Here is a 115,343-nt window from a genome sequence, read left to right on the forward strand (position 1 = left end):
CCAGCGGATCCAAAGTGCCTGCATGGCCAACCTTCAGCTTCAGCGGCTTAAACGAATTACGCAGCTTACCCACCACGTCAAAGCTTGTCCATTCATAAGGCTTGTTCACAAGCAGCAACTCGCCCTCGGCAAACTTAAAGTCCTTGTGTTTTGCAGGTGTGGTATTCAATGTATCCGTGTTCACGGCGCAAAGGTAATAATAAGGTTGTTATGTTGTGGGGCGTTTCCCGCCTAAAGGCGGGTCAGGCTGTACGCTCATACGCCTGCAGGCTTTAGGCTCTGGGCCGGTATCCGCTGCCATCCTTAACGCGGGGGACTCACCCCGACTCCGCTGCGCTGGTCGACCCTCTCTTCGCCCTTGGCGGAAAGAGGGTTATTTATTGCTTTACCAATTTGGCTTGTAGCCCTCTTTCCTGCTTGCGGAAGAGAGGGTGATCGAGCGAAGCGACGATCGGGTGAGTCTAAGTATGCTTAGTTACGCAGCCCGTGTTTTGTTTCACGTGTGTATGCAACAGATGAAACAAGTGAAACAGTATTTTTAATTAAATATTTGACAATCAATTAAATATAAAAAATGAGTGAAACAAAATGAAACAGTTTTTATGACCTTTAAGTCATTTTTTTGTTTCACGGTGAAACGGCGTTTTCTTGGCGCTGAACCAAATTTTATTGCCCTTTTGTAATCTCACGGCCAGAACGACGACGCAATCGCACGCGTTTATTTTTCTCCTTGCGATTGCCACGCTACGCTCGCAATGACAGATTAATTTAAGATTTGACATTTAAAGTGTAGCGAAAAAGCTTTTTTAAGCGCCTATAAAACGTTTAAATCACTTAAAAACATTTTTTCGTTTCTAATACTTTATTTCTACACGTTTTCCCTTGTTGGTGTTTTCACCAACAAGGGCGAGAGAAAAACCAACCCTCTTTCCGCCGAAGGTGAAGAGAGCGCTATAAGTTTCATTGTGAGAGGAAGCGATAAAGACGCAAAATATATCGTCTCTACGTTTAGACCTTTATGTAGAGACGCAATATTTTGCGTCTCCCGCGCGATGTGATTTTGCATACAACCACATTCCCACTCAAAATGACAATCCCACAACAATAATATAATATACCAATTGGTATATTTGTATCGTGAATAAAGAATTATCAAAAGCAGAGCGCACCCGCCAGTTCATTATTGAAAAAACCGCGGTTATTTTCAATAAGAAGGGTTATGCGGGTACTTCGTTAACGGATCTGACTGAGGCTACCGGCCTTACCAAGGGCAGCATCTATGGTAATTTTGAAAACAAAGAAGAAGTTGCCCTGGCGGTATTTGATTATAACAACCGTAAAGTGGCCGACGAAATTGCCGCGCTGGTTGATAATGCCCCCACTTACTACGACAAACTATTGGTATACACCCGGGTTTATAACAACCAAACACTGGCCGAGCGTGGTGGTTGCGCTATCTTAAATACCTCTGTCGAAGCAGACGACACCAACAACCTGCTAAAAGATAAGGCTGCTAAAGCAGTAACCCGGTGGCAGGCAAAAGTAGCCAGCCTAATAAAAGGCGGTATAGATGCCGGCGAATTTAAAAGTGATATCAATGTTAACCAAACCGCTTTATCCATTGTTGCGCTGATTGAGGGCGGGGTTATGATAGCCAAGGTTACCGACAGCCATGCTAATATGGCAAGTGTGCTAACTGTGGTAAAATCTATCATCGATCAATTGAGGGACTAAAAAAATTTAATCAATAATATACCGATTGGTATATTTTATAATCATAATAATTAAACAAACAACAAAATGAATATTACAAACAAAACAGTCCTGGTAACCGGTGGTGGCTCGGGCATTGGCTTAGAAATAGCCAAACTCTTAAGTGCAAAAAATAACAAAGTAATTATTACCGGCCGCACCGAAAGCAAGCTGCAAAAAGCAGCCGAAGGACTAGCCAACGTAACGCCTATTGCTGCCGACATTAATAATGCCGACGATGTGGCAAGATTGATAGCAACCGTTAAACAGCAATTCGGCGGATTAGATATTTTGATTAACAATGCCGGTGCTGCTTACGCATACCAGTTAAGCGCCACTGCTAATGCCGCCCAAAAAGCCAGGGATGAATTTGAAACCAATTTCTTCGCCATACTTCATTTAAGCGAAGAACTGTTACCTACCTTAAGCGCTTCACCAGAAGCTGCTATTGTTAACGTAAGCTCTATAGTGGCCTTAACACCGGGCCTGCGCTTGCCAACTTACTCTGCCAGTAAAGCTGCTCTACATTTCTATACGCAAGCGCTGCGGGTTAGTTTAGCTCAAACCAGTATCAAAGTGTTTGAATTGATGCCTCCTTTGGTTAATACCGACTTTTCGAAAGATATTGGCGGCGAAAACGGGGTAGCTCCGATTGTAGTGGCGCAAGATTTGATTGATGCATTTGAGAGTGACACTTACGAGATCCACGTGGGCGATACCGCTCATATTTATAAACTTTCGCCGGTTGACGCTTTTAGCGCATTAAACCAAAGCGCTTAATTTTTACTACCTTCATTTTATCGGTTTAAAAAATTTAATGGCGACCTGTCCTATTTCTCATGGGTGGGTCGTCATTAGGTTTTAAAACAATTAAACTTAACCAAAATGAACGATTTCTTATTGATCTTCAGACGCGATGAAAGCGTCGATTTGCAAATGACTCCGGAGCAATTAACAGCCATCAACAAACCGTGGCAAGACTGGATGGGCAGCCTGGCGGCTCAAAACAAACTAGCCGACAGCGGTAACAGGCTACACCCCGATGGCCGCGTGGTTAAACCTGGCGCTATTGTTACCGATGGCCCTTATGTTGAGGTTAAAGAGGCTATTGGTGGTTACATTGTGGTTCGTGCGGCATCATTTGATGAAGCTGCCGAGCTATCCAAAGGATGCCCCATTTTAGACACTAACGGCACTGTTGAAGTAAGACAGATTTTGCCGATGGCGCATTAATGACCTCCCAATCTAACTGATTGCCAGGAGGCACCTACGGAGCCAATAACCAGGTTGACTTAAGCTACAAACAGGCGACTCCTCCGGAGTTATTTATTTGAACATTTATAGTTCCGTAGGAACTGCCTGTTTGTAGCTTAACCAGATAATATTTAATATGGCTCCGTAGGTGCCTCCTTCTAAAAGTGACGCTCAAATGTGATAGTCGCATTACTCGGCAAGGATTAGATGTGACTAAAGTTTTATGCAAAACCATCAACTACTACCCCACTTATACCGTACCGAATACCGCAAGATCATTGCAGTGCTGGCGCGGCTGTTTGGGTTTGAGCATATCCAGATTGCCGAAGATTTGACCAGCGACACCTTTTTGCTGGCCTCAGAAACCTGGGCCAACGACAAACTGCCGCCAAACCCAACGGCCTGGCTGTATACTGTAGCTAAAAACAAAGCGAAGGACTACTTGAAACACAACACGGTGTTTGAGCAAAAGGTAAGTCAGCATTTAAGAATTGAAACAGCGCGGGCCGAGGAGCTAAACATCGATCTTTCTGAAGCCAACATTAACGATAGCCAGCTGCAAATGATGTTCGCTATCTGCCAACCCATAATTGCGGTCGAGGCGCAGATTGGTTTAGCATTGCGCATTCTTTGCGGTTTTAGTATTGATGAAATAGCCGACGCTTTTTTATCCAACAAAGAAACCATTAACAAGCGACTGTTTCGCGCCAAAGAAAAGCTGCGCGAGCAACAGGTAAAAATTGAATTTCCGGATAGCAAGGAAATTAATAAAAGGTTAGAGGCCGTTTTAATTACGCTTTACCTGTTGTTTAATGAGGGTTATTATTCGGTAAGCAGTAACACTAATTTGCGTAAAGACCTTTGTTTGGAAGCCATGCGACTAACTTATTTGTTGGTCGAGAACCGCGCGACAGATCTGCCACAAGTAAATGCCTTATTCTCATTAATGTGCTTCCATGCTTCTCGATTTGAGGCCCGGATAGATAAAAACGGCGAGATCATTATTTATGATGAACAAGACAGTAATCTGTGGAACGACGAGTTGATATCGCGCGGTACACACTACCTCATCCGCGCCTCCAAAGGCGATCAATTAACCCGTTATCACCTGGAAGCAGCCATTGCCTATTGGCATACCCAAAAGGCTGACAGCGCCAATAAATGGGAGAACATATTACAACTCTATAACAAGTTACTTATTTTAGAATATTCGCCCATGGCAGCACTTAACCGTACTTATGCCCTGGCCAAGGCCGAAGGGAAAAAAAAGGCTATCATCGAAGCTGAAAAACTGACCGGCCATTTGTACCACTCATTGCTGGGCTATCTCTACACCGATGTCGATAATGACAAAGCACTGGAACATTTACAAACGGCTTTAAAAATGGCCAAGACATCTGCAGAGAAAACGCAGATCAGGAAAAATATCAAGAAGCTTAATTAATTGCGTTACTATAACAGCGTGTCATTGCGAGGAGGAACGACGAAGCAATCGCGAATATTGCATCCTTGCGATTGCCACGCTACGCTCGCAATGACAATTTTTTATTTTAAGTTTTGCAGTTCTCCCTCTCCAAAGGAGAGGGCCGGGGAGAGGTAAAAAAGAAAAGCCCCTGATGGGCAGGGGCCTTTACTAACCAATTATAAACCAATATATATGAGAAATATATGCTTTGTTGAACAACCATCAACTCGGCATATTGCCTTAATTCTGTTTGTTGTAAACTATGATACAAACGCTATGCCGAAGTGATAAATTGTACACTTTTACAGACATAACACTTTTGTTACTTACACAGACTTACGCATAAAAAAAGAGCGCGGATTTTGCAATCACGCGCTCTTATGCTTAATAGTTAAGTGTCTTAAACTGTGTGCAGTACGTTGCCAGAATAGTACAACACAATGATCACAATACCCGCCAGTATGCGGTAGATCCCAAACACTTTGAAGCCTTTCTGCTCCAGGAATGTGATGAAAGATTTGATAGCAGCCAGGGCCACAATAAAAGCGATCAAACTGCCTATCAGCAGGTATTTAATATCATGATGCATCTCTGTAGCCGAGATTACATTGTGTTTATAAAAATCATACAAATCTTTAAGCGTTGCGCCAAACATAGTAGGTACCGCTAAAAAGAATGAAAACTCGGCAGCTGCCTTACGGCTTAGCTTTTGGGTCATACCGCCAACTATACTTGCGCCAGAGCGTGAAACACCCGGCACCATGGCCAGGCATTGAAACAAGCCTATTTTAAAGGCTGTAAGATGCGATATTTCTTTTTCGTCAGTTACCGTAGGTTTATTGAACCATTCGTCAACAAACAGCAGGATAACACCACCTACAACGAAAGCTATAGCAACAATCAGTGGGCTCTCCAATAAAATATCGATTTTCTTTTTAAGCAGCAGGCCAAATATCACTGCCGGGATAACCCCGATGATGAGTTTAACATAAAAATCTATCGAACGGAAAAAGCGTTTAAAGTAAAGCACCACTACCGCCAGGATAGCGCCCAGCTGAATAACAATCTCGAAAAGCTTAACAAACTCATCTTTACCAATACCCATAATGGCACTGGCCACTACCAGGTGCCCGGTTGATGATACCGGCAAGAACTCGGTCAGTCCTTCTATGATAGCAAGGACGATTACATGAATGATATTCATTTTTTAGGGGCTAAGGTTTTGGTGCGATCCCGAGGATCAGACTATTTAATGTCAGATTTCTTTAAAATAGAATAAAAACCTATTCCAAAGCCGGCCAATACCACTACAGGAGCAATCACAATTTTAGTGGTACTGTAAATATCAGTTGTACCGGCCATCAGCACAAAACCAAATGCCACCACTGCAATAGCAATGATAAACCAGGTGTAATTGCTTTTATCGAATATAAATTTTACCGGTGTGGTATTAGCTGCCGGAGCTTTTGCTGTGGCTGTTTTTGCTGCCGGTTGTGTAGTTTTTGCCATGTCTTTTTTAATGATTGAATGAGTGTTTGAGTGAATGAGCGAACGTTAGTTTGGCGGTTTTGCAACCTTTTACCTTTCTCCTTTTGCCTTTCACCTATCTATATAGATCGTATATTTTTAATCTTAAAAATTTATTTACTGCCAGGAACGTGCTGAAAGCCGATATAAATATCCCGAGGCCAATTACTAATAAAAACACAATGCCGAACTCGGTATTGTTTTGTAAAATAACCAAATCAGGTATCTCCAGGTTAGCAAAGTAAAGTGTGCCTACCAGTATAATAACCGCTATTAGCCCGCCTAATAAACCATGCCATATGCCATATAAAATAAATGGCTTACGGATAAATGATTTCGTGGCCCCCACCAACTGCATCGACTTAATTAAGAATCGTTGCGAGTAGATTGCCAGCCTGATTGTATTGTTGATCAGCGCTACCGATACTACCACAAAGATCCCGGTAAAGGCTAAGATCACCAATGATATTGAAGTAATGTTGGAGTTCATCTGGTCTACCAGTGATTGTTGGTATTTAACTTCTTTTACTATTGGATTTTTCAGCAGATCGGTTTTGAATTTGGTGATCTGCGCGTTATTGGCATAATCGGCATTCAAATAAATATCCAGCGATTGCGACAATGGGTTATAACCTAAAAAGCGAACGAAATCCTCACCAAGGTCTTTTTGCAGGTTACGGGCAGCCAGCTCTTTACTTACGTAGATAGCTTGCTTAACCGCAGGGTTACTTTCCAGCTGATTCTGTAATTGACGTACATCGGTCTCGTGGGCCGCATCGTCCACAAAAATATTAAGAACGATATTTTCTTTCACATAGCGCGAAAGGTTATTGGCATGCACCAATATCAGGCCCAATAAACCAACCATTAGCAATACCATAGAAATACCAAATACGGTTGAAATGTAGATGGTTTTAGTTTTGTTAGCCGATTCGCTTACTTCAAATTCTTCCATTGTATGCTGGTTAGTTTCTGCGAAATTAAGAAACCAAGCCTAAAGGTAAAAGTTTATATTTTTTTAATTGGGTTTTGGATAGGACTTTAACATAATTTAACGGGTTGCTCCATCCACCCCGCGCGTCATCGTGAGCGAGGAACGAGCGTGACGATCTCTAACAAAGCGACAATCGCTTATCCGGAGATTGCGACGCTCGTACCTCGCTCGCAATGACGTAATGGTATTGATACATTAAACAAATCACCATCCCACCTGTTATTCCATCATGACAAAGCCAGCAAATTCAACAGACAAAGCATCGCCTGCGGATACACCTACCCACAGACCAAATGATAACGGCCATAAAAGCAAAGTGCGCGCCGCCGACAAGCAATACGATGCCGACAAACCACACGGCGGCGACATTGCCAAAAAACACGAGAATGAAGAGCAGCCGGTTAATCCGGGGAGTAAGGCTTAATTGCGATATTGTCATCCTGAGCGACAGCGAAGGATCTTATCAAGGCGACAGTTAAACGTATAAGATTCTTCGCTGTCGCTCAGAATGACAACTCTTTTTATCTGGCTATCCCGGTCGAGTTAAACTGCAGATCGTAAAGTTTGCGGTAATAGCCATCATCAATACGAAGTAGTTCCTGGTGGGTACCCATTTCTTTGATCTCGCCATGATCTAAAACAATGATCTTATCGGCGTTTTGTATGGTTGATAACCGGTGGGCAATCACAATAGCTGTGCGGCCCTGCATCAGTTTATTAATGGCGTTTTGTATTAAGATCTCTGTCTCCGTATCTACTGATGAGGTAGCTTCATCTAACACCAATATCGCGGGATCATAAACTAAGGCACGAATAAAAGAAATCAGCTGCGCCTGCCCGGCAGATAGTGTAGAACCGCGTTCCATCACATTGTAATCGTAACCACCGGGTAAGCGCTCGATAAATTCATGTGCGCCTACATCTTTTGCTGCCGCGATAATCTGCTCACGAGTAATCAATTCATTATTCAGGCTGATATTGTTGGCTATGGTATCTGTAAATAAAAACACATCCTGTATCACCGTAGCAATTTGCGAACGCAGGTAGTTTACATCGTACTTCATGATGTTATGGCCATCCACCTCTACCCGCCCTTTGCCGATTTCATAAAATCTGTTCAGAATGTTAATAGTCGAGGACTTGCCTGCGCCTGTAGCACCAACCACGGCCAGTGTTTCGCCGGGTTTAACTTTGAAATTGATGTCTTTCAGCACCCAATTCTCATCGTTATAAGCAAACCAAACATCTGTAAACTCTATCTCGCCCTCCAATCTGGCCGGGCGCAGTGTGCCGGGGTTTGGCGCAACTTCGTCGGTATCCAAAATAGTAAAAATACGATCGGCACCTACCATACCCATTTGCAGTGTATTAAATTTATCGGCTATCTGACGTATCGGCCTGAAAAGCATGTTGAGCAACAAAATAAAGCTGGTAATTACACCCGAAGTAATGCCCTTAGGCGATGCACTTAAATGCGCCAGTTCCTCGTCAGACAGCATGCGTTTACAGCCGTACCACACCAGCAGGCCCATACATATGGCAAACAACACCTCAACCACGGGGTAAAAAATAGAGTAATACCAGTTAGAGCGGATATTGGCATCGCGGTGCTTCATGTTAACATCTCGAAACTTGCGCATTTCCTGCTCCTCGCGGGCAAAGTTTTGAATAATACTTATGCCAGAGATATGCTCGGCCAAAAAGGTATTTAAATGCGCCACCTGGGTACGCACTTCCTGAAATGAAGATTTAATAGCTTCCTTGAAAACATAGGTCGATGCAACTAACAAAGGCATAGGTATCAGTGTGATCAGGGCCAGCTTCCAATCATCATAAAGCATAAGACCAATAACGGCTACTACCAGCAGCAAGTCGCCAATGATGGAGATTAATCCCTCAGAAAAAATATCAGCAATGGTTTCCAGGTCAGACACCGTACGGGTTATCAATACACCGATTGGTGTACGATCAAAAAACTTAAGCCTCAGGCTGGTGATGTGATTAAAAATATCAATGCGCAAATCGCGAATAACCGATTGGCCAAGTGCATTGGTCATATAGGTTTGATAGTATTGCGCCATGGTTTGAATGACAAGCTGGGCAATCATCAGCTCCACCATAAATAGCAAGCCGTTATAGTCGTTTATTACAATGTGATCGTCAAGCGTCTTTTGGATTAAGACAGGCTGCACCAGCGCATTTACAGCCAAAAATATGGTCAGAAACGCAGATATAACAAACGTAGTGTTATACGGCTTTACATAATGCATCACCCGTTTTAACAGCGTCCAATCAAATGCTTTGCCGGTTACTTTGCCCCCTCCGCCCCCTGGAGGGGGCACTTTTGAAGTATCTTTTTGTGAAGTATTTTCTTTATTGCTCACTATAGCAAAGTTATCTTTTTAATAATCGAAATAAAATGTAATTGAACTATTGTTCCCCCTTAAGGGGCTAGGGGGCTTAGTATTTCACCTCCGTCAAATACAATCCGCACGCCGGAACAGATGTGCCCGCATTACTACGGTTTTTACTGGTGATAATGCCCCGGACAGCCTCCGGCGAAATTTCCTTTTTACCCACCATCAACAGCGTACCTACGATAGCACGTACCATATTGCGCAAAAATCTATCCGCAGAAATATGAAATACAATACCGCCATCAACCCTTACCCATTCGGCGCGGCTTATTTTGCAGTTGTTGGTTTTAGCCTGGGTATTTGATTTACTAAAACAGCTAAAGTCGGTATACTCTGTAACAATCTTTGCTGCTTCATTCATTAGCTCCATATCCGGCTCCTCGCGCAGCAACCAGGAGTAGCCTTGTTTAAAGGGATCTTTATTAAAATGGATATGGTATTGGTATGATCGCAGTGTAGCGCTAAAGCGGGCATGCATTTCATCATCAACCAAAAAAATATTTTTTATGGCGATATCGTGCGGGAGGATGCTATTTAAACTTCGAACAGTTTTGTCCATCGTCGATAGACCATAGACCATAGACTTATCACGTTCAACCATGGACCATGGACCATCGTCTATGGACTTTTCAAAATCAAAATGTGCAAAAAACTCCTTAGCATGAACCCCGGTATCCGTGCGGCCGCAACCTACGGTTTCAATTTCGGTACGTAATACCGTCGATAGCGCCTTATCCAAAACCTCCTGCACGGCAAGGGCATTAGGTTGTGCCTGCCAGCCATGATAGCGGGTACCATCGTAAGAAAGTTCAATAAAATAGCGTTGATTTGCCACGAGGCAAAGTTAGTGATTTTAACTAGCATGCGGAGGACTCACCCCGACATCGCTTCGCTTATCGACCCTCTCTTCCGCAAGCGGGAAAGAGGGTAAGGAAATATCGAATGTTGAATGTTGAATATCGAATGTTGAAGTACTTCGATATTCAACATTCAACATTCATTATTCGATATTAAAAAATATAACCCTCTTTCCGCCGAAGTCGAAGAGAGGGTGGTCGAGCGCAACAAAGACCGGGTGAGTCCCCCGGCGGACAGATCTATGCACAACCGCCCAAACCACTTACGCCATCCAATCTATACCTAACTTATATATTCCCTATAAATCGCCTCAAATAAAAACTTATTCTCTACGGCCAAATCAAACGGCTGATCAAGGAAAGTATGGTTATAGCTGGCGGATTTTGCCAGGTTTTTTAACACTTTAAAGTAGGTAATCTCAATACCCTCAATGATCTGCAGGTAAAACAAAATAAAAACATCGCGCTCTAAAGGCGTCTTACCGGTTTTAATTACCGATAAATATGCTTCCAGCGTCATGCCTTTTATGCCCAGTACACTAATCTTTGACGGTGTTTCATTGATGGCTTCATAAATCTCATCCATAGACGCTATTTGATTATGCGTGTCAGTACGTAACTCATCAACAGCCAGTTTTAATTGCTGCAATGAGGCTATGGTTTCAATTTCGTTGAAAAAATCAAGCAGGTGTTGTTTGCCAAAATAAATGCTGTTCAGGTGCTCAAGGAAGATCCGTTTAATGTGGTTATCATCCAGTTTCACATCTTTTGGGCTAAGCGGGGTATCAGGGGTATCAGCCATCTAAGTCAATAGTTTAAGAAGCAATAAACTTACAAAAAAAACACAGTTTATATTATTGTGCCCCGGTTATAATAATTTATCAATAACCACATTATATTTGCCTCATAAATTTAAAGCAATGATACAACGCATACAATCCATATATCTTTTAGCTGCCGGGCTGGTAATAGCGGCATTATTTGTTTTCCCGCTTATCCACGGCGTGTATGTAAATGGCGCGCCCCAAACTATTATGGTAACCGGTGTTTACCAGGATGTAAACGGCCAGTCGACGCATACTCAAGTGTTTTTACCTTTAATTATAGGCACTGCCTTTGCAGCATTGCTGCCTATTAGTGTGATCTTCTTTTACAAAGAACGCCGCAAGCAAATTAACCTTTGTTATGGCTTAATGGTGGTTATTATTGGCTACAGCTATTGGGTATCGCAAGTAGTTAAAAATGCCATTGCGGGCGCTTATTTAAGCATGAGCAACTACGGTATAGGCATTATTTTGCTGTCGTTAAGCCTGCTGCTTATTGTGATGGCTCAGAAAGCCATACAGAAAGACGAAAAATTGGTCAAATCTGCCGACAGGTTAAGATAAGCGCATGAGCACTCGACTAAAAGTATTTACATTTTGTCTTACCTGTATTGTATTTATAGGCCTTGACCGTATAACCAAGCAGCTGGCCCGCGAACACCTGATGTACAGCGCCCCAAAATCTTACTTTCACGACACCTTTGTGTTTGAATATGTAGAAAACACCGGGGCAGCTTTAAGCTTTGGCGACAGCCTGCCGCAGCCTTATAGTTTCTGGTTATTAAGCATCATTCCATTGGGCGTTATTATAGCGCTGTTTGTTTATGTGCTGCGACAGGTGAAAGACTTCAGCAATTTCAAATTATTTTGCTTCGCGATGATCATAGCCGGCGGGCTGGGTAATATCATTGACCGTATTATTTATGACCGCCACGTTACCGACTTTATGAACTTAGGCATCGGCAGCCTGCGCACCGGTATTTTTAATGTGGCCGATGTTTGTATTACTGCGGGAGTGATTGGGCTGTTTATTGTGTACCTGGCTACTAATAACAGATTTTTGAAGCCGGATAAGGTTCAGTAATTTTGACTTAAAAGTTTAACTTTTCAGGATTTTGTCGCGTATCAAAAATCATTAAAACTAACACCTGCTCGTCAGTTGCCCTGAAGTATAATACGTTATGCCTTGTCAACACGCATTTTTGTATTTTTTGCGAGATATCAAAATACTGGAAGATTGATGTGTCAGTTGCTAACAGCAAGATAACTTTTTCAAAACGGTCAATGAAATTGTCTGCAGCAATATCTCCCCATTCAAATAGCAAATAATCTAAAACGTTATAATAGTCGAGTTTTGCTGTTGGAGTTAAAACGACTTCCCTAGCCATTTAACCCGTATTTCTCTCGTGATTGTTTTATAATCTCGTTTGCCGAGGTACCTAAACCGGCATCGGCCTCTTTAATACTTTGCTTTAATCTTTCTTGATGATATAGCGATAATGTACCCCATCCCTCATCATCATCCTGACCATTAAAATAATTCAGCATCAAACCGTACAATTCTTTGATCTGCTTTTCATCAGCATGCTCTATCCGATCATGCAATTCCATTTTTATTGCTGCTCCAGTCATGACATAAATTTTACTACAATCAAATATACTAATATCTTGCTGATAGTTAAATATCTCCCAATTATCACACCCATGCAAAACCCTTTACGCTAACTGTTTGAATTGTCAATAATTAACCCTACCTTTGCGGCCGATTTGGCGATGTAGTCAAATCCGTTATTTTAAATCATGAACCCATTTATTAATCTGGGAATCCGTGAAGATATTGTTAATGCCATCTCTGAGTTAGGGTTCGAAAACCCTACACCAATCCAGGAACAGTCAATCCCGGTATTGTTAACAGGCAGCAACGATTTTGTCGGATTAGCCCAAACCGGGACCGGTAAGACTGCTGCCTTTGGCCTACCATTATTAGAACTGTTGGATTTCGAAGAAAATTATCCACAGGCGCTTGTTTTATGCCCAACACGCGAACTTTGTTTGCAAATTACTAACGACATTAATAATTACTCCAAAAAAATGGGCAACGTTAACGTTGTTGCTGTTTATGGCGGAGCTAGTATTTCTGACCAATTACGCCAGATAAGACGCGGCGTACAAATTGTCGTTGCCACACCTGGCCGTATGCTTGATATCATTAACCGTAAGGCTATTGATTTTACAAAGGTGAAATTTGTAGTATTGGATGAAGCTGATGAAATGCTCAACATGGGCTTTCAGGAAGATATTGACAGTATCCTATCTACCACACCAGACACTAAGAAAACATGGTTGTTTTCTGCAACTATGCCGGCCGAAGTACGCCGCATAGCTAAAAAGTACATGAATGAGCCGTTTGAGCTTACCATGGGTACTAAAAACACCGGCAACGCTAATATTGAGCACGAGTACTACATAGTACGTGCCCGTGATAAGTATGCCGCCTTTAAACGTATTGTTGATTTTAACCCTGACATTTTTGGTATTGTATTTTGCCGTACTAAAATTGAAACCCAGGATATTGCCGAGTCATTAATGAAAGACGGTTATAACGCCGATTCTTTACATGGTGACCTTTCGCAACAACAACGCGATAAAGTAATGAAACGCTACCGCGAGCGTAACCTGCAGTTGTTAATTGCTACAGACGTTGCTGCACGTGGTATTGACGTTAACGACGTAACACACGTTATTAACTATTCATTGCCAGACGAAGTTGAGAACTATACCCACCGTAGCGGCCGTACTGCACGTGCCGGTAAAACAGGGGTATCTATCTCTATCATCAACGCTAAAGAGTTAGGCAAAATACGCCAGATTGAGCGCGGCTTAGGCAAAAAGTTTGTTAAAGCAGAGATACCTACAGGTTTTGATGTTTGCGAAAAACAATTATTCTCTATCGTTCATAAAATACATGATGTAGAGGTTAATGAGCAGCAGATAGAACAATACCTGCCGCGTATTATGGAAGAGTATAAAGATCTTTCAAAAGAGGATTTTATCAAACGTTTTGCATCTATTGAGTTTAACCGCTTTTTAGATTATTACAAAAACGCACCAGATTTGAACGCGCCGGTTGAAGAAGGCCGTTACGATCGTGAGCGTGGCGAACGCGGTGAACGCGCTCCACGTGGCGAAGGTGGTAAATCTGAATACACCCGTTTATTTATAAACTTAGGTTCTGTTGATGAGTTTAACCGTGGCGATTTGCTGGGTTATATCTGCAACAATGGTAAAATAAGTGGCCGCACTGTAGGTAAAATTGATGTTAAGGGTGTTTACTCTTTCTTTGAAGTACCTAACGCCGAAGCCGAAGCCGTTATCAACAACTTTAAAGGTGTTGATTTTAAAGGCCGCGAAGTAAGGATAGAAATATCTGGCGAAGGCACCAGCACTACCCGTAGTGGCGGTGGCGAGCGCCGTGAAGGCGGCTACCGTGGTGGCGAACGCCGCGAAGGCGGTGGTGGTTATAACCGTAGTGGCGGCGGCGATCGTAGAGATGGCGGCAACCGTGGTGGTGGCAACCCAAGCAACGCTGGTTTCCGCGATTTTTCAGGCAAACGCCGCGAAGATCGCCCGGAACGCAAACGCAGATTCTAAAGAGATCAGTGATTAGAGGTCAGAGATTAGTTGGAGTGATTTAACTTATCTCTGATCACTAAACGCTAATCACTCAAAAAATAAGTTTTAGTTTAGTTTTAGTTAACAGAGCCTTTTCGATTGATCGGAAGGGCTTTTGTTTTTTGGGGATAATTATAATTAAGCTTTACCCGCCGGGAACTCACCCCGACTTCGTTTCACTCGTCGACCCTCTCTTCCGCAAGCGGGAAAGAGGGTTGTTTTTCGTATTTTGTATAATCCTCTTTAACTAACCACTAATTACCGTCCTTAAAATCAGACATAAAAAAAGACCAAAAGCCGGTAAACAATTGTGAAAACCGGCTTTTGATCTTTTTTTGACCTGAGTCAAATTCTTACCTACGACATGCTTGCCAACAATATGGCGGTTGCTACATGTACTGCTATTAATGCGTATGTTTTCATAACACGGCAGATGTTAGTTTAACGCTTTGACCTTTTAGTGTTTGTAAGGTTTAGTTCTTAATTGAGATTTTTTAAGATACTGATAATGACCAGCTTTATCTACATAATAATAACGAGAATGTTTGTCAATATAAACCAATTCGCCACCTGGCGCCCAATGGTTTGAATATCTTTTACCGGTAACGGCAACAGTGCCTTTAACAGCAACTTCAGATGTTTTATGGCCTACAACTACAGCAGCGTGACCTACTTTTTTGGTTACGGGTTCATGATGTTCTTGTGCAAATGTTTGGCTTGCAGTAAACATAGCTGCGGCTACTAGTGATATTTTAAGTGAGTTTTTCATGATATTGTTTTTTGTATACCCGAAGCTATGCAATTTTGCTGCCACTTTTATTTCAAAAATATTATATTTATGTAAAACCACCTGTTAAAACAATTGCATGGAAGTTAATACTATTATCAAAGCCCAACATTCATCTTATCAAACCCGTGCAGACGAGTACAACAATTTGTGGGTATTGAATACTGCAAATATTCTAACCTATGCTCACCCAAAAACCGTAAAGTATAAATTCGATGATCCTTTTGAATTTGACGCGGTGGCTAAAGCTTTTAATCAAGCCTTTGGTTTAGAGAGACTGCAAGAGCTTGAGGACAATAAAGACCTGCACTCCATAACCTATTGGATATCAACAGAAGGAAAAATATTAGAAATTGAATTTGTTACTTCTGTGGATACCGGACTCAGTATAGAAGAATTAGAGGCGTTAGAGAGCGCTTTAAAATCCACGGTTTGTTTCCGTTTAACCTGGTTGGACAACGAAAAGGCCGAGTTTGTAAGTAAAAACACTTCAGTTTCTTTCGAAGGTATAATCACACGCCTGCGGGCACCGGCGGGGTCGGTTCATACCAAGGTTATTAGCGTAGTGCTTACTCCTCCAACACCATTCGGTTTAAAATAATTAGTATGCCCTGCAAATCGGGTCGCCTATTACTATCCCCATCCAGCCTTCTAATCTCGATGCAGCATAAAAGCTCTCGGCTAATGTCCAGCCACGGGTGTAGCGGTTAAATAATATACTGGGCGAAGCTATTCCCTGTAGTAACGGTTCGTCGGTATAGCCTTTAACACCAGTCACGCCCTGCGCAACCAGATCATCAATTAACGACTGCCCGCCGCTGGTTGGCAAAAAGGTCCGGGCGCTGGTGGATACCGCCGTCTCAGCAAGCGCCCCCGGCGAAAAACTCAGCGAATTGTAACCCGCGGCGTTGTAATGAGTATCATTACTCCCCCAGGAAATATAACCTGCAAGATTTTTCTTCCCCCCAACAAAATCGGCGACAGTATCATACAAAACCGGGATATTTTTTGAAGCAAGGTAATGGTAGGCAACGCCCATGTCTGAGTTATATTCGCCGTATACACTTTCTTTGACGATGCTGATTGTTTGTCCGGGAGTGTAATTCGTCGGCACCAAGGTGTATGGTTGTGTCGCTTTATTAGGGAAGCCGAAATCAGAACAGGCATCAAGCAAGATCTGGCCTTTATTATAAATTTCTTTTTTGGCATTGCGTTCGGCTTCTAACGATCTGGTAGTAACGGCCATAGCGTCGGCCTGTGTATATCCGTCCAACCGCGTTACCAGGTAACCGCCAAATATAGCGTGACTAAACCGGGTTTGACTGTTGAAGAATTTGTTGGCCCAGGCTGTTCCAACATAGGTGGGCCCGTAGCTTGGATCGCTCACGTTGATTATGCTTGACGCGGTACTCTTATCATAGCCTAGCGTAGCTACGCGGCTATCTAATGAACAGACCCCGCCATACGGCTTGCCCGGTGTATTACGTAAACGGATAGGAACCCCTTTTGTAAAAACAATGAAATCAATCTTCGTATGCGTTTTGAGGTAGGCCAGTAAAGGCTTTTCGATACTAATGACGTAACTGGGATAATCAATGGTTTCCGCGTCATGGTTAACAGCACCATCCGGGCAGGTGATATTTAAAAAATTGGTGACATGGCGGCGGCTCATATAATCGTCGGCTACCGCTACAGAAACAGGGCTGTTGATATTTTTAACCACCAGCACCCTATTTGTTAGCTTGGTGCTTTGAGCAAGAGCTGCACTAATAAAGCACAAAAATACGCCACAGAGGGAAAGAGTAAATTTTTTCATAACGTATCTGCCGGTATATATAGCTAAAGCTTAATTCAACTGCTCTGCCAGCTTCTTCATCTCAAAAGCCGGCGAGCGCTTTTCATATAATATAGCATATACCGCCTCGACAATCGGCATATTCACTTTGTATTGCTTATTAACCTCATGCAGACAATTTACGGCGTAATAGCCTTCGGCAATCATATTCATCTCTAACTGGGCCGAGGTTACGGTATAGCCCTTGCCTATCATATTACCAAAAGTACGGTTACGGCTAAACTGCGAATAAGCTGTTACCAGTAAATCGCCCAGGTAGGCAGATTCTTTAATGTCGCGGGTAATGGGGTGTACGGCATCTACAAAGCGCATCAGCTCGCGGATAGCGTTTGATATTAATACCGCCTGGAAATTATCGCCATAACCAACACCATGGCAAATACCGCCGGCTATAGCGTAAATATTTTTCAATACAGCAGCGTATTCGGTACCATATATATCGTCAGACACGATGGTTTTAATATAACGTGTGCTCAGCATCCCGGCAAAGCAAGCTGCCAAGTCCGGGTCGCCGGAGGCAATGGTGAGGTAAGATAGTTTTTCCAAAGCAACCTCTTCGGCATGGCATGGGCCGCTAATCACTATAAAATTATCGAAAGAGATCTCATACTTTTTATGCATAAATTCGCCGATGATCAGGTTCTCATCGGGCACTATGCCTTTTATGGCAGACACTATCTTTTTGCCTTTAAAATCATCAATGGTAATATCTATCAGCGCTTCTTTTAAAAACGCAGCAGGTACGTTTAGTAAGATCACATCAGCTTTAGCTACCAATACTTTCAGGTTATTCGAAATATTTTCGGCAGGAACCTTAATCTCAACCGAACTTAAATAATTGGGGTTATGGCCAAATTTATGCACGTGTTCAACTGCTTGTTCGTTGCGCATCCACCAAAAAATCTCTTTTTCGACCGGGTTATCCGTCAGCATTTTGATATTGGCCGTAGCCCAGCTACCCCCGCCAACAACTAGTATTTTGTTGTTTTTATTCTGCATTAATAGTACGGCCGGGCATATCCGGCAACAACAAAGTTAGAAATTAAACTAAAAAGAAAAGGCCAACACAACGGCTGGCCTTTCTTTTATTTTAACAATGAGTTTACTTACCATCTTTGGCGTCGAATAACTTCGACTTATCTACCTTATCAACCAGCGAACCATCTTTTAATGTTTTAGATATGGCGGGGTATGGGGCAGCTACTACTTCGTCGCCGGCCTTAAGACCGGTTAGTATGCGGATATACATATCATCCTGTATGCCGGTGGTAACCTCCACCTGTTTTACTTTACCAGCATTGTATACAAAAACGTATTCTTTGGCTGGTGCAGTGCTTGCAGTTTTTGTATTGCTATCATCTTTTTTTGTCCCGGTGGTATTTTTCTTTTCGTCGCGGGTTGTTACGGCCTGGATAGGCACCGCTAAACCTTTTGAATTATTGGTTTTGATATCAACCGTAGCTGTCAATCCCGGGCGAAATGGCGACGGGTTAGCAGCGGTTTTATTCAGCAGCGCTACGTACGATTTTGGGTCGATGCGCACCTTAACAGTAAAATTAGTCACCTGGTCGGCAGTAGTACCCACCACATTGGCCGAACTACCAATCTCTGTCACCACGCCATTAAATTTCTTGCCTAAAAAGGCATCCACCTCAATTTTTGATGAGTCGCCAAGTACAATGCGGTTAATGTCGTTTTCGTTCACGTCAACATTTACATCCATTTGGCTCAGGTCAGATATGGTCATAATCTCGGTACCGGCAAACTGGGCAGTACCCAAAACGCGCTCGCCCTTTTCTATCGAAAGTTTAGACACTACCCCATCAACCGGCGAATAGATAGTAGTTTTATACAAATTATCCTGCGCCTCCTTAACTGATGCCGACGATTGCGCCAAACCATAACGCGAACCAATTACATTCTGTTTAGCGGCTTCTAAACCAGCCTTGGCATTTTCATAACTGGCTTTGGCGTTATCAAATTCAGAAGCGGTTAACACTTTGTTATCAAACAGCTCCTTACTTCTTTTATAGGTCGATGCCTGGTTGTTAAAAGTAGCTTCGGCTTGTTTTAGCATTTGCGCAGAGTTACCTACACTGGCTTTTTGCGTGTTATACGATGCAACAGCGCGGTCATAACCAGATTGCAACACGTCCGGACGGATCTTACAGATCAACTGGCCCTTCTTCACCACGTCGCCTTCTTTAATAGGCAGTTCCACCACCTCGCCCGATACTTCAGGGCTGATTTTAACTTCAACATGCGGTTTGATCTTGCCACTGGCCGATACGGTTTCGTTAATCTCGCGTACGTCAGCTTTTTCTGTAGCCACCTGTGTATTGTCTGATTTGCCGATAATGCCAGTCACCTTGCCAATTAAAAGCAGTACAACTAAGGCGCCCACGGCTATAAGGATATATTTAGTAGTCTTTCCCATGATGGATTGATTTGGTATATTAAAGTGTGATGGTTTTACCCAGGTAGTAATCAATAATTTTGCTTCTGAAAATAACAGCGTACCGGGCCTCGATCATATCATTTTCTGATTTATTAAAGTTGGTAACCGCGGTGTTATAATCTAACGAGTTTACCAGGCCCACATCATAACGTTGCTTGGTAACATTCAGCGCGTCTTTGTTAGCTGCATAAGTTTGTTGTGCCGATTGATATTGTTTCTCGGCAGCCGACAGATCTAAAACGGCCTGTATAATAGTTTTACTTAAATTATTTTTAGAGATCTGCGTATTTAGCTGCGCGTTCTGATAATTTAATTGAGCCTTACGCACACCGGTGCGGGTATTAAATTTATTAAAGATCGGGATTTGGATATTCAAACCAATGCTCTGGTTAAAGTTATCCCTGATCTGGTTAAAGGCCGAGTATGGTGCATAAACAGGAGAATTAGGAACAACCACCGCCTGGCTTGTGGCCTGCACAATACCGATTAGTTGGGCGATATCGTTCTCGCCTACTACGTGTGTAGTTAGTTGATTTGAATAACTTGATGAGGCGCCGCCAAATAAGGTGACAGTTGGATAGTAATAACCTTTGGCTATCGAGATAGCCTGCTCATATGTTTTTTGTTGTAGCTCAGCCAGTAATACATCGGGGTTAACGGTTAGTGCGGTTTTTACAACATCGTTAGGGTCATAGGCTGTTTTAACATCGTTTAGTTTGCTTACGTCCGGGCGCTCGATGGTGATCGGCGCGTATGGGTCCATCTCCATATATTGTTTCAATATCAGGATAGAGAGATCCAACTGGTTCTGTGCTGTTGTTAAATTTAACGTAGCGGTTGATACCTGCGCTTTTGCCTGCGATAGATCGGCCAGGGTTTGGTTGCCTACCTTAAAGCTGATGTTTGATTTTTCTAAAGTTTGATTGGCTAAATCTATTTGCTGTTTTGCCGCAGTAACCAGGTCCTGGTTGGTCAATATCTGCAGGTAATCTGTAACTACATTCAGGATCAGGTCGTTCTTGATTTTTGAAGTTTGGCCCTTATCAACATCCAGCAATAGTTTATTCTGGATAATCTGGTTACGCAGTTGCCCGCCTTGATAAAGTGTAAAATCCAACTGGGCGCTACCATTGATGTTTAACGAAGTTGACGAGGTATAACTAAACACACCCGCAACCTGGCTGCGGCCAAAATTATAGCCGCCGTTTGTAGTAGCGTTTAAGCTTGGCAGCATGTTATTTTTTGCCTGCTGATAATCGGCAATACCCAACTGCTCGTTAACTTGCGCCTGCTTAATGGTAAGGTTATTGGCTATCGTACGGTCGACCGCAATTTGCAGGGTGATTTTTTCCTGGGCATTTGCTTTCAGGCTACTCATTGCCAAAAACAACAGGCAACACATACTTATTCGTCCTAAAATATCTTTTATCATAAACTTTATCCGTACAATAGTTTGAGATGTAGGTATTAGATATTAGATTTGGTTTCCTGATTATCCAGTCCCTAAAATCTATCATCAATTAACTAACAATAAATGTACCTGGTAAAAACACCCTGGCTTCTTAAAAAGCTGTATCCCCTATTAACCTGGGATACAGGCCGTGCCGACCGTGTCATTTATTTGACGTTTGACGATGGACCCATACCCATTGTTACACCATTCGTATTAAATATTTTAAAGCAATACAATGCCAAGGCTACTTTTTTTTGTATAGGTGATAACGTGCGCAAGCATCCTGAAATATTTGAACAGGTAAAGGCCGATGGACACGCTATAGGCAATCATACGTATAATCATTTAAAAGGTTGGGATACGGACGACTGGACTTACCTGGATAATTTTTTGCTGGCCGATGAAGTTATTGACAGCAAACTTTTCAGGCCGCCACATGGACGAATTAAGCGGTCGCAAACGGCCCTGTTGAAAAAGGCTAAACCCGACTTAAAAGTAGTGATGTGGAATGTTTTGAGCGCCGATTTTGACCCCTCGGTAAAACCAGAGGAATGTCTCAAAAACGTAACCAATAATACCGAAGGTGGCGACATTGTGCTGTTTCATGACAGCCTTAAAGCCTTTGACCGGTTAGAATATGCTTTACCTAAAGCAATGGAATATTGGAGTAAACAGGGCTATACCTTTAGTGCCCTGGCTGCTGAACAACATTAGGATCTTGCTTGCCGTCGTTTTTTACAATGGTATAAACAACAGCGCCAATTACCAGTGCAGCCAGCACAATTAATCCTATCCAGCCTTTGCGTTTATCCTGGCGCATCACCCAAATTAAAAAAGCCACCATTGGGACTACAAATATTATCCAGAAAATTAGTGAGGGTGCACTCATATGTTGGTCTTTTTTTTTTACGTTTTTATCATTTCTCTTTAGCCCCCTCTAAATCTCCTCCGCCATGTGGCGGAGAGACTTTATTAAAAGGCTTTTTTTAAGCCCTCCTTACCGGGGAGGGTTTGGGTGGGGCTGTTTTACATCGGCATCCTTGCCAGCGGCGCTACGCTTTGCGGCGCAAACTCGCCTTTTAAATATTTGTGATAACCGGCAATGGCTATCATACCGGCATTGTCTGTACAATATTGCATTTCGGGTATAAAACAGTTCCAGCCGTACTTATCGCACATGGCTTTGGTGCCTAACCGTAAACCTGTATTTGCCGATACGCCACCTGCCAGTGCAATATCTTTCACACCATAATGTTCAGCGGCCTTTTTCAATTTATTAAGTAGGATGGTCACAATGCGATGCTCAACCGAAGCGCAAATATCATTAATGTTCTCCGCAATAAAATCAGGGTTCTGCGCTACGTTATCACGGATAAAATACAATATCGATGTTTTTAATCCGCTAAAGCTAAAATCAAGACCCGGGATCTGTGGCTCAGGGAATTTATAAGCAGCAGGATTACCCAGACGCGCATTCTTATCAATCAGCGGCCCGCCGGGATAAGGGAGGCCCAATATTTTGCTGGTTTTGTCCATCGCTTCACCCGCCGCATCGTCTAAAGTCTGGCCAACCACTTCCATATCAAAGTAATCCTTTACCAAAACAATCTGGGTATGACCACCAGATACCGTCAGGCACAAAAATGGGAATGAGGGCTTATTATCGCCAATAAAATGAGCCAAAACGTGTGCCTGCATGTGGTTAACCTCAATAAGCGGAATGTTTCTGGCCAGTGCAAAAGCCTTGGCAAATGATACACCTACTAATAAAGAACCTAAAAGTCCGGGGCCGCGTGTAAAAGCTACCGCATCCACGGCATTTTTGCTTACTTTTGCCTTCGCGAGGGCCTGTTGCACAGCCGGAACAATATTCTGTTGATGCACCCTTGAGGCAAGCTCAGGGACCACGCCACCATAAGCTTCGTGGATGGATTGATTGGCAATAACATTGCTCAATACTTTTCCGTCAACACAAACTGATGCAGAGGTATCATCACATGAAGATTCGATGGCTAATATTACGGGCACTTGTATAATGAGTGAATGAGTGAATGAGTGAATGAGTGATTAAATTGGGTATTAAACCAACCTATAATTAAATCATCCAACAAGCTCAAAATTTTATTAATAAAAACTATTCTATTGGATTATTGGTTTTAGCCGACAGACACAAGGTTGAGTCGACAAATCATAATCCAATAACTAAACTGCGAAGTTATTAAAAAAGTACTAAAAATAGCGCTTAGCCTGGTATTGTTCCTGCTGTTGTTGGCGAGCGTATTGGTATTGTTGTTTCAATATAAACCTGTACAAACCTGGGCGGCAAAAAAAGCTACGGCTTATCTTTCTAAAAAGCTGGGTACCGAGGTCAATATCAAGAGCCTGTATATCAAACCTTTCACGGCAGTAGTTTTAGAAGATTTTTATGTTTTAGATAAAAGCCGCGACACGCTGGTGCGTACACCAAAGCTAACTGTTGATTTGAATGGCTTCTCGCTTTTTCACAGCATCAGTGATCGCAAACTTGACTTTAGCTTGATCCAATTGGACAATGGCTCGGCTTATTTAAAAAATCAAATCGACGGCAACACCAACCTACAGTTTATTCTCGACCATCTGAAATCAAAAGATACCACCAAAACCGCCCCCGGTAAACCCTGGACTATGATTTTTGAGAAAACGGTAGTTAATAACTTCCATTTCAGATATAAAGATCTGCGCAAGCATGAAATTGTTAACGGCATAAACTTTGACGACCTGGACGTGCGCAATTTTAGTGTGACGGTAAACAACATGGACCTTAAAAATCACCTTTTTATGGGCGATGTTCGACGCTTAACATTAAGGGAAAAAGGCGGCTTTTACCTCAAAAATTTCACAGCACTAACCACGGTAGACAGCAACCGGATATTGGCTAAACATCTGTTCCTCCAAACACCGCACTCATTGATCCGCAATTATCTGAATATGAGCTTTAAGTCGTTTAAAGACTTTAGCGATTTTACCAGCAAGGTAGATATGGACGGGCATTTTAGTGAATCGCATATCTCATCTACCGACATCGCCTACTTTACCAGCGGACTGGAAAAAATCAGTTTTGAGCTGGGTGTAAACGGCCGCATACAGGGCATTGTAAATAATCTAAAAGCCAATAATTTAACCATAACCGCCGGGCAGGCTACTTTTATTAAGGGTGATTTTAGCTTAAAAGGATTACCGGATTGGGACCATACTTACCTCGACTTAAAGTTTGACCAATTGGCCACCAATAAAAAGGATCTCGATTTTTTATATGGCCATTTCACCGGGGCGCCTAAAGCTGCCGCGCCGGCGTTGCTTGGAAAATTTGGCAACATTAATTTTACCGGTAAGTTTAAAGGTTTACAAAGTAATTTTGCGGTGGCAGGCACATTTAAAACCCAGCTGGGGCGTTTCGATCCGGATATCAAACTAAAAATGAATAAAGCCGGGACACCAAGCTATGGTGGTACCATTAGCGCTTACAATTTTAATTTAGCCGGGTTACTGGACGACAATACTTTTGGCCGTACCACCTTTAAAGCCAACATTAACGGCAGCGGCGACGCATTGAAGAACTTGAACGCCAACATTAGCGCCAATGTAAATTACTTTGATCTGAAAGGTTATAACTACCAAAACATTGCTGTAAACGGAAATTTTGCCGGCAAAAAGATCACCGCTAAACTAAGCATCAACGACAAAAACATTAAGTTTGACGGCAATGGCAGTGTCGATTTAAACCCAACGCTACCGGTTTACAGTGTTGTTGCTAACGTGCATGATGCCAATCTGCATCAATTGAAATTACTGGGCGATACTATCACTATCAGCGCACAACTGAATACTACGTTTTCTGGCAGCAATCTAAAGAATTTTGAAGGCAAGGTACTACTATCACCTATCCGGATCATTGATCCGCGTAATAATTACCTGTTAGATTCGGTCTATTTCTCGGCCAGCGGCAAGGGCGATTCAAGAATCATTGCTTTACGCTCTGACGCTTTGGATGGCAGCATTAAAGGCAGTTATGACCTGGCTACCCTGCCTTCATATTTCAAGACCATCGCCAAAAAATATATTCCTTCTTTACAAACAGATATTGTAACACCGAAGCCTCAAAACTTTGAACTGAGTGTGCAAATCAAGAACCTGGACCCGCTGACTGCTATTTTTCTGCCCGATTTAAAAATACCCGACCAGGGTAATTTTATAGGAAAGTTTAATTCGGCAGATAAGACGGCAACCATCAACGGTTATATAAAAACCATCGACTATAAAAAGATTCTTTTCCATGATTTCATTTTGGACGAGAGTACCAGCGACGACAACCTGAGCCTAAACGTTTCGTTAAAGCGGATTGATTTGAGCAAGGACCTGTTCATCAAGAATATCGACATTACCAATTTTGTAAATAACGACAGCTTAAAATTCAACGTTAAGTTGGCAGACAAAGATGCCACCAACCAGTTAGACCTTTACGGCCTGGTTGAGTTTGGGCGCGACACTACAGCCAAGCTTAAACTGCTGCCATCAGACGTTATCATTGAGCATCAAACATGGCGCTTGCAGGAACAGGTACGCATTCGTTTGCTGGATGGTAAGACACAAATTTCGGGCTTTGAGCTTTCAAACGGCGATCAGGTAGCACGTATCAATGGCTTTATTTCTGATAACGCGGCAGACCAGTTAAAGGTATCCTTCAGTAAATTCAGCATGTCCACACTTAACGAACTCACCAAATCCGCAGCTATTCAATTGCACGGCACGATGGATGGCGATGTAGTTTTAAGTTCGATATTGAAGTCGCCGGGTGTTGATGCGCATTTGAATATTGACACATTTAAGATGAACAACACGCTGGTGGGTAACATTAAAGTGGTATCAAACCTGGATAACGAACGCAGCCGCGCCAACGTGAACGTAAATATCCTAAATCGCGGTTTGGAAACATTAAATATTGGCGGCGCCTATTACCTGGGCAAAGGCACCGAAGACAAACTGGACTTTGATGTAAAAATGACCCAAACCGAGGCCATTATTTTTGAGCCCTTTGTTAAAGATCTCGTATCCGATTTGAAAGGTACGGTATCAACTAACCTCAAGCTCACCGGCTCGCTGTCTAAACCCCAACTAAACGGCGATCTTGCCTTAGATAATACCGGTGTTACGGTAAATTATCTGCAAACGCCCTACACAGTAAGCACTAAGCTTAATGTAGAAAACAGCGTGATCAACATCAATAACATGGTCTTGAAGGACAGCAGAGGCGGTACAGGTACCGCCAATGGCAAGGTTGATCTAAATAACTTGTCGAACCCTACTATCGACGTCGCCTTAAATACTAAAAGCCTAATGGCCTTAAACACTACGTTTAAAGATAATCACCTGTATTTTGGTACTGCCTTTGCTACCGGCGATTTTAGTTTTGTTGGGCCTATTGATAACATGAATATCAATATCAACGCTTCTACACAGGCAGGTACGGTGTTTAACATCCCGCTTAATACCTCAACAACCGTGAGCGATTATGACTTCATTAATTTTGTTAGCCATAAGGATACGGCCGTAACCAAAATAGATCATACCAAAGCTTTTAACGGTGTTACCTTGAATTTGAACTTGAATGTTGATGAAAAAAGCACAGTTAAAATAACTACCGATTACGGTGTAATTCAGGGCAACGGGCAATCAAGAAATCTAAGCTTGCGCATTAACAGCCTGGGCGATTTTGACATGTTTGGCGAGTATACTATCACCACGGGTAAATTCGATTTTACGGCGAAAAACTTTATCAGTAAAAACTTTACCATAAACCAGGGTGGTACCATCCGGTGGACGGGCAACCCAAGCAATGCCCAGATCAATCTAAGCGCTATTTACGAGGTCAGGACGGATACCAAACCATTATATGATGCTGCTGGTTTTCCGAGCCCTAAAGGCTCTACAACAGAACTGGTGCAAGCCGAGTTATTAATTACTAACTCCCTGATCCAACCGGATATTAGCTTCGACTTTAATTTCCCGACAGACCCATCAATTAAGGACGATTTGGCCACCTATTTATCGGATAACAACAACCGTAACCGGCAGGCGCTAAGTGTTATTGTTACCCGCAGTTTTGCTTCGGGCGCTGGTAGCAACAACTTAACTAACCAGGTGTTAGGTACCGCGCAAAACGCTGCCTATGAGTTTGCTTTCAATAAGCTAAGTAACCTCATTGCGCAATCAAATGCTGTCAAAAATCTCGATTTAACTATTAGGTCATTTAATGATGTGAGCGCATCGTTAAAGCTGGCGCATGAGCGTATTATTCTTGACGGAAGCTTATTTAATACCACGGGCAGTAACTCACTGTCCATCAACAGCACACTGTTAAACTCAAACTTCAACACGCTTACTAAAGATTTCCAGGCATCATACCTGATCAGGAAAGACGGCTCGCTGAGCGGCCGTTACTCTTACCGCGTATTAAACAGTAATTTAAATGTGATTGATTTAAATACCGTAGAATATGTAAACGGTGTCGGCCTGGTTTATCAACATGATTTTGATACGTTTGGCGAGTTTTTAAAATATATCTTCACTCGTCGCGGCTCTGGCTCTAAAAAATCGACACCGGCGGCGGCAATACCAACTGTCACACCGATATCAAACGGCAGCAACACACCACCTCCACCCCCAACAACGGTACAGCCTGCTAAAAAAGACGAGGAAGAAGAAAATTAGTGATTACGCATAATGGTGTGATCCATCTTGTCGCGCTTGGTTCTTAAATAAGCCTCGTTATGCGGATTAGCTGCTATCTCGATAGGGATATTCTCTACCACTTCTAAACCGTAGCCAATTAAGCCTGCACGTTTCTTAGGGTTATTGCTCATCAAACGCATTTTGGTTACACCTACGCTTCGCAAAATCTGGGCACCTATACCATAATCGCGCTGATCCATTTTAAAGCCTAATTGGATGTTAGCTTCCACGGTATCAAAGCCATTGTCCTGCAGATTATAGGCTTTTAGTTTATTTACAAGCCCAATGCCCCGGCCTTCCTGGTTCATGTATATAATTACGCCTTTGCCCTCTTTCTGAATCATCTCCATAGCTTTATGCAGCTGTGGGCCGCAATCGCAACGGCAAGAGCCAAAAATATCCCCGGTAACACATGAACTGTGTACCCGCACCAATATCGGCTCGTCAGGCTCCCAGGTGCCTTTAACTAATGCCATATGGTTTTCGCCGGTATTAACCTGCGTATAAGCAATCATTTCAAAGTCGCCCCACTCTGTAGGTAATCTCACTGACACTTCTTTTTGAACAAGTGTCTCGGTATCTAAGCGGTAAGCAATCAGATCTTTTATCGACACTATCTTTAAATCAAAATCTTTAGCTATTTGCAGCAGTTCAGGTAAACGCGCCATGTCGCCATCCTGGGTCATGATCTCGCAGATCACGCCGGCGGGTTCCAGACCGGCCAATACAGCCAGGTCAATAGTAGCCTCGGTATGCCCGGCCCTGCGTAATACACCGCCGTTCTTGGCAATCAGCGGGAAAATATGTCCCGGGCGGCCAAGATCTTCTGGTTTAGTAGCCGGATCAATCAAAGCCAATACCGTTTTTGAACGGTCTGTAGCCGAGATACCTGTAGTACAACCTTCCAGTAAATCAACAGAAACCGTAAAATTAGTCTCATGCGATGTCGTGTTATTGCTCACCATTGGCTCCAACTCCAGCTCGGTAGCGCGTTGCTGTGTTATGGGCGCGCAAACCAGTCCACGGCCGTGGTGTACCATAAAATTGATAACCTCTGGCGTAGCATAATGGGCAGCAACTAAAAAATCACCCTCATTCTCCCTGTCCTCATCATCAACCACAATTATTATTTTCCCGTTTTTTATAGCTTCAATAGCTTCAGGTATAGTGTTTAGCATCTTTTAAATTTTGGTAGCTTATTATTGATATAACGTAGCTTTTAGTAACAAAGTTAACTCATCGCAAAAATATTCTGGTCTTTGCTGTGTAATGTTTAATTAACGCGGCAATTATAGACATTACTGTTATAGCCAATGCCTATTTGCTGCTTAGCTACAACAGCAAATTGGTAATGATAATCGCCAGCCCGCGCAGGGGCTTTAAAGTTGATCTTAAAAGGCTGGTTATTGACAATAACAGCCGGCAGCGGATATTTGTAATAACTGGTTGCCTGCGTTTGATTATTGGTAAAACTTAAAACCAAATAAGCCGATTCGGATTTAAGCTGACTCATTAGCGCAGGTGTTACGCCATTGATAGCAATCTGAAACGTCGACTCATAATTAGCTTCTAAATTGTTTATCGGGCTTAAAAAAACAACATTAATGCTATTAAAAGACGCAAAATGGTTAATAAAAGTTATATAATATTTTTTCCCGTGGGGGATGATGATCTGGCGGCTGGTACTGTCGACTGCTTTGTCAGAAACGTAGGCAACTGCTTTATCCTGGAAGCGCTGCTCTAATTGTGGCAGATAGTTATACTGGGTTTTTTTGTACCAAATGTCGTTCACGGCAAAGGCATCCTGACCCGTATAAAAACTGAAGTAAGACGGCTCATTATACGTGTTATCAAAAACCAACGGATGGCCGGCCGTATGAGCTTTTAAAGTTGACGCCATCAACCGGGGATTTTTATCATTGAAGTTAGAAACCCCAAACCAATTGAAACCAAAGTTTAAGCGCATTACAAGTACCACCAGCAGGTTAAATATTAGCAGGCCATAAGTAAACCGGGTACCGGCTTTTAGCTTTTCAATATATAAATAAGCCAGGCAAAGCATCGGTGGCCAGGCAACGGCTGTCCAATGCACATTGACCATGGCTTTTAAAGATGATGCCAGGAAGAAAATAAATATCCCGACCACGATGTACTTTAAAGTTTTTTGAAACTGATCTTTCGGTCGATACAGGATGCTGAACAGCAACAATATTACCGGGCCTGTCACTGCAGCCTGCTCGCCCAGGTAACTAAGCGTATGTCGAATACCAATACTACCGGATCTGCCGCCGAACTGAAAACGGATAGTAGGGAAATCATGCTGAATTTGCCAGTAAATATGAGGCGCATAAAGTACTAAAGCTACCAGCGTGGTAACGTAGAATGATCGCCTTTTAAACAGCCCCGGGTTAGATATCAGTGTAAGGCCTATTACCAGTATACCGTGATATTTTGAATACAGTAACAACGCAGCCACGACACCTAAAACAGCAGCGTTAATAAAACTATCCTTATTTAAATAGTTGCGGTATATATATAGAAACAGGGTCGCAAAAAAAAGTAAGGGGGTATCGGGAATAGCGAGAAAGGAGTACAGGTTAAGAAACAGCGACGATAGCAGCAGCAGCGCCAGCAATTTCAAATTAAGCTCGCCTTCGGTTTCGCCGGCTATGAGTTTGCAGATGAGGTAAAAGGTACCGCTGCCTAATAGCAAGGGCAGCAAGCGTACACCAATTTCACCGCCTAATACAGATGCGCCAATTCTAATCAGCAGAGCAATCATCGGCGGATGATCAAAATATCCCCAACTCAGGTATTTAGCATAAACCCAATAGTAAGATTCGTCATTTAATAATGTTGTGCCATAAGCCTGCACCAGGTTTATCAACAGCACAAAACCGGCGAGCCATAAAAATTTTCTTTCCAAAAATGGCCGGGTAAGTTGCTTGGCAGGCATGGTTGCTAGGGTTAAGCTTTCTGCTTTTTAAACCGTTTGATCAGGCCCTCAAAAAAACGACGATATATTTCCATATCAAACAGAGCCGAGTCGGTTGCAGCTTTATAGGACAAAAATATCCCGATAGGCGTAATCACAAAGATAGAGATCCACGCCCCCACAATGCCCGACATGCTGCCCTCGTGCGCAGCTTTTTCACCTATAGTTTTAACAATATAAAAGATCAGGAAAAAGACCACTGATATCACCACCGGCAAACCCAAACCACCTTTGCGGATGATGGCACCCATTGGTGCGCCAATCAAAAACAACGCGATACAAGACACTGATAAGGTAAATTTAACCTGGTACTGTGCATACGCGCTCCTAAAGTTTTTCACCATCTGATCCATACCGTCAGAGCGGCTCCTCATCATGTCGTGAACAGAACGCGCTTCGCTTAAGGCATTGGTGATGTAGTTAGACTTGGCCATGTTATCGCCATAGTTCATAACACTGGTATTATATTTTTGATAGGTCTTAAAATTGTCTGATTTTTTAGGAACAGAATAGTATTTGATAAAATTGGTTACCAAGGGCAGGTTAACATTGTCTGCGCTATCAATAGATTTACTGGTAGCTTTCATATAATCTTTTAGCTGCCTGCGGTTCATCATGGGGAAAGCACGACTAAAGCTATTCTCGTCTGTACGGTTAAAGGCCAGGCCTTTTAAATCGAGTTTGGTTTGTTGCGATTTAAAGCGAAACCGGGTAAGGATTTGATGCGGATTAGGATTAAACGCCGAGCCGCCGGGCGATTCTGCATATCGTACACCGTCTTGCATCTCAATAACCAGGTAACGGTTATCATTCGAGCGGTACATACGGCCCGTTTTTGCCTTCAACACATAACCCGGATCATTCGCTAAAGGTTTGGCGTAAACAGTAAGGCCATGCAATGTCTGTCCGTCTTCATCTTTCTTGTCAACGCGTATAGTATAATCAGGGAAGCTATTGCTGAACACCCCCTCCGGCAAAAAGTTAGCCGACTTTTGCTGACGCGCATCATACAATAAAGAATAGTATTTTAGATAGGCCCGGGGCAGCATATAGTCAGAAAAGAAGAAGGCGCCGACACTCAACAGCATCACCACCACAAACATGGGCGCCACGGCACGGGTTAAAGATATCCCTGCCGATTTAATGGCCACCAGTTCATAGTTTTCGCCCAGGCTGCCATAAGTCATGATGGATGATAGCAGTACCGACAGCGGCAGCGCCATAGCCACATTCGTGGCTGATGCGTACACCATCAGTTCGGCAATCACATACCACTCAAAGCCTTTACCTATCAGGTCGTCAATGTATTTCCATAGAAATAGCATCAGCAACACAAACATCACAATCACGAAAGTGACCAGGAATGGGCGTATGAAAGCTCTGAGCAGTAAAAGGTGCAGTTTTTTCACGTTACAAAACTAACGAAAAAAATCACGCTTTATGCGCCAATCACGCTAATAAGGTATCTGATTTGGTTGTCCCATATCAACCTCCGCTCGCCAATAGCGTCTTCGGTTGCAAAGTCGGTAATGCCCAGGGCCACGTCGTTGGTAAGCTCATCCTGCAGTATTTCCATCTCGAAATAGCATTGCGGCTCGTCATCAACCCATTTAAACCGCACTAATTTATTTTCTTTTGCGTTGACTAATTTGGCTACCTGTTGTTCGCCATCCCAGGTAAAGGTATAGATCTGATCTCTGACGTTTACATCATCGGCAAACCACTGCGACAGGCCGTTAGGCTCATTTAAGAAAGTATATAATATACGTGGCGACGATTTTATTTCATACTCAATAGTAAACTTTTTCTTCTCAGACATAGGGTTTATAATTCAGGCTTAAGCCACAATATTAACATTTTTTCTAAAGGAAACGAATTAATCCTATATTTGCAAACCTTTTTTAGGGACCGCTATTATCAAGCGCTAAGCAATCAACCATTTAGCTTTGAAGCCTGATAATAACGTAAGAAAATAAACGGCGGGGTAGCTCAGATGGTTAGAGCGTAGGATTCATATCCACCTAAAGGTGGACGGCAGTTCTTAAATTGAACCATATTCAGAAGCAATTTCTGAAAAACATAAACGGCGGGGTAGCTCAGATGGTTAGAGCGTAGGATTCATAACCCTAAGGTCGGCAGTTCGATCCTGCTCCCCGCTACATTGGCAAGAAGCCACCTTTGGGTGGCTTTTCTTGTTATATTTGAGTATGTATAAAGTGTACATACTATATTCTCCTACGTTCGATAAAATCTATATCGGCTATAGTTCTGATCTAGACAATCGTATGCTGTCGCATAACGAACTGGCTACAAAAGGTCACACTATCAGATATCGGCCATGGCTCATTGCGCATACCGAAGATTTTGAATTCAAAACAAATGCAATAAAAAGAGAGAACTATTTGAAAAGCACACAGGGTCGAAAGCTTGCCTGGGCTATTATGCACGAAAAATTTGGTAACTGAGGTGGTTAGAGCGTAGTATTCATATCCGCCTTAAGGCGGACGGCAGTTCGATCCTGCTCCCCACTACATTGGCAGAAAGCCACTCTTTCGAGTGGCTTTTCTTGTTATATCCACATAGCCAAGGCCTTTTTGTTTTTGTCCGCAGATTGCAAATCTGTTATACTTATATAATCCGGGATGGAACATCCGGACTGACAGGGATTGTTAGTTCTGAATTCGCAAACACATTTAGTCGGTTTAAGGCCTTAATTTTTCATTATATTGGCCACAACAATATTGCATAAAAGCCTGTGATTATAGACAAACTATTTTCAAATTTCGATAATTATCTGCCACTTAATTTAGCGGAAAAGCATGATTTGGCGGGGCGGGTTATCCAACGAAAGATTAAGCGGAGACAATTCATATTACAGGAAAATGATGTTTGCAAGCATTATACCTTTGTGGCCGAAGGTTGTTTCAAAAAGTTCCAGGTGGATGACAGGGGCACAGAACATAACCTGCAGTTTGCTGCCGAGGGCGACTGGATTATGGAGATCGCTAGCTTTTACTTCGAAAAGCCAAGCCGTGTTTATATTGAAGCCATAGAACCATCTGTTATATTCCAAATCTCCCGGCCTGATCTTTATCACCTGTTTACCAATAACCCTAAGTTTGACAGAAATTTCAGGGTTATTGTAGAAAACCGTTTAGTTGAAACAGAGAACAGGGTTTTACAGGCGATCAGTTCAACCGCCGAGGAGCGCTACCTTACTTTCATTAAGCAATACCCACACTTGCTGTCAAGGCTTCCAAACACACAAATTGCCTCATACTTAGGGATTACTCCTGAATTTTTGAGTAAAGTTCGTAAAGATCTCCTCAAAAAATAGGCATTACCCTTAATTTACCTTAAGGGTATTTCTTAAATTACCTTATGTGCTGTTTCAGCTATTAGCGACCATCTTTGTCTCGTCATAAATTAATAATAAAAAAATGAACGAGATACAAAAGCGAAGAGATTTCTTTAACGGCCTGGGTCAAAACTATGCTAAAAACACTTCTGTTGAAGTAGAACCTGTTTTAATGAATGGTATAAGTTGTTATTGGTTTGTACCCAAAAATGAGGTATCTAAAAAAATAATAGTCCACCTTCATGGCGGCGTTTTTGTGGTGGGTTCCATTAAATCGCACGAGAGCATGATCAGTCACTTTTGCGCACAATTACAAACCCGCATATTGTTTGTTGAATATGCGTTGGCACCGGAACATCCATACCCGCATGGTCTAAATGATGTTTTGGGGGTGTATGAAAGATTGCTTTCCGACTTTCCAGATTACGAAATAGTTTTTATGGGCGATAGTGCGGGTGCGGCCCTGACCGTATCTGCCATAGGAAAAATGCAGGATCAAAATATTCAGCTGCCCCAGGGTGTTGTGATGATTTCCCCCTGGATTTATCTTTCGTGTGACAATCCTTCTATGGAAGAAAACAGGACAATAGACCCCATCCTTTCACGTGAATATCTGTTGGCAAATGCCAAACTTTATACTGGCGATACATCTCTTGAAACATCCAGCCCGGAGTACATTAATTTGAATCAATTTCCACCTGTATTGATTATGGTTGGCACCAATGAAATATTATTAGACGACAGCAAAAACTTTTATCTCAATATTAAAGACAAACAAACCAATAGCAAGTTAAGTATTTACAAGAACCAGGTCCATGTGTGGCCGTTAGCTAATGTGCATAGTGAGGCGTCGCAAAAGGCATTAAAGGAAATTGAGACTTTTTTAACGACTTTATATTCATCTACCTCAGGCCTGGATATTTAGAACCAGAAGCAGCAAACTCTTATGAAAAATGAAAAAACCTATGTGCTTATTCCGGGCGGATGGCACGGTGGCTGGGTTTATGACCCGATAACTGAAAACCTGGAACGGCTAGGAAAAAAATGTGTCTCATTAACTTTACCGGGCCTTGAAACACAATCCGGGATACCAAACAGGATTATAAATTTAGATACGCATATCCAGTTCGTCATAGATGTCTTCTTAAAAGAAAACCTCACTGATGTGATCTTATGTGGCCATAGCTATGCCGGACTGGTTATCACAGGTGTTGCAGATAAAATTCCGGAAAGGATACATGCACTTGTTTACATTGATGCCTACATTCCCAAAGATGGTGATTCTTGCTGGAGTTTGACGAGTGAAGTATACCGGCAACGTTTTGTAGCCGGGGCCGGCAACGATGGTTTCACCGTCGCAGACCGGCCCGGGTTAGACAATCGAAGAAGACCGCATCCACTGGCAACATTCATGCAAAGCTTAAACTTGAATGGAAATTATAAACGAATTCTTAACCGTACATTTATTTATCTCAGTGGTTGGGAACAGTCTCCCTTTGTCAAACAATATGAGAACTTAAAAAATTCTCCTGATTGGCATGTCGAAACAATACATTGCGGGCACAATGTGATGAAAGAACGTCCGGATAAATTGGTTGATATTTTATACAGACTGGAAGATAAATATAGTCAGACCTAAAAAACGACTGCTTACAATAAGACATCGCGAAAATCGAAATCAGCTTTTTAATTTTGGTGGCAGGCAAAATTTCTAGATCTCCTTTACTTTTTCACCTAACGTGATTATTTCTTCATTTCACCTTATTAAACACAAATAAATCCTTAAAAACCCATTGATCATTTTCTTTGCTGGCGCGAGCTATGGCAAACTGAGTGGGAGAACGTTTTTCATAAAGGATGCGTAAATCGCCGGCTGTGCTTTGAAATATTGCGCGGTCCTTGCTGGCTTCTACAAAAACGTAGCGGTTTGGGCTATCTTTTTCTTCCAGGCCTATCAGGCCCGGTTTAAAATGCTTTACCAGGGATACCAGGCCCTGGTCGGTTTGCTCGTAGGCTAACATTTCGTACAAATCGGCTTTATCGCCGTTCATCATGCGCATGAAGCCCAGCATATTGTTACCGTTGGTGCCCAGCCAAACAGCCTCTATGCCGCGCCCGTCGTCTGCTTTCGCTTTCCAGTGGCCCTCAATAAAGCTAATGTCGGCAAATGAGCCGTTTTTAATGGGAGCCTGAGCAAAAATGGTAGCAGGCAACAAAGCACCCACAAATAGAAGGGTAAAGTAAATGGCTTTCATAACGTTGGTATAATTCAGGAACTTAAAGATATGGATTTTGCAAGTTATCTGGATGTTTTTGTAAATTAGTAATCCAACTATTTTGACAAGTGACAACGCATAACAAAATAAACCTAAGACAGACTTTAGCGACAGATTTAAACTCGCTTTTTCAATTTCAATTGGATAAAGAGGGCCAATATCTGGCAGCTTTTATGCCTGAAAACTGTGATGATGAAGAAGCCTACCTCGCTAAGCATACCAGGTTCTTAAAAGATCCTACTATAACTTCAAGAACCATATTGGTTGACAATGCGATTGCCGGCAGCATAGCAAAGTTTGTGATGTACGGTGATGCAGAAATTACTTATTGGATAGACAAGAAATTCTGGGGACAAGGAGTCGCATCGGCGGCCTTAACAGCGTTTTTGGACATTGAAACTACCAGACCATTATTCGGCCGGGTAGCTTTTGACAATTATGGTTCGCAAAGGGTTTTAGAAAAATACGGGTTCATAAAAATCGGCACCGATAAAGGTTTCGCCACTGCAAGGCAGGCAGAAATAGAGGAATTTATTTACCGGCTTGACTAAGCCTTAATCAATCCCAGATACCATTCTGCGCCGTGAATATCACCGGTTCGCCGCCGGTTACCATAATGGTGTGTTCGTGCTGCGCAACAAAACCACCTTTGTTACCGCTTAGTGTCCAGCCATCGGCCTGTGTTTCGGCAATTGTCGAGCGTGTTGAAATGAATGTCTCTATCGCTACCACCGAATTCTTTTTGAAACGCGTGGTGTTAAATCTGTCGCTGTAATTGGCTATCTCATGTGGCTCTTCGTGCAGGCTGCGGCCAACGCCATGTCCGGTCAGGTTTTTTATCACCGTATAGCCTGCTTTTTTGGCCTCTGTCTCAATCAATCTGCCTATCTCTGAGATCCTGACACCGCCTTTAATGTTGCTGATCGCCTTCCTCAAAATCTCTTTCGATGCTTCTACCAGTTTGCCATGGCCATGGATATCGTCGCCTAATACAAACGAGCCGCCATTGTCGGCCCAATATCCGTTTAATTCTGCCGATACGTCGATATTTACCAGGTCGCCTTCTTTCAGAATTTTATCTGCCGATGGTATCCCATGCGCAGCTTCTTCATTAATACTGATACAAGTATAACCGGGGAAATCATAGGTTAATTTAGGCGCAGAATGCGCACCCATTTGTACCAGCAATTCGCCGCCATACTCGTCAAGTTCTTTGGTTGAGATGCCGGGTTTGGCAAATTCACGCATCTTTTTAAGCGTAATGGCAACAGCGTCGCTGGCTTGCTGCATTCCAATTCTTTCGTCTTCGGTGGTTATAGACATGGTATCATTTTTAACGCTGCAAAATTAACGATTAATACCTGGGGCATCGTTTCTTAAACGTCAGTTTTTCAAAACTGCCGCGTCCATCGTCCATTTCAAAAAAATTTAACGGCAGGTGTAGCGAAAACTCCAGACCACTCGTTTCATGATTAAAACGGGCTGGCCAGCCATATTTATCATTAAAAATGAAAAACATGAAACATTTAAAACCATGGCAGGTGATTTTATCTGCCGCTACGATTTTATTAATGGCAGCGGGATGCTCAAAAAATGATAACGGGCCGGTGCCGGCGGTATCTGCAGTGTCTATTATCGGAGCCTCTGCCGACGCGCCGGGCTTAATTGTTTACCTGGATCAAAACCGGGTTAATGGCGATTCGCTGCACTTTAGCGACCATACCGGTTATGTTAACGCCTATTCAGGCAGCCGGCAAGTGACTGCCTACGCCGGGCAAATCAAAAAGCTTTCGGGTACCATAGCTTTGGATCAGGGTAAATTTTACTCGCTATTTCTTGCCGGAAAATTTCAAAGTGCCGAATTTGTTTTATTACAAGACAGTTTAGTTAATCCCGGTACAGGTAAGGCAAATATCCGTTTCGTTAATATGAGCGTGGATGCACCTTCGCTTGATCTTGGCTTGGCTGACGGCAGCACATTAGTGAGCGGCCGTACTTACAAACAAAATAGCGCTTACATTACGGTTAATGGCGGCCAATCTTATCATTTTGTAATCAGAGAACATGGTGCAACTGCGGTAAAAGTAGACATGCCGGCAGGCACGCTTAATTCAGGTCACAGTTATACCATCTGGGCAAAAGGCCTTTACACCGCTACCGGCTCAAACGTACTAGGGGGCGCTGTTATTGAAAATTATTAATCTGCGTAATGCTTACATACCTTATTAATGCTTTGGGTAAAGCGGCGGCGATTTATCCCACTCGGCAAAATTAATTAAAACGGCAGTTTGATTTATCTTTGCACTGCTTCTAAAAACACGTGGGAAAACAGGAACTAAAAATACATCAACTGATTGAAGAGTGCGTTCGGGGTAACCGTAAATACGAGGAGTTGTTATACAAATCGTATTACGGTTACCTGGCGGGCGTGGCTTTTCGCTATGTCAGCGGGCGCGACGAGATCCGCCAGCTTGTTAATGCATCGTTCCTGCGTATTTTTAAAAAGTTAGACCGTTTTCGTTTTGACGGACAGCCGGCCGAACTGGAGAAAGCCTTTAAAGGCTGGATTGGTAAAATCACCGCCAATATCGCGATTGATCATCTCCGCAGTCAGAAGAAATTATATTATGTAGATGATATGAGCGAGGAGCAGCTAGGCGATTTGACTATTGAAATCTCTGACCGGTTGGCTTATCAGGAAGTGATTGCACTGCTGGATACTTTGCCGCCGCTCCAAAGAATTATTTTCAATTTATATGAAATAGAAGGATTCAATCACGAAGAGATTGCCCAAAAACTGCAGTTTCCGGCTTCTACCAGCCGGGTATATCTTACCCGTGCAAAAATCAGGCTGATGGCCAATTATCAACAAATGATGAAAGTTAGCTATGAAAAATAAAGATTTTTTTGGCCAGATTAAAGAAACGCTTGCCGATAGGCACCAGCCGTACGATGAGGGCGCATGGGAGGAGTTTTGCCGGGAGCGTAAGCGTACAGACGACCTTATTGTTTTATGGCGCTATGCCGGCATAGCGGCAGTTTTCTTGTTAATGTTGGGATGCTTATGGTTTTCAGACCATGTAGCCAAGCAAACCAAACCCAACTATGTAAAGCGCATACCAGCGGATAAAACGCTTAATCATGGTGCTGCAACTCCACCTGCTGTTGCTGATCCTGACACGGAAAGCCGCCAGGCTATAGCTGTTAATAGCAACAACCATCAGTCTGTTGGGGGTTATGTTGGTCGTAAGGATGTACCGAGGGGCAAGTCTTTGCTTACGCCTAAAAATGAAATCGCAACAAACGTTGGAACAACGCCTTCACCAACAAATAGTTTAGCATTGGGTAACCGCAACAACGGCGGAAATAATTTTGCGACAGACAGCAGCCAGCTTAATAAAAAACAGGCAGACAAACCTGTATTAGCAGATATGCCGATAAAAAAAATCCCTGCAAACAGTCATCCTTTATATGACAGCCTGGTGAAGCGTCCGACGGAAAGTATTAAAAAGTCCGGAACCAGCCTGCTTTATGCTGTGGCCGTGCACCCGGCAGTAGGGAATAAAAAAATGAGTATTGGTGCAGGGCTGGAGGTTGCCTATCCATTCAATGAGCATCTGTCGCTTGGCAGCGGCCTAAGCTTCGCGTCGCTCCATGCAGAAACAACGCCGGGCAGCGAAAGCGGCCTGAAACAACTGCAAAGCAGTGACCTGGACGTGACGGGTATCGAGATTCCGTTAACCTTAAGCTACCGGGTAAAAAATGGATTTTACTTAAATGCGGGGGTATCTGCCATAGCCGTGCTGAGCAATCAATTATCAAATAATTACCTGGTACAGAACACTCAAACCGTCCCGCAATTTACCAGCGCTGGTATAGTTCAACAAACGCTGCAAGTGGTGAATATTAAAAGCACAGAACAAAGCACTGAACAATTGTCCCGTTATTTAGGGTTTTATACATTCACAATAGGAAAGAAACAATCTGTGGGTAAAAACCTGATCGACTTTGGGCCATTTCTCAAAGTCCCTTTTAACCCGGTATCTTCGCAGAATGTCCGCTTTACTCAAGGTGGCTTTAGGTTAAGCTTTGGTTTTTAGATCGGTATTCTTAAGCTCAACAGCCTTACATTGATTTCTTTTACGCACATTAAGTTGAAGTCTTTAGTCGCAAGCCTGAAGACTTTTTTGTTGGATTTGATTTTGTATTGTATCTTCAATGCGACTGAGTATCAACACTCAAGCTGTTTTCTGTTTAAGTAAACTGCTTAACCACGGGTACTTTTAATTAAATTATATGATAGTTGCCCATTGTTTATCAGTATTCTCATTTCTTATCAATTTTTTGGAGGCTTAACAAATGGACGATAGTACTAAAAGCGAAAAACCGAAAGGTGTTATTGGCCCCAAAGTGACACGCAGAAAATCAAAAGCAAAAATCAATTCACCCGATGAAAACCTTACGCCAACACCTCAGATAATCAGTTCTGTAAACGAAAACGGCGAAATACACAACGAGGTTGATTCAAATTCTGAAATAAAACAACCGCCCACCCAAACCATGGAAGTACATCATCATCCCGATCTTCACCACAAAAAGAAGCACCTTAGAGAATATTTTTTAGAGTTTCTGATGATATTCCTGGCGGTAACATTGGGCTTTTTTGCGGAGAGTTTAAGGGAGCATATATCCGAAAAGTCGAAAGAAAAGGAGTACATGTCGGCATTAGCTGCCGAGTTGAAGAATGATACACTTCATTACAACGTGGCGTTAAAAGAAACGCTCAAACTCAGGCCATATCTGGATTCTTTATTTACAGCCGCACATTATCCTGAACAATACAATTATTTATTTTCCGGCAAATGGAATACTCCTATCAATGAAATTGTGGTGGCTTATACGCCAGAACTTGCCATTATTCAACAATTAAAAACCTCAGGAAATTTAAGACTGATTGGCAACAAGAGTATAGCCGAAAAAACTATACAGTACGAAACCTTTGTTGAGGGCGAATACAAACAGGATGTTTTTTATGTATATGCTGCTGCTAATAATGTATTTGCGTTGGAAGACCAGATGTGTGATGAAACCGATTTTAATAAGGTGGTTAACAGAAATCTGCTGGCCGATATATCGAACGATTCATTGGGTAGTACCGGCACGTATGACATGCGGTTAATTGTTAAAGACCCGGTAATGCGTAACCGGCTTGCCAATGCAGCTGTAAATTATAATGCGCGAAATTGGGGATACGTAACTATCCTTAATAAAGCAAAAAACCAAGCCACCGCACTGCTGCAATTAATTAACGATGAATATAATTTAAAAAATGAGTGAGCGAAGCGTTTACTCCGGAAACAGGCAATTAAAGCTTCAGATCATTTATTTCGTAACAACTAAGGGTAAAGGTTAATCAAAGTGTCTTATTGCCGGATAATAGTTTACCTATGATAATAAGATTACGAATATTCTTTTTTTGCCTTTCCTTCATCATTCTTTCTACCCGAGTTAGTGCTCAAAATTACCTGACGGGGCAAGTAACCATTGGCCGCATTGAACATCAGCGCATTGGCGCCGTGCTAAAAAAGATCTCTAATAATGCACAGTTTACCTTTGCTTATAATAATCAAACTATTCCTGCGGATAGCCTTATTTCCATAACGGCTTTTAACGGTACCATCTATTCGTTTTTGTCCTATACGCTGGGTCCCGATTATGAATTTAAAGAAGTGCCCGGCTACATCGTATTGCGCCATGCACCCAACAAAATGGTATTAAATGCCGCGGTAGATCAGGTAAAGGATCAGGAAGTAACTATTCGGGGCCAGGTGATTAATGCCGCAGGTTTGCGCCCGCTCAGGCAAGTAAGCATTTATGAGAAAGATCAGCTGGTTTCTACATTAACAGACGATCAGGGCAGGTTTGAATTATCGCTCAAAAATCAAAACGGCCCCATTTTATTAACTGCTAGTAAAGAAAATTATCGGGACACCAGCCTATATTTTTTGCAGGAAGTAAAAGTCAACTCCAAAAAGAAAAAAAGATATTATAAATATTACCCCGACCAGGCAGTTAACAAATTGGGCCGGGGCTTTGCCAGGTTTTTTATCGGCTCGAAACAACAGATCCAAAGCATGAACCTGGGTGGCTTTTTTGCATTTAGCCCGTACCAGGTATCGCTAACGCCGGGTTTAAGCTCGCATGGCATGTACAGTGGCCAGGTGGTTGATCATTTCTCGCTAAACGTGCTGGGCGGCTATACTGCAGGTGTGCAGGGCACTGAAGTGGCAGGCCTGTTTAATGTTAATCGCTGGGATGTTAGCTCTTTTCAGGCAGCAGGACTATTTAACCTTGTTGGTGGCAATATGCATGGTGTCCAGGTGGGCGGTGTATATAACCAGGTCATTGGCCAGGCCAAAGGTTTCCATGTAGCTGGTTTGTATAATCAGATATCAGGTAAAGTTAGCGGTTTCCAGGTGGCTGGTCTGGCCAATTCGACAGGAGATGTTAATGGGCTGCAGGTCGCTGGATTACTCAACGTCGCAAAAAAAGTAAAAGGTGTGCAGCTGGCCGGTCTTTTTAACGTTGCCGATAGTAGTGATTACCCGGTAGCCTTGATCAATTTCATCAAAAACGGGCGCAAAAGCCTGTCTGTTAGTTATGACGAAACACAGTATATCCATGTTGACTATCGTTCAGGCGGCAGGGTGCTTTATAGCTTAATTGGTGCCGGTTATAACCCCGGTGAACCCAACCGGTGTGCTTTTGATATTGGGTTTGGCGCGCATCTGATCAATCAACATCAATTTACATTGGATGGAGAATATGCTTATGCAGCCCTGGCCGATTTCAAAAAAGATCCCGACCAAATTAGTTCGTTCAGGTTGTTGGCCGGTTTAAAGTTGAGCAAGCGAATACAGTTGTTCGCCGGCCCCGAAATTAGTACTGCTTCTTATCCGGCCAGCAATCCCTTAGATCTTCACGGCTGGCCGGTGCATACATTTATCGGCAAAACCGATATCAATAATGTATACGCCGGCGTAACCGGGGGCTTGCAACTTACCTGGTAAGTATGATTTGGGTACCCTTATTTATCCGGTGAATTTCTGGTGTGGTAAGCAACAGGACTTGCAATACTTTATCCAGCGATTCTCTTTTATAAGTACCGGTGATAGGTAGCTCAGCCAAATCGCTTCCTTTTAATTGGATATTACTTCCATAAGCTTCATTCAAAACCTTTACCAGGCGACCGAGCGGTGTATGATCAGCCACAAACTCATCGGTACGATAATATTGGTATAACAGATCAGGATTAGTTTCAGATTTTAAAGTATCATTTCCGGGTTGTGCCAGCACCATCTCCTTTTCCTTTAATATCACAGCATTTGTTTTCTTACTCACCCTTACTATTCCACTCTCTACAATAACTTCTATTGTGCCGGCCTCAGATTTTACGTTAAATGCCGTGCCGATATCTGTAATGGTAATATCACCGGTATGCACTACAAAAGGCTTATCTGTGTTATGCACTACCTTAAAAAAAGCCTCGCCTTTAAGGCGGACAGTCCGTCCTGAATAACTGATGCCGGAATGTTTATTTAAGCGGATAATCGAGCCATCAGGCAAGGTATCGCTTACCGCCTTTTCATAGGCCGTTAAGGTAGACCATTGATTAGGTTGCGTATGCAGGTAAAACCAGGCAGCCCATGAACCAGCAGCTATTATGAGTACAGCCGCGGCAGCCTGCAGCCACCGGAAAGATGGGTTTAACTTTCTAACAGGCACAGATTCCGCATTAGCTCTCCTGACTTTGAAACTTTCCCAAGCCTCCTCTTCCGTCAGCGGACTAACTTTAGCCAATTCTCTGCTCTTATTTAACAGGAACAGGGTTTGTTCAAACCGTTTAATAGGAGCATCGCCGCCTTCCAGCCAGGTTTCAACCTGCCTGCGTTCGTGAGCGTCCGCTTCGTCCAGAATATACCTGATCAACAGATCTTCTTTGATATCCTCTTTCATTTTTTTAACAGGTTAAGTAATAACAAAACCATTGCGGGTAAAAATTCAGCCATTTCTTTTCTTAGTATTTTTAGCGCCTTTACCATATGCGTTTCTACCGTTTTGATTGATATATTAAGCTGATCTGCTATTTGTTGATACTTCAGTTCTTCAAACCTGCTTAGATGAAATACAGCTCGGCATTTTTCAGGCAACTTGTTTAATGCGTTTGCCAGGTGCTTTTCTACCTCGCGCAGTTTTAAATTTTCGGCAGCGTCGCCGGTATTATTTTCCATAGCTGGCTTAGTTAGCGTTTGGTAACGTAAATGAACTTTTTCACGCCGTATTAAATTAAGGCTCTCATGGTACACCGATTTATACAAATACGACTTGACAGAGGTGTGTATAGCGGCCCAGTCGTTTCGCTCCCACAACTTCAAGAAAAGGTTTTGCACCAACTCTTCGGCATTATCCCAGTCGTTCACTAACGAGTAGGCGTATGCATGCAATTCTCTGAAGTGCGCCTTAAATAAAGCCTCAAATTCCGTCTCGGTAATGGATGAACTCCCTATTTGCATTGGCCAAATATAATTATAATCGGAAGGCGATGCCTGCATCATAACCGATGTAAAATCCGCGAAAATCATAATCTTTTCTGCCACCCCACGATGATATATAATGTTTTTGCCGCATTATGTCTTCATTCGAGTTGCTTTGCACAAAAGCAAATGACGGCCCGGCAAATAAGTCGACATTTTTGCCCAATTTTATAGATGGCAGCACCGCAAACGCTGCTTTGTAATAATCCGACCCCTTAAAGTTTAATAAAGCCGTATTGGTGAGTTCGGCGTTTAAACGGAATGGTTCCAGGTTAAGCAAATGCACGCCAAAGCCTGCTTCATAAGCATATTCATTCTTTATATCGGCCAAATTATAGCCCATGCCAATAATGCCGTAGATCAATTTACCACCCGAGCGCAGACTCAACAATGCTGTACGATTTTCATCGACAACAAAACCCAAACTAACCTCACCATTTTTAGATAGGTTGACCAGGCCTATCTGGCAATCTGCCGTATCGGCGATATTAATAAAACCTGCAATTTGGGTACCATGTACAGTTTTAGCTTTATTAAAAAATCCACCGATTTGGGTGCCGTGCACATTGTCGGCTTTGTTGCCAAATCCGCTTACCTGCACACCGTTAACAGCTTTGGCAACATTAGTAAACCCCGCTAGCTGAAATCCCGATGCATTACCGCCAACATTGATAAAACCAGCTATTTGCGTAGCGCTGCTGTTTTTGACAAAGTTACCGAAACCCGCAAGCTCAAACCCATGCCCAATGCCAGATGTATTCATAAATCCTGCTATCAATACACCATCGGCATTGTTGCGTACAAAATTGCCGAAGCCTGCCAATGCAAAGCCTGTCTCACCGGCTGACAAACCTGCTATCGCGTTTAGCGAAAATGAATTAGTGTATTTTGAAGCGACTGCCCCATTGCTGCTTAACGGCGGCACCAAGCCAATATTTATTCTTCTTTCTGTCGATTGCTGAGCAAAAGCGCTAATGCCCATGCTTAGGGTAGCTGTTAAAATTAAGATGTGCCTTTTCATGCTTTTTGAATTAATTAAAGCTAAGACACACTAACCAGCGGCTACCCTGACTGTAATTTAAAGATTTTTTAAAAAGACCTTTATTACCTGCTATCTTTAAAAATGCAGCATCAAGAATTTGCACCTCCTGACGAGTTAGGCGATACCATCAAATGTTTTTGGCATAACGTAAGAGATCCGGACGGAACGGAATCGAGTTTTGAGGTACAACCCGATGGTTATGCCGAAATTATCTTTTACTTCGGCAATACCCTTCATATTTCTGGCGACGACGGTTTGCAGCCATTACCCTCGCCGTTTATGATGGGGTTGCTTAATCAGCCGGCCAGGTTCCATACAGATCGCCGTTTGGAAATTATTGCGATCCGCTGCTTTCCATGGACAGTATTCGATCTGCTCGGGCTGAAATCCGGCAAAGATGGCGTGCGGATCTTTGAACATCCTATCGCGCGGCTTCAACCCACATTAGATAAATTAGTCAAAGCCGGCGCGATAGCCGAAGCGCTGGATCAATTAAAACAATATTTTCTAAATGTACGGTCGCACGTCGCTATGGATAGTCTGTTGTTTAAGGCAGGCGTCGCAATGAATAAAACCAAAGGCACCCTACCGGTTGGGCAAGTGGCAGAAGCCGCTCACGCCACGGTGCGTACACTGGAAAGGAAGTTCAAGCAATCTTCGGGCTATACCGTTAAAGACGTGTCTGGCCTGATGCGTTTTGAGCAGGTACGTAATCAATTGTGGCATTCGCCGGATATCAATCTTGCCGCCATGGCGCATGAGTTTGGGTATACAGATCAATCGCACTTAAGCCGGGAATTTAAGCGATACAGCGGTACTACCCCGGCAGCTTTCGCCCGTAACGCCCGAAAAGGCAAGCTAGTCGTCGGCGACCATTTTGTCGCATTTGTACAATCCTAAGGTATAAGCTTTACGGACCTTTGTGTATCAAATCATAAACGATGAAAACTACACAAAATCATAATACATACGATGTAATTATAGCAGGCGCAGGGCCAGTGGGCCTATTCCTGGCTTGCGAACTGGCCCTGGCCAAATGCTCTGTCCTCATCCTGGAAAAGACTGCCGATCCACATTCATCATTAAAGAAATTACCTTTCGGCATCCGGGGGCTGTCCGCCCCTACCATTGAAGCACTTGACCGCCGCAATTTGCTGCAAGAACTTGAAGTGCATAAACGCGTTAAAAATCCGCATCAAAAGGCCGAGCAAGGTGGCCGTAGGCAAATTGGGCATTTTGCCGGTATTCCATTTCGCGAGGGTAATGTTGATGCATCGCAATGGAAATACCGCCTGCCGAGTTCGACCGAACCCAGTTTGATTTCTGAAATGGCGGAGCTTGAAATTATTTTTGCCCACCGTGCAGAGGCGTTGGGCGTAGAGATTAAGCGCGGATTTGCAATCAACAATTTTCAGCAGACAGAGAATCTGGTAACCATCCAATCCGCCGATCAATCTTTCGAGGCCAAATGGTTGGTAGGGTGCGACGGGGCACGCAGTATAGTCCGTAAGCTAGGCGGCTTTGAATTTGCCGGTACCGAACCCGAATTTACTGGCTACACTACTCAAATTGATATTGCCGACCCGGAAAAATTGGGTCAAGGTCGTATTGTAACTTCCAAAGGCATGTACATGCAATCGCAGCCGGGGTATGTAGTGATCCAGGATTTTGACGGTGGGGCCTTCCACGGTTCAGATAAACCCATTACAATTGAGCACGTGCAAGAGGTATTGCGCCGTGTCTCTGGTACTGATGTTACCATAAATACCTTGCATATTACTACCACCTGGACAGATCGGGCAAGGCAAGCCACAACCTACCGCAACGGACGGGTACTTTTAGCCGGCGATGCCGCACATATCCATGCACCATTAGGCGGACAGGGACTTAACCTTGGATTAGGCGACGCCATGAACCTGGGTTGGAAACTCGCCGCAACCATCCATCAAAAAGCGCCAAAAGATTTACTGGACACCTATTATACCGAGCGATATCCCGTTGGTGAACAAGTATTGAACTGGTCGCGTGCGCAGGTTGGCATTATGGGGCCAAAGCCAGAGTCCCGCGCACTGCATGCTATCATCAGCGATTTGATGGAAACAAGTGACGGTGCTTCCTATTTTGCCGCACGGGTTTGGGGCATTAATACTAAATATGACCTGGGGAGTGATCATCCTTTGGTGGGCCGAAGCACACCTAATTTTGAGTTGGAAGATGTTAAAACTATTGCTGATCTGATGCATAATGGCAAAGGCATATTGCTTGATTTTACTGCCGATGATGCCATCCAATCTTTAGCAAATCAATATCTTAATCAAATCAAATATATTTCAGGGCCAGCGAGAGAACAATTAGGTTTAAGCGCTGTGTTAATCCGCCCTGATGGAATTGTTGCCTGGGCTGCTGACAATGAGCTGGACCTCGTTGAACTGCAACAGGCGGTACAAAAGTGGTTTGTTTCATAACTTATGGCCCGTAAAACAAAGTAAAATCGGCCTTTAAAACAAAGTAGCGGCTAATGATATGGGGTAATTTTGTAATGTCAAATAAAACAAATCTACTATGTCATTACAATCATTCAGAACATTAGGAAAATCAGGATTAAAAGTTAGTCCGCTGTGTTTAGGGGCAATGACCTTTGGCGAGGACTGGGGCTGGGGCGCCAATGTGGACGATACCACCAGGATGATCAACACCTACCTGGAAAAAGGCGGCAACTTCATCGATACTGCCAACATTTATACCAATAATCATTCAGAAAAAATTATTGGCGATGTTGTTGGTGCAAATTCATCGGTACGTACACAAACGGTAATTGCCACTAAGTTTGCCAACAATGTCTTCCCGGGCAATCCAAATACGGGCGGTACCGGTAATCGCTCGTTAATGACTAATCTGGAACATTCACTGCGCAGGCTAAAGACGGATTATATCGATTTATACTGGATTCATTCCTGGGATTTTTCTACCCCGATGGAAGAAACCATGCGCTCGTTGGATAACGCTGTTAAAAGCGGCAAAATACGCTACATCGGTGTGAGCGATGCCCCGGCCTGGAAAGTAGCACAGGCGCAAACTGCCGCCTGGTTTAAAGACTGGACACAGTTCATCGGTTTACAAATTGAATACTCGTTGTTACAGCGTACTGTAGAGGATGAGTTGGTGCCAATGGCGTTGGAGCTGGGTTTGGGCATTACACCATGGTCACCTTTAAAGGGAGGACTGCTGTCCGGCAAATACAACCGTGCCAATCAGGGAAAAGCAGATGGCCGTTTTGCCACCCGAAATGGGGGTGCGGATTTGACCGAAAAACAATGGGCCGTTATTGACGAACTGGACCGCATAGCTAAGATCCATGAAACTACACCTGCAGCAATAGCGCTGTCATGGGTGAACAATAAACCAGGCGTTACATCTACCATTATCGGCGTGCGCACTGTAGAACAGTTAAACGCTAATATTGCCGCTACAGATATTCATTTGTCGGCCGAAGAAACGGCTTCGCTTGACAAAGTATCGGTACCCCCGGCTACTTTCCTTCAGGAGTATAAAGACATGATCCCGATGCTGCAGCATGGTGATATCGAGATCAACGGCTTTAAACCGGCGGCAATACCAATGTTAGCTGATATGCAGCCCGGTAAGTATTGATTTTATCCCGTAATTTTGCAGAGTGATTAGCCATAACATACAAGCCGTTTCAAAGGCCAGTATTTTTTTGACCTGTACCGAGGGGAAGTATCACAGCGATCAATTCATCGTACAGAAAAATACGCTGATCAGAATGCTGTCGGGCGAGATGCGCATCATCTTGCCCGACAGGACCCTGTCGGTTGGCGCCGGCGATACAATTTTCTTCCCTCGACTTGAACTGGCTAAGGTTATGAAGCTCCCGAAAGATGGAAAGCCCTATAGTTCGGCGGCGGTATATTTTACGCCCGAATCTGTACAGCATTATTTTGCCAGGCATCATCTGAAACCATTCCCGGAAAATCAAAAACCGGGCATCAGTTTGTTTGATCCTCACCCTTTGCTGGATAGCTTGTTCAATTCACTACTGCCTTACTTCGAGCTGAAAAATGAACTGCCCGAAACCATTGCAGAAAACAAAGTGGATGAGGCTATATCCATCCTCAAAGAAATTAATGAGGATTTGTTTTATAGCCTGGGTAATTTTGAGGAGCCTGGCAAGATCAACCTAACCGAATTTATGGAGCGCAACTACATGTTCAACATGCCTATGGATAAATTTGGATACCTCACCGGCCGCAGCCTCACCACCTTTAAACGCGATTTTAAGAAAGCCTTTTACACCACGCCCCAAAAGTGGCTCACCCAAAAGCGCCTGGAACTGGCACATTACCAACTGGCCGAAAAGAAACGTAAAGCGGCAGATATTTACCTGGAAGTAGGTTTTGAAAACCTATCGCATTTTTCTTATGCGTTTAAGAAACGGTTTGGGTATCCGCCCTCGGTGTTGCCTGATCGAAAAGCGATATAGTCAACCGACTAATAACTAAACAAAAAAGCCATTCAATTGAGTGGCTTTTTTGTTTCTAAATGTCATCGCAAAGAATCTCAAGCCTTATCCTTATGCACAAAGTTATTAGCACCCATAATGCTGATAGCCGCAATGCCGGCAAAGAATATTAGCATAGATAAACAGTTATCAGCATTAACTTTACCGACGCGGAAAAGCAGGTAGCCCACTACCAAATTGAACAAGGCCCATAATACGTTCACCATTGGCGAAGACAGCCCCTTGCCCGGCGGTTTGGCAAAAGGTGTTGGGAAAGCGTCGCCGGCTATACCCTTAATAAAATGCGGAACAAAGTTGGCCAGGAACATGCCAGCCCAAAAGCCGCTGAAGTAATGATACCATTGCATAATATTAGTTTAAATGTTTATGAATTATTTCCAGTCGTCTACGTTAAGCACATCCGCCTGGCGCACAAATATCTTGGTTGTTAATACGCGGTGAACCTCTTCGTCGCCATCGGCGCAGCAATCTGCCAATACAGTCAAGCCGTAATCTTTATCAGCCGCTTCGCGGATAGTAGAAAGCACCACGCCACTGGTAGCAATCCCGGTTAAAACTAAATTTTTGATGCCTTTGGCTCTTAGTACAACCTCCAAATCGCTGCCGGTAAATGCGCTAACGCGACGCTTTATTACCGTGATTTCATCTTGATTGGGTGCTACAGTCGGGTGTATTTTAATAAACTCCTGCATATCAGCATTGGCAAAGAGTGCTTTGCTTGCGCCGAATGTTTTATTGTCATCGCTTATCTCCGGCGTGCCCTGGCGAAAACCAACTACCACGTAAATTACGGGCACATTGTTTTCGCGGGCCTTTGCAATGGCTTTAACATTGTTGTTAATTAAAGCCTCTGACGAAGGTAGCATGCCAAGGATAGCAGTTTGCATATCCATGACTAAAAGAGCGGTGTTTTGTTGCATAGTAAAAGTGTTGTATGTTTCTAAATAGATTTCTATATCCCGGGCCTGTTTAGGCCGATTGTTCTTGAATAATGTCTTCAGTTATTTCCCGGTTTGTGATAGTGTTTTTAGGTTTAGTCAGCAAAAACCTGATAAAAACTATCGCTATGACCAGGCCAATTATACCCTGGCACAGCACCGTAGTTGGCGCACCAATACGCTGTGAAACGGCGCCAACCAACAAACTACCCAAAGGCATCATCCCAAAAATCGCCATCAAAACAATGCTGATTGCGCGGCCCCGCATTTCGGCAGACGACCTGGATTGAACCGTAATATTGCTGATAGTAAACTGCGCCATAGCGCCAAAACCCGCAAGGGCAACAAAGATCATTGCTACAGGGAAAATCCTGATCTGTGAAAAACCGATAAGCCCTATACCACCAATAATAGAAGTGATAAACAAGATCTTTTTCAAATTTGAACCGGCCTTTCGTGAAGCCAGGAAAATAGTACCTGTTACAGCACCCACACCTACACAGCTGTTGATATAACCAAACGTAGAGGCGTTACCCTTGAAAATAACTTTAGCAAATATGGGGATGACGGTATTGTATGGCAACACCAGCAAACTAACCAGGGCCAGCATTACCACCATCAGCCCGATTTCTGGCGTTTGTTTTAAATAGATAAAGCCCTCTGCAAATTCCTGCATGATCTTTTTTTCTTTTATTTTAGGGATATAGGCAGGCAGGGTCATCAAAATCAGCGAGATCATTACCGCACCAAAACTTGCTGCATTGATCAGGAAACAAACCCCTGCACCAAAGGCATTCAGCACAATACCCGACAGTGCCGGACCAAGCAATTGGGCAAGGTTGGCCGTTGCAGTGGTCAGCGCCAGGGCATTAGGCAGGTCTTCTTTATCGGTAACTACCTCATTTACTAAGGCTTGCCTAACCGGCACATCGAAGGCGTTTATAATACCCAGTATGATACTTAATAAAATAATTACCCATATAATTACATGGCCGCTGATAACCAGCGCCGCTAATATTACCGCCTGAATCATAGAAGATATCTGCGTAATTTTGAGCACTTTATAGCGGTCATACCGATCTGCAGCCACGCCGCCAAATACCGAGAACAGGAACGAAGGGAAGGTCTCGGCAAAGATGGTAAGGCCCAATAAAAACGGCGAATGGGTGATAGAATAAACTACCCAAACCACCGCGGTACGCTGCATCCAGGTGCCAAATTGCGACACCGCCCTGCCCACAAAGTACAACGAATAGTTTTTACTCCTAAAAGCTCTAAAAAGGTTATAATTACTTAGTTTTTTCATTGAATTTGACAGAAAATTAAAAACGTCGAAAATTTTTCAAAAAAAATTACTTCAAAATCCAACTACTAATGATGTCCGACAACATACTAAGCGCTTCTTTCATATCGTGCGGATCGTTTTTATAGTGGATCTCGTTGCGCAAACCGCGGACGCTACTTGACAGAATAAACCCCAGCATATCCTGCTCTGTTGCGGTAATGGGGCGAATCTCATTCTTGCCAATGCTCTCTGATAAAATCTCTTTGATAATCAGTCCCTCTTTGTAGACTAGTTTACTGTGCAACGCTTCCATGATCTTGGTGTGCTTGGTTTGCTCTTCGGCATTCATGGAATCCCACATTGCTTTAAAAACATAGCGCCACCTGCCTGAAGTAGTGATCTTGGCCGAACAAAACGCATGGATCTTTTCGTGGATAGTACCGGCATTATTCACATCGCGCTTGATCTCTGCTATCACATCATCAACAATCGTATCCAGTACTGCCCGGAAAATCTCTTCCCGGTTTTTGTAGTAATAATAAAGCGAGGTGCGGCTGCGGCCGGTAGCATTGGCAACCTCGTCCATAGTTACTTTGGCCGGACCATGTTTGCGATAAAGGTTTATTGCAGCCCGCAGGATCTCTTCCTGGATCTTATCATCCGCTTTTACTGTCTTAATCACAAAGCAAAGGTATAAATTATTTGACAAAAATAAAAAAGTGTCAAATTTATTTTTTTGAATTGATGCAAATCTAACCTAAAAAAAGGCGAGTTTATTTCACCCTTTTAACGCAGTATAATTCACTAAAAAGCAGTTTAAAACAATTAAAAGCAGTTATTTCTTTTAAATCAGCTTAATGAAAGTTTATAATTTCACCACCTCACCGGTTTTTACCGATTCGTCGCAGGCGAAGGCTATCCGCAAACTATTGATCGCGTCCTCGGTCGGGTGACTCAAGTCGAGATCCTCTTTAATCGCCTTCAGGAAGAAGCGTTGCTCGCGGTTACACAATTCCTGGTGGTCTGGCTCATCGTGCATATCTATATATTCATCGGGTTTGGTAAACTCGTCGTCTGCATCAATGTCGGCATGGTGTACTTTGATCGATTCGGTTTTGGTATGCGAATCTATTGTATCAGACTGCCCAATTTTGGAAGCTTCTTTAGCAACGATCGATACCGCACCTTTCGGCCCGAATACGTCCTTAATAAAAAATGCCGTCTCGCTCACCATCGGCCCCCAGCCGGCTTCGTACCAGCCTATCGAGCCATCTTCAAACCTGATCTGCAACTGACCATAGTTATAGTTCCAATCAGGAATCTCGTCAGTAAGTCTTGCGCCAATGGCGTTTACCTGTACAGGTTTTGAGCGCGTCATCTGGCACATTACATCAATATAGTGTACGGCGCAATCCACAATCGGGCTCAGGCTCTTCATCAGGTTGCGGTGCACGGTCCACATATAACCATGGCTCTGTTGATTCAAATTCATCCGCATCACTAACGGCTTGCCCATTTGCTGTGCAACTTCAATGAACTTTTCCCAAGAAGGATGGTATCTTAAGATATAACCAACCACCAATTTCTTTCCGGCCTTTTTTGCCGCCTCAGCTACGCGGACGGCACCCTCAACCGTATCGGCCAATGGCTTTTCTATGAACACGTGACAGCCATTTTCAAAAGCCTTGATAGCAAATTCTTCGTGCGTGTCCGGGTAGGTTGAAATACAAACCGCATCGGGTTTAGTGGCTGCCAGCGCTTCGTCGTAATCTGTATATAAGGCATAGCCACCGCCCAATTTTTCATTCAGCACCACTTTGCTGTTGCCCGTTGATACGAGACCGCAAATTTCAAATCCATCCAGGTTATGGTAGGCAGTGGCGTGCGAGGCACCCATATTACCGCAGCCTACTACTAATACTTTTATATTTTCAGACATATATAACCACCCCCTCTATCCCGATAGCTATCGGGACTCCCCCGGTAAGGGAGAATTTTGTTTTTGTTATTTATTATTGAATTTTTATTAAAAGCCCTTCCGCCTGTTGGCGGAGAGGGTTGGGTCGGGTCTACTTCAAATCCTTCACCCTGATATTTCTAAAATACACCACGTCACCATGACCTAAAAAGCCAATGTGCCCGCTGTCGCGTTGCAGGCCGGGGTGCGGTTTGCCGTCGGCGGCGCCGTTTTTTCGGGCGTCGGTAATATCGGCATCATTGATCAGCGTGCCATTTAGAATCACTTTAATCTTCGGACCTTTTACAATTACCTCTTCATAGTTCCACTCGCCCACAGGTTTCAGGAAACCGCGTTTGGCGGGAATAGTGCCATAAACCGAGCCATGATATTGATACACATGCAAATCTTTATACTGCGGCGCTTCATTATCCAATATCTGCAATTCCATTCCCGTGTAAGCCGCATCGCCTTCTAAAGGTGCGCGGATGCCCAAACCATTGTTAGCGCCCGGCGTCAGCTTAAATTCAAATCTAAACACAAAATCGCTATACTCCTCTTTGGTATACAAATTACCGCCGTTGACTTTACCTGGTCTGGGGTGGATCACGATATCGCCATCCTCGGTAGTATAATCAACGGTATTGCCAATCCAGTTAAACATATTGGTTCCGTCGAATAATACTTTAAAGCCGTCTTTCTTTTCTTCATCACTCAGCTCAAACGGCTTCACTTGCGGCAGTTCTTTAACGTACAGATCGCGATAAGCAACCGGCGAGCCATGAGCCTGCAGCTCAATTTGTTCTATCGGGAAGATCGGCTGTTTGCGGTCCCAGTAATTTTCCAATATCACGTTATCGGTAACCAACTGGCCATTCAGATAAACCGTTACGCGGTCGCCTTTCATAATGATGTGGAAAGTGTTCCATTCGTCCAGTTTATTATCGGCAACTTTAAGCGGCTTGCTTTCGTTAACCTGGTTGTTATATAAACCACCCGAGCCTACCTGTGCACCGGCATTGTGCCGGGTGGTATCCCAGATCTGCACCTGCGGCGACCCACGCAGATAAATGCCCGCATCACCCTCTCCTTTATGATCGTTAATAATCTTCCAGTCCACATACATTTCAAAGTCGCCGTACTTCTTAACCGTACACAGGTTTTGAAATCCTTTGCCTTCAAATAGCAACTCACCATTCACCACTTTCCAATCGTTTTTAGCTTCGCCGTCGGCTTTGGCCTGCGCAGTGGCCAGGGTACTGGCATCCATGGCGGCGCGTTTTATCGGATTTTCAACCAATCCTTTCCAGCCGGTCAGGTCGGTACCGTTAAACATCGATACAAAGCCTTCACCCGGTTTCATAGCGGCTAGGTATTTGTTAACGTTATCTCTTTGTCGATTGCTCACCCAGGGAGCCGCTTTGGTTAGGAAACCTTTGATCATGTCGCCATCGTATTCGCCGGCTAAAGCAACCTTTACCAACGTGGTAGACGCTTGCTCTTTCAAATCGGCATCATCCAGGTATTTAGCGGCAAAGATGATGGTATTAAAACATTTGGCATCGACAGCGTTGGCTAAGATCTGTTTCTTTTGGTCGACGGTTTGCGCGGCGGTCATGGCCTCGCGCAGCAATAATAAGCGTTGCTCTGCCGGTACATCAGCCTGTTGACTCACCTGGTTTAAATAGCCGGTTATAGCCAGGTTAAGCAACTCCGCATCTTTCTCCTGGTGCGCTATTTTATTGAGTGGGCGAATAGCACCGCTATTGGCCCAGACAGCCAGTGCACCAAGCACCGCTTTCTTAGTATTAGCATCGCCAGAATTATAAGCTTCTGTCACTATTTTCAATGACTTATCGCCACCCAAATTTGCTAATATTTTATAATAGGCAGACTTGCTATTTTTCGGAGCCGATGACATCTGCTGCAAAACCGAATCAGTTTCCTGCGCTTTGTTATCGGCACGGATAGTTACCGCAATGATAGCATCCTGTACGGCAGCTTGCTCATCCCCGCTTGTTTCGTTGAGTAACGTAAACAGCTGCGATAAATTTTGTGAGGCTGATACACTTCTTAATGCAGAAAATGCAGCCGATTTAGTATGCGCGTTACTACTTTTCAACTGTACAAAAACCGCGTTAAACTGGCCATTAGCGGCACGGGTATCCAAGATCCCAATCAAGGCAACCTGAACGGTTTGTTTCGCAGATGGAATTGCAGCTGCAACTTGTTGCGTAACCGTTGAACCTTTCATATGGCTGATGACTTCGACAATGTTATCGATATCATCAGAGCTGCTGGTGTTCATCAGTTTAATCAATGAACCAAGCACCTGCTCCTGCCCAATATTTACCGAGGCTTTAATGGCTGCCAGTTTTACATCAGGGCTTTTGCTTTGATATAGAGCAAGTATAGCAGGCAATGCCGCTTTATTAGCGGTTTGACCCAGCATGTATAAAATATCCACTTTCACCGCATCGTTAACTATAGCTAACTTCTTTGTCCAAAGCGACACGGTTGCCGCATTAACATAAGGCAAGGCAAATCTTAAAGCTGCCGCGCGATATTCGGCATTGGCGTCAGTTGCGGCGGTTAGCAATAACGCTTGTTTATTGGAGCCTGCTTCTAACAAGATTTTCATGGCGTTGATGCGCACATTCACCAGGTCGTTTGCTTTGGCTTTAGTTAATAAACTAGTCGCATTTTTTTGGGCGATGAGTTTGTTGCCGTTTCTCAACAATTGTTCCGTATAGATCAGGTATAATTTAGTGGCATTGGTGCTTTCGTATTTATAACCACTTTTTGCTGCCGCGGATGCCAGCACCATTTCTGATGACGGATCGCCAATTTGCGAGAGCGTGTAGTAACAAACTTTAGCCAGCACTGCATCGCCGGTCACCGCCAGTTTATTAATAGCCGGAGCAGCTGCCTTATAACGCAAATTACCCAACGCTTCTATAACCGAAAGCTTCACGCCGTCGTTTGCCTTGGGTAATGCCGTTAACAAAGCAGCTTTTGATGCAGGCGAATTTATTTTAACCAAAGCCCTGCAAGCCGCGTCTGCCAGTTCAGCGGCAGCATCTGATGCCTCGGTATTACTCAGGTATCCGGCTAAACAAGCAACAGCATCATCACGGCCAACCAAATCAAACTGACTAATGATAAATTGTTTACTCTGCTCGTCCATTAATTTAGGCAGGGCCTTGATGTAAGCGGCAACGCTCATCTTGCGTAAGTTCTCATTACCGGTTTGTGCAGCATAGGCAGTAAAGCCGCTCACCGTATATTGTATAGCTGCATTAGTTGGTGTGCCGGGTGCTTTAAGGCCGCTGATCAGGTCTACGTAACCATCCTCGCCCAGATCAATTACATTGGCCAGATCCTTTTTAAGTGTGGCAGCATTATCAGCCGGCATAGCGGCCAATACCGTTGCTGCCTTTTTATCCTGTGCCCAAACGGTGGTTTGCAGCGCGGTTACTATGAATAGAATGTATATTTTTTTCATATTTACAATAGCTAACGGTTAAATACTGTAAGGTGCGCGCATGGCCGGATTCATCAACCGGTTGGCAGCCTCATCATCAATAAACTCTAATTTAACCGGGTCGAATTTTAAGGAACGGCCCAGCTTCAAGGCAATCATCCCCATGTTGACTATCGTACATGAGCGGAAAGCGTTCTCCTCGTTCAAGGTAAATTTCTGGCGTGTTTTAACCGAGTCGGTAAAGGTGGTCATCTGCGCCGGCGGATCTGGAAACTGTGCAAGCTTACGCTCCAGGTCCGGAATATCCGACTTAAAGCCCGGGTACAGTTTCCCTTTCGGCCCTTGAATATAAGGCGTACCATCATCCTTGCCCTCACCATCTAAAATAATCTGGCAGCCATCGGCATACGTATAAGTTATCCTTCTCCAGGTGCCCACAGCATCCGGGTGTTGTTGCGGTGCATCCACCTCTACCGATATTGGGCTGGTATCATCCTTACCCAAAAAGTATTGTACCGGGTCCATATAATGCTGGCCCATATCGCTCAGGCCGCCACCATCATAATCCCAGTAACCCCTAAAAGTTTGGTGCACCCTGTGCGGGTGGTAAGGTTTGTATTGCGCCGGGCCAAGCCAGGTATTGTAATCCAATTCGGGCGGTACCGGTTGTGGCACCAGGTTCTCTTGCCCTACCCAATAAAATTTCCAGTCGTACCCGGTGTATTTGCCTATGGTAACCTTTAAGGGCCATCCCAGCAAACCGCTGTCTACCAATTTTTTGATCGGCTTTGTGGTGGTGCCCATCCCGTAAAAAACATCTTTATACCTGAACCAAGTATTGATCCGGAACATACGGCCATTGGCCTGCACGGCTTCTTTAACCCGTTTACCCTCGCCAATAGTGTGCGTCATGGGCTTTTCGCACCAAACATCTTTACCTGCGTTTAGTGCATCCACAGAAATAATGCCGTGCCAGTGCGGTGGCGTAGCAATATGCACAATATCAACCTCGGGCAGCCTGATCAGTTCGCGATAGTCGGTAAAGGTTTTAACGCCTTTGTCCAGCATGCCTGCAACTTCCGAGAGGTGTTTGGTGTCTACGTCGCAAATAGCAACTACCTGCGTATCTTCGTAAGGAATGTGATTACGGCCCATGCCACCAACGCCAATAATAGCTTTGGTTAGCTTATCGCTGGGCGCAATGTATTTGGTTCCGCCTAAAACATAACGGGGCACAATGCTAAAAGCAGCCACGCCGACCGCCGATTTTTTGATAAAGTCTCTCCGCGAATTTGGTTTTTGTTTATTGGTCAGGCTCATAATTACTTGTTTATACAAGGTTGAATTTAAGCAGCTTTTACCAACATTGCAACAGCACCTATTTTTATTTTGGGCGGATGATGATATATTTACCAAATCTGCCAATCAATTTATACACATAACCATGACAGCAACCATCCGCGTAAAACTATCCACCATGATGTTTCTCCAGTTTTTTATCTGGGGCGTATGGTTTGTAACCATGGGGACCTACCTGAGTAAAAACCTGCATGCTACCGGCGTGCAGAATGCTACGGCATATGCAACCCAGGCACTGGGCGCTATCATCGCCCCTATTTTTATCGGGTTTATAGCCGACAAATATTTTTCGGCACAAAAAATACTGGGCGTTTTACATATCGCAGGGGCTGTGTTAATGTATTTTGTGAGCAAGGCCCCAAATTTCGACAGTTTTTATCCCTTCATATTATTGTACATGATTATTTACATGCCTACACTGGCTTTGGTAAATACGGTATCATTTAAACAAATGCTGAACCCAAGCAAGGAGTTTCCACCAATCCGTACTTTCGGCACCATTGGCTGGATCATTGCCGGATTACTAATTGGCTGGCTGGGTTGGGAACAGAGCAACTCCCTGGCTTTAACTTTCACTGCCGCTGCCGGGGCCTCTTTGGTTCTGGGTTTGCTGGCATTTACATTGCCTGATACCCCTCCGGCTAAAAAGGGACAAAAAACATCATTGTATGACACTTTGGGTTTGGAAGCGATTGGCCTGTTGAAGAAAAGATCTTTCCTGATATTCTTCATTGCATCGGTAAGTATTTGTATCCCATTGGCATTTTACTACAACTTCACTAATCCGTTTTTAAACGAGGTGGGGGTTAAAAAAGCAGCGGCTATTCAATCTATCGCGCAGTTTTCTGAACTGTTCTTCATGATAGCCATGCCATTCTTTTTTGTACGATTAGGCATCAAAAAAATGCTGGCCATGGCCATGTTAGCCTGGGGACTGCGTTACGTAATGTTTGCTTTTGGCAATGCCGATCATAATTACTGGATGCTATTGGGCGGTATCATCATTCACGGCGTATGTTATGATTTCTTCTTCGTGGCCGGACAAATTTATACCGACAACCTGGCCGGCGAGCGTTATAAAAACGCGGCGCAAAGCTTAATCACTTTTGCTACCTATGGTATAGGGATGTTTATTGGCTTTACCATCTCGGGGCCAATAGTTGACAGTTATCAGACCTCGGCAACAACGCATAACTGGCAGTCTATCTGGTTAATTCCGGGCGGCATAGCGGTAGTGGTATTGATACTGTTCTTACTATTGTTCAAAGACGATGCACCGGGCACTAAAGCTGAAGTAAAGGTACCGGAAGTTTAAACCGACCTGGCGAGTATATCAAAACGTCACATTTACTAAACACAGACCAATTTTATTATTTTAGCTTTGTAAGCGAAGATTGAGACTGCATTTTATTCGTTAGTTTCAATCAGCAGGGTGCGGGTCGCAGTCACCGAAGAGATATGTTATCAAAAAAAGCTAAATACGCCATTAAGGCGCTCATTTTACTGGGCAAAAACTACAAACAAAGATCGCTGAATGCGGTGCAGATTGCCGACGCGGAGAATATCCCGCAAAGGTATCTGAGAAGTATTTTGTCTGATTTGAAGATTGGCGGCTATATTTATAGTTTGAAGGGTGTAGATGGTGGTTACTCGCTGCGCGAATCACCCGAAAAAATCACACTGGATAAGATCATCCGGCAAATTGACGGCCCCATTGCCCGCATTTCCTGCGCCAGCATTTTCCATTACCATAAATGTGATGAATGCGCCGAAGAAGTCACCTGCAGCATCCGCGACCTGTTTATTGATATCCGCGAAGCTGATTTTAAAATACTATCTGGCACCAGTATTGCCGATATGATCAGCAAAGAAGGATCATTGGTGGCGAATCTGTTGTTAAATCAAAAGAAATAACGGCTTCATTCAACAGCGCACTTTTGTCATCCTGAACGTAGTGAAGGATCTTATAACATTGATAGGTTAGTAATACCCAGGCGATAAATTTATAGGCGTATAAGATTCTTCGCTGTCGCTCAGAATGACAAATCGAATTTAGCGTCGCTGTCCTCAAAATGCTGCGAAGTATCCGTTTTAATACAGTAATTATTCCCAAAAAATGTCAAAATTGAACTACAACCCAAAGTGGTATTGCTTTTGTATGACATAGGTCATCTACTTACATAAAACATAAAGTCATGAGATCATTATTGTATATTATCGCTGTTATCCTGATCATTGGTTGGGCAATCGGAACTTTTGCTTACGCAGCAGGTGGCTTAATCCACATCTTATTGGTTATTGCTATTATTTCTTTAGTGCTGGGTTTCCTGCGCAGAGATACGACAACAATATAACGCAATCACCCAAACTAAAGAACCCGGCTTGTTGTTCAAGCCGGGTTCTTTTGTTTTTAATGATCAGATATCACCATTTTACCTATTGCCGCGTTTTTAGGCGCCCGTATCACAAATAGCAATAAAGGCAGCGTAACTGCAAATAGCAAACCTATCAGGAAAAATGCGTCTGCATAACTTAACATAGCCGACTGTTTTATGACGGTTTGTTCAATAATCGCCACACCCTTTGCCTTAGCATCTATAGCGTTAATACCCTTATGTTGAAAATAGGCAGTAAGCGAATTTAGTCGGCTCACCGCTTCTGAATTATAGTTGGAGATATTAGCCAACAAATCGGTACGGTGAACTGCAACCCTGCGCGCGGCATAAGTATTGATGGCCGATATGCCAAACGCGCCGCCTAATTGCCGCATCATGTTATTTAAAGATGCGCCTTGTGGAATATCCGCCGGTGCTAAAGACGACACCGCCAGCAAAGTAAGTGGCACCGTCAGGAAGGCCATGCCCAGTGCTCTGAAAATCAAATTTATGGTTATAGCGTGTGCCGAGGTATCGAAATTAATGTGCGACATATTCCAGTTGAAGAAGATAAAACAGGCAAACCCCGCAGCTACTACGATTAACGGCGATAATCCGGCCTGGATCAGTTTACCCGAAACCATTAAGCCGATAATAGCAATAACAGCTCCCGGCAACAATAAAAACCCGGTTTGTGTTGGCGAAAACCCAAGTAAACGCTGTGCTATTACCGGCGTTAGAAACACCGAGGTAAACATACCAATACCCGTAATAAAAGTCAGGATGGCAGCTATAGTGAGCGATTTACTTTTAAAAACACGCAGGTTCACCACCGGGTGTGGTACGTGCAACTCCCACAGTATAAAAGCAGTCAACGAAATAACGGTTGTAACGCTGAGGAAGGTGATATAGCCAGTAGCAAACCAATCTTCTGTCTGGCCGCGTTCCAGTACAGTTTGCAGGGAGCCAATGCCTATAGCCAGTAAGATAATGCCCAACCAATCTACTTTATTAACTGTGGGCTTGATGGACGGTTCGGTGAGTAAGAAATAACATGATGTTGCGGCCAAAATACCGATAGGTACGTTAATATAAAATATCAGCGGCCATGAATAATTGTCGATAATAATACCACCCATGGTAGGGCCAATAGTTGGACCAATAAAAACCCCGATGCCAAATATTGCGCTGGCTACACTCTGTTTTTCTTTAGGGAAACATTCAAAAATTACCGCCTGCGAAACGGAAAGCAAAGCGCCACCACCTAAACCCTGCAGAAACCTGAAGATCACCAGCGTCCAGATGTTACCGGCACTGCCGCACATAAATGAACAGATCACAAATATGATGATGGAACCTATGTAATAGCGCCGTCTGCCAAAGATGGCCGTCAAAAAGCTGGTCATAGGGATGATGATCACATTAGCAATAGCATAGGCCGTTACTACCCAGGTTGTATCTTCTAAAGTGGCGCCCAGGTTACCGCTCATGTGGGATAAAGCCACGTTAACTATCGTAGTATCTATCAGTTCCATTACCGCGGCCAGCAGTACGGTGACGATGAGGAGATTGCGTTTCAGGTTATTCATATTTATTAGACCGATCGGTCTTTTTTAGGGTAAAAAAAATTAGTTAATAAATTGATCGATCTCCTTTTTCAGCAAAGCGATGATGGTGTGCATATGCCCCGGATTGTTCTGCACCTTACTGATCAAGATGCCCCCCTCAATCATGGTAAAGGCCTTTAAGCCGAATAGCTCTGCGTCGAATTTTTCAGATAATTCGCCGCTTGCCTGGCCATCTGTAATGATTTTAGAAAATCGATTTTTAAAGCGGATAATAGCCTCGTTAACTTTTTGCTTCATCAGCGGATTAGTATCATCAGCCTCGGCACCAAAGTTCAGGATGGGGCAGCCACCATAGTTTTCTTTCAGCACCCGGTGTGCATAAGAGTCAAGCAGCACGTATAGTTTGTCCTTCGCTGTGTCTACTGCGTTTACCTTCAGGGTAATCTCATCCTGGGTTAATTTACTCAGGTATGCAAAAACCTCCAGGCACAAAGCTTCTTTACTTTCAAAATTTCCGTAAACTCCCCCCTTAGCCAGTTTGGTGGCTTCCATAACGTCGCTCATAGAAGTACCGGCAATACCTTTCTGATTGAAGATAGGTGCTGCCTTTTCAATAATAAACTGCCGGGTACGCTCTGCTTTTGTCATTACGATACAAATATAAACCGATCGGTCTAATTTTCAATAAATATTTTATCAGTTGACATTCAAATTGCAAAGGATTTGGCTATAACCTTCATGTGCTAGTCAACTTAACCAACCAGCCATTTACTTTTCGGTAGATAGGAAAGCGCTTTGATCAACAGATAAGTTAGCACAAAAGTAACGCCGGCAATTAATGGCAGTTTTACGGCTGCACTTACAAAATGAGGATCTAACCAGTTATGTACCGCAATTAAGATCATGATATGCGCCAGATACATGCCGTAGCTTTTTGCAGATACATCTGAGAGGAGTTTAATACCGAATGATGATGTATTTTGAAAGGAAATGTTCTTCAGGATAAGGAAAATACCCGCCGCGATCATGGCTACATTAATGGTTTCGAAGCCCCAGGTTAGCTCAAGTGCATCGGTTGATTTCTCGGTTGCCAGTCGCGTTTCAAAAACATAAGCGGTAATGAAATATCCAACGATGATCAGTAAAGCGCCAACTGCGTAGTTCCAGGGTTTAGGTTGAAGGTGAAAACGTTTGATGTAGTTGGCCAAAATAACATAACCCAAAAAGCCCGAAAAATAATAGAGTGTTGGGGTATGGTTCCAATAACATTCGCCTAATATCGCCGGGAAAATCAAATGTATGTAGGGTACTGAGAAGGCTATGACCCACAACAAAAGGTAAAACTCCATGTTTCTGCGGCTGCAGGTTTGCACCCAGGCCGATATCAGTGGAGCAAATAAATAAATGCCCAACAGCATGTATACAAACCACAAATGCCCCACCTCTACACCGTAATTAACCGGAATTTTACAGATATTAATTAAAGCGGTTTGCAAAGAGGTGCCCCCGGTAAAATAATAGTAGAATGCATAAAGTACGCTCCATAACACAAACGGAATTGCAACCCGGCTTAATCGTTTTTTGAAAAATGCACCGGTATCTATGATCGGGAACATAAAATAGCCGGAGAGCATTACAAACAATGGCACGCAAGCTCTGAACGCAGAATTATACCAACCCACCATATGCGAGTCAGGCGAATTAATGACGGCACCGCCGTTACCGATATAGTAAAACTCGCCGGTATGTATTTGCATCACCATGTAGCAGGCAAGCACCCGCAACACATCAAAGCCGTAGTGTCTTTTGTTCGTTGTAATTTCAGTCATGGATGTATAGCGGGCAGATATCCCGCACATCCAAACTTAATAAAAGTATCGACTAATTAAGCCGGCAGACGAGATTACTCAAACTGCAATTCCCAATTGCCGTCACCTGCATCAACTACGCGGAAAATTCTTTTCTCGATAGACTGGCTGCCGTCAGACGATTGGATCAATACATATTCATGATCATGAAACTTTTCTGATTTATTAACCATGAGTGAGTTTACAGAACGAGGATCGCCGGGAACTGTTATAGTTTTCATAAGATTTATTGGTTTAACAGTACAATAACAATGCGGATTGAAATAAGTTTCTATTGATTATCGCGCAGCATAAAAAATGCCGTACAAATTTCTCTGTACGGCATTTCCATCACTTTTTATTTTTTGGTGATTTCTATTTTAAATCAAATCTATCGGCGTTCATTACTTTGGTCCAGGCCGCAACAAAGTCTTTAGTGAATTTGCTTTGTGCATCCGCCCCGGCATAAACTTCGGCGACAGCTCTTAGTTCTGAATTAGAGCCAAATACCAGGTCGGCACGGGTAGCAATCCATTTTAAGTCGCCGGTTTTGCGGTCTGTACCTTGATAAACTTCGCGGTCCATGCCGGCAGCTTTCCAGGCAGTGCCCATATCCAATAGGTTTACAAAGAAATCGTTGGTTAACTGGCCGGGGCGTTTGGTGAAAACACCATTTTTAGAACCATCAAAATTGGTATCTAATACACGCAAGCCGCCAATCAACACGGTAAGTTCCGGCGCAGTTAACGTCAGCAAATGAGCTTTGTCAATCAACAATTCCTCGGTTGATACCGGAGCCTTTGTTTTACGATAATTGCGGAAACCATCAGCTTGCGGCTCCAGGTAACCAAATGATTCTACATCAGTTTGCTCCTGCGATGCATCCATACGGCCCGACGCAAATGGAACAGACACAGCTTGTCCTGCATCTTTAGCAGCTTTTTCAACGCCTGCATTTCCGGCCAAAACAATTAAATCGGCCAAGGAGATCTTTGTACCTGATTGCCCCCCGTTAAATTCTTTTTGAATGCCTTCCAACGCACTTAAAACTTTCTGTACTTGCGTAGGATTATTAACCTGCCAGTCGCGCTGCGGAGCCAACCGAATGCGGGCACCATTGGCGCCGCCACGTTTGTCAGATCCGCGGTAAGTTGAGGCCGATGCCCAGGCAGTTGAAACTAATTCGCTAACAGTTAATCCAGATGCCAATACTTTTGCCTTTAGCGCTTCTGCATCAGCTTCGCTCACTACCTGGTGATCTAACTCCGGGATCGGGTCCTGCCATAATAACTCTTCAGCCGGTATATCCGGACCAAGGTAACGGGCTTTAGGACCCATGTCTCTATGGGTTAATTTATACCAGGCACGTGCAAAGGCATCGGCAAACGCGTCAGGGTTATTCAGGAAATTTCTGGAGATTTTTTCATAAGCTGGATCAAATCGCAAAGCCAAATCTGTCGTTAACATTTTAGGGCGATGTTTCTTTGCGCTATCATAAGCATCAGGAATAATATCTTCAGCGTCTTTAGCTACCCATTGCTGTGCGCCCGCAGGGCTTTTGGTCAGCTCCCATTCAAAACCAAACAGGTTTTCAAAGAAATTATTGCTCCATTGCGTTGGCGTTTTTGTCCAGGTTACTTCCAGTCCGCTGGTAATGGCATCTGGCCCCTTACCAGAACCGTACTTATTATGCCAGCCAAAACCCTGACCTTCCAGATCTACTGCTTCCGGCTCTTTGCCCACATTATCGGCAGATGCCGCACCGTGGGTTTTACCGAAGCTGTGTCCGCCGGCAATCAGTGCCACAGTTTCTTCATCATTCATCGCCATACGGCCAAAAGTATCGCGGATATCTTTAGCGGACAATATTGGGTCCGGGTTACCATCCGGGCCTTCAGGATTTACATAGATCAAGCCCATTTGTACAGCAGCAAGCGGCTTTTCCAAATTACGTGTGTGGATATCGCCATCCGCATCATCATCAGATACCAAAACACCGTGACCTTCTACCACACCAGGCGAGCCATGTGCATAACGCAGATCGCCACCCAGCCAGGTAGTTTCAGATCCCCAGTAAACCGACTCGTCGGCTTCCCAAACATCTGCACGGCCACCGGCAAAGCCAAAGGTTTTAAAGCCCATTGATTCTAATGCGATATTGCCGGTCAGGATCATCAAATCAGCCCATGATATTTTACGACCATATTTTTGCTTGATGGGCCAAAGCAAACGGCGTGCTTTATCTAAACTAACGTTATCCGGCCAGCTGTTCAGTGGCGCAAAACGTTGCAAGCCCGCACCCCCACCACCACGGCCATCGGTTACGCGGTAGGTACCCGCACTGTGCCATGCCATCCGGATAAATAAACCACCATAATGGCCAAAATCTGCCGGCCACCAATCTTGCGAGTCGGTCATGAGCGCATGCAGATCTGCTTTTACAGCATTAAGATCAAGGCTTTTAAATTCTTCGGCGTAATTAAACCCATCACCCATCGGATCGGACAGTGAAGAGTTTTGGCGCAGGATATTTAATTTTAACTGATTTGGCCACCAATCGTTGTTGCGGGTACCGCCACCACCGGTGTTATGTTTCATGCTGCCGTTGTGGAACGGACATTTACTGATGTCATTTGATTCGTTTTCCATAGTAATAAGTTTATTAATTGATTTGCCTGCGCCCCTGGTTGGCACGACTAAAGTAAAGTTAGGTGATATAAAATGAAGTTCACAATCATTTAGTTTTATACCGGATAGTTAAAAACTATAATGTTTCTACCAAATTATAGATCAAATAAATGGCGTTCCCCGATTAAAATTGGGCCGGGCTGTACATTCATACGCCTGCGAGGCATTAGGCTCTGGGCCGGTATCCATTTCCATCCCTAACGTGGGGGGACTCACCCCGACTACGCTTCGCTGGTCGACCCTCTCTTCGCCTTCGGCGGAAAGAGGATAATTTGATGTAATATCGAATGATGAATTCTGAATTTCGAACGTCGAAGTACTTCATCATTCATTATTCAACATTCGGTGTTCGATATTCAAAGACCCTCTTTCCCGCTTGCGGAAGAGGGTCTTTAAAAGGAAGTTGTCATTGCGAGCGTAGCGTGGCAATCGCAAGGAGGACAGCTTAACGCGTGCGATTGCTTCGTCGTATCTCCTCGCAATGACAAAAAGAAATTATTTAATAACAGCTAACCAGCCGGAAATTGGCTTTGAGCCATTTTTTAGATCTACAATATAATAATAGGTGCCGGCAGCCAGGTCGGCTCCGTTAAAACGCCCGTTCCAGGGCACCGGGTAACCTATAGAATGAAATACAGAACCACCGTAGCGATTGTAAACCTGCACTTCTGTCTTAGGAAAGTTTTCGATATTTTTAATTATCCAGGTATCATTTATACCATCGCCGTTAGGTGTAAAAGCTGTGTTGACTACAATACTCGGAGGCTCGGCTGTAACCTGTAAAACACCATCAATATAATTAAACGTATAATTTTCCGCCAGTGTCCCGGCTGCGGTTATAGGGTAATTACCTACGGCAGATGACAACACCGCCGTGGTGCCAATTGAAGGACCTGTAGTTAACACTGACGAATTTTCGTCATTTACAAAACCCTTGTAGGTAACCGTAAGCACGGGATTTGGCGTGCCGGTAACTTTGCTTTTATTATCTGCAGTTACGGTTACCAAAGCAGGCGTTACAATATTGTTGGTAGCAGTGGCAACGGTTTCAGCCGCATTGCCACTGGTAAGTGTAACGTTTCCCCCAAAAATGCCTGCCGGAGTATTCTTTGAAATTCTGACGTAAACCGTCACAGGCGATATATTATCCACAGCCTTGACGACAATCGTGTTAGTGAATTTGATACCATCACTACTCACTTCGAAACCAGTAGGCGGAGTTACCGTTACGCCGGATGTCATATCGTTACCAGACACCTTAAAAGTACCCGATGTTGATGGCGTACCATATACCGTATTGAGCTGCGGCAAACTTCCCGACGTTATAATTGACGACGGCTCTGACGGGTTAACCGTAATGGTAAAGGTCATAGGCCCGGCGCTGCAAGCTGATGGGTTAACAGGTGTTGCTGTTATAATTGCTTTAATTGCCGTTGTGCCGTTGTTCGTCGCTTTAAACAATGCTATATCACCCACCCCATGGTCTTTTAAACCAATAGCCGGGTTATCATTTGTCCAGGTAAAATCTTTAGCCGTACCGGTGAAGTGAATAGCGTTTGTACTCCCGGCAACCCAGATCTTGTCATTAATCTGATCTAAACTACCATTGCCATACACTTTACCATCTACACTTACTCTTTTAGTGATTGCCCCGGTTATAACTACTACTTTACCCGTCCATGAGCCGGCAGTTGTGGAAGCCGCCGAACGAACGTAAATATCAGTTTTAGCTAACGTCCCGTCTATCAAGTTAAGCGTAATTGAACGCGTATAACCGGTTGAGGGGTCTGTTGATATTTCGACATTGGGCGAGGGCCTTAAAACAACATCCTCGGTTAAATGATATCCTTCTATTGTAAAATGCTGAACATTGGGGCTCATAGACGGATCGCCACCGCAAGCTATGTTTGTACCAATTGCATCGCTTACATTAACAACAGGTGCCGGCTCGCTCGGCGTTCCTGCCTGCCCAAAAACGATATTCGTCCACAGCAAAATAAATGTTATACATACAACAGTGCGAAAATACTTCTGCATTGCAAGGGCAATCAATAGTTTATAATTGGTACTCCAATATAAGTATTATTGCTGTTACAAAACAAGAGTAATCGACAGGTTATTAACCGCTTATTGACTTAATATTAATTTGCCAGGTCAACCAATTCGATTCTTACTTTTGCGTATGCGAGCTACCATAGTCGTTTTATTTTTATTGATGGGATTTTTGTTGCCAGATAAACAGACTTTATCGTCAAAAAATCGCGACACCATTCCGCCTGCGGCTAAGAAACTTATTCGCTGTTATCCTGATTTTGTCGCTGGCTATGCTGATAATCATTTGCTTTTTAAAGATGGCAGCAAATTATTGTGGGACGACGGCATAGCCAACAAAACCTATCAGCAATTACTGGATGAGCCGGATCTGAAAGACATGTTTACACAGCCATACACAGCGGGAAAAGTATCTTCGCCTACCAGAAACTTTGATCCCGGCCGGATAAGAAATGAGGCATTTTTTAAGAAAATGTATGGCGCTACGAAAGCTGCTGTGGAGAAAAACTTAGTACAGATTACCTGGTGCCCAAAAACTGTTGGCCAAAAAATCATGGTCAGCAGCGTCAATGGTGTGGATAAGCAGTTACAGAAGGTCTCGGCAGAATTAGATCAGCATCCCGAATTAAAAAAATATTTGAGCAATATTGGCGGCACCTTTAACTGGCGTTATATAGCAGGCACCAGACGACAAAGTCTGCATAGTTTTGGCATGACGCTGGATATCAACACCAAATACGCCGACTATTGGCAATGGACCTGTAAATGCACAGACGAAAACGTCAGAATTGATTATAAAAACCGTATCCCGGCAATTATAATAGCTACTTTTGAGAAGTTCGGATTTATTTGGGGCGGCAAATGGTATCATTATGACACTATGCACTTTGAATATCGCCCCGAATTGCTGGAATAGCGACCTATGAAAAACCTTGTTATTGTTTACTGCATTTTATTATGCTGCAGTTTTATACGCTCAGACCGTGCTGAGAATGTACTCACCCGATTTAAAACACCCAAAGGATATACTCAACAACCGGTTCCCGACGAAAGCTTTGGCGACTGGCTGCAAAATTTACCACTAAAGCCAGCCGGAACCCATACCCGAATTTTCAACGGTACCATAGCCCGTACCGATCATAATACTGCTGCCGTAGTTGATCTAAGCATAGGCCACCATGACCTGCAGCAATGTGCCGACGTAGTAATGCGCCTGCGCGGCGAATACCTTTATCAGCAGAAAAAATACGATGCCATCAGCTTTAATTTTGTGAGCGGTTTCAAATGCGATTATGTACACTACGCCAATGGCTACCGCTATGAAAATGGCAAATGGGTACTAAAAGCCGATAAAGATTACAGCTACAAAACTTTTCTAAACTACATGAACCTGGTGTTCACTTACGCCGGCACCCTATCGTTAGAGAAAGAATTGCAGCCCGTCAAAGATTTTCACACCTTACAAACCGGCGATGTTTTTATTCGCGGCGGTGCGCCGGGCCATTGTTTTATGGTGATGGATGTTGTTGAAGATGCGCAGCATAACAAGCAATTCTTGCTGGCTCAAAGTTTTATGCCGGCACAAAACCTACAGGTACTGCAAGATGGATCGCCGTGGTTTAGCCTTGCCCGGGCAAATAACCTGCCTTATGGTGAGCTGATTAACCCGATTTATTTGAGGCGGTTTTAAGACTTCCGTTCTATAATCCTGCTCATCCAAAAATCGTTAAATCGTGTAATTTCCTATTTCGTCAAGAAAATCCTCCATCTCATGTAAAATAATTGAGCAGGTGGGTGCCGTTGTGTTGTTTTGAAGCATAATCTTTAAACACAACATCATGGGAAATCACTTTCACGACCACGATCATCATCACAATGATCAACTTAACGACCACGACGGCATTGACCGCCGCGGATTTTTAGAATGTATGGCCTGGGCCGGTACCGGCGTTTTATGGACGATGTCTGGCGGCATTATGAAATCATACGGCATGAGCAATATGATCGATAAAGCCAGCGGCAAACTAAAGAGTGGCCTGGTCATGCCCAAGTCTGATTTTAGCTTTGTACAAATTAGCGATAGCCACATTGGATTTAATAAACCGGCTAATGCTGATGTCTTAGGTACCCTGAATGCCACCATTGATAAAATAAACAACATGTCGTCCGCACCTTCATTCGTGCTGCACACCGGCGACCTTTCTCACCTTGCACAAGCCGAGGAGTTTGACACACTTGAACAAGCGTTAAAATCTGTAAAAACAGAAAAGATCTTCTATGTTCCCGGCGAACATGATATGACCGATAACGGTAAATTATATATGGAACGCTACGGCAAAGGCACCATCGGCGACGGCTGGTACAGTTTCGACTCGCACGGCGTGCATTTTGTTGGTTTGGTTAACGTCACCAATCACGTTGATGGTGGTCTTGGCTACATAGGCCCCGAGCAATTGAAATGGCTGGAAGCCGACCTGAAGCCATTAACCAATAGCACCCCTATCGTAGTATTTGCACACATCCCGCTTTGGGCAATCTACCCGCAATGGGGCTGGGGAACTGACGACAGCGCACAAGCATTAGCTTTATTAAAACGCTTTGGCTCGGTATCGGTATTGAATGGTCACATCCATCAAACTATTCAAAAGGTTGAAGGTAATATTACTTTCCATACGGCTAACTCTACCGCTTTCCCGCAGCCTGCACCGGGTACTGCGGCAGGCCCCGGCCCATTGAAAGTACCTGCAGAAAAACTACGCACCATGTTGGGCTTAACCCAGGTAAATTATGTAGAGCATAACAGCACGCTGGCCATTACCGACATGCCTTTAATTCAAGCCGCTAATACAACCGATCAGAAATAATGAAGCTACGTACCTTGTTTTTATTGTCACAATTATTTATTCCGATGCTTTCAGTAGCTCAATATAAACCTGTTGAGTCCGCTTCTACGTTAACTTTCAATATCAGGAACCTGGGCTTTAATGTTGCCGGATCATTTAAAGGTTTTGATGGCCTGATCAATTTTGATCCCAGGAACCTAGCGGCCAGCAATTTTGACGTGACCATTACCTCCGCTACTGTAAATACCGACAACAACTTGCGGGACAGCCACGTGCGCGATGAATTTTTTGAGGTAAAAACTTATCCAAAGATTCGCCTGGCTTCAACCAAACTGGGTGGTAAAGATGGCAACTATGTTTTTACCGGGTTGTTAACTATCAAGTCGACTACCAAACCTATTAGTTTCCCCTTCACGGCTACAGAGGCAAACGACTCTTATCTGTTTAAAGGAGGTTTCAAGATTAAACGTAAAGATTTTGGTGTAGGCGGTACCAGTACCGTGTCTGACGAATTAGAGGTTATTCTTAACGTAACAGCTAAGAAATGAAATTGAATAAAAAAGCGGCTGTGATATTGGGCGGCGTACTAAGTATAACAATAGCATCGGGGGCGGCGTTGCGGACGCCGCCTGAGCCGGCTCATTACACCAACTTAAAAGTATTGCCTAAAGATATCAGCTCAAAAGAGTTACAAAGTATCATGACCGATGACTTTGAAGATGCCCTTGGCGTTAGCTGTGGCTTTTGCCACGCTAACAACGCCAACGGCCACGGGCTTGATTTTGCAAGCGATGCAAAAGCCGAAAAAGAAATTACACGGGTAATGATGCGCATGACATTGGGCATCAGCAAAAAATACCTGAAGATAAAACACCCGCGGATAGGTAATAGCATGATGGTGGTGTCGTGCTATACCTGTCACAAGGGTGCACCTTTCTCTGATGACGTGGCGAAATAGTTCATATATTTATCAGCTTAAAATTTTGAATACTAAAAAGATAGCATATCACCTTGGGTTCTGGCTGCTGGCGTACCTGTTCTGGATATTTATATTCAGAAACGGCACGCTGGTGCTTACCCATAGCCTTACCATACAATTTTGTTACCTGGCGTTTATCTCGGCCAATTATTATTTTAATACGCTGTATAACATCCCCCAAAACCTCAATAAAAAATACTACTTAGGGTTTGGGATACTGTTTATTCTGGGGATAATAGTTACGGCGCTGTTGCGCATACCGGTATCTAAATTTGTCACGATACACCTATTTAAAATAATCGGCGCACCATTTGACCCCGTAACTGTTTTTTATAACTCGTTCGTCAACATATTTTTCTGGGTGGTGGTTATTGTCGCTGCCAAAATGATAACCGACCGCATGCGTTCGCAATTATACATCGAGCAGATAGAAAAAGAAAAAGCCACTAACGAGTTGAACTTTTTGCGGGCACAGTTCAATCCGCACTTTTTGTTTAATTCTATCAACTCCATTTATGGGCATATTGATAAATCGAACAAAGAGGCCCGCGAGATGCTGTTGGTGCTATCAGAAATGCTGCGCTACCAGTTGTATGAATGTAACGTCGAGGAGATCTCGCTCGATCGCGAGATCAATTATGTAAGCAATTACATTGCTATGCAAAGGGGCCGTATTGACGAACGTGTAAAAGTTAATTTTTGTGCCGATGAGGTTGACGGGCAGCCAAACATAGCACCTTTACTGCTCATTACTTTTGTGGAGAATGCTTTTAAATACGTAGGCTTTAATGAGGACAGGCCCAACCTGGTAGAGATATCTTTGCGCTACGCGGATGATAAGCTGATTTTTAAAGTATTTAACACCAAGGATAGCTACATCAACCATACCGAAGGCTCATCAGGGCTGGGGATAGCCAATACTAAGCGTCGTTTAGAGATTTTGTATCCCAACAGGCATGAGCTAAAGATCAATAATGACGAGAAGAATTACGAGGTTGAACTGACATTGGAAAAACTATGAAGCTGAACTGCATCATCATAGACGACGAGCCTATTGCCCGCAAGCTCTTGCAGGAATATCTCGAAGAGACCGATTTCCTGGTATTGGCTGGCACCGCCGAAAACCCGGTTAAAGCAACAGCCTTATTAAATGATAACGAGGTGGACCTGATATTCCTAGACATTAACATGCCTAAAATGAATGGCCTGCAGTTTTTGCGATCTACCAATATATTACCCATGGTGATCATGACCACCGCTTATGGCCAATATGCGCTGGATGGCTTTGAGCTATCGGTTGTTGATTACCTGGTAAAACCGTTTTCGCTGGCGCGATTTTTAAAAGCTGCGCAAAAGGCGCTGGAGTTAAAGACGTTGCGTAACAAGCCTTCATCCGCAGAAAAAGAAAAACCTGCTGCCGACCATTTCTTTGTTAAATGCGATGGCAAAATAGAACGTGTTGCGTATAATGATTTGCTTTATGTAGAGGCTATGGCTAACTATGTTACGTTGTACACCACCGGCAAAAAACTGGTAGCTTACCTAACCATTAAAGGCATTGAAGAAAAACTGCCTGCCGACAAGTTTTTGAAAGTGCACAAAAGCTATATTGTTAATACCGATAAGATCAAAACCATTGAGGGCAATATGCTCAATATTGAAGGCACCAAGATAACCGTAGGGCAAAGTTTTTATGAGCCGGTATTGGATAGGTTGTTGAAGGATAAGTTGTTTAAGCGATAAAATTCGCAGACGGTGTCATGCTGAGGCACTCGAAGTATGAGCGCAGAGGCCAACATCGCCACAAAAATATCGACATCTTAACCCGTAGCTAGTAAACAACAATTGTCATTGCGAGGAGGGACGACGAAGCAATCGCGAACTTTTCTCCTTGCGATTGCCACGCTGCGCTCGCAATGACAAAAATGGCAGGCAATGACGTAGTGGTTATTACGCCCAGGCATTGCGCAGAAAGCGCAGCCAATTACCATGCATCATGTTGTCGATATCATGACTGGTGTAGCCCCGTTTTGCCAAGAGGTTTGGCATATTTTGTAAATCGGCAATAGTTTCCAAGTCATAGGGGCATTGCTCCCGCCCGAAGGCGCCATCCAGGTCAGAACCAATACCCACGTGTAGTGTATTACCGGCTAGCTGACAAATATGATCTATATGATCAACCATTACCTCCAAATTGCAATTCATCCCTTCAGGGGTCGACACCCCTCTTACCCAGCCCGGCACCATCATCCAGGCATCCAACGCCGCGCCAATTACAGCCCCGCGATCTATCAGTGCTTTGATCTGCTCGTCGCTGTATTGACGGTTATGATTCACCAGTGCGCGGCAGTTATTATGACTGGCCCAAACGTTACCGTTAAAATGGTCGAGCGCCTCCCAAAAGCTATCGTCGCATAAATGCGTGGCATCGAGAATGATATTCAGTCGCTCCATTTCTTTGAGCAGCCCATGGCCTTTCGGCCCCATAAAACCAGTGGCGTCTGTACCCTGCGCGTACCTGCCCGGTCCGTAATGCGCCGGGCCAACCGCACGCAACCCATACTGGTAAGCGCGCTCCAAGTGCCCAACTGTGACCAGCGAATCCGCACCTTCCAAACTCAGGATATAACCAACTGGCTTTTGTGAATTATCGTCCCCATCGCCCCAAACTTTCAAATGGTTCTCAAGTGTGGTCAGATCATGGACCTGCGTCATTTCGCCCACGTCTTCCATGGTTTTGTACCAGGCCACCTGCCCTTGTGTTTGCGCCCAGGCTTGTTCGGGCGAATGCCATCCGGGTAAATGATTATCAGGAGCGACATATCTTGCTATCTGCGTAGCTATTACTAAGCCGATGTTACCCCGACGCAATTCGGGCAAACTCACTACAGCTTTAGCACGATCAGGCTTATCATTCAGGCCAACCTCGCGGGCGTTAATGGCGGCAACAGGCTGCGTTAAGTCGCGGTTCCATTCCAGCGCGTTCATACTTAGGTCGAGGTGGGCGTCGATGATAAACATAGTATCTAGATATTGATCTTGCGGTCGCGGGCTATGGTTAGCCACTCGCCGCTGGTTTTGTTGTTTTGAATAGTAATGGCGCGCTCATACAGCGCAACCGTTGGGCAGATATGGTGCGGCACACCGTACAGCACGTCGCCTACTTTACAATTGTGATTGGCTCCGGCTTCGAGCACTAAATGCTCTTCGCTGTGGCTTACGGGTTGGAGTTGAGGTGAGTTCAGAAAAGTGACCCGCTTGTCCAGCACATTCTCAGAAGCAACCGACTTATGCCCCAAATCAACACAGATCTTGGTATCATCAGGCAAAGAAACAATCCTGGCTACCACCAAAGCAGTAGGCAAAAAGGTCTGTTCTCCAAGCTCCTTGCCATAGCCGCTATCCCAATAAATAAAGGTGCCGGGGCTGCATTCTACACCTTTGCGTTTGGCATGTATCGGAAAAGTTGGCGAGCCGCCTGCTATAACAACAGGGTCAATGCCCGATTGATGTAATTCGGCAATCAACTCTTCAACCAGCTTAAATGCGGCATTGCATTGTTGCTTACGAATGTCGAGGTCTTCATTATGAATATGGCCATCATAGGCATGCAGGCCGATAACCTTCACGGCTTGCAACAACTCGCATCGCTCATATAAAACAAAAGCCTTTTGCGGGGCTATGCCTGAGCGGTTCATACCGACATTCAGGTCGATATAGACATTTAGGGTTACTTGTTCTGCTAACGCGATTTTGTCTATCGTTGTCGCGGCCTCATAGTTATCAACCAGGCAGCTAAACTGAGTATCCGGGTATTGCTTAATCAGCGCAACCAGCCGCTTAATTTTAGGTCCAATCGGCTGATAAGCCAGCAGCACATCCGGCGCTTTACAAAGGGCCAGCATTTCGGCTTCGGCAATGGTAGCGCATTTGAATTTGCGGATACCGGCATCCATACACAACTGCGTAGCCTCTTTGCACTTATGCGTTTTCACATGCGGCCTTAGCCGGTCCACATCATCAATAGCGGCTACCAGCGTGGCAATGTTTTGCTTTACCCTATCGGGATAAACAACCAGTGCCGGGGTGTCCAGCTCATTGATATTTGCTATGTCAAACCAGTTGGCCATGGTGTTGTTATTGCTCCAGTTCGAACATCGCTTCAATCTCTACCGGGATATTGTCGGGCAATGAGCCAAAGCCCACCGCGCTGCGCACGCCGATGCCGTACTCGGTACCCCAAACCTGCGCAAACAATTCACTGCAGCCATTGATAATGTAGGGATGCTTTTCAAACTCGGGCGTACAGTTAACCATCCCCAGCACCTTGATTACCCGTTTTACCTTGTTCAGGCTACCCAGGTTGGTTTTGATGGTTGACAGGATAGCCAGGCCCACTTGTCTCGCGGCCAGTTTGCCTTGTTCCATATCCATATCGGCACCAATGCGGCCAATGATCAGGCTTTTATCATCCTGTACGGTGCCGTGGCCCGATACGTACAGGTATTTACCATCTATTAAATAAGGTTTATAAACCCCAAGCGGCGCAGGTGCCGGCGGCAGGTTCAAGCCCGTTTGGGCGAAGTTTTCGTCTGGTGTGCTCATGTTGTGTTTTGGTCGATGTATAATCGGCTAATGCGAAGTTAATTATTTTGGCTAAAGCCGATGTCGGTTTTGTTGATTATCCGTCGGCTAAAGCCGACGGCAATGAAAGCACCCTCTTTCCGCCGGGGTGGCCTTGCGCGGTTCCCCTCTTTCCGACGAAGTCGAAGAGAGGGTCGCGCCCGCCATTGCGGGCCGCGGGGTGAGTCGACGGCGCGCGTTCACCTGCCAAGCGAGGACTCACCCGGTCTACGCTTCGCTGGACCACCCTCTCTCTTCGCCTGCGGCGGAAAGAGGGTTGTTTGAACATGTTGTTTTGTTTCAATTAAGTGTTCAACATCCGAAACAAGTGAAACAGTAAACCTAGCCAACCAATTGATATCTAATTAAATACAAATTCGCAGTGAAACAGAATGAAACACTATTTCAGACCTTTAAGTCATTTTTTGTTTCACGACAGAGGGTGTCATGCTGAACTCGTCGAAGCATGTGGGTAAAGCCCAATAACGTACGACAGGCCTACGCTCACCCATCGACAGGCTCAGGGTGACACCCATTTTTTGCAAGACAGTACAGGATGGATTTAAAATCTACTAACTTTATGTTTGTTAAGCTGTGCCTTACCAATGCATAGTTTTTTATATAAACCAATTAAAATCTACTTAAATCATTATAAATGCGCTTAAACAGAGCTATTTTATCCAATCTTTTTTTTGCCGGTCTATTAGCAATAACTTTTAATGTTAATGCCCAGGTTGTCGCTGTGCCTGATGCATCGCTGCCAAACTTTAAATCTATCGAAACCGGTTTCATTACCGTGCCCGATAATATCCAAACCAGCGTTTATTGGTACTGGCTGTCAGACAATATCTCTAAAGAGGGGGTGGTAAAAGACCTCGAGGCGATGAAACGCGTGGGTATTACCCGCGCCTTTATAGGCAATATTGGTATCGACGATATGCCCTTTGGTAAGGTCAAGATCTTTACGCCTGAATGGTGGGATATCCTGCACACCGCGTTAAAAACAGCCACCCGTTTAAATATAGATATCGGTTTGTTCAACAGTCCGGGTTGGAGCCAATCCGGCGGGCCATGGGTTAAGCCAGGGCAAGCTATGCGTTATTTGACCTCGTCGCAAACGCGGGTTACCGGTCCGCTGGCTTATAGCCAGGTTTTGCCGAAGCCTATTGATGTCTTCCAGGATGTACGGGTAATTGCCTACCCCGTAGCAGCTGATTATAATGCATCTATCACCGATTTAAAGCCAACACTGTCTTCAACTCCACAGATTGATGCGCTGAATAATTTAACAGATGACAACGAGGCTACTACCGTAACTATTCCCCGCGGACAGCCGTTTTCTTTTAATATTTCGGCCCCGCAGCAATTTACCGCACGCAGCCTGGTAATCGTTCCCGGTCATGAGGGTTTTAGTTTTTCGGGCGATATCGAAGCAAAGGTTAACGGCGAATACACCATCATCAAACATTTTTCTATCGACAGGGGCAATACCGCGCTTAATGTAGGTTTCTCCCCTTTCGGCCCGGTTGCTGTATCTATTCCGGCAACTACAGCTAATGATTTCCGGGTGGTTTTTAATCGGGTATCCAACAACTGCAAGATCGCCGAGATCAAATTATCAGCAACGCCGGTCGTTGAAAATTATATCGAGAAAACCGAAGCTAAAATGTGGCCCACACCGCATCCTTTTTGGGATGCCTATCAATGGGTACCTCAACCGGTTATCGACAATAATAAATATGTAATTGATCCTACCAAAGTGATCGACATTACTAAATACATGGCTGCCGATGGCACGTTGAAATGGAACGTACCAGCCGGTAACTGGATCATTGAGCGCAGCGGCATGACACCAACCGGTGTAAAAAACTCGCCGGCTACGCCTGAGGGTACCGGCCTGGAAGCCGACAAGATGAGTACTAAGCACATCGCTGCTCACTTTGATGCTTTTTTGGGCGAAATTCAGCGCCGTATCCCGGCCGAAGACCGCAAGAGCTGGAAAGTTACCGTTGAGGACAGCTACGAAACCGGCGGTCAAAACTGGACAGACGAGTTGATTAATGAATTTAAGCAAGCGTACCATTATGATCCGGTGCCTTTTATCCCCGTAATGCAAGGCAAAGTTGTGGGCAGCGAAGATCAGTCAGACCGTTTTCTTTGGGATCTGCGTCGTTTAATTGCCGACGATGTATCCTATAAATACGTGGGCGGCCTGCGCGACATCAGCCATAAACATGGTTTGACGACCTGGTTGGAGAACTACGGCCACTGGGGTTATCCGGGCGAGTTTTTACAATACGGCGGACAAAGCGATGAGATTGGCGGCGAGTTTTGGAGCGAGGGCGATTTGGGCGATATCGAAAATAAAGCAGCCTCCTCATCGGCACATATTTATGGGAAAACTAAGGTATCCGCCGAATCATTCACCGCTGCCGGCGATGCCTTTTGGCGCTATCCCGCCATGTTTAAAAAACGTGGCGATCGCTTTTTTACCGAAGGCATTAACAATACCTTACTCCACGTCTACATAGAACAACCTACTGACAAAGCACCGGGAATTGATACCTGGTTTGGCGTAGAGTTTAACCGACTGAACACCTGGTTCTTTGACATGGACGTATTTCTGAAATACAGCAAACGTTGTAACCTAATGCTGCAGCAAGGTATTTACGCGGCAGACGTAGCCTACTTTATTGGTGAGGACGCACCAAAAATGACCGGTATTACCGACCCTGCCTTACCGCAAGGCTATTCGTACGACTACATCAATGGCGAAGTGCTTAAAAACCGCATCACCGTTAAAAACGGCAAATTAACGCTGCCAAATGGCATTAACTACAGCATACTGGTATTGCCAAAACTGGAAACCATACGCCCGGAATTATTGGCTAAAATCAAGGACCTGGTAGCACAAGGCGCAGTAATTCTAGGACCTAAACCTAGTCGCTCGCCAAGTTTGCAAGGGTTCCCTTTAGCTGATAAACAAGTGCAAAAGTTAGCTGGCCAGCTTTGGGGCAATATTGATGGCGTTAACGTACGCGTAAACCGTTATGGCAAAGGCATGGTGATTTCGGGCATGAGTATGCAGCAAGCACTTAAGCTGGTAAAAGTTATTCCGGATGCTAAGATCACGCAAAGCGATTCGATATTATTTATCCATCGTCAGTTAAAAGACGGTTCTATTTATTTTATTTCTAACCAGAGAACCAGCACGGTAAATATTTCGCCTAAATTCCGCATCACCGGCAAACAGCCGGAGTTATGGGATGCCGTAACCGGCGACAGGCGCGATCTCCCATCATATTATCAAGCCAACGGCACCACTACTGTTCCGATGAAACTCGCTCCTTATGAAAGTGCATTTATCGTGTTCCGCAAGGCGGGCATGAAGCGGGATACCAGCCGTTCAAATTATCCGCGTGCTACGGCATCTATCGCTATCGATCAACCGTGGACGGTAAATTTTGACAGCAAAATGCGCGGTCCGGCAAACCCGGTAACGTTCGAGAATTTAACAGATTGGTCGCAAAGCGCTAATGATAGCATTAAATATTATTCGGGCACCGCTTTTTATCACAATAGCTTTAATATTGCTACTTTAGTAAAAGGAACCAATTATATACTTGACCTGGGTTTGGCCCGGGCCATTGCTAAAGTAAAAATTAACGGCGTTGATGTGGGTGGTGTGTGGACGCCTCCTTACCAATTGGATATTACAAAAGCCTTAAAACCCGGCGCTAATAAAATTGAGGTAAAGGTGGTTAACACCTGGAACAACCGTTTAATTGGCGATAGCAAACTACCGGCGGCAGAGCGTAAAGCAACTGCATTTGTAATGCCGAATGAAGGTAAAGGTTTAGAGTCGTCTGGTTTATTGGGTCCGGTTAAGGTTTCGGTGGTGAAATACTGATGTTACCACCACGTCATCGCGAGCGTAGCGTGGCGATCTCCGGATAAGCGGTAATGCGCAACGTCTCAGAGATCGTCACGCTCGTACCTCGCTCACGATGACATGGTGGAGACCAACAAAAAAGTTTCGGTGGTGAAATACTGATATTACCACCACGTCATCGCGAGCGTAGCGTGGCGATCTCCGGATAAGCGGTAATGCGCAACATGTCAGAGATCGTCACGCTCATACCTCGCTCACGATGACGTGGTGGGGACCAACAAAAAAGTTTCGGTGGTGAAATACTGATGTTACCACCACGTCATCGCGAGCGTAGCGTGGCGATCTCCGGATAAGCGGTAATGCGCAACATGTCAGAGATCGTCACGCTCATACCTCGCTCACGATGACGTGGTGGGACCAACAAAAGCTTCGGTTGTAAAATACTGGTCGCCGCTTATGTGCGATACTTTATAAACTTAATTTACCGTAATGACCCTTAGATCATCATTGCTGGCTATGGCTTTTTGCTTAGCCCTTTTGCCTGCACATGCCCAACAAAAGAAGCTACCTGTTGACTATGCCGACCCGTTGCTGGGCACGTCCGAATCGCGCTGGATGCTGAACCCCGGCGCTACCATGCCCTTTGGTATGGTGCAGCTTGCGCCAGATAACCAGGAAGGTGTCTGGAAATCGGGGTACGAATATTCCATCAACAACATAGGCGGTTTTAGCCATATCCATGATTGGACCATGGCCGGGCTTTCGGTGATGCCAACGGTGGGTGTGCTGAACATCAAGCGCGGCTCGACCGATAACCCAACTACCGGCTGGACCTCGGGATATCGCTCACGCATCTACAAAGAAACGGAGAAAGCCAGCCCCGGCTATTATGCCGTTAAGCTGATGAATGGCGATATTACCACCGAACTCACCAGCACCACCCGCGCGGGCTTTTTCAAATTCACCTACCCTACCGAATTGGATGCGCACATACTATTTAATCTCGATATCCCTTTTGAAAATACAGCCGAGATCCTGGAGGCCGAATTTACCAAAGTAAGCAGCACCGAGATAGAGGGCTACTCGCACCAAAAATGGGGTTGGCAAGATTACATTGTGCATTTTGTGGCGCGGTTTGACCACCCGATGGAAGGCTTTGGTGGCTGGGTGGGCAACAAGATCTCTAAAGATATCACCGAGTTAAAAGGCAAAGGTGCAATGGGCGCTTATGCCGATTTCCATACCAAACCCGGCGAAGTGATCCAATTGCAAACGGCCATATCTTTAGTTAGTATTGAAGATGCGCGCCTGAATTTGCACACCGAAATGGACCCGTTTAAATGGAGCTTTGCGGCGGTACATAACAATGCGCGAACCGTGTGGAACAACCTGCTGGGCAAGATCAAAATTGAAGGCGGCACCGAGGAGAACAAAAAGAAATTTTACAGCAACATGTACCGATCGTACGTGGCACGCAGTACCTGGAGCGATGTCAACGGCAAATGGATAGACCCGAATGAAATAGAAAGACAGTCGGACCCTAACACACCGATTTTAGGCTCGGATGCGTTTTGGAACACGTTCTGGAACCTGAACCAGCTGTGGACGTTGGTTACGCCTGACGTCGCCAGTAAATGGACACGATCTTTTTTACAGATCTATAAATATGGCGGCTGGCTGCCCAAAGGTCCGGCCGGGATTGAGTACTCCGGCATTATGGAAGCCTCGCACGAGATAGCTTTGATTACCAGCACTTACCAGAAAGGTATCCGCGATTTTGATGCGAACCTGGCTTTCGAGGCTATTATGCATCAACAAACCACGCCCGGCGTGGTAACCCCCGAAGGTGGCTTTGCAGGGAATAAATATTATGAATCATACCTAAAGTTAGGTTACGTACCCAACGAAGTAGGCCAGGTATCAAACACTTTGGAATATGCTTATGATGATTGGTGCGCCGGCCAGTTTGCCAAAGCTTTGGGCAAAACCAAAGAGGCTGATATGCTGATGGAGCGTGCCGATGCCTTTAAAAAAGTCTGGGACCCATCGGTAAAATACATCCGCATGAAGCACGCCGACGGTACCTGGGTAAAAGAGTGGAGTCCCTACTGCTGCACCGCTTTCGACGGGCCGGGTTACCTGGAGGGCAATGCCTGGCAATACAGCTTTTTTAAACCGCACGACGTGCAGGGCATTATCAACCTGATGGGTAAAAAAGAATTTAATGACCGGTTGGATTCGGGTTTTGTAAAATCGTCAAAATTTGATTTTAATGCCGATGGCGATATGTACGACCTGGTGCCGGTAAACCATGGCAATCAGCCTAATATGCAGGCGGCGTGGTTGTTTAATTACTCGGGCAAACCCTGGCTTACCCAAAAATGGAGCCGCGAGATCATGGATAAATATTACGGCTCAACCCCATACCACGGTTGGCTGGGTGATGAGGACGAGGGCCAGATGGGCGCCTGGTTTGTAATGGCTGCCATGGGTTTGTTTGAGACAGACGGCGGCTCGTCTATCAAACCGTTTTATGAGATTGGTAGTCCGCTGTTCCCCAAGGCTGTTATTACTTTAGATAATCATTACTATAAAGGCAAAACGTTTACTATCGAGGCTAAGAATACATCGAAAGCAAACAGATATATCCAGTCGGCTACCTTTAATGGCAAGCCGCTCACTAAACCCTGGGTCTATCACCAGGATCTGGTAAATGGTGGTAGTTTAGTATTAGTGATGGGGCCGAAACCTAATATGGCCTGGGGCAGTAAGCAAGGCGATGCGCCGCCGTCAATGTCGGCACCAACAAATGGCAACTAAATAGTTATTATACACGGTATCGTCATTTAGCGAACGCATGGCATATTCTGTATGGATTATTTCAAACAACCAGGTGCTTAGTCCGTTGCATTGGTAAGATATTTGTACTATTTCAACTATCAACAGCATAGACATGAACATCAACCCAAAAGCCCCGGTTATTACTAACGACGAGATTCTGATCAATGCGCCGCTGATTGATATATGGAACATTCATACCGATATTTCAGGCTGGAGTGATTGGAACAACGAGATTACGGCCTCAAAAATTGAAGCACCTGCTGCTATTGGCAAAACCTTTAGCTGGACGATTAGCGGCATGGAGATCACCTCGACTATCAGCGAACTGATCCCCGGGCAAAAAATAGCCTGGTCGGGCACTGTAAATGGCGTATTAGGTATTCACGTTTGGTTGCTGCGCGACATGGGCGATGGTGTGCTGGTAAATACCGCCGAATCATTAGAAGGCGACCCGATAGTTGAGCAGGTAGATTCCTATCAAAACGATTTAAATAAAGCCTTGCGCACCTGGTTAGAGAATTTAAAGAAGAAAGCGGAAGGGAAATTGTAAAATATTTATACACCACTACGTCATCGTGAGCGAGGAACGAGCGTGACGATCTCTGAACGAGTGACTAAGTCCGCGAGCCGGAGATCGCCACGCTACGCTCGCGATGACGAGCTTATTGTAAAAGAGCCCATCTGCAATTATTGCAGATGGGCTCTTTTTATTTATTGTATATATCTTATTTCTCCGAAGTCAATTTCTTAATCAGCTCAACCTCATCAGTTTTATAGGGCGTACCATCTTTACGGAAGATATCATGGAACCACAATTTGGGTTCGTCGCCGTTTGGCATTGGGGTATCCCAGGCGTAAATAGTGTTGGTTTTGCCCATCACAAAGCCCCAGTTAATCGCTCCTACATGTTCGGCTTTCAGCATCGGCAGTACGGTAGCGAAAGTGCTGTTACGCGGGCGGGCCATATATTCAGTACAAATAACCGGTTTGCCATGCGTTTTTAGTAGCTGTACCACACGGCGGTGGGCATCCACCTCGTCATAATTATGATAGGTAATTACATCGGAGTTTAGTGCCTGGTAAGCATTCAATTTCTCGAAAGTCCAATCCCACAAACCCGCAGATACCGGCTGGTCCGGGCGCACTTCATGTGCCCAGGCAAATACATTTTGCAGTAAAGGCAATGAGGCTTCTCTTTTACCACTGTTACCCGGCTCGTTGAACAAATCCCACAATAAAATACGTTTGTCATGACCAAAAGTGGTCAGGATATCTTTTACATAATGATGCAAGCGCTCCATTTCTTTTGGGTCTTTCAAAGCCGGTACACCCGGGTCCTGCATCCAGCCTGAATTATGTACGCCTATTTTTGGCTCCGGCTGTTTGCCCGGTTTTGGGTCGTTGTTCCAGCAATCGTCAAAAAACACAAAAAGGGGCTGGATATGATGTTTAGCCGCAATAGCTAAAAACTCATTAACGCGCGATTTAAAACCTTTCGGGTCCTCGGCATAAGCAACGCTGTGCAAGAAAACACGCACGGTGTTAAAGCCAATGCCCTCGGCGTAGCCCAGCTCGCGGTCGATAGTTTTAGGATCGAAAGTATCGGCCTGCCACATCTCCAGTTGATTAATAGCGGTGCTCGGAATAAAGTTAGCGCCGGCCAGCCAGCGGTGCTGGCTATACCACCGGTTAGCTTTAGCCGCCGACCAGATTTTATCTTTAACTACAGTTTTAGACTGCGCATTTACTGTCACTCCGCCTAACAGGCACAGGGCGCCGGTTAATACCAGATTTTTTATTATTTTCATTGTAGTGTCTGTTATAAATGGTGCGCTAATATAATAGAATAAATTTTACCTTTTTGTCATTGCGAGGAGGGACGACAAAGCAATCGCGAATAATGCATCCTTGCGATTGCCGCGCTACGCTCGCAATGACAATTGATTAATGATGGTGTCACTCACCAAAATTGCTGCGCTTGAATTCATATATCAAATAATTTAACATTTGCTACCAAGACAGTACAGGACGGCAAATTATCTATCTTGTATTATGTTTGTTAACCAAATATATGCTTAGCAATTTATCGCTATACTTTATACTACTTACTATGAATAAAATCAGCAAAAAACTGATCGCATGCTTATTGTGCCTTGTTAGCGTTTCTGTATTAGCTCAGGGCGTTAAAGTGGCGCAGCCTGCGCCTAAGATTGTTAATATTGTCAACTTCATTCGTCTGCTTGAACCCCGCGACGAAAAGATCACCGAAGATGTGCTTTACCAAACCGTTGTAAAACAGGTGGAGATCATGAAGAAATATCATTTGGGTGGTACCTTCTTATTGCAATACGACGCTTTGATGGATAAACGCTATCAAACGCTGCTGGCCTCATTACCCAAAGGAAGTTTTGAAATTGGCGCCTGGTGGGAAATACCGCAGCCGCTGGTTGAAAACGCAGGCATGACCTGGCGCGGCCGCTATCCATGGGATTGGCGGGCAAATATTGGCTTCTCTACCGGCTATACCCTGCCCGAGCGCGAGAAGTTGATAGACACTTATTTTACTGATTTTAAAAAGATTTTCGGCTATTATCCAAAAACCGTGGCTTCTTGGTTTATTGATGCTTATAGCTTGAATTATATGTATCAGAAATACCATATCGTGGCTTCCGGAAATTGTAAGGACCAGTACGGCACCGATGGCTATACCCTATGGGGCGGCTACTGGAACCAGGCTTATTACCCAAGCAAGATTAACTCTTACATGCCTGCGCAGCATGCCGAGGCGCAGATACCGGTACCTATTTTCAGGTTATTGGGTAGCGACCCGGTGCGCCAATATGATACAGGTATCAGCTCGACCCGCCAGGGTGTGATTACACTCGAACCTGTTTATCATTTTGGTGGTGGCGATTCTACCTGGGTTAATTGGTTCTTTAAGGCTTTGGTTGATGATAAATCGGTAAACTTTAACTACACCCAGGCCGGTCAGGAAAACTCGTTTACCTGGGATGCCATGAAGAAAGGTTTCGAGATCCAGATGCCGCTGATTGCCAAACTGCGCGACGAACATAAATTACGTGTAGAAACCATGGAGCAATCTGGCAACTGGTTCAAGGCGAAATATAAAGTTACCCCGCCAACCTCGTTCTCGGTTGGTAAAGATATCGAGGGCAGCGATTTAAAAACCAGCTGGTACAACAGCCGTTTTTACCGTATTAATTTATTGTGGGAGCACAACAACCTGCGCATTCGCGATATCCATTTGTTTGACGAGGCTTTCCCCTCGGTTTATGAAACGCAGCCGGTTACCTCCAACGAGTGTACATTTTTTACGCTACCTATTGTCGATGGTTATATCTGGAGCAAACGGAATAATTTGTCAGGGCTGCGCTTTAAAGTTAAGACCGATGCCGGCGAGGTATTGTTAGCCGGCGGCGATCCGAAATTCAGTAAAACAGCTGCTGGTGGATTACACATATCATGGCCGCTGACAACCGTTAAAGGATCATTAGAGATCGACCTAACTGAAGGCCAGATTAAAGTAAACCTGAGCAGCAAAACCACATGCGATTGGTACCTGGAGCTAAACACGCCGCCGACAGATAAACTGCCATTCGAGAAAATCGACACCAAAGAACTGGACTGCAAATTTGAGGATACCGACTATAAACTAAAAGCTATAAAAGGTATTTTCAGCAAACCGGGCAACAGTTCTATTTTCAGGTTGTCGCCGGAGACTAATAGTATTGTTTTGAATACGGCTGATATAAAATAACATGATGAAACTGAAACTAGTTATCGGCCTGCTGGCTGTCGCAAGTTTGGCGCAAGCTCAGGACGCGAAGAAAAAACCGCATTACTATAATGACCCCTTCACCCAACCTGCACCACTTGACTTTAATGATCACGAGGGTTATGTTTCTCTGTTCGACGGTAAAACATTGGACGGCTGGGACGGCAACCCCAAATTTTGGCGCGTTGAGGATGGCGCTATAGTAGGCGAGTCGACACCTGCAAACCCAAGCGGTAACAGTTACATCGTTTATCGTGGGATGAAGGCCAAAAATTTCACGCTAAAATTTGAGATTAAAGTTGACGGCGAGGGCGGCAGCGGCATCCAGTATCGCAGTTTAACCGGCATCCCCTGGCGCTTGCCAATAGATGAGAAACTGCAACCGGTAAAGTTAAACTGGATGATGACCGGCCCGCAGGCTGATTTCTGGCCGTCGGCAAAATTCTGGACCGGGCAGTTCTATTCAGAAAACACACCGCTACGTATTGTAGCCTGGCGCGGGCAGGTGGTTGAGTCTTTCGGCACCAAATCAAAACGCCTGATGGGTAACATCGGCGATATCATGGACCTGTCCAAAATCGTCAAGAAAGACGACTGGAACCAGTACACCGTCATAGCCCGTGATGGTGTGTGTATCCATATCATCAATGGCCAGGTAATGGCGGTAATGATTGATGATGATCCGCATTCTTCCAATAACATGGCCGGCTATATTGGTATTGAGATTGAATCTATTACTAAAGTTAGAGTGAGGAATATGTGGATTAAGAAGTTGAAGTAAAGCAATATTAGTCCGGATTACAAATCTGCACTAATATAAAACTAAACTCCCCATCACGTCATCGTGAGCGAGGTACGAGCGTAACGATCTCCGGATAAGCGATATATTTTCTATTTTGCACTATGGTGTTTCAAAGAGGCGGCTGCGTTTACATAGTAACCAACAAAACGCATACCGTACTATACATCGGTGTTACATCAGATATTCGCGTGAGGATCTGGGAACACAAGAATAAAGTTCACCCCAAGAGCTTTACTGCCAAATATAACTGCAACCACTTAGTTTACTATTGCTTTTACCCTCACATTGAGGAAGCAATTTCAGCTGAAAAGTCATTAAAGAAAAGAAAACGAGATTACAAAAACAACCTGATAACTGACTTCAATCCCGAATGGAGGGATCTGTATCCTGATTTCGAACTGGAGTAATTGCGGGGCGTAAAGAGATCGTCACGCTCGTACCTCGCTCACGATGACGTGGTAGGTATATATATTAGTTTGAAACCTATCGCCTCCACGTCATTGCGAGCGTAGCGTCGCAATCTCTAAGCGATAATAAACGCTTGCCGGAGATCGTTACGCTCGTACCTCGACGGGCGGGAGAGTAGTAAATAAATGTCTTATTTCTTCTGATTCACATCCCAAATATTCATCCATTTCAACACCGCCTTCCCCTCTGCAAATACAGAAACATTTGTTGCGTCAATATCCGGATAGATCATGGTAGAGATCACTTTTTCGCCGCCATTACCAAATACTTCGAGCGATGAATTGTCTACCAGTACTTGTATTTTAACAACACCGTCTATCGGTTTCATGGGTGCGGTTTGGGTTAAGTTACGGCGCGATTTATTGCCCATTTCTGCAATGGTGCAATCAACAAATAACTGGCCATTTTCGGCGTCATAGCCCACGGTTACATTTTTGGTGATATCCGGATTTTCGACTACGTTGAAGCCCACTTTTTTGGTGTCTTTACTAACGTCAAATTCAGCATTTATCCAATAAGAATTACCGCTGTGCGGGCGCTCTTTATTCAGGCTGATGCGTGTATTGTTAATTGGCAAATTTTTCTGTAGCAGCGACTTTTGGGTAGCATAGTTAGGCATAGCTTTGGTAACTATAGATGATGGCGCCTGGATCAATCTTAAGCCTTCGTCTGTCGTCTTTAAAGACAGATCATGCGGGATAGACATTTGCCCTTTCCACGGGTAAGTTTCGCGGCGGCCATCTTGCAGCCAGCCTAATAAGATCTTTTTGTTTTGCGGGGCATCGCGCCAGGCTATGGCTGCATAGAAGCAATCGCCATAATCAACCTGTAAAACTTTAGTGCCGTTATTATCATCCTTGAAAGTGGTGCCATCAAAATCGCCCACAAAATATTGAATCAACGGGCCATGATCACCACCCGAGGATACAAACAGCACCCATTTAATTTTAGTCGGATCATTATCAACCACCAATGGCAACATCGACGGACACTCCCAGCCATTACGCGTATAGCCGGCCGGACCGAAATCGCTCAGTTTGGTCCACTCTTTTAAGTTTGGCGAACCATAAATACGAACCATATGTTCATTAACCATAGATACGGTCATGATCCATTGCTTGCTGGCCTCATGCCAGAACACGTTAGGGTCACGGAAATCGCTTTTATTGAGGTCGATAACCGGGTTATGACTGTACTGCGTAAACGTCATTCCATTATCGTTACTATAAGCTATAAACTGCGACTCTTTATGTTGCTTAGGCTGATCGCCGGTAAAAATAGCGACTATAGGCGGCTTACCTTTGATGCCGAATCCGCTGGTATTATTTTTATCTACCACGGCCGATCCTGAATAAATCCAGGTAATGGTGTCGGGATGAACGATCTCGGGGATGGCAACCGGCAGGTGATTCCATGCTACCAGGTCTTTACTGGTGGCATGGCCCCAGCTCATGTGGCCCCATTTATTTTCGAATGGGTTATGCTGATAATACAATTGAAATTCGCCATTTAAAAAAAGCAAGCCGTTGGGGTCGTTGGTCCAGTTTTTATCGGGTGTAAAATGATATTTTGGGCGCCACTGCGGAGTAGGTGCAGCTTCTTTTTGAGCGAAACCTTTTAGAGCAGGCAATAAAAATAAAATAACGATCAGTTTATTACGCAACATGATTTGTGTGGTTAATACGTACAATTGGTTAACAGTCGGCAGATGGCTGGCCATCTTCGGTTTTTAAAGATAGGATATTGTAACATAAAACGGAAGCGTCGTTAAACAGAAAAGGGCGCAAATTGCGCCCTTTTCTGTTTGTTGTTGTATATACAACTAAAATCTCTACTGCTTTTTCTTTTTAGACAGGTCAAGCTCGTAACTAAAATTAGTAGCCACAGCATAAGGCCTGTAACCCTCTAATGGGCGCGGACCGCAGCCATATGAACCTACGCCTAACGTTTTATGTTCAATGCAAAGCACTGTTCCCTTACTTTTTGGCAAGTCAATTTTATACTCAACAGGTGTCATTTCTTCATCGCTGTAAGGCAACGCACTTATTTGCATTACAGAATCAACCTGTTTAACATGTAAACCAAGGCCGTCGGCCGAAGTTAGGTTTGCCCAGCGCACATCTTCGTGGTTGCCTTGCTCCATTGGTTTCTCGTAACCGGTCATTTGCGCAGTAACGCTGCTTGCAAAATGGCCCACGTTGTAACCGCTTTTACGGTCGGCATAGTTTTCCATTGGGCCGCGGCCTAAGTAATCAACCTGGTTCAGGTCTTTATTCAGGAACATACGCACACCTATGTGAGCCAATACTAATTTAGGGTCGCTAAAATCAACCTTGTTTTCTGATTTGATCTCGCCTTTACCATTGATGGTGTAAGTTACATTATGGTGCACCACAAAGTTTTGTTTACCCACGCCGGTAAGGTTAGCGCTAATTTGCACTACGTTTGCCGCAAGTTGGATTGCTTTAACATCGTTGGCGGTCCATTTAATTTCGTTCAAGCCGTTTTTCATCCAGTCTTCATAGGCCCACATATCATCTTTTTGATGAGGCGCGCGCCATAAGTGCAGCATCGGGCCGCCTTCGTCTCTTAAAACGTTATCGCCGTCTTTCTCCATTTTAGTGAAAGTGCCCTTGTTCTTATCAAATACCAAGGCGAAGTCTGCGCCTTTTACCTTGATATCGCTGCTGCCGTTATTTAAGCTCAGGTTAGCACCCTGCATTTTATCGGCAACCGCTGGTACCAGCGTACCCAACTCAAATTGTTGCTCGGCAACTTCAAAGCCGCGTTTGGCCCAGATTTTATCAACACCTAACTGAAACGAGATGCGCACAAAATATTCGGCACCCGGTTTTGGGTTAACTACGAAAGGCACGGTAATATCTTTGTCCTGACCGGGATTGATCAAGCCAACATTAATATTGCCAGACGAAATTGCAGTACCATTTTCACTCACTTCCCATTTAGCATCCAAATTATTCAGGTTGATAAACTGGTAGCGGTTTTTAATAGTGAAGATCTTTTTATCCAGATCTTTTGCTTTGATAGAGATCCACTGATAAGCATGCTTTAACTCGGCATACTGTGGTTTTGGTTTGCGATCTGAGAAAACAACACCTTTGTGAATGAAATACCGATCATTAGGATACTCGCCAAAACCACCACCAAATGCGGTGATAGGGTGCTTAGGGTTGCGGTTGTTGTAAATACCCTGATCTTGCCACTCCCAGATAGCGCCACCTAACAGGTTTGGATATTTATCAAACAGGTCATTATAAATATCTACCGAACCCATTGAGTTAAACATAGAGTGCGCATACTCGCACAGGTAGAATGGTTTGGTTAGGGTGGCATCAGTTGCATGTTTTTCCAGGTCGTAAACGTTGGTATACATTTCGCTGTCCATATCGGCAGGATTTTTAGCGCCTATGCCGAAGCCCTGATAATGCGTAGGGCGGCTGGTATCAATATCTTTAATGGCTTTGATAATGGCCCTGAAGTTGCTGCCGCCACTACCACACTCATTACCTAACGACCAGATAACTACAGCGGCATGGTTTTTAAAGTTCTCTACGTTGGCAACGTTTCTGTCAATCAGCGCTGCTTTTATTCTTGGCTCTTCGTTAAAATCATCCCAGGCGCCATGACACTCTAAGTTAGCCTCGGCTACCAGGTAAATACCGTACTCGTCGCATAGCTCATACCAACGTGGGTCGTCAGAGTAGTGGCAGGTACGTACGTGGTTGCTATTGGTTTGTTTGATAAGGATAATGTCTTTAACCATCTGCTCCTCGGTAATGGCGTGGCCATCGTCCGGCCAGTTTTCGTGGCGGTTAACACCTTTTAGTTTGATAGGTACACCGTTAACCAAAAACAAACGGCCTTTTATTTCAATACTGCGGAAACCGGTACGTTGAGATATAGTTTCGATAGTTTTAGCACCTTCATTCAGGTTGATGACCGTAGTATATAACTTAGGCGTCTCAGCAGTCCATTTCTGCGGATTGCTTACATGGATGGTCGTCTCGACAGTTATTTCCTCGCCCGGCTGTAATGCAGGTACATTTTTCTTAACGGCAGCACCCGGTACTTTTACCAATCCGTTGTAAAGCGTAACCAATACCTGGCGCGCCGGTGTGGCAACTTTGCCATAGTTTTTAACTTTGGTTGATACTGCTAAGTCGGCATCCTTGTATTGCGCATCCAGGTTAGTATGGATAAAGAAATCGCGGATGTGTTCTTGCGGAGCGCTCCATAAAGTAACGTTACGGAAGATCCCGCTTAAGCGGTACATGTCCTGATCTTCCAGATAACTGCCTACAGTGAAGCGATACACTTCGACAGCTAACATATTTTTGCCAGGATGTACATATTTAGTCAGGTCGAACTCGGCAGCGTTACGACTGTTTACGCTGTAACCCACTTTTTTACCATTAACCCAGATAAAGAAACCCGCATCCACCCCATCAAAAGTGATGAAGATGCGACGGCCGTTCCAATTTGCAGGCACATCAAAATCGCGGCGGTAGCTGCCTACCGGGTTACGTTCTTGCGTAGCGGTATATTTCTTATTCTTAGGTTCAGACATTACATGCGGGAAATCCTTTTGGAAGATGTAAGTAAAGTTGCTGTAATACGGCGTTCCGTAACCTTGCACCTGGAAGTTGCCGGGCACTTTAATGTCTTTCCATTTGGATACATCGTAGTTAGTTTTGTAAAAATCGGCAGGGCGTTTTTGTGGCCAGTCAACCCAGTTAAACTTCCACATGCCGTTCAAGCTTATGGCTAGTGACGATGCACGGCGATTAGCTTTTAATGCTTCGGCCAGGGTGGCATAAGGCATCAGCGTAGCGTGAGCCGCCTCTTTGTTTATGCCGATATTTTCGGGGTCTTCAATTTCTTTCGGAACAGAAGCTGTGTCTTTAGCCGACAGATATTTTGCCGCGTCTTGCTGTGCCATAGTGGTTTTAAAACCAAATACAAGCATTAACAGCATCACCACAACTTCTTTTTTAAATAAGACTTTGTTCATAATTAACGTAATTTTTAATTTATTGGGATTATAATTATCAATGCGATGGTTTAAACAGCCGCATTTTAGGTATTCATGGTATCGATGTTAAAAGTATGGCTTTTGCCGGTTTTAACCCAACCACATTCGTAATAATTTTATTATAGTTTGATAAATGATCTTAGCGGAAATCAGGCGGCTAAAATATCCAAATTAAAACAAAGCGAAAGCCTATTTTGTGCAAACGTTTGCAGTACATCAGCATAATACAAAAAGAGCTGCCTGGTATAGAGGCAGCTCTTTTATTAAGTAATGATAATTAATTTACCAACCCGGATTTTGCGGAAGCAATGAAGGGTCGGTTTGCAAACTTTCTGTAGGTACCGGCCACAGATAATGTTTGGCCGGGTTAAATAACCTTACCACCAGTTTAATGTATTGATCATGATTAGGCCCGGCAAATTTGGCACCGCGCACCTCGTCACCAACAGGATGGTTCAGCACCGTCTCGGCAATTTTCCAGCGCCTGATATCATCATAGCGTAACGACTCGAGCGCCAATTCGCTGCGGCGCTCATTCCTTACCTGGTCAATCATGCTCATGCTGGTGTTACCCGGATAGGTGAGCGCCAGCGGATTGGTAAAGCCGGCGCGTGTACGTAGCAGCCTGATGGTTTTATCCCACACACCGGCATCCATTTGCCCAAGCTCGGTTTTTGCCTCTGCCTCCATCAGCAACACCTCGGCCCAGCGCATCACAATAATGTTTTCGCCAAATTGGAACACCGTTGCTGTTGGGTCGTAATATTTGCGCCAAAAATAACCCGAACTGGTAAACGTGCCCGTACTATTGCCATACTCATTTCTGATATCGATAGCACCGGCAGTGCCGGGCTTAATATGGATAGTCTGTGTAGTGTTCAGGTTGTTTACCCATTGATAGCCATCGTAAACCACAGTATATCCTAAACGAGGGTCTCGGTTAACATACTGGTTGCTTTCGTCATAACCCGAACCGGCATCTGTGATAGCTTTACCATCCAGCGTCAGGAAGCTTTCTACCAGATCTTGTGTAGGCACCAGATTGCTGTTGGTTGACGCGGTTGCACCATTACCTGTATAAAACGGACCGAAGTCTCCCCAGTCTGTCCAGACCCTGTCGGGCGCCGCATATTCTAAATCAGAAATAACTTCCGAATTATATTTGTTGTTGGTAGCAAATACATTAGGATAGCTGGGCACCAACGAATAGGTACCGTTTGTTCCCTGATTATTCATCAAATCTTCGCAAACAGCAACGCACTCCTGCCAACGCTGATTGTACAGCAACACCCGGGCTTTCATAGCCAATGCAGCGCCCCTGGTAATACGGCCACGGTCTGAAACTGCCTGCGCATCGCGGGTTGGCAGTACGGCGGCGCACGAGTCCAACTCACTCAAAATATAAGTTACCACATCAGCCTTTGGCGTCCGCTTGATGGATTTAGACTCATCAATACTCAGCACATGGGTAACTAGTGGCACATCACCATAAAGGTTGGTTAACCTGAATAAGGCTTGTGCGCGCAGGTAGCGCGCCTCACCTTTCATACGGGCTATCAGCGCTTTGTCTAAGCTGGTATTTCTGTCAATGTTCTCTAAAAACAGGTTACATGACCTGATATTATAGTAATAACTACCCCACTCATACTTTACACGGTTAATGCCCGCATTAAAGTTAGCATCGTTACCACTTGATATTTCGGTTGGGGTACCAACATTAACATCCAGCGGGCAATACGCATTATCTGATAGGGCCTCATTATAAAAGTAGGCTTGCGAAGCCGAGCTTGAGCCGGGATACCCCCCGCTTATTTGCTGGCTATAGCAGTTGTTTAAGGCAACGTATGCATTAGCAGTTACTTGCCAAAATTGATCGTCGGTGTATTTACTGGTTGGGGTTAGGTTAATTTTGTTACAACTAGCCAAAGCCGCTGCCACCAGAATGATGATACCCGATCTATTTAAAAAGCTTAAACGCATGATCTTTAAATTTTAATTGTTAAAAAGTTAAGTCTACACCCACACCGTAAAATTTGGCCAGCGGATATCCTCTTGGGGTATCTGCACCTACGGTGTTATCCAGGTTGTTGCCAAACTCGGTTCCTTCCGGATCGGTAAATTTCAGCGGTGATATGGTCAGCAAATTCTGGGCGGTGAAATAAATCCTTGCTCTTGAAATGCTTACTTTTTTCAACATCGCTGCAGGGAAAGAATAGCCAACCTGTATATTCTTTAACCGGCCATAGGCTGTGTTAAATAAATACATGTCAGACCCTGTACGGAAGTTGTTGTTGTTAGGCACAGATCCGTTTTCGGCCAGGCGCGGATATTTGGCACCAGTATTAGTTGGCGTCCAGAAATCGCTTGAGCTATCGTAAACAGTACCGCCATAAGTAGTAAAGTGATATGGCTCAATCAACTCACCCCGGATAAGCTCCTGCCTTTTTAACACACCTTGTATAAATACAGTAGCGTCGAAGTTTTTAAAGGTGACATTATAGTTTAAACCGAACGTATAATGCGGGAACGGATCGCCCAGGATAAATTTATCATTAGCGTCAATAACACCATCATGATTCTTGTCCACAAACTTCCAGTCGCCCGGTGCCAAACCTGTAGGGTAATTGGCAAAGTGCGGATAGCTGGCTACATCGGCAGTAGTTTGGTACAAGCCATTGGTTTTATAACCCTGGTAAACGGTAATTGGCAAGCCTACACGTCGTACAAATTCAAACTCCTCGCGCTGGAAAACGTTTTCTGATTGATCAAAACTATAAGCCAGCAATTTACTGGTAGCGTTTGACAGGCTAAACGTTACACTATGACTAAACAACTCGCCGCGGGTGTTGTAGGTTAGTTTTACTTCCCATCCTTTATCCTGCACTTTTGAGATATTGTAGGTAGGCAAAGTTGAGCCAAATAATGACGGTACATCTTGCCGTGGCGCTAATATATTGCTGGTTGTTTTATTAAAATAATCTGCATCTACTAAGAAATGCCCCTTAAAGAAACTGGCGTTCAAACCAAGATCCAACGTTGCAGCACTTTCCCAGGTGATACCCGGGTTAGCCAAAGTTTGCGTGTACCCCACTACCGATGAGTTATTAAAAGCATACGCCGTACCTGTATTTACACCATAAGTGGTGATATATTGGTATGGACCCACGCTTTGGTTACCCAGGATACCGTAGTTACCGTGTACCCGCAAATCACCAACCTGGTCTTTATAATCTTTCATGAAATCCTCTTCCGTAGCACGCCATGACAGACCAACTGAGGGAAAAAATGCCCAGCGATGACCTGCTGCAAAGTTTGAAGACTCATCATCCCGGAAAGAAGCATCCAAATAATATTTGTTGTTGTATGAATATGACAGACGACCGAAAATAGAGTTCAAACTGGTTTCTTGTGTGTTTGATACCGAGTTGTAAGAATTAGTCCGGTCTGTTTGGGTAGCCGAAGTGGGAACGCCCAATAACGAGTCTGTTAAAGTTTGCCTAAACTGGCTGGCCTCAAACAAATACGACTCGTTAGCTACACCCACCAACACGTTGATATCATGTTTACCTATCGTTTTGGTATACTCGGCCAATAAGTTGGTGTTGGTACTTAATGCTTTTGCATTATAATCTGCAGTTGAGGCATCGGTATTTGATTGACCTGACGGGTAGTAAGTTAAAGGCACGCCCCTTACCAGTTGCGAGTTTGATTTAACTGTTCCGCCAAATACCGCCCTGATCTGGAAGGCAGGTGTAACATGATAGCCTACGGTAAAGCTGCCGTTGATCTCATCGTTATTATTATAATTGAACCCACCGTTTCTTAGCATATCCAGGGGGTTGTCAGTTACAAATCCGGTTATGTAGCGCCCTTGCGCATCCTGGAAGCTATCTGTTAATGGAGCGCGCAATGCATCGCCAATAACATCATTATAAGGTGCATTAGTTTGAACCTTTGCGTAAGTTAAATTCCATGAGGTGTTAAAATTACCCAGGGTTGCTGTTTGATTTAAACGGAAGTTAAAGCGCCTTAAACCGTAGGTACCATTGATATTGCTTTGCTCCAGAAAGCTGCGCTGATCCAGATATCCAAACGACATCAGGTAGGTGCTATTGGCCGAACCACCGCTTACGCTAAAATTTTGGTTGTTTTGTGGTGCATTATGCAAAATGGTTTCCAGGCGCCAATCGCCATTGCCTTTGTCTTTAATGGCTTGAATTTGCTCTGGCGTATATTGATCAGGCTTGCCGGAGTTTTCTAAAGACATGTTCTTGTCTTCTGCGTTAACCCAGGCGTCAACCGGGTGAAACTGTATTTTCGGTGTTTGCACGCCGTAAATACCATTGTAAGTTACTTTTGGCGGGCTATTCAGCTTACCTTTTTTAGTGGTCACCAAAATTACACCATTGGCAGAACGCGACCCATAAATAGCCGCCGATCCCGCATCTTTCAATATGGATATATTATCGATATCGTTCGGGTTCAGCGTATTGATGTTACCGCCAATAATACCGTCAATAACCACCAGCGGGTCGTTATTACCAGTGGTACCCGTACCGCGAATGTTTACGTTTAAGTTTCCGTCGGGGTTAGTAGGGTCATTACCTTTTTCCTGGATAATTAAATTGGGCGACTCGCCTTGTAAAGCCTGGAAGGTATTAGCAACTGCACGACCTTCGACAGCTTTTGAGGCATCAACACGGTCGACCGCGCCCGTTAGCGAGATCTTTTTTTGCGTGCCATAACCTACTACTACCACTTCGGTTAAAGCTTTATTAAGTGCCGCCAGTTTAACGTCGATAGTAGGTTTGTTATTAACCATTATCTCTTGAGCAGTATAACCTATATAACTAAATACAAGCGTTGCTGCACCGTCCGCAGAAATAGAGTAGTTACCATTGGCGTCGGTAGCAACACCTTCACCTGTTTCTTTGATCTTAACAGATACACCTATCAGTGTTTCGCCGGTAGTGGCGTCTGTTACTTTACCCTTCACGGTAATTGGCGGGGCGAAAAGGTTTTTGGTTGATTTTACAGCCGGTCTGGCTCCTGCAAAACTTACACCTGCTAACAGGATGAATATAATGCTACTTAAATACCCAAGTTTTGCGATAGGTATTTTAGTTGTTAAATGTTTTTTCATATCGGTTTAATTAATGTGATAGACAAATACTTAGATTTTTAAGTTTGGTTGATGGTTTTTTTCATTGGCTATTGATGGTTTTAAGATGGATGGTCATATAAAAGGGTTAATTAAAATGCAAGACGGATCGCTACAAGGTGTTGATACACAAAGCACACACGCAGGCTATTGCCCTTAACGGACTTTAAAATACAGTTTAATTAATCAGGGTAGATTAATTGGATTTGGGGAACTATTGGTTTCAAAAATTGACAAGCAATTATCTATCGCAGCGCTTAGCCGGTTAGTGACACATGCTACCGTTCAGCGTTGTTTTAAACAGCGCGTTTGGATTACGTTTTAATAGATAATTGCTTTGCAGGCAAATTGGCATGCCTATGGGTTAATAACAATAGCACTTAAGAGTGGTTTTTATTAACTTATAATTATTTATCAAATAGGTTTAACTAATTAATAATCAATAAATTAAAATTTGTTTAAATGGAGGCTGTTTTTAAAAAAGGCGGTTTAAACTATCAAGGAGGCTGTTTTCGGCAAGTAACTGCTTGAACAAACACGGCAAATACCGATAAAAAGAGTATTATTACAAAGCGGCAGAAAATGCAATAATCAACAACCCGTTTTAACTTATCCAACAATTGAATAAATGATTTTAGAAATAGCTATTCTTTACGTAAAACCCGGGCAAAGCGCTCAATTTGAAAACGATTTCAGAGAAGCCGGGAAATACATCAGTTCTGCTAAAGGCTATCAGCAGCACACCTTGCAGAAGTGTATAGAACAGGCAGACAAGTACGTCCTTTTAGTAGAGTGGGAGAAATTGGAAGATCATACCATAGGTTTCAGGCAATCTGACGCTTATTTAAGCTGGAAGGAATTACTACATCATTACTATGACCCATTCCCGGTGGTGGAACATTTTGAGGCTGTTGAACTTTAAATCAGCACCTTTTCATAGCAGTTAAAACGCATCGCCACTTTACCCGCTAACGGTATCTCTCCCGCGTACACGTAGCCTAGTTTAGGAAATAGTTTATTGGTTGCCGCATTAACCACATTGGTATCAACCCTTACTTTGCTTAGGTTTTGTTGTTGGGCAACCAGCTCTGCCTGTTGCATCAGTTTTGCAGCAATACCTTTTCCCTGGTGATGGATGCTTACCGCTAACCGATGCACTACAATGGTAATCTCGCTAATATCCCAACCGGCTTCTACGTATTCAGGGCTTTGGTCTGTAGTGATAGCAATGATGCCGGCAATAGATCCGTCTTCCTCAGCAAGCCAGAGTTGATTTTTCGCTATGTCAGCCTCAAATACACCCGGATTTGGATAGTGTCCATCCCACTGATAATTGCCGGCAGCATTCATAACCGGGACAACCTCGTTAATTAAACGCATGATCTGCGGTATGTCGGCTATATTGGCAAGGCGGATATTCATCCGCCAAAAATAGCGTTTTAAGCTTTTGTATATATGTCTCTGCTTTACTAATTTTAAAACCCGATTATAAGATCAACACAGCCAATTGAAATGAAATATTTCCTGATACTTTTTACTATAGCAACCCTGCATGCCAACGCGCAAACTACGTTAATTGGCAATAAAAAATATGTTGAAAGTGTGAACCACTGGACAGCCCTTTATACCGGTAAAGACAACGTATACAACCTGGGCTACATTTACATTGACCCGGCGGTTGGCCTTGCCGTACACCGCGAAGGAACTTTTATCATCAGCGGCAATAACTATATCCCTACCAAATTAGCATTGGGCAGTTTGATCACCATCCCGCTAAAAGACGATCAAACTAAAGTAACCTGGGTACCTCAAAGTAAATTTAAAGAACTGGAAATAGTTGCCGACCCTGAATGGCTACGTGCTAAAAAAATGGATACCACATCGGCAGCTTATTTGTTGAAATGGGGATTTACTTATAACTCAAGCCACGAACCCCAGAAAGCTTTGTATTACCTGGATAGGGTTAAAAAAATAAATCCAAATACCCCCGGCCTTGATTTCGAATATGCTTACGCCTACAATGCCCTGCACCAGTTTGATAAGTCTGAAGCCCTTTTAAGAAAATCATTAGCAGCACGGCCAACTGATCAGCGTATTTATAAAGAGTTGATCTATGAGGAGGTATTCTCTAACAATATGGACAAGGCCGAACAAAACTACAAGGCGGCGCTGCCCTATAGCAATACCGAACAAAAAGCCGATCTGGCTTATAATATCTGCCGCATTTATTATCAGCAAAAAAACAAGCCGAAATTTGACCAATGGGCGACCGAGGCTAAGAAATGGATTGAACCCAATTCAAAGCAAATGGATGGGCTTAATAAAATGATAGCAACACCCATACAGTAAGCCTTAACTTCGGTTAGTGATACATTTGTTACTTGTAAGATAATAATTGAGTAGCTATTTTAGGGTTGATCAATTATGCCTAAACACTGCGATTATGAAATACCTATTCATCATATTCACCTGCCTTACACTTGGCGCCAGCGCGCAAACTCCGTTAAGCTTTAATAAAGGTGTAATAGAAAGCGTTGATAAATGGGTTGCCGTTAGAACCAAAACTGATAGCGCCTACCTTTATGGTTTTGTTTATATGGACATATCGGCGGGGCCAACAATACATGCGGGGGGTAGTTTTAAAATTAATAAAGACGGTACTTTTACAGGAGCGAAACTGCCAATTACACAAAACATATTACAGCGATTACAAGAAAATTCGCCGGTAAGGTTTGCCTGGATACCTGCCGACAAGGTTAAAGAGCTACAAGAACCCGAAGAACCTTTTTGGCTAAAAGGCTACAAAACCGACACAACATCTACAGACTATTTATTTAGACTTGGCTTTACCTATAACGCCGGAAACGAGACTGACAGAGCACTGTACTATTTAAACCGGGTAAAAAAAGCTAATCCGGATTACCATGGCCTGGCTTTTGAATTTATATATGCCTACAATGCAACTAAACAGTACAGCAAAGCGGAAGCGGCCATTAACGATGAACTTAAGAAAACGCCCAAAGACGGTAACTTATATAAGGAATTGGTTTTTGCACAGGTAAAATCAGGTAAAATGCAACAGGCAGAAGACAGTTACAAACAAGCCATAACTTTTTGTAGTGCCGATCTTAAAACCGAGATGGCTTACAATATTACCTACACCTACTTCGAACAAAAAAATAAAGAGAAATTTAATGCCTGGGCCAATGACATGCAAAGCTGGCTGCCGGCAAATAGTCCGCCGTTACAAGGGCTGGCCAAAATGCGGCAAATAATCGGTCAGTAATATATAGCTAAGCTGCGTTTTCGCGATTATAACGGTGTTTATAATCAATGGGCGACAGGCCGGTGATCTTTTTAAATACCGTGCGGAAAGCTTTTACATCGGTATAGCCAACATCATACATTACCTCGTTAATATTCTTCGGCGTGTTTTCGAGATGTTTTTTGGCTGCTTCAATTTTTACACGTTGTATGTACTCGGCAGGTGTGTTGTTAGTGGCTTTTTTAAATCTGCGGATAAAATGACGGCGGCCGATGGCAAAACGGGTTGCCAGGTCCTCTATAGAGATCTTTTCGGTCAGGTTTTCTTCAATAAACTCCTGCGCTTTTTTTATAGGTTCGTCTTCATGCCGCTTCTGCCCGTTAAACATAATAAATGGCGATTGACTCTTACGGTCAATCTCGATAGCAAAAAACTTAGAAGCACGGATAGCCATTTCTCGGCCGGCATACCGCTCAACCAAATGCAAGAGCACGTTCCAGTAAGAAGACGCACCGCCGCTTGAGAACAAGCGCTCATTTTCGGTAATAATGCTACCATCAGTTAATGTAACGTTTGGAAACATCGCTCTGAAATCGTTGGCAAACAACCAGTGTGTTGAGCATGATTTGCCATCCAGCAAACCGGTCTCTGCCAATAAGAAAGCGCCTACACAAAGCGAGGTCACTTCGGCACCTTTATGATATTGATCAATGATCCACGGCACCAACTCCCGGTTACGCTCGATGCTGGTTTTCATATCGCCCCCTAAAGCGGGAATAATCACCAGGTCGGTTTTCTCAATATCGGCACATAAAGCATCTGTATTTACAGCAAATGCGCCGCCGCTTAGCTGCACCTGTGGCGACAGGCCAACTAATTTAATATCAAATGCGGGCTCTTTTCCGGCATCAATTAAAAACTGGTTCACGGCGCTAAATATATAGCGGGGATCAAAAATGGCGGCCAAAACGGCATCGTAGGGTACTAAGATTGATACGTGCTTCATCTTATTTTTTTATATTCACTTGTAATCAATACAAGTGCTTTATCAAATTTAATAAAATCGATTAAAGAAAAAACCATATGTCTCAAATCACCCCTTACAATGTCTCAACTCAACGTCACGCGGGTTAAACAGCTGATGTACATTTGTATTGTTAAATCATTAAAACAACCATAAACTTAAAACAACAATTAAAAACAATGAAAACAACAAAAATTTTATACTGGGTATTTAATGGATTATTTGCCTTTGTAATGTTTGGCTCCGCTATTCCTGATATCATGTCGTCGCCAGATGCCGTTAAAGGCATGCATGGCGGCTTGGGCTATCCACTATATTTTATTCCGTTTTTGGGTGTAGCAAAAGCATTAGGTGCTTTAACTATTATCATACCGGGTTTACCATCGAGATTAAAAGAATGGGCGTATGCTGGTTTAACTTTCGATTTAATTGCTGCCACCTATTCTATTCATAGTGTGCCGCAGCCTGATGGCCCATGGTACTTCATGATTATCTTCCTTGCACTGGCCGCAGCAGCTTACATTTATTACCACAAGAAACTGGCCTTAGGTAAACAACAAGCCTAACATCTACCCAAATAGCATATCATGAGAAAACTAAAGTTGCAGATGCAAATATCTATAGACGGGTATGTTGCCGGGCCAAATGGCGAAATGGACTGGATGTCATGGGGGTGGGGCGACGATATCAAAGCTTACGTTAAAGATTTGACGGCTCCTGTTGACACGATAGTGATGGGCCGCAAACTAGCCGAAGGCTTTATACCGCATTGGGCCGCAGCAGTAAAAACGCCCGAAGGCAATGATGAGTTTAGCCACAAAATGGTTGACACTGCAAAAGTTGTGTTCTCAAAAACATTAACCCAATCTGCCTGGGACAATACGACACTGGCTACCGGTGATTTGGTTGAAGAAATCAAAAAACTAAAAGCCACAAACGGCGGCGATATCATTACTTATGGCGGTGCAGGCTTTGCATCGTCATTAATTAAGGCGGGGTTGGTTGACGATTTCCATCTGTTTGTAAACCCCACAGCCATTGGCAACGGCATGCCGATATTTAAACTATTGGAGGGTAGACTGGGGCTGAAACTGGTAAAAGCTCATCCGTTTGAAGTTGGCATTGTAGCGTTGAACTACGTACCGGTATAACTAATAAAAGGCGGGTTGGCATGAGGCGGATAATAGTATCGATGAATATTACCATTGATGGTTTTATGGCCGGGCCGGACGGCGGGCTTGACTGGCACTTACAAAACTGGAGCACCGATATGTCTGACTTACTGGCCCAACAACTCAACACCGCTGACACCATATTACTAGGCAAAAATACTTACAGCGCAATGGCCGGTTACTGGCCCGCTGTAAGTACCTGCCTTTCGCTCTCGCGCGAGGATCTGGCTTATGCTGACATGATTAACCGCTACCCAAAAGTGGTTTGCTCGCGCACGCTAAAAACCCTCAGATGGGCAAATTCTAAACTCATCTCGGCAAATATCCGCCAGGAGATTTTGAAACTCAAGCAGCAACCGGGTAAAAATATCTTGATTTATGGCAGCCATAAACTGGTGCAATACCTTAACAGCCATAATTTGATTGACGAATACTTACTGTGGTTGTACCCGGTAAGTATTGGCAGCGGCATGCAACTTTTTAAGCAGCGGCAAAACTTGCAGCTTATAAATACGCAGACGCTACCATCGGGCGTTGTGGTGCTTAAATATAGCACCGGTATCAAACAACCTTAAAAGCCACCTACCCGTACTAATTAAAGTTTAACGTGCTTATGTAAATTATTGCTTTTGTGCGTTATAATTTACTCAGAGTGATATCTTTGAGTTATTAAGACCAATATACCTGCGGCCTACATTAAAAAATATTTATTGCTTTTTGCAGGCCGACCAATCCTTTATGTATAAACGCTTTCTTTATATACTTTTTTTGCTGATACCGCTTTGCTTTGGCAATCTTGCATATGCTCAAAAAAAATATACTATTGATGGAAGCGTAAAAGACGCCGCCACCGGCGAAACATTGATTGGCGCCACCGTAAGGTTGCAAGAAATACAACAAAACGGCGCAACAACCAACAATTACGGCTTTTTCTCGCTAACGGCGCCGGGCGGCGATTACACCCTGGTTATAAGCTACGTAGGGTATGCTACCACCACCCAATTGATCAAACTAAACAAAAACGCTTCTTTAAATATTTTATTAGCCAGCAATAATACGCTACAGGAGATCTCTATTAGCAGTAAGGCTCATAAAAGCGAGAACATAGATAACCCGCAAATGGGGGTAAACCGGCTCGATCTGAACCAGGTAAATAACGTGCCGGTAATTTTTGGCGAGAAGGATGTTATTAAAACTATCCAACTGCTACCGGGTGTAAAATCGACCGGCGAGGGTAATACCGGCTTTTACGTAAGGGGAGGAAATTCAGACCAAAACCTGATCTTGCTGGACGAGGCTGTGGTTTATAATGCTTCGCACTTATTTGGCTTCTTCTCTACTTTTAACTCAGATGCTATCAAAGATGTTGCTTTATATAAAGGCGGCATGCCGGCCGAATATGGCGGGCGACTATCATCCGTACTGGATATTAAGATGCTGGATGGTAACGACAAGAAATTGACTGTACAAGGTGGTATAGGCCTTATATCGTCGCGCATTAAAGTTGAAGGACCAATAGTGGCCGACAAAAGTTCTTTCATGATCAGTGCGCGCCGTACTTATGCCGATGTTTTTTTGAAGCTATCGCCAGACTCGTCAACACGGGGCGCCAGCCTGTATTTTTATGATCTGAATGCTAAGTTCCATTATCGTTTTGATGATAAAAACACGGTCTACCTATCGGGATATTTAGGTAAAGATGTATTGGGTTTGAAAGATAACTTTGCCACTAACTGGGGCAACCAAACGGGCACCTTACGTTTTACGCATATCTTCAATAACAAGCTATTTTTAAATTCGTCACTGATTTATAGCGATTACAATTTCCTGGTAGAAAGTTTTACCACAAACAATGATTTCAAGGTTACCTCCAGAATCCGGGATTTTAACCTGAAGGAAGATTTCCAATACTTTTTTTCTGATAACAATACTTTATCATTTGGTGTTAATGGCACGCATCATACTATATCGCCGGGCGATATTCAATCATCAAATTCATCAGATATTAACCCACAAAAAATCCAGCCACGTTATGGGCTCGAATCAGCTGCTTATGTTTCTGACGAATGGAAATTAGGCAGCAAGGTTGATCTTTTATATGGGGCAAGATTTTCTACATTCTCTTTATTTGGGCCAGGTAAGTTTACAACCTACAGCGCAGCCGACGTAGCCGAGTTTTACGGTAACTACAACCGGGGCGACATTGTAAAAACCTATATCAATCTTGAACCACGCTTTTCTTTAAGCTATAAGTTGAATGATGAAAACTCGCTGAAAGCATCCTATAACCGTAATACGCAAAACATCCATTTGATATCAAACTCAACGGCCAGTTCTCCAACTGATTTATATGTAATGAGCAGCAATAACATTAAGCCGGGAGTGTCTGATCAGCTGTCTATGGGTTATTTTAAAAACTTTGCCAATAACCAATATGAGTTTTCATCGGAAGTGTATTATAAAGCTTTACAAAACCAGGTAGATTATAAAAATGGCGCCGAGCTGATAGCTAACCAGGATGTGGAGTCGCAATTGATTTACGGCACCGGCCGCGCATACGGTTTGGAGCTTTTCTTTAAAAAACACTACGGCAAGTTTAACGGGTGGATTGGTTACACCCTATCAAAAACCGAAAACAAATTTGACGGCGTAAACAACGGCAATTACTTTGCCGCCACTTACGACAGGACGCACGACGTATCTGTTGTGGGTATTTACAAATTAAGCACCCGGTGGACACTCTCCAGCACCTTTGTATACGCAACCGGTAATGCGGTAACCTATCCGCATGGTAAATATGTAGTTGGCGGGCTTACTACTTTCTATTATGCCGACCGCAACACCGACCGTTTACCGGCTTACAGCCGCCTGGATTTAGGTGCTACCCTGGAGGGAAAGCCGCATAAACATTATCACTCCAGCTGGACATTCGGCTTATATAATGCCTACAACCGTAAAAACCCTTATACCATAACTTTCCAGGAAAATCCTGACGACCCTACCCGTACACAAGCTGTTAAAACAAGTTTGTTTGGCAGGATACCATCAATAACTTATAACTTTAATTTTTAGGATATGGCGGTGAAATACAGATTAGCGATTTTAATTTTTCTTAGCCTGGCAATTGCTTCCTGCAAAAAGGTGATAGATCTTAAATTAGGCAATGCAGCACAGCAATTAGTTATTGAGGGTAATGTAACAGACCAGTCTGGCCCCCAATTGGTAACCATAAGCCGGACGTTGCCCTTAGATAGTACAAATAGTTTCCCGGCGGTTACCAATGCCGATGTTGAGATCATTGACCGCAACGGAAAAGTTTATTCAACCATACAGCGCTCGCCCGGGTTTTATTATTCTACTTCATTTACAGGCCAACCTAATCAAACCTATCAGGTAAGAGCAGTTGTGGATGGTAAAACTTACCGTGCCGTTTCAACCATGCCGATTAAAGTAGCCATAGACTCGGTTGCGCTTTCTGTGCAGCAAATAGGTACCTCGCCCGAAAAAACCATCATTGTTTATTACCAGGATCAACCCGACACCGCTAATCAATATCGTTTTGTATTAACAGTAAACGGCGTGCGTGTAAAGCAAATATTTGCTATGAATGATCAATTTAACGATGGCAAGCTTGTGCAAGCCTATTTATATCAGGACGACATTAAATTAAAAAGCGGCGACCACGTAAATATTGAAATGCAATGCATTGATATTAATATGTATACCTACTGGTACACCTTTTCTCAACAATCGGCTAACGGGTTTAGCTCTACCACCCCCAGTAACCCCGCGAGCGATTTTTTTGACAGCCCCCCGGTGTTAGGCTATTTTAGCGCACACACTACAGAGCGGCGCGATATTATTATCCCTTAATAAAGAAGTATTAGTTTGCAGTTTGCCTGGCAGGTTGTGCAACCAAAAAGTCTTTTAAAGCGGCCAGCTTATCGGTATTAATTAAGTCGACGCCGCAGCTTAAAATTTCTTTCCAGACGGCTTTATTATCCGGCGATGCCCATAACCTTACCTGATCGCCGTTTTTATGCGCTATGGTTACGTAATTTAACAGACGCAGCCTTTCACGCGGAGATATAAGGCCATTGCCTTTCCACTTTAATAATTTTGAGTATTTACAACTAGCCATGCGGGCCACATTGGCTACAGTATCGCGGTCTACTTTACGAAGGTCTTCATCAATAAATACCAGGCGACTTTTTTCTGCCTTCACCTCATCGTAAGGTTTATGCCCGGACAGCACAATGGTTACCGCACCTGTAGTAACATTGCCGTTATCATAACTTGAAAGTATAGATTTGTATTTCTCCAGTACGTCTTCTAATGCAGCATAGGTTTTGTTAGCATCGGTTTTAATGTCAATCATTAATGTTACCGGCTCCTTATGCCCCTGGTAAACGCAGCCATTATTAGCGGTTATTTGCGCTAACAAGGGTTTTAGGTATAAATTCTCGAGCGTACGCTTACCCTTAAAATAAGGATTGATATGTGCTACAACCAGTTTATTATGGTGTAAGAAAATATCGGCTTCAATGTGCGTGTAACCATTATTTTCGGCATCAAGCAACGGCCGCTTGTGCAAATAATCGTTATGTGCAAAACCATTCTCCAACATCACACATTGCGCATTGGCTATAATCGGGAGTATTAGGATCAAGCCGGCAATAAAAATCTTTCTCACAGTATCAGTCAGGGGTATCAACATTTATAAAAGTATCATTTTTGTTACTTTTATAAATCTATGACTCTGTAATGACAATATGAAACTTTTGAAGAATTCTAATATTATTCTAATGTGGGCTTAACGCCCCATAGCTAAATCATGAAATTTCGAATTATTAATCAACAAAAAAAGCCGATCGTAAACGACCGGCTTTCCCTAATAAACTAATATATATCAATTACCCGAATCTGACGGGATTAATACCAATTTCACTAAAATGTCGTTTGTTGGTTTAACAGGCACGCCGCCCCCAATTGGTTGTGCGTAAACAACCATATAAAGGTTTCCGTTGTTGGTATAATGGAAATAGCTATAAGATACACCATTGTACACTTCTGGAATTTGCTCGTATACACCTTGAAAATAAGAGAAGTAAACTAAGGTAGCATCGCTGTCATTTAAAAAGAACTGCGTTGCATTAGGTAGTTTAATTGAAATTGAATCTGACTTACCATCGGTAGTTTGAGTCCATTGCGACGCAGCAATTGTTGCATTAAAAGTTTGATTTGGAACCACATTGGTTATGTACGTTTTTTTACATGAGGCTAAAGTAGCCACTACAATGGCCACACAAGCGATAGATAAGATTTTTTTCATAGCAATATTATTTTTTTCAGAAGTAAGATACTTGTAGAACGAAAAGGTTTAATACTTAGTTTATTTTTTTTTGATTTATTTTCTCGGGGATAAACGCACCACAATAATATCTTATAAAAAATACCCGCTGTGGGGCGGGTATTTTTTATATTATTAAATATTAATTCTGCTCTTCTTGCTTAGGTTTTTTGCCCGAAGCTTTTTTGGGAGAGATTTTAATCTCTTCAGCTTCTTTGTCATAATCAACCAGCATGATATCGCCTTCGTTCAATTCGCCTTTTAATATTTCTTCGGCAATTGGGTCTTCCAGATATTTCTGGATAGCACGTTTTAAAGGGCGAGCACCAAACTGCGAATCATATCCTTTTTCGGCAATGAATTTTTTAGCGGTTTCGGTTAATTCAATTTTATAACCCAAGCTGTTAACTCGGCCAAACAAAGCGGCTAACTCAATATCAATGATCTTGAAGATTTCATCCTCGCCTAACGAGTTAAATACAATCACGTCATCGATACGGTTCAAAAACTCTGGTGAAAACGCGCGTTTCAAAGCATTCTCGATAACACCTCTCGAGTGCTGATCTGCCTGGGTAGTTTTAGCATTGGTGCTAAAGCCCACACCCTGACCAAAGTCTTTCAACTGGCGTGCGCCAATGTTTGAGGTCATGATAATGATTGCATTTCTGAAATCAACTTTGCGGCCCAATGAGTCAGTTAACTGTCCTTCGTCTAACACTTGTAACAAGATGTTAAACACATCCGGGTGAGCTTTTTCAATCTCATCCAACAATATTACTGCATACGGTTTACGACGCACCTTTTCGGTCAACTGTCCGCCTTCTTCATAACCCACATAGCCCGGAGGCGCACCTACTAAACGAGATACCGCAAATTTCTCCATGTACTCGCTCATGTCAATCTGGATCAAAGCATCCTCAGTATCAAACATAAAGCGCGCAAGCTCTTTAGCTAACTCGGTTTTACCAACACCTGTAGGGCCTAAGAAAATAAAAGAACCAATTGGTTTTTTAGGATCTTTCAAACCTGCACGGGTGCGTTGGATAGCACGGGTTAGTTTCTTAATAGCATCATCCTGGCCAATAATTTTGTTACCAATGGTGCCAGACATGTTCAACAGTTTTTGGCTGTCTGTTTGTCCAACTTTTTGCACCGGGATACCGGTCATCATAGATACTACCTCGGCAACGTTGTCTTCAGTTACCGTATAGCGTTTTGATTTTGTTTCAGCTTCCCACGCAGATTTGGCTTGCTCCAATTCTTCAAGCAGGTGCTTTTCCGTATCGCGCAATTTAGCGGCCTCTTCGTATTTCTGGCTGCGTACTACTTTGTTTTTCTCAACCTTGATCTGCTCTATCTTGTTCTCGATATCCAAAATCTCTTGTGGAACATGGATATTGGTTAAGTGAACACGCGATCCTGATTCGTCTAAAGCATCAATAGCTTTATCCGGTAAGAAACGGTCGGTAATATATCTTGTAGTTAAAGTAACACAAGCCAAAATAGCTTCGTCGGTATAAGTTACACCGTGGTGCTCTTCGTATTTTTCTTTAATGCGATTTAATATCTCAACAGTTTCATCAGGCGTAGCCGGTTCAACCATCACTTTTTGGAAACGACGATCTAAAGCGCCGTCTTTTTCAATAAACTGACGATACTCGTCTAAAGTTGTTGCGCCAATGCATTGGATCTCTCCACGAGCCAAAGCCGGTTTAAACATATTCGATGCATCTAATGAACCAGAGGCACCACCTGCACCAACTATGGTATGAATCTCGTCAATAAACAAGATCACATCAGGCGATTTTTCCAGCTCGTTCATTACGGCTTTCATACGCTCTTCAAACTGGCCGCGATATTTTGTACCTGCTACCAATGAAGCCAGGTCTAAAGTAACCACACGTTTGTTAAACAATACACGCGATACTTTACGCTGCACAATACGTAATGCCAAACCTTCGGCGATGGCAGATTTACCAACACCCGGCTCGCCAATTAAAATTGGGTTATTCTTTTTACGACGTGATAAGATTTGCGAAACACGCTCAATCTCTTTTTCACGGCCAACAATCGGGTCAAGTTTACCATCCTCGGCAGCGCGGGTTAAATCGCGGCCAAAGTTGTCAAGCACCGGTGTTTTTGATTTAATGTCAGAAACCTTTTTAGGCTGATTAAATGCTTCTTCTTCTTTGAAGTCGTCATCACCGCCTGTCGGCGATCCCGGCATCTCGTCGGTTATGTTGTTTTTGTGCGATTCAACCTCGCCTTTAAACACTTCATAGTTGACGTTATACTGCATCAGTATTTGTGATGCAATGTTATCTTCATCGCGCAAAATAGATAGCAATAAATGCTCGGTACCTATTACATCGCTTTTAAATATTTTAGCTTCAAGGTAAGTTATCTTCAATACTTTTTCGGCTTGTTTAGTTAGCGGGATGCTGCCAATATGTACGTTAGTTCCTATAGTTCCTTTCACAGCGTCTTCGACAGAACGACGCAATCTTGCTGTATCAACTGCCAGTTCTCTAAGCAGTTTTATAGCTACACCGTCTCCATCACGGATAAGGCCAAGCAAAAGATGTTCTGTACCAATATAGTCGTGTCCAAGGCGCAATGCCTCTTCCCTGCTGTACTGTATCACATCCTTAACCCGTGGCGAAAATTTTGCTTCCATATATACTCCTATTATACGTCCTAATATATTAATTAGTTACTATACTTAGAACGCCTTCTTTTTCCTATTTTATCAACAATATTGCTGCCAATATTAATTCTTAGCAATAAACAGACATTATTATGATGTGCAATCTATTAAAAGTTAAACTTTATGCAACATTTATTACCAGAATTTAACTTAATCCTATGTTAAATCGATGTTATAACGCTGCTAATTATGTGTTTGATATGGGTAAACGCCAATAGTTTAGCCTCTATAGGAATAAAAGTACCCAACTGTGGAAAAAAAGACAGACCCGGCGTGTAATTGTGCCATTACGGCATGACGAGGGATTGGTTGAACAGTGATTAGAGATTAGTTAGCAAGATTTTTAATTAGTTTATAGGATCGCATTCGCTACCAATCTCTAATCACTTCTTTTTACCATGCAACCCAAAATGGCGCGGGTAATAAGCCAGCGTCACCATAAAATATTGTTGCAGCACATTGGCTTGTGTTGTGGTAATGCTATTAGCGGTAATGTAATGCTCTAATGATCTGTTTTGGTGCAATAAGTCTAATGCCGAGAATTTGATCTCGCCCTCCGAGCCTTTCAGGAACCGGTAACCAATGTCGGCGTTCCATATGGTGTAGTAAATATTACTGGTAGCGGCCGAACTTTTGTTATTATTAAAAGCGACACGGGTATCAAAGAATACACTTCGGGGAAATGCAAAACCTAAGCCCGCATTTGTTTGCCAGTTGTAGTTGGTATACCGGCTTAAACCAACCTGGTTGGTTTTTGAACCTTCAAACTTTTCTCCAATATCAGCCTTCCAGATAGATTTATAACTATACAGTATTGATGCTTGCATCTTAAACCAATTTGCGCGGGTAAGGTAATCCTTAGCATTCACGCTGGTAGTATATTCTGAATAACTGTAGTTGGTATTATTATCAAGCTGGAACTGATG

The 115,343-nt window shown here is 43.8% G+C and carries 101 protein-coding genes and 1 tRNA gene (2 of these 102 only partly in view); 50 read left to right on the top strand and 52 right to left on the bottom strand.

Annotation, left to right across the window (positions count from 1 at the left end):
• Nucleotides 1-184: the 5' end (the start) of a tRNA pseudouridine(55) synthase TruB gene (gene truB, locus HB679_RS14390; RefSeq protein WP_346345156.1), read on the bottom strand. 560 nt of this gene lie to the left of the window's left edge; 184 of the gene's 744 nt are visible here — the first part of the coding sequence; its start codon is at nucleotides 182-184; its stop codon lies beyond the left edge, outside the window.
• Between the two features lie 953 nt (nucleotides 185-1,137).
• On the opposite strand from truB, the gene HB679_RS20725 reads away from it, so the two are divergent.
• The 4 genes from HB679_RS20725 (at nucleotide 1,138) to HB679_RS14410 (ending at nucleotide 4,450) form a co-directional block, all read left to right on the top strand.
• A complete protein-coding gene (locus tag HB679_RS20725) occupies nucleotides 1,138-1,734 on the top strand; it encodes a TetR family transcriptional regulator (RefSeq protein WP_214072699.1) in 597 nt (198 codons plus the stop codon).
• A 66-nt stretch (nucleotides 1,735-1,800) separates the two neighbouring features.
• The gene (locus HB679_RS14400) at nucleotides 1,801-2,532 is read left to right on the top strand and encodes an SDR family NAD(P)-dependent oxidoreductase (RefSeq protein WP_214072700.1); all 732 of its coding nucleotides are present in this window, start codon (nucleotides 1,801-1,803) and stop codon (nucleotides 2,530-2,532) included.
• A gap of 105 nt (nucleotides 2,533-2,637) precedes the next feature.
• Complete coding sequence (locus HB679_RS14405; protein WP_214072701.1) at nucleotides 2,638-2,985, top strand: YciI family protein; 348 nt, start codon at nucleotides 2,638-2,640, stop codon at nucleotides 2,983-2,985.
• Nucleotides 2,986-3,229: 244 nt separating this feature from the next.
• The gene (locus tag HB679_RS14410; RefSeq protein WP_214072702.1) at nucleotides 3,230-4,450 is read left to right on the top strand and encodes a sigma-70 family RNA polymerase sigma factor; all 1,221 of its coding nucleotides are present in this window, start codon (nucleotides 3,230-3,232) and stop codon (nucleotides 4,448-4,450) included.
• 421 nt (nucleotides 4,451-4,871) lie between these two features.
• Here HB679_RS14410 and HB679_RS14415 read toward each other — a convergent pair whose 3' ends face one another.
• From HB679_RS14415 to HB679_RS14425, 3 genes are all read right to left on the bottom strand, one after another.
• Nucleotides 4,872-5,675, bottom strand: a complete 804-nt coding sequence (locus HB679_RS14415) for an undecaprenyl-diphosphate phosphatase (RefSeq protein ID WP_214072703.1) — start codon at nucleotides 5,673-5,675, stop codon at nucleotides 4,872-4,874.
• Nucleotides 5,676-5,716: 41 nt separating this feature from the next.
• Nucleotides 5,717-5,980, bottom strand: a complete 264-nt coding sequence (locus tag HB679_RS14420; RefSeq protein WP_214072704.1) for a DUF3098 domain-containing protein — start codon at nucleotides 5,978-5,980, stop codon at nucleotides 5,717-5,719.
• Between the two features lie 94 nt (nucleotides 5,981-6,074).
• Nucleotides 6,075-6,953, bottom strand: a complete 879-nt coding sequence (locus HB679_RS14425) for a permease-like cell division protein FtsX (protein WP_214072705.1) — start codon at nucleotides 6,951-6,953, stop codon at nucleotides 6,075-6,077.
• A gap of 268 nt (nucleotides 6,954-7,221) precedes the next feature.
• Between HB679_RS14425 and HB679_RS14430 the strand changes: the two genes are divergently transcribed.
• Nucleotides 7,222-7,416, top strand: coding sequence for a hypothetical protein (locus HB679_RS14430; protein ID WP_214072706.1), 195 nt, complete (start codon nucleotides 7,222-7,224; stop codon nucleotides 7,414-7,416).
• Between the two features lie 97 nt (nucleotides 7,417-7,513).
• On the opposite strand, the gene HB679_RS14435 is transcribed toward HB679_RS14430, so the two are convergent.
• From HB679_RS14435 to HB679_RS14445, 3 genes are all read right to left on the bottom strand, one after another.
• Nucleotides 7,514-9,262: an ABC transporter ATP-binding protein gene (locus HB679_RS14435; RefSeq protein ID WP_214072853.1), complete on the bottom strand. Its 1,749-nt coding sequence runs from the start codon at nucleotides 9,260-9,262 to the stop codon at nucleotides 7,514-7,516.
• A 190-nt stretch (nucleotides 9,263-9,452) separates the two neighbouring features.
• On the bottom strand, nucleotides 9,453-10,244 hold the full coding sequence (gene truA / locus HB679_RS14440; RefSeq protein WP_214072707.1) for a tRNA pseudouridine(38-40) synthase TruA: 792 nt from the start codon (nucleotides 10,242-10,244) through the stop codon (nucleotides 9,453-9,455).
• Nucleotides 10,245-10,549: 305 nt separating this feature from the next.
• Nucleotides 10,550-11,068, bottom strand: coding sequence for a DUF892 family protein (locus tag HB679_RS14445; RefSeq protein ID WP_214072708.1), 519 nt, complete (start codon nucleotides 11,066-11,068; stop codon nucleotides 10,550-10,552).
• A gap of 118 nt (nucleotides 11,069-11,186) precedes the next feature.
• Between HB679_RS14445 and HB679_RS14450 the strand changes: the two genes are divergently transcribed.
• Both HB679_RS14450 and lspA read left to right on the top strand, forming a co-directional pair.
• Complete coding sequence (locus tag HB679_RS14450) at nucleotides 11,187-11,654, top strand: DUF4293 domain-containing protein (RefSeq protein WP_214072709.1); 468 nt, start codon at nucleotides 11,187-11,189, stop codon at nucleotides 11,652-11,654.
• Nucleotides 11,655-11,658: 4 nt separating this feature from the next.
• Nucleotides 11,659-12,174, top strand: coding sequence for a signal peptidase II (gene lspA, locus HB679_RS14455; RefSeq protein WP_214072710.1), 516 nt, complete (start codon nucleotides 11,659-11,661; stop codon nucleotides 12,172-12,174).
• A 7-nt stretch (nucleotides 12,175-12,181) separates the two neighbouring features.
• Here lspA and HB679_RS14460 read toward each other — a convergent pair whose 3' ends face one another.
• A complete protein-coding gene (locus HB679_RS14460; RefSeq protein ID WP_214072711.1) occupies nucleotides 12,182-12,478 on the bottom strand; it encodes a type II toxin-antitoxin system RelE/ParE family toxin in 297 nt (98 codons plus the stop codon).
• Entirely contained in the window at nucleotides 12,471-12,722 is a 252-nt protein-coding gene (locus tag HB679_RS14465) for a hypothetical protein (protein ID WP_214072712.1), read from the bottom strand. The genes HB679_RS14460 and HB679_RS14465 overlap by 8 nt, the downstream gene beginning before the upstream one ends.
• A gap of 168 nt (nucleotides 12,723-12,890) precedes the next feature.
• Between HB679_RS14465 and HB679_RS14470 the strand changes: the two genes are divergently transcribed.
• Nucleotides 12,891-14,741 carry a DEAD/DEAH box helicase gene (locus HB679_RS14470; protein ID WP_214072713.1) on the top strand — a complete coding sequence of 617 codons (1,851 nt, stop codon included), beginning with the start codon at nucleotides 12,891-12,893 and terminating at the stop codon, nucleotides 14,739-14,741.
• A 478-nt stretch (nucleotides 14,742-15,219) separates the two neighbouring features.
• Here HB679_RS14470 and HB679_RS14475 read toward each other — a convergent pair whose 3' ends face one another.
• Nucleotides 15,220-15,531, bottom strand: a complete 312-nt coding sequence (locus HB679_RS14475) for a hypothetical protein (RefSeq protein ID WP_214072714.1) — start codon at nucleotides 15,529-15,531, stop codon at nucleotides 15,220-15,222.
• Between the two features lie 97 nt (nucleotides 15,532-15,628).
• Between HB679_RS14475 and HB679_RS14480 the strand changes: the two genes are divergently transcribed.
• Complete coding sequence (locus HB679_RS14480; protein WP_214072715.1) at nucleotides 15,629-16,150, top strand: hypothetical protein; 522 nt, start codon at nucleotides 15,629-15,631, stop codon at nucleotides 16,148-16,150.
• Here HB679_RS14480 and HB679_RS14485 read toward each other — a convergent pair whose 3' ends face one another.
• The 4 genes from HB679_RS14485 to HB679_RS14500 all read right to left on the bottom strand — a co-directional run bounded on the left by HB679_RS14485 (nucleotide 16,151) and on the right by HB679_RS14500 (nucleotide 21,240).
• Nucleotides 16,151-17,365 (bottom strand): TIGR03790 family protein, encoded by a 1,215-nt coding sequence (locus tag HB679_RS14485; RefSeq protein ID WP_214072716.1) that lies wholly within the window; start codon nucleotides 17,363-17,365, stop codon nucleotides 16,151-16,153.
• 30 nt (nucleotides 17,366-17,395) lie between these two features.
• Nucleotides 17,396-18,403, bottom strand: coding sequence for an NAD(P)H-dependent glycerol-3-phosphate dehydrogenase (locus HB679_RS14490; protein ID WP_214072717.1), 1,008 nt, complete (start codon nucleotides 18,401-18,403; stop codon nucleotides 17,396-17,398).
• Nucleotides 18,404-18,506: 103 nt separating this feature from the next.
• On the bottom strand, nucleotides 18,507-19,841 hold the full coding sequence (locus HB679_RS14495) for an efflux RND transporter periplasmic adaptor subunit (RefSeq protein WP_214072718.1): 1,335 nt from the start codon (nucleotides 19,839-19,841) through the stop codon (nucleotides 18,507-18,509).
• A gap of 19 nt (nucleotides 19,842-19,860) precedes the next feature.
• Nucleotides 19,861-21,240 carry a TolC family protein gene (locus HB679_RS14500; protein WP_214072719.1) on the bottom strand — a complete coding sequence of 460 codons (1,380 nt, stop codon included), beginning with the start codon at nucleotides 21,238-21,240 and terminating at the stop codon, nucleotides 19,861-19,863.
• A 156-nt stretch (nucleotides 21,241-21,396) separates the two neighbouring features.
• Here HB679_RS14500 and HB679_RS14505 point away from each other — a divergent pair, with 156 nt between their 5' ends.
• Entirely contained in the window at nucleotides 21,397-22,029 is a 633-nt protein-coding gene (locus HB679_RS14505) for a polysaccharide deacetylase family protein (RefSeq protein ID WP_214072720.1), read from the top strand.
• On the opposite strand, the gene HB679_RS14510 is transcribed toward HB679_RS14505, so the two are convergent.
• Entirely contained in the window at nucleotides 22,001-22,204 is a 204-nt protein-coding gene (locus tag HB679_RS14510) for a hypothetical protein (protein ID WP_214072721.1), read from the bottom strand. The two genes, HB679_RS14505 and HB679_RS14510, sit on opposite strands and share 29 nt — an antisense overlap.
• Before the next feature lie 137 nt (nucleotides 22,205-22,341).
• Nucleotides 22,342-23,343, bottom strand: coding sequence for a tRNA (adenosine(37)-N6)-threonylcarbamoyltransferase complex transferase subunit TsaD (gene tsaD / locus HB679_RS14515; RefSeq protein ID WP_214072722.1), 1,002 nt, complete (start codon nucleotides 23,341-23,343; stop codon nucleotides 22,342-22,344).
• A gap of 225 nt (nucleotides 23,344-23,568) precedes the next feature.
• On the opposite strand from tsaD, the gene HB679_RS14520 reads away from it, so the two are divergent.
• A complete protein-coding gene (locus tag HB679_RS14520) occupies nucleotides 23,569-28,062 on the top strand; it encodes a translocation/assembly module TamB domain-containing protein (RefSeq protein WP_214072723.1) in 4,494 nt (1,497 codons plus the stop codon).
• Here the strand turns inward: HB679_RS14520 and HB679_RS14525 are convergent.
• From HB679_RS14525 to HB679_RS14540, 4 genes are all read right to left on the bottom strand, one after another.
• On the bottom strand, nucleotides 28,059-29,261 hold the full coding sequence (locus tag HB679_RS14525; RefSeq protein WP_214072724.1) for a bifunctional 3,4-dihydroxy-2-butanone-4-phosphate synthase/GTP cyclohydrolase II: 1,203 nt from the start codon (nucleotides 29,259-29,261) through the stop codon (nucleotides 28,059-28,061). The genes HB679_RS14520 and HB679_RS14525 overlap by 4 nt on opposite strands.
• Before the next feature lie 95 nt (nucleotides 29,262-29,356).
• Nucleotides 29,357-31,039, bottom strand: coding sequence for a glycosyltransferase family 39 protein (locus HB679_RS14530; protein ID WP_214072725.1), 1,683 nt, complete (start codon nucleotides 31,037-31,039; stop codon nucleotides 29,357-29,359).
• A gap of 11 nt (nucleotides 31,040-31,050) precedes the next feature.
• Nucleotides 31,051-32,487, bottom strand: a complete 1,437-nt coding sequence (locus HB679_RS14535) for an LptF/LptG family permease (RefSeq protein ID WP_214072726.1) — start codon at nucleotides 32,485-32,487, stop codon at nucleotides 31,051-31,053.
• 29 nt (nucleotides 32,488-32,516) lie between these two features.
• A complete protein-coding gene (locus HB679_RS14540; RefSeq protein ID WP_214072727.1) occupies nucleotides 32,517-32,897 on the bottom strand; it encodes an START-like domain-containing protein in 381 nt (126 codons plus the stop codon).
• Between the two features lie 266 nt (nucleotides 32,898-33,163).
• On the opposite strand from HB679_RS14540, the gene HB679_RS14545 reads away from it, so the two are divergent.
• The 5 genes from HB679_RS14545 (at nucleotide 33,164) to HB679_RS14565 (ending at nucleotide 36,075) form a co-directional block, all read left to right on the top strand.
• Nucleotides 33,164-33,237: transfer RNA gene (locus HB679_RS14545), tRNA-Met, on the top strand.
• Between the two features lie 48 nt (nucleotides 33,238-33,285).
• Nucleotides 33,286-33,543 carry a GIY-YIG nuclease family protein gene (locus HB679_RS14550; protein WP_214072728.1) on the top strand — a complete coding sequence of 86 codons (258 nt, stop codon included), beginning with the start codon at nucleotides 33,286-33,288 and terminating at the stop codon, nucleotides 33,541-33,543.
• 290 nt (nucleotides 33,544-33,833) lie between these two features.
• On the top strand, nucleotides 33,834-34,415 hold the full coding sequence (locus HB679_RS14555; RefSeq protein WP_214072729.1) for a cyclic nucleotide-binding domain-containing protein: 582 nt from the start codon (nucleotides 33,834-33,836) through the stop codon (nucleotides 34,413-34,415).
• 103 nt (nucleotides 34,416-34,518) lie between these two features.
• Nucleotides 34,519-35,361, top strand: a complete 843-nt coding sequence (locus tag HB679_RS14560) for an alpha/beta hydrolase (RefSeq protein WP_214072730.1) — start codon at nucleotides 34,519-34,521, stop codon at nucleotides 35,359-35,361.
• Between the two features lie 21 nt (nucleotides 35,362-35,382).
• Entirely contained in the window at nucleotides 35,383-36,075 is a 693-nt protein-coding gene (locus tag HB679_RS14565; protein ID WP_214072731.1) for an alpha/beta fold hydrolase, read from the top strand.
• A 112-nt stretch (nucleotides 36,076-36,187) separates the two neighbouring features.
• On the opposite strand, the gene HB679_RS14570 is transcribed toward HB679_RS14565, so the two are convergent.
• Nucleotides 36,188-36,691, bottom strand: coding sequence for a DUF6265 family protein (locus tag HB679_RS14570; RefSeq protein WP_214072732.1), 504 nt, complete (start codon nucleotides 36,689-36,691; stop codon nucleotides 36,188-36,190).
• An 89-nt stretch (nucleotides 36,692-36,780) separates the two neighbouring features.
• On the opposite strand from HB679_RS14570, the gene HB679_RS14575 reads away from it, so the two are divergent.
• A complete protein-coding gene (locus HB679_RS14575) occupies nucleotides 36,781-37,263 on the top strand; it encodes a GNAT family N-acetyltransferase (RefSeq protein ID WP_214072733.1) in 483 nt (160 codons plus the stop codon).
• A gap of 7 nt (nucleotides 37,264-37,270) precedes the next feature.
• Here the strand turns inward: HB679_RS14575 and map are convergent, their stop codons facing one another.
• Complete coding sequence (gene map, locus HB679_RS14580; RefSeq protein ID WP_214072734.1) at nucleotides 37,271-38,035, bottom strand: type I methionyl aminopeptidase; 765 nt, start codon at nucleotides 38,033-38,035, stop codon at nucleotides 37,271-37,273.
• Nucleotides 38,036-38,229: 194 nt separating this feature from the next.
• On the opposite strand from map, the gene HB679_RS14585 reads away from it, so the two are divergent.
• From HB679_RS14585 to HB679_RS14605, 5 genes are all read left to right on the top strand, one after another.
• Entirely contained in the window at nucleotides 38,230-38,913 is a 684-nt protein-coding gene (locus HB679_RS14585) for a DUF4397 domain-containing protein (protein ID WP_214072735.1), read from the top strand.
• A 119-nt stretch (nucleotides 38,914-39,032) separates the two neighbouring features.
• Nucleotides 39,033-39,611, top strand: a complete 579-nt coding sequence (locus HB679_RS14590) for an RNA polymerase sigma factor (RefSeq protein WP_214072736.1) — start codon at nucleotides 39,033-39,035, stop codon at nucleotides 39,609-39,611.
• A complete protein-coding gene (locus HB679_RS14595) occupies nucleotides 39,601-40,812 on the top strand; it encodes an outer membrane beta-barrel protein (RefSeq protein ID WP_214072737.1) in 1,212 nt (403 codons plus the stop codon). The genes HB679_RS14590 and HB679_RS14595 overlap by 11 nt, the downstream gene beginning before the upstream one ends.
• A gap of 259 nt (nucleotides 40,813-41,071) precedes the next feature.
• On the top strand, nucleotides 41,072-42,049 hold the full coding sequence (locus HB679_RS14600) for a hypothetical protein (protein WP_214072738.1): 978 nt from the start codon (nucleotides 41,072-41,074) through the stop codon (nucleotides 42,047-42,049).
• 110 nt (nucleotides 42,050-42,159) lie between these two features.
• Nucleotides 42,160-43,782 (top strand): hypothetical protein, encoded by a 1,623-nt coding sequence (locus tag HB679_RS14605; protein WP_214072739.1) that lies wholly within the window; start codon nucleotides 42,160-42,162, stop codon nucleotides 43,780-43,782.
• Here HB679_RS14605 and HB679_RS14610 read toward each other — a convergent pair.
• Genes HB679_RS14610 through HB679_RS14620 form a run of 3 tightly spaced genes read right to left on the bottom strand, consistent with a single transcriptional unit; the run spans nucleotide 43,772 to nucleotide 46,327 of the window.
• Complete coding sequence (locus HB679_RS14610) at nucleotides 43,772-44,728, bottom strand: FecR domain-containing protein (RefSeq protein ID WP_214072740.1); 957 nt, start codon at nucleotides 44,726-44,728, stop codon at nucleotides 43,772-43,774. The two genes, HB679_RS14605 and HB679_RS14610, sit on opposite strands and share 11 nt — an antisense overlap.
• On the bottom strand, nucleotides 44,725-45,285 hold the full coding sequence (locus tag HB679_RS14615) for an RNA polymerase sigma-70 factor (RefSeq protein WP_214072741.1): 561 nt from the start codon (nucleotides 45,283-45,285) through the stop codon (nucleotides 44,725-44,727). Before HB679_RS14615 ends, HB679_RS14610 begins: the two co-directional genes overlap by 4 nt.
• A 13-nt stretch (nucleotides 45,286-45,298) precedes the next feature.
• The gene (locus HB679_RS14620; protein ID WP_214072742.1) at nucleotides 45,299-46,327 is read right to left on the bottom strand and encodes a hypothetical protein; all 1,029 of its coding nucleotides are present in this window, start codon (nucleotides 46,325-46,327) and stop codon (nucleotides 45,299-45,301) included.
• A gap of 102 nt (nucleotides 46,328-46,429) precedes the next feature.
• Here HB679_RS14620 and HB679_RS14625 point away from each other — a divergent pair, with 102 nt between their 5' ends.
• The 4 genes from HB679_RS14625 to HB679_RS20730 all read left to right on the top strand — a co-directional run bounded on the left by HB679_RS14625 (nucleotide 46,430) and on the right by HB679_RS20730 (nucleotide 50,849).
• Nucleotides 46,430-47,248, top strand: a complete 819-nt coding sequence (locus HB679_RS14625) for a helix-turn-helix domain-containing protein (RefSeq protein WP_214072743.1) — start codon at nucleotides 46,430-46,432, stop codon at nucleotides 47,246-47,248.
• Nucleotides 47,249-47,289: 41 nt separating this feature from the next.
• On the top strand, nucleotides 47,290-48,813 hold the full coding sequence (locus HB679_RS14630; RefSeq protein WP_214072744.1) for an FAD-dependent monooxygenase: 1,524 nt from the start codon (nucleotides 47,290-47,292) through the stop codon (nucleotides 48,811-48,813).
• 97 nt (nucleotides 48,814-48,910) lie between these two features.
• Nucleotides 48,911-49,999, top strand: a complete 1,089-nt coding sequence (locus HB679_RS14635) for an aldo/keto reductase (protein ID WP_214072745.1) — start codon at nucleotides 48,911-48,913, stop codon at nucleotides 49,997-49,999.
• 22 nt (nucleotides 50,000-50,021) lie between these two features.
• On the top strand, nucleotides 50,022-50,849 hold the full coding sequence (locus tag HB679_RS20730; RefSeq protein WP_214072746.1) for an AraC family transcriptional regulator: 828 nt from the start codon (nucleotides 50,022-50,024) through the stop codon (nucleotides 50,847-50,849).
• 77 nt (nucleotides 50,850-50,926) lie between these two features.
• On the opposite strand, the gene HB679_RS14645 is transcribed toward HB679_RS20730, so the two are convergent.
• The 7 genes from HB679_RS14645 to HB679_RS14675 all read right to left on the bottom strand — a co-directional run bounded on the left by HB679_RS14645 (nucleotide 50,927) and on the right by HB679_RS14675 (nucleotide 59,872).
• Nucleotides 50,927-51,235, bottom strand: a complete 309-nt coding sequence (locus HB679_RS14645) for a hypothetical protein (RefSeq protein ID WP_214072747.1) — start codon at nucleotides 51,233-51,235, stop codon at nucleotides 50,927-50,929.
• A gap of 24 nt (nucleotides 51,236-51,259) precedes the next feature.
• Nucleotides 51,260-51,808, bottom strand: coding sequence for an isochorismatase family cysteine hydrolase (locus HB679_RS14650; RefSeq protein WP_214072748.1), 549 nt, complete (start codon nucleotides 51,806-51,808; stop codon nucleotides 51,260-51,262).
• 49 nt (nucleotides 51,809-51,857) lie between these two features.
• The gene (locus HB679_RS14655; RefSeq protein WP_255547617.1) at nucleotides 51,858-53,132 is read right to left on the bottom strand and encodes an MFS transporter; all 1,275 of its coding nucleotides are present in this window, start codon (nucleotides 53,130-53,132) and stop codon (nucleotides 51,858-51,860) included.
• A gap of 46 nt (nucleotides 53,133-53,178) precedes the next feature.
• Nucleotides 53,179-53,793 carry a TetR/AcrR family transcriptional regulator gene (locus tag HB679_RS14660; RefSeq protein ID WP_214072749.1) on the bottom strand — a complete coding sequence of 205 codons (615 nt, stop codon included), beginning with the start codon at nucleotides 53,791-53,793 and terminating at the stop codon, nucleotides 53,179-53,181.
• Nucleotides 53,794-53,976: 183 nt separating this feature from the next.
• Nucleotides 53,977-55,050 carry a Gfo/Idh/MocA family oxidoreductase gene (locus tag HB679_RS14665; protein WP_214072750.1) on the bottom strand — a complete coding sequence of 358 codons (1,074 nt, stop codon included), beginning with the start codon at nucleotides 55,048-55,050 and terminating at the stop codon, nucleotides 53,977-53,979.
• Between the two features lie 130 nt (nucleotides 55,051-55,180).
• Nucleotides 55,181-58,573 (bottom strand): family 16 glycoside hydrolase, encoded by a 3,393-nt coding sequence (locus tag HB679_RS14670; RefSeq protein ID WP_214072751.1) that lies wholly within the window; start codon nucleotides 58,571-58,573, stop codon nucleotides 55,181-55,183.
• Nucleotides 58,574-58,591: 18 nt separating this feature from the next.
• On the bottom strand, nucleotides 58,592-59,872 hold the full coding sequence (locus HB679_RS14675) for a Gfo/Idh/MocA family oxidoreductase (protein WP_214072752.1): 1,281 nt from the start codon (nucleotides 59,870-59,872) through the stop codon (nucleotides 58,592-58,594).
• A 124-nt stretch (nucleotides 59,873-59,996) separates the two neighbouring features.
• Here HB679_RS14675 and HB679_RS14680 point away from each other — a divergent pair, with 124 nt between their 5' ends.
• From HB679_RS14680 to HB679_RS14690, 3 genes are all read left to right on the top strand, one after another.
• Nucleotides 59,997-61,226, top strand: coding sequence for a nucleoside permease (locus tag HB679_RS14680; protein ID WP_214072753.1), 1,230 nt, complete (start codon nucleotides 59,997-59,999; stop codon nucleotides 61,224-61,226).
• A 143-nt stretch (nucleotides 61,227-61,369) separates the two neighbouring features.
• Nucleotides 61,370-61,825: an Rrf2 family transcriptional regulator gene (locus HB679_RS14685; RefSeq protein ID WP_214072754.1), complete on the top strand. Its 456-nt coding sequence runs from the start codon at nucleotides 61,370-61,372 to the stop codon at nucleotides 61,823-61,825.
• Nucleotides 61,826-62,106: 281 nt separating this feature from the next.
• Nucleotides 62,107-62,265: a lmo0937 family membrane protein gene (locus HB679_RS14690; protein WP_214072755.1), complete on the top strand. Its 159-nt coding sequence runs from the start codon at nucleotides 62,107-62,109 to the stop codon at nucleotides 62,263-62,265.
• Between the two features lie 56 nt (nucleotides 62,266-62,321).
• Here HB679_RS14690 and HB679_RS14695 read toward each other — a convergent pair whose 3' ends face one another.
• The 6 genes from HB679_RS14695 to HB679_RS14720 all read right to left on the bottom strand — a co-directional run bounded on the left by HB679_RS14695 (nucleotide 62,322) and on the right by HB679_RS14720 (nucleotide 70,426).
• Nucleotides 62,322-63,875 carry a DHA2 family efflux MFS transporter permease subunit gene (locus tag HB679_RS14695; RefSeq protein WP_214072756.1) on the bottom strand — a complete coding sequence of 518 codons (1,554 nt, stop codon included), beginning with the start codon at nucleotides 63,873-63,875 and terminating at the stop codon, nucleotides 62,322-62,324.
• 39 nt (nucleotides 63,876-63,914) lie between these two features.
• Entirely contained in the window at nucleotides 63,915-64,502 is a 588-nt protein-coding gene (locus tag HB679_RS14700; RefSeq protein WP_214072757.1) for a TetR/AcrR family transcriptional regulator, read from the bottom strand.
• Between the two features lie 104 nt (nucleotides 64,503-64,606).
• Entirely contained in the window at nucleotides 64,607-65,683 is a 1,077-nt protein-coding gene (locus tag HB679_RS14705; RefSeq protein WP_214072758.1) for an acyltransferase family protein, read from the bottom strand.
• Between the two features lie 74 nt (nucleotides 65,684-65,757).
• Nucleotides 65,758-65,943, bottom strand: a complete 186-nt coding sequence (locus tag HB679_RS14710; RefSeq protein WP_214072759.1) for a hypothetical protein — start codon at nucleotides 65,941-65,943, stop codon at nucleotides 65,758-65,760.
• A 133-nt stretch (nucleotides 65,944-66,076) separates the two neighbouring features.
• Entirely contained in the window at nucleotides 66,077-68,350 is a 2,274-nt protein-coding gene (gene katG, locus HB679_RS14715; protein ID WP_214072760.1) for a catalase/peroxidase HPI, read from the bottom strand.
• A 534-nt stretch (nucleotides 68,351-68,884) separates the two neighbouring features.
• The gene (locus HB679_RS14720; RefSeq protein WP_214072761.1) at nucleotides 68,885-70,426 is read right to left on the bottom strand and encodes a gliding motility-associated C-terminal domain-containing protein; all 1,542 of its coding nucleotides are present in this window, start codon (nucleotides 70,424-70,426) and stop codon (nucleotides 68,885-68,887) included.
• 145 nt (nucleotides 70,427-70,571) lie between these two features.
• On the opposite strand from HB679_RS14720, the gene HB679_RS14725 reads away from it, so the two are divergent.
• The 7 genes from HB679_RS14725 to HB679_RS14755 all read left to right on the top strand — a co-directional run bounded on the left by HB679_RS14725 (nucleotide 70,572) and on the right by HB679_RS14755 (nucleotide 76,006).
• Nucleotides 70,572-71,357, top strand: coding sequence for a M15 family metallopeptidase (locus tag HB679_RS14725; RefSeq protein WP_214072762.1), 786 nt, complete (start codon nucleotides 70,572-70,574; stop codon nucleotides 71,355-71,357).
• A 6-nt stretch (nucleotides 71,358-71,363) separates the two neighbouring features.
• On the top strand, nucleotides 71,364-72,131 hold the full coding sequence (locus tag HB679_RS14730) for a DUF4846 domain-containing protein (RefSeq protein ID WP_214072763.1): 768 nt from the start codon (nucleotides 71,364-71,366) through the stop codon (nucleotides 72,129-72,131).
• Nucleotides 72,132-72,279: 148 nt separating this feature from the next.
• Nucleotides 72,280-73,305, top strand: coding sequence for a metallophosphoesterase (locus HB679_RS14735; protein ID WP_214072764.1), 1,026 nt, complete (start codon nucleotides 72,280-72,282; stop codon nucleotides 73,303-73,305).
• Entirely contained in the window at nucleotides 73,305-73,832 is a 528-nt protein-coding gene (locus HB679_RS14740; RefSeq protein WP_214072765.1) for a YceI family protein, read from the top strand. The genes HB679_RS14735 and HB679_RS14740 overlap by 1 nt, the downstream gene beginning before the upstream one ends.
• Complete coding sequence (locus HB679_RS14745) at nucleotides 73,829-74,242, top strand: c-type cytochrome (RefSeq protein WP_214072766.1); 414 nt, start codon at nucleotides 73,829-73,831, stop codon at nucleotides 74,240-74,242. The genes HB679_RS14740 and HB679_RS14745 overlap by 4 nt, the downstream gene beginning before the upstream one ends.
• 25 nt (nucleotides 74,243-74,267) lie before the next feature.
• Nucleotides 74,268-75,284 (top strand): histidine kinase, encoded by a 1,017-nt coding sequence (locus tag HB679_RS14750; protein WP_214072767.1) that lies wholly within the window; start codon nucleotides 74,268-74,270, stop codon nucleotides 75,282-75,284.
• A complete protein-coding gene (locus HB679_RS14755) occupies nucleotides 75,281-76,006 on the top strand; it encodes a LytTR family DNA-binding domain-containing protein (RefSeq protein ID WP_214072768.1) in 726 nt (241 codons plus the stop codon). The genes HB679_RS14750 and HB679_RS14755 overlap by 4 nt, the downstream gene beginning before the upstream one ends.
• 207 nt (nucleotides 76,007-76,213) lie before the next feature.
• Here the strand turns inward: HB679_RS14755 and HB679_RS14760 are convergent, their stop codons facing one another.
• From HB679_RS14760 to HB679_RS14770, 3 genes are read right to left on the bottom strand one after another with little or no spacing between them, the layout of a single operon-like run.
• Nucleotides 76,214-77,284: a membrane dipeptidase gene (locus tag HB679_RS14760; RefSeq protein WP_214072769.1), complete on the bottom strand. Its 1,071-nt coding sequence runs from the start codon at nucleotides 77,282-77,284 to the stop codon at nucleotides 76,214-76,216.
• Nucleotides 77,285-77,289: 5 nt separating this feature from the next.
• Nucleotides 77,290-78,393, bottom strand: a complete 1,104-nt coding sequence (locus tag HB679_RS14765; RefSeq protein ID WP_214072770.1) for a D-TA family PLP-dependent enzyme — start codon at nucleotides 78,391-78,393, stop codon at nucleotides 77,290-77,292.
• 7 nt (nucleotides 78,394-78,400) lie between these two features.
• Complete coding sequence (locus HB679_RS14770; RefSeq protein ID WP_214072771.1) at nucleotides 78,401-78,868, bottom strand: RidA family protein; 468 nt, start codon at nucleotides 78,866-78,868, stop codon at nucleotides 78,401-78,403.
• A 673-nt stretch (nucleotides 78,869-79,541) separates the two neighbouring features.
• Between HB679_RS14770 and HB679_RS14775 the strand changes: the two genes are divergently transcribed.
• The 3 genes from HB679_RS14775 (at nucleotide 79,542) to HB679_RS14785 (ending at nucleotide 86,169) form a co-directional block, all read left to right on the top strand.
• Nucleotides 79,542-82,796 (top strand): glycosyl hydrolase, encoded by a 3,255-nt coding sequence (locus HB679_RS14775; RefSeq protein WP_214072772.1) that lies wholly within the window; start codon nucleotides 79,542-79,544, stop codon nucleotides 82,794-82,796.
• 471 nt (nucleotides 82,797-83,267) lie between these two features.
• Nucleotides 83,268-85,598, top strand: coding sequence for a GH92 family glycosyl hydrolase (locus tag HB679_RS14780; RefSeq protein ID WP_214072773.1), 2,331 nt, complete (start codon nucleotides 83,268-83,270; stop codon nucleotides 85,596-85,598).
• 133 nt (nucleotides 85,599-85,731) lie between these two features.
• Entirely contained in the window at nucleotides 85,732-86,169 is a 438-nt protein-coding gene (locus HB679_RS14785; protein WP_214072774.1) for an SRPBCC family protein, read from the top strand.
• A 175-nt stretch (nucleotides 86,170-86,344) separates the two neighbouring features.
• Here the strand turns inward: HB679_RS14785 and HB679_RS14790 are convergent, their stop codons facing one another.
• On the bottom strand, nucleotides 86,345-87,427 hold the full coding sequence (locus HB679_RS14790; protein ID WP_214072775.1) for a 1,4-beta-xylanase: 1,083 nt from the start codon (nucleotides 87,425-87,427) through the stop codon (nucleotides 86,345-86,347).
• A gap of 302 nt (nucleotides 87,428-87,729) precedes the next feature.
• Here HB679_RS14790 and HB679_RS14795 point away from each other — a divergent pair, with 302 nt between their 5' ends.
• The 3 genes from HB679_RS14795 (at nucleotide 87,730) to HB679_RS14805 (ending at nucleotide 90,624) form a co-directional block, all read left to right on the top strand.
• The gene (locus HB679_RS14795) at nucleotides 87,730-89,397 is read left to right on the top strand and encodes a hypothetical protein (protein WP_214072776.1); all 1,668 of its coding nucleotides are present in this window, start codon (nucleotides 87,730-87,732) and stop codon (nucleotides 89,395-89,397) included.
• A gap of 4 nt (nucleotides 89,398-89,401) precedes the next feature.
• Nucleotides 89,402-90,196 carry a DUF1080 domain-containing protein gene (locus HB679_RS14800; RefSeq protein ID WP_214072777.1) on the top strand — a complete coding sequence of 265 codons (795 nt, stop codon included), beginning with the start codon at nucleotides 89,402-89,404 and terminating at the stop codon, nucleotides 90,194-90,196.
• Between the two features lie 122 nt (nucleotides 90,197-90,318).
• Entirely contained in the window at nucleotides 90,319-90,624 is a 306-nt protein-coding gene (locus tag HB679_RS14805; protein ID WP_214072778.1) for a GIY-YIG nuclease family protein, read from the top strand.
• Nucleotides 90,625-90,815: 191 nt separating this feature from the next.
• Here HB679_RS14805 and HB679_RS14810 read toward each other — a convergent pair whose 3' ends face one another.
• The 4 genes from HB679_RS14810 to HB679_RS14825 form a co-directional block, all read right to left on the bottom strand.
• On the bottom strand, nucleotides 90,816-92,405 hold the full coding sequence (locus HB679_RS14810; RefSeq protein ID WP_255547619.1) for a glycoside hydrolase family 32 protein: 1,590 nt from the start codon (nucleotides 92,403-92,405) through the stop codon (nucleotides 90,816-90,818).
• A 111-nt stretch (nucleotides 92,406-92,516) separates the two neighbouring features.
• Nucleotides 92,517-95,717 carry a glycoside hydrolase family 2 TIM barrel-domain containing protein gene (locus HB679_RS14815; RefSeq protein WP_214072779.1) on the bottom strand — a complete coding sequence of 1,067 codons (3,201 nt, stop codon included), beginning with the start codon at nucleotides 95,715-95,717 and terminating at the stop codon, nucleotides 92,517-92,519.
• A gap of 303 nt (nucleotides 95,718-96,020) precedes the next feature.
• Entirely contained in the window at nucleotides 96,021-97,718 is a 1,698-nt protein-coding gene (locus HB679_RS14820; RefSeq protein ID WP_214072780.1) for a RagB/SusD family nutrient uptake outer membrane protein, read from the bottom strand.
• A 19-nt stretch (nucleotides 97,719-97,737) separates the two neighbouring features.
• Entirely contained in the window at nucleotides 97,738-100,881 is a 3,144-nt protein-coding gene (locus tag HB679_RS14825; RefSeq protein ID WP_214072781.1) for a TonB-dependent receptor, read from the bottom strand.
• Between the two features lie 646 nt (nucleotides 100,882-101,527).
• On the opposite strand from HB679_RS14825, the gene HB679_RS14830 reads away from it, so the two are divergent.
• The gene (locus HB679_RS14830) at nucleotides 101,528-101,821 is read left to right on the top strand and encodes an antibiotic biosynthesis monooxygenase (protein WP_214072782.1); all 294 of its coding nucleotides are present in this window, start codon (nucleotides 101,528-101,530) and stop codon (nucleotides 101,819-101,821) included.
• Here the strand turns inward: HB679_RS14830 and HB679_RS14835 are convergent.
• Nucleotides 101,818-102,321: a GNAT family N-acetyltransferase gene (locus HB679_RS14835; protein WP_214072783.1), complete on the bottom strand. Its 504-nt coding sequence runs from the start codon at nucleotides 102,319-102,321 to the stop codon at nucleotides 101,818-101,820. The genes HB679_RS14830 and HB679_RS14835 overlap by 4 nt on opposite strands.
• Nucleotides 102,322-102,411: 90 nt before the next feature.
• Between HB679_RS14835 and HB679_RS14840 the strand changes: the two genes are divergently transcribed.
• Both HB679_RS14840 and HB679_RS14845 read left to right on the top strand, forming a co-directional pair.
• The gene (locus HB679_RS14840; protein ID WP_214072784.1) at nucleotides 102,412-103,248 is read left to right on the top strand and encodes a hypothetical protein; all 837 of its coding nucleotides are present in this window, start codon (nucleotides 102,412-102,414) and stop codon (nucleotides 103,246-103,248) included.
• Nucleotides 103,249-103,342: 94 nt separating this feature from the next.
• Entirely contained in the window at nucleotides 103,343-104,185 is an 843-nt protein-coding gene (locus HB679_RS14845; protein ID WP_214072785.1) for a hypothetical protein, read from the top strand.
• 7 nt (nucleotides 104,186-104,192) lie between these two features.
• Here HB679_RS14845 and HB679_RS14850 read toward each other — a convergent pair whose 3' ends face one another.
• Nucleotides 104,193-105,170, bottom strand: coding sequence for a helix-turn-helix domain-containing protein (locus HB679_RS14850; RefSeq protein ID WP_214072786.1), 978 nt, complete (start codon nucleotides 105,168-105,170; stop codon nucleotides 104,193-104,195).
• Between the two features lie 197 nt (nucleotides 105,171-105,367).
• Here HB679_RS14850 and HB679_RS14855 point away from each other — a divergent pair, with 197 nt between their 5' ends.
• The 5 genes from HB679_RS14855 (at nucleotide 105,368) to HB679_RS14875 (ending at nucleotide 110,233) form a co-directional block, all read left to right on the top strand.
• A complete protein-coding gene (locus HB679_RS14855) occupies nucleotides 105,368-105,754 on the top strand; it encodes a DoxX family protein (protein ID WP_214072787.1) in 387 nt (128 codons plus the stop codon).
• A 21-nt stretch (nucleotides 105,755-105,775) separates the two neighbouring features.
• Nucleotides 105,776-106,339, top strand: coding sequence for a dihydrofolate reductase family protein (locus HB679_RS14860; protein WP_214072788.1), 564 nt, complete (start codon nucleotides 105,776-105,778; stop codon nucleotides 106,337-106,339).
• Nucleotides 106,340-106,359: 20 nt separating this feature from the next.
• On the top strand, nucleotides 106,360-106,935 hold the full coding sequence (locus HB679_RS14865; RefSeq protein ID WP_255547620.1) for a dihydrofolate reductase family protein: 576 nt from the start codon (nucleotides 106,360-106,362) through the stop codon (nucleotides 106,933-106,935).
• Between the two features lie 163 nt (nucleotides 106,936-107,098).
• On the top strand, nucleotides 107,099-109,432 hold the full coding sequence (locus HB679_RS14870) for a TonB-dependent receptor (protein WP_214072790.1): 2,334 nt from the start codon (nucleotides 107,099-107,101) through the stop codon (nucleotides 109,430-109,432).
• A gap of 3 nt (nucleotides 109,433-109,435) precedes the next feature.
• Nucleotides 109,436-110,233: a DUF4249 domain-containing protein gene (locus tag HB679_RS14875; protein WP_214072791.1), complete on the top strand. Its 798-nt coding sequence runs from the start codon at nucleotides 109,436-109,438 to the stop codon at nucleotides 110,231-110,233.
• Between the two features lie 10 nt (nucleotides 110,234-110,243).
• On the opposite strand, the gene HB679_RS14880 is transcribed toward HB679_RS14875, so the two are convergent.
• The 4 genes from HB679_RS14880 to HB679_RS14895 form a co-directional block, all read right to left on the bottom strand.
• Nucleotides 110,244-111,053 carry a phosphatidylinositol-specific phospholipase C/glycerophosphodiester phosphodiesterase family protein gene (locus HB679_RS14880; RefSeq protein ID WP_346345157.1) on the bottom strand — a complete coding sequence of 270 codons (810 nt, stop codon included), beginning with the start codon at nucleotides 111,051-111,053 and terminating at the stop codon, nucleotides 110,244-110,246.
• Between the two features lie 216 nt (nucleotides 111,054-111,269).
• Nucleotides 111,270-111,692, bottom strand: a complete 423-nt coding sequence (locus HB679_RS14885) for a hypothetical protein (RefSeq protein ID WP_214072793.1) — start codon at nucleotides 111,690-111,692, stop codon at nucleotides 111,270-111,272.
• A gap of 160 nt (nucleotides 111,693-111,852) precedes the next feature.
• Nucleotides 111,853-114,387, bottom strand: coding sequence for an ATP-dependent Clp protease ATP-binding subunit (locus tag HB679_RS14890; RefSeq protein WP_214072794.1), 2,535 nt, complete (start codon nucleotides 114,385-114,387; stop codon nucleotides 111,853-111,855).
• 413 nt (nucleotides 114,388-114,800) lie between these two features.
• Nucleotides 114,801-115,343, bottom strand: the final stretch of a protein-coding gene (locus tag HB679_RS14895; protein WP_214072795.1) for a TonB-dependent receptor. 2,325 nt of this gene lie beyond the right edge of the window; only the last 543 of its 2,868 coding nucleotides appear in the window; the start codon falls outside the window, past its right edge; it ends in the stop codon at nucleotides 114,801-114,803.

Origin of the sequence: Mucilaginibacter sp. dw_454 (assembly GCF_018449775.1) — a bacterium.
Taxonomy (GTDB): Bacteria; Bacteroidota; Bacteroidia; order Sphingobacteriales; family Sphingobacteriaceae; genus Mucilaginibacter.

Coding starts and splice junctions, on each gene's coding strand:
- HB679_RS14615 (WP_214072741.1), bottom strand. CDS start 45,285: ATGCAAATAGGGAGTTCATCCATTACCGAGACGGAATTTGAGGCTTTA.
- HB679_RS14730 (WP_214072763.1), top strand. CDS start 71,364: ATGAAAAACCTTGTTATTGTTTACTGCATTTTATTATGCTGCAGTTTT.
- HB679_RS14490 (WP_214072717.1), bottom strand. CDS start 18,403: ATGCAGAATAAAAACAACAAAATACTAGTTGTTGGCGGGGGTAGCTGG.
- HB679_RS14805 (WP_214072778.1), top strand. CDS start 90,319: ATGGTGTTTCAAAGAGGCGGCTGCGTTTACATAGTAACCAACAAAACG.
- HB679_RS14865 (WP_255547620.1), top strand. CDS start 106,360: ATGAGGCGGATAATAGTATCGATGAATATTACCATTGATGGTTTTATG.
- HB679_RS14890 (WP_214072794.1), bottom strand. CDS start 114,387: ATGGAAGCAAAATTTTCGCCACGGGTTAAGGATGTGATACAGTACAGC.
- HB679_RS14850 (WP_214072786.1), bottom strand. CDS start 105,170: ATGAAGCACGTATCAATCTTAGTACCCTACGATGCCGTTTTGGCCGCC.
- lspA (WP_214072710.1), top strand. CDS start 11,659: ATGAGCACTCGACTAAAAGTATTTACATTTTGTCTTACCTGTATTGTA.
- HB679_RS14675 (WP_214072752.1), bottom strand. CDS start 59,872: ATGAGCCTGACCAATAAACAAAAACCAAATTCGCGGAGAGACTTTATC.
- HB679_RS14860 (WP_214072788.1), top strand. CDS start 105,776: ATGAGAAAACTAAAGTTGCAGATGCAAATATCTATAGACGGGTATGTT.
- HB679_RS14405 (WP_214072701.1), top strand. CDS start 2,638: ATGAACGATTTCTTATTGATCTTCAGACGCGATGAAAGCGTCGATTTG.
- HB679_RS14560 (WP_214072730.1), top strand. CDS start 34,519: ATGAACGAGATACAAAAGCGAAGAGATTTCTTTAACGGCCTGGGTCAA.
- HB679_RS14835 (WP_214072783.1), bottom strand. CDS start 102,321: ATGAATATCCGCCTTGCCAATATAGCCGACATACCGCAGATCATGCGT.
- HB679_RS14705 (WP_214072758.1), bottom strand. CDS start 65,683: ATGACTGAAATTACAACGAACAAAAGACACTACGGCTTTGATGTGTTG.
- HB679_RS14825 (WP_214072781.1), bottom strand. CDS start 100,881: ATGAAAAAACATTTAACAACTAAAATACCTATCGCAAAACTTGGGTAT.
- HB679_RS14460 (WP_214072711.1), bottom strand. CDS start 12,478: ATGGCTAGGGAAGTCGTTTTAACTCCAACAGCAAAACTCGACTATTAT.
- HB679_RS14465 (WP_214072712.1), bottom strand. CDS start 12,722: ATGACTGGAGCAGCAATAAAAATGGAATTGCATGATCGGATAGAGCAT.
- HB679_RS14770 (WP_214072771.1), bottom strand. CDS start 78,868: ATGAGCACACCAGACGAAAACTTCGCCCAAACGGGCTTGAACCTGCCG.
- HB679_RS14435 (WP_214072853.1), bottom strand. CDS start 9,262: ATGCATTATGTAAAGCCGTATAACACTACGTTTGTTATATCTGCGTTT.
- HB679_RS14785 (WP_214072774.1), top strand. CDS start 85,732: ATGAACATCAACCCAAAAGCCCCGGTTATTACTAACGACGAGATTCTG.
- HB679_RS14755 (WP_214072768.1), top strand. CDS start 75,281: ATGAAGCTGAACTGCATCATCATAGACGACGAGCCTATTGCCCGCAAG.
- HB679_RS14625 (WP_214072743.1), top strand. CDS start 46,430: ATGCAGCATCAAGAATTTGCACCTCCTGACGAGTTAGGCGATACCATC.
- HB679_RS14635 (WP_214072745.1), top strand. CDS start 48,911: ATGTCATTACAATCATTCAGAACATTAGGAAAATCAGGATTAAAAGTT.
- HB679_RS14505 (WP_214072720.1), top strand. CDS start 21,397: ATGTACCTGGTAAAAACACCCTGGCTTCTTAAAAAGCTGTATCCCCTA.
- HB679_RS14670 (WP_214072751.1), bottom strand. CDS start 58,573: ATGAAAAAAATATACATTCTATTCATAGTAACCGCGCTGCAAACCACC.
- HB679_RS14710 (WP_214072759.1), bottom strand. CDS start 65,943: ATGAAAACTATAACAGTTCCCGGCGATCCTCGTTCTGTAAACTCACTC.
- HB679_RS14495 (WP_214072718.1), bottom strand. CDS start 19,841: ATGGGAAAGACTACTAAATATATCCTTATAGCCGTGGGCGCCTTAGTT.
- HB679_RS14740 (WP_214072765.1), top strand. CDS start 73,305: ATGAAGCTACGTACCTTGTTTTTATTGTCACAATTATTTATTCCGATG.
- HB679_RS14680 (WP_214072753.1), top strand. CDS start 59,997: ATGACAGCAACCATCCGCGTAAAACTATCCACCATGATGTTTCTCCAG.
- HB679_RS14525 (WP_214072724.1), bottom strand. CDS start 29,261: ATGCTAAACACTATACCTGAAGCTATTGAAGCTATAAAAAACGGGAAA.
- HB679_RS14630 (WP_214072744.1), top strand. CDS start 47,290: ATGAAAACTACACAAAATCATAATACATACGATGTAATTATAGCAGGC.
- HB679_RS14610 (WP_214072740.1), bottom strand. CDS start 44,728: ATGAAAGAGGATATCAAAGAAGATCTGTTGATCAGGTATATTCTGGAC.
- HB679_RS14550 (WP_214072728.1), top strand. CDS start 33,286: ATGTATAAAGTGTACATACTATATTCTCCTACGTTCGATAAAATCTAT.
- HB679_RS14685 (WP_214072754.1), top strand. CDS start 61,370: ATGTTATCAAAAAAAGCTAAATACGCCATTAAGGCGCTCATTTTACTG.
- HB679_RS14855 (WP_214072787.1), top strand. CDS start 105,368: ATGAAAACAACAAAAATTTTATACTGGGTATTTAATGGATTATTTGCC.
- HB679_RS14485 (WP_214072716.1), bottom strand. CDS start 17,365: ATGAAAAAATTTACTCTTTCCCTCTGTGGCGTATTTTTGTGCTTTATT.
- HB679_RS14605 (WP_214072739.1), top strand. CDS start 42,160: ATGATAATAAGATTACGAATATTCTTTTTTTGCCTTTCCTTCATCATT.
- HB679_RS14620 (WP_214072742.1), bottom strand. CDS start 46,327: ATGAAAAGGCACATCTTAATTTTAACAGCTACCCTAAGCATGGGCATT.
- HB679_RS14820 (WP_214072780.1), bottom strand. CDS start 97,718: ATGCGTTTAAGCTTTTTAAATAGATCGGGTATCATCATTCTGGTGGCA.
- HB679_RS14470 (WP_214072713.1), top strand. CDS start 12,891: ATGAACCCATTTATTAATCTGGGAATCCGTGAAGATATTGTTAATGCC.
- HB679_RS14585 (WP_214072735.1), top strand. CDS start 38,230: ATGAAACATTTAAAACCATGGCAGGTGATTTTATCTGCCGCTACGATT.
- HB679_RS14745 (WP_214072766.1), top strand. CDS start 73,829: ATGAAATTGAATAAAAAAGCGGCTGTGATATTGGGCGGCGTACTAAGT.
- HB679_RS14480 (WP_214072715.1), top strand. CDS start 15,629: ATGGAAGTTAATACTATTATCAAAGCCCAACATTCATCTTATCAAACC.
- HB679_RS14595 (WP_214072737.1), top strand. CDS start 39,601: ATGAAAAATAAAGATTTTTTTGGCCAGATTAAAGAAACGCTTGCCGAT.
- HB679_RS14645 (WP_214072747.1), bottom strand. CDS start 51,235: ATGCAATGGTATCATTACTTCAGCGGCTTTTGGGCTGGCATGTTCCTG.
- HB679_RS14565 (WP_214072731.1), top strand. CDS start 35,383: ATGAAAAATGAAAAAACCTATGTGCTTATTCCGGGCGGATGGCACGGT.
- HB679_RS14790 (WP_214072775.1), bottom strand. CDS start 87,427: ATGAAAATAATAAAAAATCTGGTATTAACCGGCGCCCTGTGCCTGTTA.
- HB679_RS14875 (WP_214072791.1), top strand. CDS start 109,436: ATGGCGGTGAAATACAGATTAGCGATTTTAATTTTTCTTAGCCTGGCA.
- HB679_RS14445 (WP_214072708.1), bottom strand. CDS start 11,068: ATGGCTGATACCCCTGATACCCCGCTTAGCCCAAAAGATGTGAAACTG.
- HB679_RS14430 (WP_214072706.1), top strand. CDS start 7,222: ATGACAAAGCCAGCAAATTCAACAGACAAAGCATCGCCTGCGGATACA.
- map (WP_214072734.1), bottom strand. CDS start 38,035: ATGTCTATAACCACCGAAGACGAAAGAATTGGAATGCAGCAAGCCAGC.
- HB679_RS14775 (WP_214072772.1), top strand. CDS start 79,542: ATGCGCTTAAACAGAGCTATTTTATCCAATCTTTTTTTTGCCGGTCTA.
- HB679_RS14735 (WP_214072764.1), top strand. CDS start 72,280: ATGGGAAATCACTTTCACGACCACGATCATCATCACAATGATCAACTT.
- HB679_RS14795 (WP_214072776.1), top strand. CDS start 87,730: ATGAATAAAATCAGCAAAAAACTGATCGCATGCTTATTGTGCCTTGTT.
- HB679_RS14800 (WP_214072777.1), top strand. CDS start 89,402: ATGAAACTGAAACTAGTTATCGGCCTGCTGGCTGTCGCAAGTTTGGCG.
- HB679_RS14720 (WP_214072761.1), bottom strand. CDS start 70,426: ATGCAGAAGTATTTTCGCACTGTTGTATGTATAACATTTATTTTGCTG.
- HB679_RS14540 (WP_214072727.1), bottom strand. CDS start 32,897: ATGTCTGAGAAGAAAAAGTTTACTATTGAGTATGAAATAAAATCGTCG.
- HB679_RS14665 (WP_214072750.1), bottom strand. CDS start 55,050: ATGTCTGAAAATATAAAAGTATTAGTAGTAGGCTGCGGTAATATGGGT.
- HB679_RS14830 (WP_214072782.1), top strand. CDS start 101,528: ATGATTTTAGAAATAGCTATTCTTTACGTAAAACCCGGGCAAAGCGCT.
- HB679_RS14400 (WP_214072700.1), top strand. CDS start 1,801: ATGAATATTACAAACAAAACAGTCCTGGTAACCGGTGGTGGCTCGGGC.
- HB679_RS14780 (WP_214072773.1), top strand. CDS start 83,268: ATGACCCTTAGATCATCATTGCTGGCTATGGCTTTTTGCTTAGCCCTT.
- HB679_RS14410 (WP_214072702.1), top strand. CDS start 3,230: ATGCAAAACCATCAACTACTACCCCACTTATACCGTACCGAATACCGC.
- HB679_RS14695 (WP_214072756.1), bottom strand. CDS start 63,875: ATGAATAACCTGAAACGCAATCTCCTCATCGTCACCGTACTGCTGGCC.
- HB679_RS14655 (WP_255547617.1), bottom strand. CDS start 53,132: ATGAAAAAACTAAGTAATTATAACCTTTTTAGAGCTTTTAGGAGTAAA.
- HB679_RS14765 (WP_214072770.1), bottom strand. CDS start 78,393: ATGGCCAACTGGTTTGACATAGCAAATATCAATGAGCTGGACACCCCG.
- HB679_RS14425 (WP_214072705.1), bottom strand. CDS start 6,953: ATGGAAGAATTTGAAGTAAGCGAATCGGCTAACAAAACTAAAACCATC.
- HB679_RS14725 (WP_214072762.1), top strand. CDS start 70,572: ATGCGAGCTACCATAGTCGTTTTATTTTTATTGATGGGATTTTTGTTG.
- HB679_RS14810 (WP_255547619.1), bottom strand. CDS start 92,405: ATGGCCAGCCATCTGCCGACTGTTAACCAATTGTACGTATTAACCACA.
- HB679_RS14700 (WP_214072757.1), bottom strand. CDS start 64,502: ATGACAAAAGCAGAGCGTACCCGGCAGTTTATTATTGAAAAGGCAGCA.
- HB679_RS14500 (WP_214072719.1), bottom strand. CDS start 21,240: ATGAGTAGCCTGAAAGCAAATGCCCAGGAAAAAATCACCCTGCAAATT.
- HB679_RS14570 (WP_214072732.1), bottom strand. CDS start 36,691: ATGAAAGCCATTTACTTTACCCTTCTATTTGTGGGTGCTTTGTTGCCT.
- HB679_RS14760 (WP_214072769.1), bottom strand. CDS start 77,284: ATGTTTATCATCGACGCCCACCTCGACCTAAGTATGAACGCGCTGGAA.
- HB679_RS14415 (WP_214072703.1), bottom strand. CDS start 5,675: ATGAATATCATTCATGTAATCGTCCTTGCTATCATAGAAGGACTGACC.
- HB679_RS14650 (WP_214072748.1), bottom strand. CDS start 51,808: ATGCAACAAAACACCGCTCTTTTAGTCATGGATATGCAAACTGCTATC.
- HB679_RS14450 (WP_214072709.1), top strand. CDS start 11,187: ATGATACAACGCATACAATCCATATATCTTTTAGCTGCCGGGCTGGTA.
- HB679_RS14420 (WP_214072704.1), bottom strand. CDS start 5,980: ATGGCAAAAACTACACAACCGGCAGCAAAAACAGCCACAGCAAAAGCT.
- HB679_RS14510 (WP_214072721.1), bottom strand. CDS start 22,204: ATGAGTGCACCCTCACTAATTTTCTGGATAATATTTGTAGTCCCAATG.
- katG (WP_214072760.1), bottom strand. CDS start 68,350: ATGGAAAACGAATCAAATGACATCAGTAAATGTCCGTTCCACAACGGC.
- HB679_RS14530 (WP_214072725.1), bottom strand. CDS start 31,039: ATGCCTGCCAAGCAACTTACCCGGCCATTTTTGGAAAGAAAATTTTTA.
- HB679_RS14815 (WP_214072779.1), bottom strand. CDS start 95,717: ATGAACAAAGTCTTATTTAAAAAAGAAGTTGTGGTGATGCTGTTAATG.
- HB679_RS14845 (WP_214072785.1), top strand. CDS start 103,343: ATGAAATACCTATTCATCATATTCACCTGCCTTACACTTGGCGCCAGC.
- HB679_RS14600 (WP_214072738.1), top strand. CDS start 41,072: ATGGACGATAGTACTAAAAGCGAAAAACCGAAAGGTGTTATTGGCCCC.
- HB679_RS14870 (WP_214072790.1), top strand. CDS start 107,099: ATGTATAAACGCTTTCTTTATATACTTTTTTTGCTGATACCGCTTTGC.
- HB679_RS14840 (WP_214072784.1), top strand. CDS start 102,412: ATGAAATATTTCCTGATACTTTTTACTATAGCAACCCTGCATGCCAAC.
- HB679_RS14690 (WP_214072755.1), top strand. CDS start 62,107: ATGAGATCATTATTGTATATTATCGCTGTTATCCTGATCATTGGTTGG.
- HB679_RS14885 (WP_214072793.1), bottom strand. CDS start 111,692: ATGAAAAAAATCTTATCTATCGCTTGTGTGGCCATTGTAGTGGCTACT.
- HB679_RS14475 (WP_214072714.1), bottom strand. CDS start 15,531: ATGAAAAACTCACTTAAAATATCACTAGTAGCCGCAGCTATGTTTACT.